This window comes from Candidatus Rhodobacter oscarellae (assembly GCF_001078595.1).
In the GTDB taxonomy this organism is placed as follows: Bacteria; Pseudomonadota; Alphaproteobacteria; order Rhodobacterales; family Rhodobacteraceae; genus Rhodobacter_B; species Rhodobacter_B oscarellae.
On record NZ_LFTY01000001.1, the window covers coordinates 793,303 to 903,830 of the forward strand.

The 110,528-nt window shown below is 64.8% G+C and carries 111 protein-coding genes, 2 tRNA genes and 2 pseudogenes (1 of these 115 running past the window's edge); 48 read left to right on the plus strand and 67 right to left on the minus strand.

The window, feature by feature from the left end:
* Positions 1-68: 68 nt before the first annotated feature.
* The 6 genes from AIOL_RS03795 to pyk form a co-directional block, all read right to left on the minus strand.
* Positions 69-143: transfer RNA gene (locus AIOL_RS03795), tRNA-Asp, on the minus strand.
* A gap of 3 nt (positions 144-146) precedes the next feature.
* A tRNA-Glu gene (locus AIOL_RS03800) sits at positions 147-222 on the minus strand.
* A 391-nt stretch (positions 223-613) separates the two neighbouring features.
* Positions 614-976, minus strand: coding sequence for a 50S ribosomal protein L20 (rplT, locus tag AIOL_RS03805; RefSeq protein ID WP_049641653.1), 363 nt, complete (start codon positions 974-976; stop codon positions 614-616).
* 14 nt (positions 977-990) lie between these two features.
* On the minus strand, positions 991-1,191 hold the full coding sequence (gene rpmI / locus AIOL_RS03810) for a 50S ribosomal protein L35 (protein ID WP_049641962.1): 201 nt from the start codon (positions 1,189-1,191) through the stop codon (positions 991-993).
* A gap of 642 nt (positions 1,192-1,833) precedes the next feature.
* A complete protein-coding gene (locus AIOL_RS24845) occupies positions 1,834-2,061 on the minus strand; it encodes a hypothetical protein (RefSeq protein ID WP_235438859.1) in 228 nt (75 codons plus the stop codon).
* Between the two features lie 4 nt (positions 2,062-2,065).
* Positions 2,066-3,511, minus strand: a complete 1,446-nt coding sequence (gene pyk, locus AIOL_RS03820) for a pyruvate kinase (protein WP_049641654.1) — start codon at positions 3,509-3,511, stop codon at positions 2,066-2,068.
* Positions 3,512-3,635: 124 nt separating this feature from the next.
* On the opposite strand from pyk, the gene AIOL_RS03825 reads away from it, so the two are divergent.
* Positions 3,636-4,397: an N-formylglutamate amidohydrolase gene (locus AIOL_RS03825; RefSeq protein ID WP_394298918.1), complete on the plus strand. Its 762-nt coding sequence runs from the start codon at positions 3,636-3,638 to the stop codon at positions 4,395-4,397.
* Positions 4,398-4,589: 192 nt separating this feature from the next.
* On the opposite strand, the gene AIOL_RS03830 is transcribed toward AIOL_RS03825, so the two are convergent.
* Genes AIOL_RS03830 through AIOL_RS03840 form a run of 3 tightly spaced genes read right to left on the minus strand, consistent with a single transcriptional unit; the run spans position 4,590 to position 6,926 of the window.
* On the minus strand, positions 4,590-5,738 hold the full coding sequence (locus AIOL_RS03830; RefSeq protein ID WP_049641655.1) for a CaiB/BaiF CoA transferase family protein: 1,149 nt from the start codon (positions 5,736-5,738) through the stop codon (positions 4,590-4,592).
* On the minus strand, positions 5,738-6,403 hold the full coding sequence (locus AIOL_RS03835; protein WP_049641656.1) for a DsbA family protein: 666 nt from the start codon (positions 6,401-6,403) through the stop codon (positions 5,738-5,740). Before AIOL_RS03835 ends, AIOL_RS03830 begins: the two co-directional genes overlap by 1 nt.
* Positions 6,404-6,413: 10 nt before the next feature.
* Positions 6,414-6,926: a DUF721 domain-containing protein gene (locus tag AIOL_RS03840; protein ID WP_049641657.1), complete on the minus strand. Its 513-nt coding sequence runs from the start codon at positions 6,924-6,926 to the stop codon at positions 6,414-6,416.
* 79 nt (positions 6,927-7,005) lie between these two features.
* On the opposite strand from AIOL_RS03840, the gene mutY reads away from it, so the two are divergent.
* The 6 genes from mutY (at position 7,006) to AIOL_RS03875 (ending at position 13,981) form a co-directional block, all read left to right on the plus strand.
* Positions 7,006-8,046: an A/G-specific adenine glycosylase gene (gene mutY / locus AIOL_RS03845; protein WP_049641658.1), complete on the plus strand. Its 1,041-nt coding sequence runs from the start codon at positions 7,006-7,008 to the stop codon at positions 8,044-8,046.
* A 184-nt stretch (positions 8,047-8,230) separates the two neighbouring features.
* A complete protein-coding gene (locus AIOL_RS03850) occupies positions 8,231-8,929 on the plus strand; it encodes an RraA family protein (protein WP_049641659.1) in 699 nt (232 codons plus the stop codon).
* Between the two features lie 117 nt (positions 8,930-9,046).
* Entirely contained in the window at positions 9,047-10,729 is a 1,683-nt protein-coding gene (locus AIOL_RS03855; RefSeq protein WP_049641660.1) for an acyl-CoA dehydrogenase family protein, read from the plus strand.
* Positions 10,730-10,895: 166 nt separating this feature from the next.
* Positions 10,896-11,927, plus strand: coding sequence for a YncE family protein (locus AIOL_RS03860; protein ID WP_049641661.1), 1,032 nt, complete (start codon positions 10,896-10,898; stop codon positions 11,925-11,927).
* Positions 11,928-11,960: 33 nt separating this feature from the next.
* Positions 11,961-12,919 (plus strand): IS630 family transposase gene (locus AIOL_RS24200; protein ID WP_152912289.1). Its coding sequence is split into 2 segments (ribosomal slippage): positions 11,961-12,302 and positions 12,305-12,919, totalling 957 coding nucleotides; the frame shifts between segments, so codons are not numbered across the junction.
* Positions 12,920-12,934: 15 nt separating this feature from the next.
* Positions 12,935-13,981 carry a YncE family protein gene (locus AIOL_RS03875; RefSeq protein WP_049641662.1) on the plus strand — a complete coding sequence of 349 codons (1,047 nt, stop codon included), beginning with the start codon at positions 12,935-12,937 and terminating at the stop codon, positions 13,979-13,981.
* Here AIOL_RS03875 and AIOL_RS03880 read toward each other — a convergent pair.
* The 3 genes from AIOL_RS03880 to AIOL_RS03890 form a co-directional block, all read right to left on the minus strand.
* Positions 13,965-14,711, minus strand: a complete 747-nt coding sequence (locus AIOL_RS03880; RefSeq protein WP_049641663.1) for a hypothetical protein — start codon at positions 14,709-14,711, stop codon at positions 13,965-13,967. The genes AIOL_RS03875 and AIOL_RS03880 overlap by 17 nt on opposite strands.
* 137 nt (positions 14,712-14,848) lie before the next feature.
* Entirely contained in the window at positions 14,849-15,469 is a 621-nt protein-coding gene (locus tag AIOL_RS03885; RefSeq protein WP_235438860.1) for an MlaC/ttg2D family ABC transporter substrate-binding protein, read from the minus strand.
* A complete protein-coding gene (locus AIOL_RS03890) occupies positions 15,450-16,214 on the minus strand; it encodes an MlaA family lipoprotein (RefSeq protein ID WP_049641665.1) in 765 nt (254 codons plus the stop codon). The genes AIOL_RS03885 and AIOL_RS03890 overlap by 20 nt, the downstream gene beginning before the upstream one ends.
* Before the next feature lie 155 nt (positions 16,215-16,369).
* Here AIOL_RS03890 and AIOL_RS03895 point away from each other — a divergent pair, with 155 nt between their 5' ends.
* From AIOL_RS03895 to AIOL_RS03920, 6 genes are all read left to right on the plus strand, one after another.
* Positions 16,370-18,106 carry a type I secretion system permease/ATPase gene (locus AIOL_RS03895; protein WP_049641666.1) on the plus strand — a complete coding sequence of 579 codons (1,737 nt, stop codon included), beginning with the start codon at positions 16,370-16,372 and terminating at the stop codon, positions 18,104-18,106.
* Complete coding sequence (locus tag AIOL_RS03900; protein ID WP_049641667.1) at positions 18,103-19,407, plus strand: HlyD family type I secretion periplasmic adaptor subunit; 1,305 nt, start codon at positions 18,103-18,105, stop codon at positions 19,405-19,407. Before AIOL_RS03895 ends, AIOL_RS03900 begins: the two co-directional genes overlap by 4 nt.
* A 331-nt stretch (positions 19,408-19,738) precedes the next feature.
* Positions 19,739-20,203, plus strand: coding sequence for a RidA family protein (locus AIOL_RS03905; protein ID WP_049641965.1), 465 nt, complete (start codon positions 19,739-19,741; stop codon positions 20,201-20,203).
* The gene (locus AIOL_RS03910; protein ID WP_049641668.1) at positions 20,200-20,958 is read left to right on the plus strand and encodes a glycerophosphodiester phosphodiesterase family protein; all 759 of its coding nucleotides are present in this window, start codon (positions 20,200-20,202) and stop codon (positions 20,956-20,958) included. Before AIOL_RS03905 ends, AIOL_RS03910 begins: the two co-directional genes overlap by 4 nt.
* Positions 20,959-21,011: 53 nt before the next feature.
* Positions 21,012-22,196, plus strand: coding sequence for a GNAT family N-acetyltransferase (locus tag AIOL_RS03915; protein WP_049641669.1), 1,185 nt, complete (start codon positions 21,012-21,014; stop codon positions 22,194-22,196).
* Positions 22,193-22,486, plus strand: a complete 294-nt coding sequence (locus tag AIOL_RS03920) for a 4a-hydroxytetrahydrobiopterin dehydratase (protein ID WP_049641670.1) — start codon at positions 22,193-22,195, stop codon at positions 22,484-22,486. Before AIOL_RS03915 ends, AIOL_RS03920 begins: the two co-directional genes overlap by 4 nt.
* A gap of 121 nt (positions 22,487-22,607) precedes the next feature.
* Here AIOL_RS03920 and AIOL_RS03925 read toward each other — a convergent pair whose 3' ends face one another.
* Together AIOL_RS03925 and AIOL_RS03930 are read right to left on the minus strand one after the other, a co-directional pair.
* Complete coding sequence (locus tag AIOL_RS03925; RefSeq protein WP_152912347.1) at positions 22,608-22,913, minus strand: hypothetical protein; 306 nt, start codon at positions 22,911-22,913, stop codon at positions 22,608-22,610.
* Between the two features lie 84 nt (positions 22,914-22,997).
* Positions 22,998-23,504, minus strand: coding sequence for a peroxiredoxin (locus AIOL_RS03930; RefSeq protein ID WP_235438861.1), 507 nt, complete (start codon positions 23,502-23,504; stop codon positions 22,998-23,000).
* A 60-nt stretch (positions 23,505-23,564) separates the two neighbouring features.
* On the opposite strand from AIOL_RS03930, the gene AIOL_RS03935 reads away from it, so the two are divergent.
* The 5 genes from AIOL_RS03935 to AIOL_RS24205 all read left to right on the plus strand — a co-directional run bounded on the left by AIOL_RS03935 (position 23,565) and on the right by AIOL_RS24205 (position 27,263).
* Positions 23,565-24,770 (plus strand): NAD(P)/FAD-dependent oxidoreductase, encoded by a 1,206-nt coding sequence (locus tag AIOL_RS03935; RefSeq protein WP_049641673.1) that lies wholly within the window; start codon positions 23,565-23,567, stop codon positions 24,768-24,770.
* Positions 24,767-25,318: a 16S rRNA (guanine(966)-N(2))-methyltransferase RsmD gene (rsmD, locus tag AIOL_RS03940; RefSeq protein WP_049641674.1), complete on the plus strand. Its 552-nt coding sequence runs from the start codon at positions 24,767-24,769 to the stop codon at positions 25,316-25,318. The genes AIOL_RS03935 and rsmD overlap by 4 nt, the downstream gene beginning before the upstream one ends.
* Positions 25,315-25,965: an HAD family hydrolase gene (locus tag AIOL_RS03945; RefSeq protein WP_049641675.1), complete on the plus strand. Its 651-nt coding sequence runs from the start codon at positions 25,315-25,317 to the stop codon at positions 25,963-25,965. Before rsmD ends, AIOL_RS03945 begins: the two co-directional genes overlap by 4 nt.
* 55 nt (positions 25,966-26,020) lie before the next feature.
* Positions 26,021-26,224 (plus strand): hypothetical protein, encoded by a 204-nt coding sequence (locus AIOL_RS03950; RefSeq protein ID WP_049641676.1) that lies wholly within the window; start codon positions 26,021-26,023, stop codon positions 26,222-26,224.
* A gap of 80 nt (positions 26,225-26,304) precedes the next feature.
* Positions 26,305-27,263, plus strand: a protein-coding gene (locus AIOL_RS24205; protein WP_152912289.1) for an IS630 family transposase whose coding sequence is annotated in 2 segments (ribosomal slippage) — positions 26,305-26,646 and positions 26,649-27,263 — 957 coding nt in all. Because the reading frame shifts where the segments join, the coding sequence is not laid out codon by codon here.
* Between the two features lie 409 nt (positions 27,264-27,672).
* On the opposite strand, the gene AIOL_RS03965 is transcribed toward AIOL_RS24205, so the two are convergent.
* The 3 genes from AIOL_RS03965 to AIOL_RS03975 form a co-directional block, all read right to left on the minus strand.
* Complete coding sequence (locus AIOL_RS03965; protein ID WP_049641677.1) at positions 27,673-28,200, minus strand: hypothetical protein; 528 nt, start codon at positions 28,198-28,200, stop codon at positions 27,673-27,675.
* 13 nt (positions 28,201-28,213) lie between these two features.
* On the minus strand, positions 28,214-28,768 hold the full coding sequence (locus AIOL_RS03970) for an ActR/PrrA/RegA family redox response regulator transcription factor (protein WP_049641678.1): 555 nt from the start codon (positions 28,766-28,768) through the stop codon (positions 28,214-28,216).
* 65 nt (positions 28,769-28,833) lie between these two features.
* On the minus strand, positions 28,834-29,454 hold the full coding sequence (locus AIOL_RS03975) for an SCO family protein (protein WP_049641679.1): 621 nt from the start codon (positions 29,452-29,454) through the stop codon (positions 28,834-28,836).
* A 96-nt stretch (positions 29,455-29,550) separates the two neighbouring features.
* Here AIOL_RS03975 and regB point away from each other — a divergent pair, with 96 nt between their 5' ends.
* The 4 genes from regB (at position 29,551) to AIOL_RS03995 (ending at position 34,345) form a co-directional block, all read left to right on the plus strand.
* Entirely contained in the window at positions 29,551-30,927 is a 1,377-nt protein-coding gene (regB, locus tag AIOL_RS03980; RefSeq protein ID WP_049641680.1) for a sensor histidine kinase RegB, read from the plus strand.
* 66 nt (positions 30,928-30,993) lie between these two features.
* Positions 30,994-32,577, plus strand: coding sequence for a PAS-domain containing protein (locus tag AIOL_RS03985; protein WP_049641681.1), 1,584 nt, complete (start codon positions 30,994-30,996; stop codon positions 32,575-32,577).
* 109 nt (positions 32,578-32,686) lie between these two features.
* Positions 32,687-33,871: a 23S rRNA (adenine(2503)-C(2))-methyltransferase RlmN gene (rlmN, locus tag AIOL_RS03990; RefSeq protein WP_049641682.1), complete on the plus strand. Its 1,185-nt coding sequence runs from the start codon at positions 32,687-32,689 to the stop codon at positions 33,869-33,871.
* A 3-nt stretch (positions 33,872-33,874) separates the two neighbouring features.
* Positions 33,875-34,345 carry a CAP domain-containing protein gene (locus AIOL_RS03995; RefSeq protein WP_049641683.1) on the plus strand — a complete coding sequence of 157 codons (471 nt, stop codon included), beginning with the start codon at positions 33,875-33,877 and terminating at the stop codon, positions 34,343-34,345.
* Positions 34,346-34,349: 4 nt separating this feature from the next.
* On the opposite strand, the gene AIOL_RS04000 is transcribed toward AIOL_RS03995, so the two are convergent.
* Entirely contained in the window at positions 34,350-35,159 is an 810-nt protein-coding gene (locus tag AIOL_RS04000) for an LOG family protein (protein WP_049641684.1), read from the minus strand.
* A 79-nt stretch (positions 35,160-35,238) separates the two neighbouring features.
* Between AIOL_RS04000 and AIOL_RS04005 the strand changes: the two genes are divergently transcribed.
* The 5 genes from AIOL_RS04005 (at position 35,239) to AIOL_RS04020 (ending at position 38,341) form a co-directional block, all read left to right on the plus strand.
* Complete coding sequence (locus AIOL_RS04005) at positions 35,239-36,156, plus strand: serine/threonine dehydratase (RefSeq protein ID WP_049641685.1); 918 nt, start codon at positions 35,239-35,241, stop codon at positions 36,154-36,156.
* A gap of 63 nt (positions 36,157-36,219) precedes the next feature.
* Positions 36,220-37,047 carry a 2,3,4,5-tetrahydropyridine-2,6-dicarboxylate N-succinyltransferase gene (dapD, locus tag AIOL_RS04010; RefSeq protein ID WP_049641686.1) on the plus strand — a complete coding sequence of 276 codons (828 nt, stop codon included), beginning with the start codon at positions 36,220-36,222 and terminating at the stop codon, positions 37,045-37,047.
* Between the two features lies 1 nt (position 37,048).
* Complete coding sequence (locus tag AIOL_RS24850) at positions 37,049-37,402, plus strand: hypothetical protein (protein WP_152912348.1); 354 nt, start codon at positions 37,049-37,051, stop codon at positions 37,400-37,402.
* Positions 37,399-37,710 carry a hypothetical protein gene (locus AIOL_RS04015; RefSeq protein ID WP_235438862.1) on the plus strand — a complete coding sequence of 104 codons (312 nt, stop codon included), beginning with the start codon at positions 37,399-37,401 and terminating at the stop codon, positions 37,708-37,710. The genes AIOL_RS24850 and AIOL_RS04015 overlap by 4 nt, the downstream gene beginning before the upstream one ends.
* On the plus strand, positions 37,703-38,341 hold the full coding sequence (locus AIOL_RS04020; protein WP_082152398.1) for an HAD hydrolase-like protein: 639 nt from the start codon (positions 37,703-37,705) through the stop codon (positions 38,339-38,341). The genes AIOL_RS04015 and AIOL_RS04020 overlap by 8 nt, the downstream gene beginning before the upstream one ends.
* Before the next feature lie 7 nt (positions 38,342-38,348).
* On the opposite strand, the gene AIOL_RS04025 is transcribed toward AIOL_RS04020, so the two are convergent.
* The gene (locus AIOL_RS04025; protein ID WP_049641688.1) at positions 38,349-39,407 is read right to left on the minus strand and encodes a Hint domain-containing protein; all 1,059 of its coding nucleotides are present in this window, start codon (positions 39,405-39,407) and stop codon (positions 38,349-38,351) included.
* Entirely contained in the window at positions 39,404-41,002 is a 1,599-nt protein-coding gene (locus AIOL_RS04030; RefSeq protein ID WP_049641689.1) for a Hint domain-containing protein, read from the minus strand. Before AIOL_RS04030 ends, AIOL_RS04025 begins: the two co-directional genes overlap by 4 nt.
* Before the next feature lie 305 nt (positions 41,003-41,307).
* On the opposite strand from AIOL_RS04030, the gene dapE reads away from it, so the two are divergent.
* From dapE to AIOL_RS04060, 6 genes and pseudogenes are all read left to right on the plus strand, one after another.
* Positions 41,308-42,456, plus strand: coding sequence for a succinyl-diaminopimelate desuccinylase (dapE, locus tag AIOL_RS04035; RefSeq protein ID WP_049641967.1), 1,149 nt, complete (start codon positions 41,308-41,310; stop codon positions 42,454-42,456).
* A 114-nt stretch (positions 42,457-42,570) separates the two neighbouring features.
* The gene (locus AIOL_RS04040; protein WP_049641690.1) at positions 42,571-43,185 is read left to right on the plus strand and encodes a TIGR04282 family arsenosugar biosynthesis glycosyltransferase; all 615 of its coding nucleotides are present in this window, start codon (positions 42,571-42,573) and stop codon (positions 43,183-43,185) included.
* Between the two features lie 85 nt (positions 43,186-43,270).
* Positions 43,271-45,525 (plus strand): annotated as a pseudogene (gene rnr, locus AIOL_RS04045) (ribonuclease R).
* A gap of 105 nt (positions 45,526-45,630) precedes the next feature.
* Positions 45,631-46,905 (plus strand): lytic murein transglycosylase, encoded by a 1,275-nt coding sequence (locus tag AIOL_RS04050; protein WP_049641691.1) that lies wholly within the window; start codon positions 45,631-45,633, stop codon positions 46,903-46,905.
* Positions 46,906-46,943: 38 nt separating this feature from the next.
* Positions 46,944-47,930 (plus strand): 4Fe-4S dicluster domain-containing protein, encoded by a 987-nt coding sequence (locus AIOL_RS04055; protein WP_049641692.1) that lies wholly within the window; start codon positions 46,944-46,946, stop codon positions 47,928-47,930.
* A 68-nt stretch (positions 47,931-47,998) separates the two neighbouring features.
* Complete coding sequence (locus tag AIOL_RS04060; protein ID WP_049641693.1) at positions 47,999-49,141, plus strand: endonuclease/exonuclease/phosphatase family protein; 1,143 nt, start codon at positions 47,999-48,001, stop codon at positions 49,139-49,141.
* A 95-nt stretch (positions 49,142-49,236) separates the two neighbouring features.
* Here AIOL_RS04060 and AIOL_RS04065 read toward each other — a convergent pair whose 3' ends face one another.
* From AIOL_RS04065 to rsfS, 11 genes are all read right to left on the minus strand, one after another.
* Positions 49,237-52,245, minus strand: a complete 3,009-nt coding sequence (locus AIOL_RS04065; RefSeq protein WP_082152399.1) for an error-prone DNA polymerase — start codon at positions 52,243-52,245, stop codon at positions 49,237-49,239.
* Between the two features lie 391 nt (positions 52,246-52,636).
* Positions 52,637-53,014 (minus strand): hypothetical protein, encoded by a 378-nt coding sequence (locus AIOL_RS04070; protein ID WP_049641694.1) that lies wholly within the window; start codon positions 53,012-53,014, stop codon positions 52,637-52,639.
* 284 nt (positions 53,015-53,298) lie between these two features.
* Positions 53,299-53,436 carry a hypothetical protein gene (locus AIOL_RS25385; protein WP_160314400.1) on the minus strand — a complete coding sequence of 46 codons (138 nt, stop codon included), beginning with the start codon at positions 53,434-53,436 and terminating at the stop codon, positions 53,299-53,301.
* A 20-nt stretch (positions 53,437-53,456) separates the two neighbouring features.
* A complete protein-coding gene (locus AIOL_RS04075) occupies positions 53,457-53,675 on the minus strand; it encodes a hypothetical protein (protein WP_049641695.1) in 219 nt (72 codons plus the stop codon).
* 137 nt (positions 53,676-53,812) lie between these two features.
* A complete protein-coding gene (locus AIOL_RS04080; protein ID WP_049641696.1) occupies positions 53,813-54,301 on the minus strand; it encodes an RNA pyrophosphohydrolase in 489 nt (162 codons plus the stop codon).
* Between the two features lie 10 nt (positions 54,302-54,311).
* A complete protein-coding gene (locus AIOL_RS04085) occupies positions 54,312-55,040 on the minus strand; it encodes a hypothetical protein (RefSeq protein ID WP_049641697.1) in 729 nt (242 codons plus the stop codon).
* Positions 55,041-55,051: 11 nt separating this feature from the next.
* Entirely contained in the window at positions 55,052-56,398 is a 1,347-nt protein-coding gene (locus AIOL_RS04090) for a S41 family peptidase (RefSeq protein WP_049641698.1), read from the minus strand.
* Positions 56,399-56,407: 9 nt separating this feature from the next.
* Positions 56,408-57,526, minus strand: coding sequence for a murein hydrolase activator EnvC family protein (locus AIOL_RS04095; RefSeq protein ID WP_049641699.1), 1,119 nt, complete (start codon positions 57,524-57,526; stop codon positions 56,408-56,410).
* Positions 57,523-59,094, minus strand: a complete 1,572-nt coding sequence (gpmI, locus tag AIOL_RS04100; protein ID WP_049641700.1) for a 2,3-bisphosphoglycerate-independent phosphoglycerate mutase — start codon at positions 59,092-59,094, stop codon at positions 57,523-57,525. The genes AIOL_RS04095 and gpmI overlap by 4 nt, the downstream gene beginning before the upstream one ends.
* 255 nt (positions 59,095-59,349) lie before the next feature.
* Positions 59,350-59,820: a 23S rRNA (pseudouridine(1915)-N(3))-methyltransferase RlmH gene (rlmH, locus tag AIOL_RS04105; protein ID WP_049641701.1), complete on the minus strand. Its 471-nt coding sequence runs from the start codon at positions 59,818-59,820 to the stop codon at positions 59,350-59,352.
* A 12-nt stretch (positions 59,821-59,832) separates the two neighbouring features.
* On the minus strand, positions 59,833-60,216 hold the full coding sequence (rsfS, locus tag AIOL_RS04110; RefSeq protein WP_394298919.1) for a ribosome silencing factor: 384 nt from the start codon (positions 60,214-60,216) through the stop codon (positions 59,833-59,835).
* Positions 60,217-60,442: 226 nt separating this feature from the next.
* On the opposite strand from rsfS, the gene AIOL_RS04115 reads away from it, so the two are divergent.
* Positions 60,443-61,285 carry a YihY/virulence factor BrkB family protein gene (locus AIOL_RS04115; RefSeq protein ID WP_082152400.1) on the plus strand — a complete coding sequence of 281 codons (843 nt, stop codon included), beginning with the start codon at positions 60,443-60,445 and terminating at the stop codon, positions 61,283-61,285.
* Here the strand turns inward: AIOL_RS04115 and AIOL_RS04120 are convergent.
* The 5 genes from AIOL_RS04120 to ruvC form a co-directional block, all read right to left on the minus strand.
* Positions 61,282-62,085 (minus strand): Hint domain-containing protein, encoded by an 804-nt coding sequence (locus AIOL_RS04120; protein ID WP_160314401.1) that lies wholly within the window; start codon positions 62,083-62,085, stop codon positions 61,282-61,284. The genes AIOL_RS04115 and AIOL_RS04120 overlap by 4 nt on opposite strands.
* A 141-nt stretch (positions 62,086-62,226) precedes the next feature.
* Positions 62,227-62,379, minus strand: a complete 153-nt coding sequence (locus AIOL_RS25390; RefSeq protein WP_160314402.1) for a hypothetical protein — start codon at positions 62,377-62,379, stop codon at positions 62,227-62,229.
* 209 nt (positions 62,380-62,588) lie between these two features.
* Entirely contained in the window at positions 62,589-63,614 is a 1,026-nt protein-coding gene (gene ruvB / locus AIOL_RS04130) for a Holliday junction branch migration DNA helicase RuvB (RefSeq protein ID WP_049641705.1), read from the minus strand.
* A 43-nt stretch (positions 63,615-63,657) separates the two neighbouring features.
* Positions 63,658-64,323 carry a Holliday junction branch migration protein RuvA gene (ruvA, locus tag AIOL_RS04135; RefSeq protein ID WP_049641706.1) on the minus strand — a complete coding sequence of 222 codons (666 nt, stop codon included), beginning with the start codon at positions 64,321-64,323 and terminating at the stop codon, positions 63,658-63,660.
* Positions 64,320-64,823: a crossover junction endodeoxyribonuclease RuvC gene (gene ruvC / locus AIOL_RS04140; RefSeq protein ID WP_200898724.1), complete on the minus strand. Its 504-nt coding sequence runs from the start codon at positions 64,821-64,823 to the stop codon at positions 64,320-64,322. Before ruvC ends, ruvA begins: the two co-directional genes overlap by 4 nt.
* Positions 64,824-65,140: 317 nt before the next feature.
* Between ruvC and AIOL_RS04145 the strand changes: the two genes are divergently transcribed.
* Entirely contained in the window at positions 65,141-65,347 is a 207-nt protein-coding gene (locus AIOL_RS04145) for a DUF1127 domain-containing protein (protein WP_049641708.1), read from the plus strand.
* Positions 65,348-65,514: 167 nt separating this feature from the next.
* Here AIOL_RS04145 and AIOL_RS04150 read toward each other — a convergent pair whose 3' ends face one another.
* The 10 genes from AIOL_RS04150 to AIOL_RS04195 form a co-directional block, all read right to left on the minus strand.
* Positions 65,515-66,840, minus strand: coding sequence for an aspartate aminotransferase family protein (locus AIOL_RS04150; RefSeq protein ID WP_049641709.1), 1,326 nt, complete (start codon positions 66,838-66,840; stop codon positions 65,515-65,517).
* The gene (locus AIOL_RS04155) at positions 66,837-67,586 is read right to left on the minus strand and encodes a BKACE family enzyme (RefSeq protein ID WP_049641710.1); all 750 of its coding nucleotides are present in this window, start codon (positions 67,584-67,586) and stop codon (positions 66,837-66,839) included. The genes AIOL_RS04150 and AIOL_RS04155 overlap by 4 nt, the downstream gene beginning before the upstream one ends.
* A 459-nt stretch (positions 67,587-68,045) precedes the next feature.
* Complete coding sequence (locus AIOL_RS04160; RefSeq protein WP_049641711.1) at positions 68,046-68,375, minus strand: hypothetical protein; 330 nt, start codon at positions 68,373-68,375, stop codon at positions 68,046-68,048.
* Positions 68,372-68,758 (minus strand): response regulator, encoded by a 387-nt coding sequence (locus tag AIOL_RS04165; protein ID WP_049641712.1) that lies wholly within the window; start codon positions 68,756-68,758, stop codon positions 68,372-68,374. Before AIOL_RS04165 ends, AIOL_RS04160 begins: the two co-directional genes overlap by 4 nt.
* A 29-nt stretch (positions 68,759-68,787) precedes the next feature.
* Positions 68,788-69,627 (minus strand): CheR family methyltransferase, encoded by an 840-nt coding sequence (locus AIOL_RS04170; protein ID WP_049641713.1) that lies wholly within the window; start codon positions 69,625-69,627, stop codon positions 68,788-68,790.
* Positions 69,628-69,646: 19 nt separating this feature from the next.
* The gene (locus tag AIOL_RS04175; protein WP_049641714.1) at positions 69,647-70,114 is read right to left on the minus strand and encodes a chemotaxis protein CheW; all 468 of its coding nucleotides are present in this window, start codon (positions 70,112-70,114) and stop codon (positions 69,647-69,649) included.
* Between the two features lie 2 nt (positions 70,115-70,116).
* A complete protein-coding gene (locus tag AIOL_RS04180; protein ID WP_049641715.1) occupies positions 70,117-72,228 on the minus strand; it encodes a chemotaxis protein CheA in 2,112 nt (703 codons plus the stop codon).
* A 2-nt stretch (positions 72,229-72,230) separates the two neighbouring features.
* Positions 72,231-72,611, minus strand: coding sequence for a response regulator (locus AIOL_RS04185; RefSeq protein ID WP_049641716.1), 381 nt, complete (start codon positions 72,609-72,611; stop codon positions 72,231-72,233).
* Positions 72,608-72,898, minus strand: a complete 291-nt coding sequence (locus tag AIOL_RS04190; RefSeq protein WP_160314403.1) for an STAS domain-containing protein — start codon at positions 72,896-72,898, stop codon at positions 72,608-72,610. The genes AIOL_RS04185 and AIOL_RS04190 overlap by 4 nt, the downstream gene beginning before the upstream one ends.
* Positions 72,899-72,990: 92 nt before the next feature.
* Positions 72,991-74,442: a globin-coupled sensor protein gene (locus tag AIOL_RS04195; protein ID WP_049641718.1), complete on the minus strand. Its 1,452-nt coding sequence runs from the start codon at positions 74,440-74,442 to the stop codon at positions 72,991-72,993.
* Positions 74,443-74,673: 231 nt separating this feature from the next.
* Between AIOL_RS04195 and AIOL_RS23905 the strand changes: the two genes are divergently transcribed.
* Both AIOL_RS23905 and AIOL_RS04205 read left to right on the plus strand, forming a co-directional pair.
* Complete coding sequence (locus AIOL_RS23905; protein ID WP_053101180.1) at positions 74,674-75,696, plus strand: CheB methylesterase domain-containing protein; 1,023 nt, start codon at positions 74,674-74,676, stop codon at positions 75,694-75,696.
* A complete protein-coding gene (locus tag AIOL_RS04205; protein ID WP_053101182.1) occupies positions 75,683-76,216 on the plus strand; it encodes a chemotaxis protein CheD in 534 nt (177 codons plus the stop codon). Before AIOL_RS23905 ends, AIOL_RS04205 begins: the two co-directional genes overlap by 14 nt.
* Here AIOL_RS04205 and menE read toward each other — a convergent pair.
* From menE to AIOL_RS04225, 4 genes are read right to left on the minus strand one after another with little or no spacing between them, the layout of a single operon-like run.
* The gene (gene menE / locus AIOL_RS04210) at positions 76,213-77,655 is read right to left on the minus strand and encodes an o-succinylbenzoate--CoA ligase (protein ID WP_049641719.1); all 1,443 of its coding nucleotides are present in this window, start codon (positions 77,653-77,655) and stop codon (positions 76,213-76,215) included. The two genes, AIOL_RS04205 and menE, sit on opposite strands and share 4 nt — an antisense overlap.
* Positions 77,645-78,892 carry an acyl-CoA dehydrogenase family protein gene (locus tag AIOL_RS04215; RefSeq protein ID WP_152912349.1) on the minus strand — a complete coding sequence of 416 codons (1,248 nt, stop codon included), beginning with the start codon at positions 78,890-78,892 and terminating at the stop codon, positions 77,645-77,647. Before AIOL_RS04215 ends, menE begins: the two co-directional genes overlap by 11 nt.
* Positions 78,889-79,668: an alpha/beta fold hydrolase gene (locus tag AIOL_RS04220; protein WP_049641721.1), complete on the minus strand. Its 780-nt coding sequence runs from the start codon at positions 79,666-79,668 to the stop codon at positions 78,889-78,891. Before AIOL_RS04220 ends, AIOL_RS04215 begins: the two co-directional genes overlap by 4 nt.
* Complete coding sequence (locus tag AIOL_RS04225; protein WP_049641722.1) at positions 79,665-80,699, minus strand: hypothetical protein; 1,035 nt, start codon at positions 80,697-80,699, stop codon at positions 79,665-79,667. Before AIOL_RS04225 ends, AIOL_RS04220 begins: the two co-directional genes overlap by 4 nt.
* A gap of 77 nt (positions 80,700-80,776) precedes the next feature.
* Between AIOL_RS04225 and AIOL_RS04230 the strand changes: the two genes are divergently transcribed.
* Positions 80,777-81,196, plus strand: coding sequence for a MarR family winged helix-turn-helix transcriptional regulator (locus AIOL_RS04230; RefSeq protein ID WP_049641723.1), 420 nt, complete (start codon positions 80,777-80,779; stop codon positions 81,194-81,196).
* Between the two features lie 69 nt (positions 81,197-81,265).
* A complete protein-coding gene (locus AIOL_RS04235; RefSeq protein ID WP_049641724.1) occupies positions 81,266-82,273 on the plus strand; it encodes a hypothetical protein in 1,008 nt (335 codons plus the stop codon).
* 76 nt (positions 82,274-82,349) lie between these two features.
* Here AIOL_RS04235 and AIOL_RS04240 read toward each other — a convergent pair whose 3' ends face one another.
* The 6 genes from AIOL_RS04240 to cdd form a co-directional block, all read right to left on the minus strand.
* On the minus strand, positions 82,350-83,534 hold the full coding sequence (locus tag AIOL_RS04240) for an SPOR domain-containing protein (RefSeq protein WP_049641725.1): 1,185 nt from the start codon (positions 83,532-83,534) through the stop codon (positions 82,350-82,352).
* Between the two features lie 149 nt (positions 83,535-83,683).
* A complete protein-coding gene (gene upp, locus AIOL_RS25670) occupies positions 83,684-84,316 on the minus strand; it encodes a uracil phosphoribosyltransferase (protein ID WP_049641726.1) in 633 nt (210 codons plus the stop codon).
* On the minus strand, positions 84,317-85,300 hold the full coding sequence (locus AIOL_RS25675) for an adenosine deaminase (protein ID WP_049641727.1): 984 nt from the start codon (positions 85,298-85,300) through the stop codon (positions 84,317-84,319). It lies immediately after the preceding gene.
* Positions 85,297-86,484, minus strand: a complete 1,188-nt coding sequence (locus AIOL_RS04255; RefSeq protein WP_049641728.1) for a phosphopentomutase — start codon at positions 86,482-86,484, stop codon at positions 85,297-85,299. The genes AIOL_RS25675 and AIOL_RS04255 overlap by 4 nt, the downstream gene beginning before the upstream one ends.
* Complete coding sequence (locus AIOL_RS04260) at positions 86,485-87,792, minus strand: thymidine phosphorylase (RefSeq protein WP_049641729.1); 1,308 nt, start codon at positions 87,790-87,792, stop codon at positions 86,485-86,487.
* Between the two features lie 3 nt (positions 87,793-87,795).
* Positions 87,796-88,182, minus strand: coding sequence for a cytidine deaminase (cdd, locus tag AIOL_RS04265; protein WP_049641730.1), 387 nt, complete (start codon positions 88,180-88,182; stop codon positions 87,796-87,798).
* Positions 88,183-88,427: 245 nt separating this feature from the next.
* Between cdd and AIOL_RS04270 the strand changes: the two genes are divergently transcribed.
* The 3 genes from AIOL_RS04270 to AIOL_RS04280 all read left to right on the plus strand — a co-directional run bounded on the left by AIOL_RS04270 (position 88,428) and on the right by AIOL_RS04280 (position 94,189).
* Positions 88,428-90,707, plus strand: coding sequence for an NADP-dependent malic enzyme (locus AIOL_RS04270; RefSeq protein WP_049641731.1), 2,280 nt, complete (start codon positions 88,428-88,430; stop codon positions 90,705-90,707).
* Positions 90,708-90,777: 70 nt separating this feature from the next.
* Positions 90,778-92,229, plus strand: a complete 1,452-nt coding sequence (locus AIOL_RS04275; protein ID WP_160314404.1) for a methyl-accepting chemotaxis protein — start codon at positions 90,778-90,780, stop codon at positions 92,227-92,229.
* Positions 92,230-92,302: 73 nt separating this feature from the next.
* On the plus strand, positions 92,303-94,189 hold the full coding sequence (locus AIOL_RS04280; RefSeq protein WP_049641733.1) for an AMP-binding protein: 1,887 nt from the start codon (positions 92,303-92,305) through the stop codon (positions 94,187-94,189).
* On the opposite strand, the gene idi is transcribed toward AIOL_RS04280, so the two are convergent.
* Positions 94,169-94,735 (minus strand): isopentenyl-diphosphate Delta-isomerase, encoded by a 567-nt coding sequence (idi, locus tag AIOL_RS04285; protein ID WP_082152402.1) that lies wholly within the window; start codon positions 94,733-94,735, stop codon positions 94,169-94,171. The genes AIOL_RS04280 and idi overlap by 21 nt on opposite strands.
* Before the next feature lie 108 nt (positions 94,736-94,843).
* Here idi and hemC point away from each other — a divergent pair, with 108 nt between their 5' ends.
* The gene (gene hemC / locus AIOL_RS04290) at positions 94,844-95,764 is read left to right on the plus strand and encodes a hydroxymethylbilane synthase (protein ID WP_049641973.1); all 921 of its coding nucleotides are present in this window, start codon (positions 94,844-94,846) and stop codon (positions 95,762-95,764) included.
* A gap of 4 nt (positions 95,765-95,768) precedes the next feature.
* Here hemC and AIOL_RS04295 read toward each other — a convergent pair whose 3' ends face one another.
* Complete coding sequence (locus AIOL_RS04295) at positions 95,769-96,536, minus strand: NAD kinase (RefSeq protein WP_049641734.1); 768 nt, start codon at positions 96,534-96,536, stop codon at positions 95,769-95,771.
* A gap of 144 nt (positions 96,537-96,680) precedes the next feature.
* Here AIOL_RS04295 and glyA point away from each other — a divergent pair, with 144 nt between their 5' ends.
* On the plus strand, positions 96,681-97,976 hold the full coding sequence (glyA, locus tag AIOL_RS04300) for a serine hydroxymethyltransferase (protein WP_049641735.1): 1,296 nt from the start codon (positions 96,681-96,683) through the stop codon (positions 97,974-97,976).
* Between the two features lie 294 nt (positions 97,977-98,270).
* A complete protein-coding gene (locus AIOL_RS04305; RefSeq protein WP_082152403.1) occupies positions 98,271-99,203 on the plus strand; it encodes a DUF817 domain-containing protein in 933 nt (310 codons plus the stop codon).
* Here the strand turns inward: AIOL_RS04305 and AIOL_RS04310 are convergent.
* Positions 99,148-99,516 (minus strand): hypothetical protein, encoded by a 369-nt coding sequence (locus tag AIOL_RS04310; protein WP_049641736.1) that lies wholly within the window; start codon positions 99,514-99,516, stop codon positions 99,148-99,150. The genes AIOL_RS04305 and AIOL_RS04310 overlap by 56 nt on opposite strands.
* Positions 99,517-99,601: 85 nt before the next feature.
* Between AIOL_RS04310 and AIOL_RS04315 the strand changes: the two genes are divergently transcribed.
* Together AIOL_RS04315 and AIOL_RS04320 are read left to right on the plus strand one after the other, a co-directional pair.
* Positions 99,602-100,360, plus strand: coding sequence for an alpha/beta fold hydrolase (locus AIOL_RS04315; RefSeq protein ID WP_049641737.1), 759 nt, complete (start codon positions 99,602-99,604; stop codon positions 100,358-100,360).
* 71 nt (positions 100,361-100,431) lie between these two features.
* Positions 100,432-101,004: a hypothetical protein gene (locus tag AIOL_RS04320; protein WP_049641738.1), complete on the plus strand. Its 573-nt coding sequence runs from the start codon at positions 100,432-100,434 to the stop codon at positions 101,002-101,004.
* A 941-nt stretch (positions 101,005-101,945) separates the two neighbouring features.
* Here AIOL_RS04320 and fcl read toward each other — a convergent pair.
* Positions 101,946-102,926 (minus strand): GDP-L-fucose synthase, encoded by a 981-nt coding sequence (gene fcl, locus AIOL_RS04325; protein ID WP_082152404.1) that lies wholly within the window; start codon positions 102,924-102,926, stop codon positions 101,946-101,948.
* 4 nt (positions 102,927-102,930) lie between these two features.
* Positions 102,931-104,052 (minus strand): GDP-mannose 4,6-dehydratase, encoded by a 1,122-nt coding sequence (gmd, locus tag AIOL_RS04330; protein ID WP_049641739.1) that lies wholly within the window; start codon positions 104,050-104,052, stop codon positions 102,931-102,933.
* A gap of 326 nt (positions 104,053-104,378) precedes the next feature.
* Here gmd and AIOL_RS04335 point away from each other — a divergent pair.
* Positions 104,379-104,573: pseudogene (locus AIOL_RS04335) on the plus strand (MBL fold metallo-hydrolase); the annotation flags it as partial.
* A 100-nt stretch (positions 104,574-104,673) separates the two neighbouring features.
* Here AIOL_RS04335 and AIOL_RS04340 read toward each other — a convergent pair.
* The 6 genes from AIOL_RS04340 to AIOL_RS26090 all read right to left on the minus strand — a co-directional run.
* On the minus strand, positions 104,674-105,930 hold the full coding sequence (locus AIOL_RS04340; protein WP_049641976.1) for an NAD(P)/FAD-dependent oxidoreductase: 1,257 nt from the start codon (positions 105,928-105,930) through the stop codon (positions 104,674-104,676).
* Positions 105,931-105,942: 12 nt separating this feature from the next.
* Positions 105,943-106,269 carry a c-type cytochrome gene (locus AIOL_RS04345; protein WP_049641741.1) on the minus strand — a complete coding sequence of 109 codons (327 nt, stop codon included), beginning with the start codon at positions 106,267-106,269 and terminating at the stop codon, positions 105,943-105,945.
* Positions 106,266-107,471, minus strand: a complete 1,206-nt coding sequence (locus AIOL_RS04350; protein WP_049641742.1) for a c-type cytochrome — start codon at positions 107,469-107,471, stop codon at positions 106,266-106,268. The genes AIOL_RS04345 and AIOL_RS04350 overlap by 4 nt, the downstream gene beginning before the upstream one ends.
* Positions 107,455-108,711 (minus strand): sulfite dehydrogenase, encoded by a 1,257-nt coding sequence (gene soxC / locus AIOL_RS04355; protein ID WP_049641743.1) that lies wholly within the window; start codon positions 108,709-108,711, stop codon positions 107,455-107,457. Before soxC ends, AIOL_RS04350 begins: the two co-directional genes overlap by 17 nt.
* Before the next feature lie 67 nt (positions 108,712-108,778).
* Complete coding sequence (soxB, locus tag AIOL_RS04360) at positions 108,779-110,476, minus strand: thiosulfohydrolase SoxB (protein WP_049641744.1); 1,698 nt, start codon at positions 110,474-110,476, stop codon at positions 108,779-108,781.
* 48 nt (positions 110,477-110,524) lie between these two features.
* On the minus strand, positions 110,525-110,528 hold the 3' portion of the coding sequence (locus AIOL_RS26090) for a hypothetical protein (protein WP_268760175.1). Its footprint extends 119 nt past the window's final position; 4 of the gene's 123 nt are visible here — the last part of the coding sequence; its start codon lies off the right edge, out of view — the gene reads right to left on this strand; it ends in the stop codon at positions 110,525-110,527.

The window sequence follows — 110,528 nt, forward strand, 5'->3', positions numbered from 1 at the left end:
TCATTCTTGTGACCTTGCAGGCCCGAGTTAGGCCAGCGCGGCCTGCGCCTTGGCGGACACAAAAAAAGTGGCGGTCGCGACGGGGATCGAACCCGCAGCCTTCGGATAGACAATCCGCTGCTCTCCCGTTGAGCTACGCGACCATATGGCAGGGCGTACGGGATTCGAACCCGTGACCTCCGCTGTGAAAGAGCGGCGTCCAAACCGCTAGACCGACACCCCTAACCATGTCGATATGTATGACCGAGCGGCCTCAAGATTTCAAATAAAAATAGATGTAAATCAATAGCTTACAAGGCACACCACATCTCACCCGTTCACGCGAATGGCTTCGCGTGGCGCACTGAATACGTCAGGGTCGTATGGGTATGGGTCGCGAGCGAGGAACGCGCCGCGGCGTGTTCCTCGGTGGGATCTTCAGGTTCGTCTGGGTCCATGCGGGTCTCCGTCTGGGCAAAAGAAAAGGGCGGCTCGGATGTCCGAACCGCCCCATGGGTGTTGTGGTGTGACGCTGCTCTTAGTGCGTTAAGCCAAGCGGCATCATCCATCCCCCATGCGGCGGACGGCGATCCCGTTCAAACTGTGCAAACATGTTCAGCATCAAAATTTCCGGTTAGGCCAGCGCAGCCTGCGCCTTGGCGACGATCGCGCCGAACGCCTCGGGCTCGTTCACGGCCAGGTCGGCGAGGACCTTGCGGTCCACCTCGACCCCGGCCAGGTTCAGCCCATTGATGAAGCGCGAATAGGTCAGCGCCTCGTCATGGCTGCGCACGGCGGCGTTGATGCGCTGGATCCAGAGCGCGCGGAAGTTCCGCTTGCGCGCCTTGCGGTCGCGGGTCGCGTATTGGTTCGCCTTGTCGACGGCCTGGGTCGCGGTCTTGAAGTTCCGCGAGCGCGCGCCGTAATAGCCCTTTGCGGCCTTTACGATCTTGCGGTGACGGGCGTGGGTGACGGTTCCACCTTTGGTACGGGGCATCTGTCAGTCCTTCCTTAGCGGTCGTACGGCATGAAGCCCTTGACGATCTTCTCGTCGGGGGCGCTCAGCGTGGTGGTGCCGCGGGCGTTGCGGATGAACTTGTTGGTGCGCTTGATCATGCCGTGGCGCTTGCCGGCCTGGGCCGACAGGACGCGGCCAGTCGCCGTCACCTTAAAGCGCTTCTTGGCGCTCGACTTGGTCTTCATCTTGGGCATTTCCATCTCCTTGGTCGGGTGGTTTACGCGCGACTCGGCATGCCACATGGGCCGGTCCCGCCACTTCGAGAGCGCGCGTATACGCCGCCCCGCCCTTGCTGGCAAGCCTGAATCTGCGCGCAGCCCTTGGCAAGACGGCCCATGACGCACTGCAATTCCCAACCGGCGCGGGGATCTTTGCGCTAGCAGCTATCATAGAAACCGGGTGCCGCTGTCGTGCCCCTGCATTGGCCGGTTGGTTTTTCGACCTGGAGCGGTCATTGGCGCGCCGCAATTTTCTTGCAAGAAAATTGCGAAACTCTTGCAAGAGTTTCTTCAGCGCGCCCCTAAATGATCGCTCTATCGCAAGCTCTTACCGACGCGCGGGGGCCACTTTCCTTGGAAGGAAAGTGCAAATCTCTTGCAAGAGATTTGGGAGGCCCGAAAGGACGCTCCAGGCCAAACCAACGACCGTGCGCGCTGTTAACCACGCCCCTTGCCTTACCATGTGCCATACGCAAGTCCGACGTTTTGCCGACGGGGCGCCGACACGCGCTTTTCTAGGAAAATAAGGCGTTAACCCGCGATTCGCAGGGCGCGAGGCCAAACGCTGCGCGCGCGCCGTTAACCCATTGGCAATGATCAGAGGCGCTCTCGGTGCCGCTAGCGCGTGAAATGCGCCACCACGCGGATGAAGGCCTCTGGGACGTCATTCAATGTGTAGCCGCCCGGCTTCTGGCTCAGGGCGATCAGGATCATGGAGCCACCGACCAGAATTGCGATGGCCGAGGCCCGCGGCGGGCGACGGTCCGCGAAGGCGCCCATCATCGACGGGATCGCGAAACCTGCAATAATTATTCCAAAGACTAGGAAAAGGTCGTGAGAAATCAATACGTCACTCCGGTTCAGCCCTATAAATCAAACGCTCATCACAGGGCGCTACCCGGACAATATTCGTAGTTCCGGGCTGATTAAAGGGCACACCGGCGGTGACGACAATTTGGTCGGCGGCTGTTGCGAAATCGTCGGCCAGGGCGGCGCGCACGGCGCGCACCACGGCCTCTTTGAAGCGGCCCACCTCCTCGGTGACGACGCAATGGGCGCCCCATGTCAGGCTGAGCCTTCTGGCGGTGTCGACCTCAGAGGTCAGGGCGATGATCGGCACCCGCGGCCGCGCGCGCGCGACCAGGTAAACCGTTGTTCCTGATTGGGAAAAACAGCCGATGGCGTTCACATCGGTGGTCTCGGCGATCTCGCGGGCGGCGGAGACAATAGCGTCGGCGATGCTGTTCTTCTCGGCCCCGCGGCTGGCCTCGATCACGTTGCGATAGGTGGGGTCGCTCTCCACTTCCAGGGCCACGTTGTTCATCGTGGTGACCGCCTCGACCGGGTAGTCGCCCGCCGCACTCTCCGCCGAGAGCATGACCGCGTCGGTGCCCTCATAGATCGCAGCCGCCACGTCCGAGACCTCTGCCCGCGTGGGCATCGGGCTTTCTATCATGCTTTCAAGCATTTGCGTGGCCACGATCACCGGTTTGGCGGCGGCGCGGCACTTGCGGATCATGCGCTTTTGCAGCGGCGGAACGGCATGCACCGGCAGCTCGACCCCAAGATCGCCGCGGGCAACCATGACGCCGTCGCAGCTCTCGAGGATCTTGTCAAAGACGTTCACGGCGGCGGGCTTTTCGACCTTCACCATGATCGCCGCGCGGCCCTTGACCAGGCCGCGGGCCTCTTCCACATCCGCCGGCCGCTGCACGAAGGACAGCGCCAGCCAATCGACGCCGGCCTCGAAGGCGACCTCTAGGTCCGCGCGGTCCTTCTTTGTAAGCGCCGCCAGCGGCAGCACCACATCTGGCACGTTCACGCCCTTGCGGTCCGAGATCTCGCCCCCTGCCACCACCGTGCAATTCGCGAAATCGGCGCCGCATTCCCCCACCTTCAGGCGGATCTTGCCGTCATTGACCAGCAGCGAGGCGCCGGGCTCCAGCGCGTCGAAGATCTCTTTATGCGGCAGGTAGGCGCGCTTTGCGTCGCCGGGCGTTTCATCCAGATCCAGGCGGAAGGCCTGCCCGTTCTCCAGCTCTTCCTTGCCGTTCTTGAAGGTGCCCAGGCGCAGCTTTGGCCCCTGCAGGTCCGCCAGGATCGCAATCGGGCGCCCGGTATCCTTCTCGATCTGCCGGATGATGGCATGGCGGGCGCGAAAGTCGTCGTGGCTGCCATGGCTCATGTTAAGCCGGAACACGTCGGCGCCGGCCTCGAACAGCGCGCGGATCATCTGGTAATCCGAGGATGCCGGACCCAAAGTGGCGACGATTTTCACATTGCGGCGGCGTCTCATGGTGGCGGTCGTCCCTGTCTGGCTGCGATTGTTTGCGCTAACGGCTATTTGTCGCCTCTATGACGGAAATCGCGGCGCCTTACAACTGGCAGAGCGCCGCATGTCCCGGTACTGATCCATCGCGATGAAGAGTATCACAGATATGACGACCGAGGCGTTCGAAGTCGAGGGCGCGGAGCGCAAAGGGCCGTGGCTGTTGACCTGCGACCACGCATCCAACGCAGTGCCTGGCTTCGTGTCGGGCGGGGATCTGGGCCTCGCAGCTGCGGATATGAACCGACACATCGCCTATGACGTCGGCGCAGCGGGTGTCACGCGCCACCTGGCGCGGCTTCTGGATGCCCCTTGCGTCTTGTCGCGCTTCTCCCGCCTGGTGATCGACCCCAACAGGGGCGAGGACGACCCGACGCTGATCATGCAGCTCTATGACGGGACCTTGATCCCCGGGAACCGCGTGCTGGAGGCGAAGGAGCGCGCGCGCCGACTGGACCGGCTCTACCGCCCCTACCATAGCGCCGTGGATCAGCTGCTGGCGGGGCGCGACGCCACATATGTGGCCATCCACAGCTTCACGCCGCAGCTCAACGGGCGCCCGCCGCGCCCCTGGCACGTCACGGTGCTTTCGACCCAGGACAAGCGTTTCTCGGACCCGCTGCTGGAGCGCTTGGGGGCGGAGCCAGACCTCTGCATCGCGGAAAACGAGCCCTATACCGGCGAGCTGCGCGGCGACGGCGTGGATCGCCATGCAGTGAAACAGGGGCGCCCCAACGCGCTGATCGAGATCCGCAACGACCTGATCGAGACGGCGTCGGATCAGCAGGCCTGGGCCGAGCGCCTGGCGCCGCTTTTGCGCGCGGCGCATGAGGATATGCGCTGCGACGTTTAGGCCCAAGCTGCGCCGGCCGATCTTAACCTGATCTCAACCCAAGTGCCCCGCATAATATGCGGGTGGTGGTCGGGGCCCTGCCCCGACACAGTTCCCCAACCACCACCCATTTATGGTGTTTCGATTCGGGTTTAGATTTCGCTAATTTCTAAGCAAATCCATCCAGGACCGAAAAATTGGGCCACGGCGCAGCTAGTCAGCCAGGCCGAACCCCTCGTCGCGGATCGCATCGCCATGCTCATCCAGGTTGGGCGAGGGCCGCCCCAAACGCGGCGACGCCTCGGAGAAATGGAAGGGCGGGCGCACGGAGGGCACCCCGTCCAGGTCCATGCGCGCCCCACGCGCCGAAAGCTGCGGGTCGGCAAAGACCTCTTCCAAGTCGTTGATCGGGCCCGCGGGCACGCCCTCGGCCTCGCAGGCCGCCAGCAGGTCCGCCTTTGCGAACCCCTTTGTGCGCTCGGTCAAGGCCGCGGTGAGCGCATCGCGATGTGCCACGCGATCCGCGTTTGTCAGGTAGGCCGGGTGCCTTGCCAATTCCGGCACGCCCAGCAGACCACAAAGCCGCTGGTACTGCGCGTCATTCCCCGTCGCGATGATAATCCACCCATCGGCGCAGTCGAACACCTGGTAGGGCGTTAGGTTGGGATGCGCGTTGCCCATCTTTTGCGGCGCGGCGCCCGTGGCCAGGTAGTTCATCGCCTGGTTCGCCGTGATCGCGGTCGCTGCGTCCAGGAGCGCCATGTCGATATGCTGGCCGCGCCCGGTGCGCGCCCGCTGCGCCAGCGCCGCCTGGATCGCGATCGTCGCATAGAGCCCGGTGAAGATGTCGGTGACCGCAACGCCCACCTTCTGCGGCTGGCCCTCGGGCTCGCCGGTGATCGACATCAGCCCCGACATGCCCTGGATGATGAAATCATAGCCCGCGCGATGCGCATAGGGCCCGGTCTGGCCGAACCCCGTGATCGAGCAGTAGACCAGGCCTGGGTTCAGCGCGATCAAGCTGTCATAGTCCAGCCCGTATTTGGCCAGCCCGCCGACCTTGAAGTTCTCGATCAGAACGTCCGCCTCGGCCACCAGGGCACGCACCTGACGCTGGCCCTCCGGGGTGCGGAAATCCACCGCGATGGAGCGTTTGCCCCGGTTGCAGCTGTGGAAATAGGCGGCGGTCTTCTCGCCGCCCCGTTCAATGAAGGGCGGTCCCCATTTGCGGGTGTCGTCGCCGGTCGGCGCCTCGACCTTGATCACATCGGCGCCAAGATCCGCCAGGGTTTGACCGGCCCAAGGGCCGGCCAGAATGCGCGCGAGTTCAACGACCTTCAGTCCCGCAAGCGGGGCGGTCATCAGCCGAGTTTCTCGTCCAGAAGCGCCGAGAATTCCTCGAAGCTTTTGTCCCCCGCGACCAAGTCGCCATTGATGAGGAAGCTTGGCGTGGAGCGGATGCTGTCACGCTCGGAATTCTCCTGGAACACGGCGACCATCGCGCGGGCCATGTCCTCGTTCTGCATGCAGGCGTCAAGCTCATCCGGAGTAAGACCCGCGGTCAGGCCGATCTTTTTAAGCTTGTCGACGATCACGGTCGGCGTGTCGCCGCGCGCCCAATCGCTTTGCTGCGCATAGATCATGTCGGCCAGCGCGAAATAGCGCTCGGGGCCACCGCAGCGCGCCACCATCGCGGCCCAAAGCCCGAAACGGTCAAAGTAGACCTCGCGATAGATGAAATGCACCTTGCCGGTGTCGATATAGGCCGCCTTGATGTCCTTAAAGGTGTTCTCGTGGAAGCTGCGGCAATGCGGGCAGGTGTAGCTGGCGTACTCGACCACGGTAACGGGCGCGTTTGGATCGCCCAGCGACATCTCGGCGACGATGGAGGTGTCGACCTCGCCCGCCTCCTGCGCGTTGGCAGCGCCCAGGCCAGGCAGGCTGGTGGTGCTGTTTGCGGGCCAGAAATAGGCCCCACCCGCGGCAATGGCGGCGGCACCTGCGACTAGGAAGTATCGGCGGTCCATGTATGAAACCTCAGCTTGATTTGGATCGGGAAAGAACGTTTGCGCCGAGGCGGGCAAGGGCCTCGCGCAGTTGGTCGTCTGCGACGGGCGCCGCGGTTTCGCGCGCGGCCTCCTGTTGCGCCTTGGAGGGCACGGGTTTTTGCGGCGCCTGCGCGGCGTGCTCGAAATCGGCCCGGCCCTCGGCAAAGCCCGTGGGCGCGGTCTGGGTGATGCGGATATGGCGGATCGCGGCATAGCCGTAGCAGGCATTCACCCGCTCCTTCAGCCGTTCCGTCTGCATCTGAAGCATCGGGGCCTGCGCGCCGGTGGTCAGCAGGGTCAACGTGGCGCCAAAGCCGCCCTTTGCGTAGCTGACATTGACCGGCCGGGCGATCGCGGCGACCTGCTCGCCCGCGATCTCCGCCCAATTGGTCAGCAGCTTGGACACGGCAAAGCCGCGGCTCTCGCTCGCCTTTCGGATGTCTCTTTGCACCAAGCCAATGGCGCGCTTAAAGCGCCCGGCTTGTAGGTTGCGATTGCTCACTGGCCAGTCCTTTACTAGGCGCTATTCTAGTGCCTGGCGCGCGCCGCGCCAGCACAAAGCCCGCGAAAGGGAATAAAGTTTGCGTGACGCCCTGAGTGACAGCCTCATCGACTGGTACGATGCCCATGCCCGCCAGATGCCCTGGCGCGTCCGCCCCGCGGACCGCGCGGCGGGCGTGCGCCCCGATCCCTACCACGTGTGGCTGTCCGAGGTCATGCTGCAACAAACCACCGTGGCCGCCGTGCGGGCCTATTTCCTGCGCTTTCTTGAACGCTGGCCGCGGGTAGAAGACCTGGCCGCCGCGGAGGATGGCGACGTTATGGGCGAGTGGGCGGGGCTGGGCTATTATGCCCGCGCGCGAAACCTGTTGAAATGCGCGCGCGCAGTGGTCGCCGAGCACGGCGGTCGCTTTCCGACCACCCGCGAGGCCCTGCTCGGCCTACCCGGCGTCGGGCCCTACACCGCCTCTGCGATCGCCGCGATAGCCTTTGACGAGCCCGCCACCGTGGTTGATGGCAATGTTGAGCGGGTCATGGCCCGGCTTCATGCCGTTGAGACCCCGCTTCCCACCGCGAAACCGGAACTCACAAAGCTTGCCGAGGATCTGACCCCCAACCACCGGCCCGGCGACTATGCCCAGGCCGTCATGGACCTTGGCGCCACGATCTGCACGCCCAAGCGACCGGCCTGCGGCATCTGCCCCTGGATGGAAGGTTGCACCGCACGGGCCCGCGGCATCCAAGCGGAGCTGCCGCGAAAGATCCCCAAACAGAAAAAGCCCACGCGCTTTGGTATCGCCTATTTGGCGCGCCGCGCGGATGGCGCCTGGCTGTTGGAGCGGCGCCCCGACCGCGGCCTGCTGGGCGGGATGCTGGGATGGCCCGGGGCCGAATGGGGCGCCGAGGCCGTCGAAGCGCCGCCCCTTGAGGCCGAATGGAACGACCCGGGCGCCGAGGTCCGGCATACTTTCACGCATTTCCATCTGCGGATGGCCCTACGCGTGGCGGAGGTCGGGCCGGACGCCCAGCCGCGCAGCGGCAGCTTTGTTGCCGCAAACGATTTCCGCCCCTCTGACCTTCCGACGGTGATGCGTAAGGCATATAATCTGGTCACAGGTTAATCTTTTTCTCGGCACGGTTCCCCACCACCACCCATCTATGATGGGGCGATTCGCCCTAAGATTTCCCGAATTTCCCCCGCGCCCCGCCACGCGCCACCTCCCCGCGTCCTTGGCCCGCATCCCAAGCCTCTCTGGACCCGGTCCGGGCTTTGGGACATCGTGCCCTGAAAACAGGGAGAGAGACATGATCGAAGAACCGCCCCTACTGACCATTAAGCGCCCCGCCCGGCGCCCCACTGACGCGCAGATCGCCGCCTTCCAAGGCGTGCCCACAGGTTTCGTCGTGGACGCGATGATGGGCGGCGGCACGATGGCGTCGACCATCCGCCCGCTGGGCGAGGGGCGCGACCTGAATTGCGTGGCGGCGGGCCCGGCCCTGACCGTCGAGACTGGCCCGGCGGACATCCTGGCGCTTCTGGCCGCGCTGGGGTCCATCCAGGACGGCGACGTGGTGGTCTCTAGCTTTGCCGCGCATCAGGGCTGCGCCGCCGCGGGCGACCGGGTCAGCGCAATGATGAAGAACTGCGGCGCGGCTGGGTTCGTCACCGACGGCCCTGCGCGCGATTACGCGGGCATCGTCGCGGTCGGTCTGCCGATCTGGTGCACCGGGCTGACGCCGAACACGCCCTTCGGCAAGGGCCCCGGCACGGTCGGCCTGCCGATCCAGAGCGGCGGGCTAGAGGTCGAGACCGGCGACATGATCGTGGCCGACATGGACGGCGTCGTGGTTGTCCCCTTCGAGCGGCTCGACGAGGTGCTCGCGCAGCTACAGAAAGTGCAAGACCTAGAAGCCGCGCTGCATGCGGATCTGCAAGAGGGCCTGAAGGTGCCGCCGGATATCGAGACGCTCTTGAAAAGCGACCAGGTGCGCTATGTCGACTAAGGCGGCGCGCGACGGGAAAGTCATTAACTGACTTTTTGGGGTGCGCTTTCGTATTATTGTTGCGCTGCGACTGCGAAAGGAATATGCCGCACCGAAGCATTTTGAAGGAGCGCACCCATGGCCCATGATGGACAGAACGCGATGACCGAAAGCCCCGTTCTCCCCGATCTTCTGGGGCTCACCGGTGCCGCCGTGGCGCCGGTTCGGGCGCTGCTGGCGACCGCGACGGACCGCGTGCGCGAGATGGTCACGGCCGAGGGGCGGGTCTCTGGCGCGCTCCTGGAGCAACACCAGACCGCCGCCCATGGCCTGGCCTGGCTGGCCACCTACGCCGAGAGCCTGACCCAGATGCAGGGCTGGGCCGAGCGGCTAGAGGCCGAGGGCAAGTTCGGCGAGATGGAGCAGCTGCTGCACCAGATCGCCTTTGGCGAGTATCTCTGGCAGATCTATGGCGGCCTCCCGATGAGCCAGACCGAGATCCTGCGCCCACAGGACATCGGCCTGACCCAGGACGACCAGCGCGCGATGATGGTGCCCGAGGTGATGCGCCTGACCCAGGAGGGCAACAGCCAGGCCGCGCGGATGCGGCTGGTGGCGCTGATGCAGGACAACGCGGGGCATGCCACCTTCGGCGGCACCGGCCTGGACGAAGAGCTGGAGATGATCCGCGACCAGTTCCGCCGCTACGCCGACGAGCAGGTCATCCCGCACGCCCATGAGTGGCACCTGAAGGACGAGCTGATCCCCATGGAGGTGATCGACGAGCTCGCCGAGTTGGGCGTCTTCGGCCTGACCATCCCCGAGGAGCATGGCGGGTTCGGCCTGTCCAAGGCCTCGATGGTGGTGGTTTCCGAAGAGCTTTCAAGAGGTTACATCGGCGTCGGCTCGCTGGGCACGCGGTCAGAGATCGCCGCCGAGCTGATCCTCTGCGGCGGGACGGAGGCGCAAAAGGAGAAGTGGTTGCCGGGGCTGGCGTCGGGCGAGATCCTGCCCACGGCGGTGTTCACCGAGCCCAACACGGGTTCTGACCTGGGCAGCCTGCGCACGAAGGCCGTGAAGGACGGCGACGACTGGGTCATCACCGGCAACAAGACCTGGATCACCCATGCCGCGCGCACCCATGTGATGACCGTGCTGGCGCGCAGCGTGCCAGACACCAACAATTACAAGGGCTTGTCGATGTTCCTGGCCGAGAAGACGCCCGGCACGGACGAGGCGCCTTTCGTGGACGAGGGCATCTCTGGCGGCGAGATCGAGGTGCTCGGCTACCGCGGTATGAAGGAGTACACGGTCAATTTCGATGGGTTCTCGGTGAAGGGTGAGAACCTGCTGGGTGGCGAAGAAGGTCAGGGATTCAAACAACTTATGCAGACTTTCGAGTCCGCGCGGATCCAAACCGCCGCCCGCGCCATCGGCGTGGCGCAGTCCGCGCTGGAGGCGGGGATGCAATACAGCCTAGACCGCAACCAGTTCGGCAAGGCCCTGATCAACTTCCCGCGCGTGGCGGGCAAGCTGGCGATGATGGCCACCGAGATCATGGTCACGCGGCAGTTAACCTATTATTCCGCAAGGCAAAAAGACGAGGGCAAGCGCTGCGATCTGGAGGCCGGGATGGCCAAGCTGCTGGGCGCGCGGGTGGCCTGGTCCGCCGCCGACAACGCGCTGCAGATCCATGGCGGCAACGGCTTCGCGCTGGAGTATCAGATCAGCCGGATCCTCTGCGACGCGCGCATTCTGAACATCTTTGAGGGCGCCGCAGAGATCCAAGCGCAGGTCATCGCCCGCCGCCTCTTGGGCTGAATCCAGCGGTCGGCAAAGCGTCGGCAAAGCGTCGGACATCTGTCGGGCAAGTGTATGGCTTTTGAATGATCCCAAGAGCTTAGGGAAATCGCCGTTGAGCGGCGGCTCAACTTGACCGCGAGGGCCGCCGCAGACATACTCGTCCCATTCATTTGGGTCGATTGATTTGAGCACCAACTACGAAGACCTCCCGGCGCAAGTCCGCGCCCAGCGCCGCCGCAAGGCGCGACTGCGCGCCGAGTGGGCGGCGGCGGAGGCCGAGAACCAGACCCTGATCCAAGAGGTCACCGGCGCGCCGGACACGCAGGCCATCGTGCGCATGACCCGCCGCCGGGGCCGGGCGGCGGAGACACGCGCCGGGTGGCTGTTCATCGGGCTGGTGATCACGATCCTTGCGGGGCTGATTTACTACCTCGGGCTGCCGTTTTTTCAAAACTATGTCGATGGTCGTGTGCTGACATTGCGCGAGACCCGCGCCGCCATTGCCAAGGTTGAGGAGGATCTTGATACGCGGTTGGAAACAGTTCGAGAAGATTTAGCCATCGCATTGACCGATGCCTTCGTACGGATCCCTGTGCCTACCGGCTCAGGCAGTGAGCACTACTATGCCCTAATGCCTCTGGACGGGGGCCGGGTGATGGTTGCAGGCAGTCACAACACGTTGCTGATCTACGATCCTGCACATCCAGAACCGATCCAGCGGATCGACGTCCCAACCGGCAATCGCTCTGACGAATACCGCGCCATTCTGCCCCTGGACGAGGGCCGAGTGATGATCGCAGGCGATGACAATGCACTGTTGATTTATGATCCCGCACAGGCAGAGCCGATGCAGCGGATCCCCTTGCCCGTAAGCTCGGGCTTTGGATACACCGCTCTGCTGCCCCTGGACGAGGACCGGGTAATGCTTGCAGGCTATCCAAGCACGCTCCTGATCTATGACCCGGCTCAGCCAGAACATATCCAGCAGATCCCCGTGCCCATTGGAATCGGTAAATTGCGGTTCAATGCACTGCTGCCCCTGGACAAAGGTCGAGTGATGGTAGCGGGCGATTGGAATATGCTGTTGATTTATGATCCCGCTAAGGCAGAGCCAATACAGCGGGTCCCCGCCCCAACCGGATCCATTTTTGAAGCTTACCGCGCCCTAAAGCGTTTCGACAAAAGTTTGAATCGGTTGGATTCCCACAGAGCTTGAACTGTGATTCACCTTGATAGGGAGGATCACATCATGCCAGCACCATTGTCGACAGAACTGCGCGACCGCTTTGCGCGTTTGATCAGGGAAGGACTGTCCGGGAGAGAAGCCTCACGCCGCCTTCAGGTTTCTGCCGCCACTGGCGCTCGATGGGCCGGTCGAATCCGGAGTACCGGGGCTGCCACTGTTGCACTGATGGGACGTCCTGCGGGATCGGGCAAGCTGGCCGACCATATAGAGTTCTTTAGGGAGTTGGTGACGCAGGACCCGGACATCACGTTATTCGAACTGCGTGATGCACTCGCTGATGCGGAAGGGGTTGCGGTCCATCATTCCGCCATTGCGGGGTTGCTCAAGCGCCTCGGCTTCACGCACAAAAAAAGTCGTTGGTGGCCTCCGAGCGCCGCCATGCCAAGGTAAGGCGACGGCGGGCTGATTGGTTTGCTCATCGCATTCCGGCCGTCGGGGCCTCACCGGATCGTGTTGTCTTCATTGACGAAACCGCCGTGAAGACGAACCTCACGCGGCTACGGGGCTGGGCGTCACGCGGCGAGCGCCTGACCATGGACGCGCCCTTCGGCAGTTGGGGGACGCAGACACTGATTGCCGGTCTGAGCTATGATGCGCTGATCGCACCCTGGGTCATCAAAGGCGCAATGGACGGTCCTGCTTTTGCCGCCTACATCCGCGAAGTGCTGGTGCCCGAAATCACACCCGGCACGGTGGTGATTCTCGACAACCTGGCCACGCATCGCAACAAGGAAGCAGCAGCCGCGCTAAAGGCGCATGGCTGCTGGTTTCTGTACCTGCCGCCACACTCCCCAGACCTCAACCCGATTGAACAAGCTTTCTCGAAGCTCAAGGCCCATCTCCGACGGATCGGAGCACGCTCGTTCACATCCGTCTTCAAAGCCATCGGTGAAATCTGTGACCTGTACGATCCGGAAGAATGCTCGAACTACTTCAAGGCCGCTGGATATGTCTCAAACTAATGTCGAAACGCTCTAATGCCCCTGGACAAGGGCCAGGTGATGATCGCAGGCAGCAACAATACGTTGCTAATCTATGATCCCGCAAAGCCAAAGTCGATCCAGCGGATCCCCGTTCCCACCGGCTCTGGCGATGAATGGTACTTTGACTTGCTGCCCCTAGATGGGGGCCGGGTTATGATCGCAGGTTCCGATAACACCGTGCTAATCTTTGACCCCGCCAAGGCAGAACCGATACAGCGGATCCCCGTCCCAACCAGCGATCGCGAAGGGCAGTACAATGCCCTTGCGCTTCTGGACGGGGGCCGAGTGATGGTGGCGGGCAGCGACAATAGATTGCTGGTGCCAACAAATGAGCTCGCGGATGAAGTGCGAAACTTGCATGTAAAAGAACCTTATGGCCCGTCGGAAGTGGGCGCCGACGGTGAAGCCCCCCCGATAATACGGCCAGAGCAACGCCTCATCGAATTCATCAATGGACTGCCGGATCATCTGAAACCGCTTGTTTCAGGCAGTCTTGATACATTGCAAACAGCGAATGGTGAACGCCGCGTAGCGCAGAAGCGACAACAAGCGAACCAGGCATTTCTGGACGATCTGCCGAAGTATTTTATGCAACAGCGGCGGCAAAGCTTTCTGGACTTCATGGCCGCCTGTCGCGGGGGAAATATCGCCCCAGCGCAAGATGGCAAGGGTGCAGATACTTTTGCCGAAGATATCGACAATGTCACACTGGCCTGCGTGCAGGGCTGGCGCGAGGGGCTGGAAGCCGACGAGGGCACTTGGTGGCATACCCTGGCCCAGCAGGTGCCGCCGGGCATCTTGCTGCTGTTCCTGCTGGCCACGCTGGGCGTTCTTTACCGCTATAACCTGCGGCTGGCGGGGTTCCATCACGGGCGCGCTGACGCGCTGGAGCTGTTGGCGCAGCGGGGCGCCTTCCATGCTGAGACGCTAGAGACCGTGGCCGCGGCGCTCTCGGCCGACCGGGTGGAGATGGGCCGCGCAGCGCGGGCGCCCGCCGATCAGGCCATCGACATGGCCCGCGCCATCATGGCTCGGAAATAAGCCAGCCCACCACCCTGTCGCGGTCAAAGATCACGTCGTCGATCATCACCCCCTGCGGGTCGCGGTTGGTTATGGAGATGCCGGCGATGTCCTCGGCACCATCGCTGCGGCGGAAGCCATAGCCCGCCAGCATCCACTCCAGCTCGACCTCCGCGGTGTCGATCAGGGTGCCGTCGCGGCGGTAGAACGCCACCTCGATCCAGCCCTTCGGCGCGGGCGTCTTGGGCTCGGGCTCGGCGGTGACGCGAAAGCCCAGCGCCGATTGGTCCCGGTCGAAGAGGATCGACACGGCGCCCTCGCCGCCGCCGTTGCGCTTGGGAAAGCCGGGCGGGGCGATGCCCATGAGCTGGTTCGACATGAAGAAGATGAACTCGACCGCGAGGTTCTGGCCGGGCGCGCCGGGTTCTAGGGTAAGGGGCGACTGCGGCGCCAAGAGCAGCGCGTCAAAGCCGGCCTCCTGGGCGACCAGCTGGCCGCGGAAGCGCTCGGCGATGCGGGCCCCTTCGAACACCTGCGTGCCCTCGAGCGCGCGCCCGGGGGAGGCGCGTTTTGGGTAGTTCTCAAAGTCGATTAGGGCGCCCAGCTCTTGCTCCAGAGTCTCGTAGGGGACTTGCTGGATCGCCTGGGGCCATGCGGCGGTCGCGCAAACGATCAGGGCCGCCGTGAGACCCGAAAGAAAACTGGGCCGTGCCATGGGGCGATTGAGGCCCACGCGGCCCTTGCGTGTCAAGTGCGCGGTCTATGCGGGCGCCAAAGCATGTGCATTCTTCCCGCGCGCGGTGCCACGGATGCCGATCTGCGCCGCGGGTATTGGCGCGCTTGGGAAGAATTCAATTTGGGAACGGCCCGCGGCGCGGCGTGGCGCGGTCAGCTGAGGCCCTTCAACGCGGCGGTCAGTTTCTTGAGGTTCCTGCCCTGCCTTTCGTGCAGCGCGCGGACCTCGATGGCCTCGGTTTTCACCAGGCTAATGCCCTCGATCAGCATATCAATGAACAGCGGCTTGCCGCTGCGCTCGGAGACGCGGTAGGTCACCTCGAACGGCGCCGAGCCGGCCAGGCGGGTCACGGTTTTGACCTGAAAGTAGGACTTCCACGGCCCCGCCGATTGCACCTCGATTCGCCCCCCCACGAATTCGCGGAAGCGCGTGCCGTATTTGCGCGCCATGTAGCCCTGGAACGCCCTGGTGAAGTCGCGCATCTCGGCGCGGCTGGCGCTACGGGCCGGCGGGCCCAGCACGAGCTGCGCAATCAGCGCCACATCGGCGTATTTGGCGAACAGGTCCTTCTCGAAGGCCGCGATCATGCGGCTCTGCGACATGCCCGAATTGATGATGCGATTGAAATCCGCCACCAGCTTGTCGATCAGCCCCTCGGCCTCGCGCGTGCTGAGGGCGCGCGCGGAGCCCGGCAGCAAAGCCGCACCCGCCGCCAAGGCGGCCCCGCCCATCAGGACGGCGCGGCGCGTTGGATCAGTTCGCGAAGGGGTCAAATCCAAAGGGGTCGGCATATGGGTCATCTTCTGCGCTCGTCGTGTCAGTTGAGGGGCTTGGGCCGCCCAGGGTGAATCGTCTATTGTCCAAATATAGTAGACGCGCCTGCGCATAGCTATCCGCGCTGTCATAAAGCACCGAATCCACCAGGTCGCGAAACTCGTACCGTGTCCCGATGCCAGACAGGCCGCGCGCCGCGGGCACCATGATGCTTTCGGGCGCCTGCACCACGTAACTCAATGGATTCGTGAAGAGATCCACCACCGTGCCCGCCGTGTCGCGCGTCGTGGAGGGGCCCAGGAAGGGCAGCTCGATATAGGCGCCCTCGCGCGCGCCCCACCTATGCAAAGTTTCGCCGAAATCCGCGCGCCGCTCGGGGATCCCCATCTCTGAGGCGACATCCAGCAACCCGCCGATCCCGAAGGTGGAATTCACCAAGAAGCGCAAGAAGTTGCTGCCCGCGTCATGCACGTTGCCCTGCAACACATCATTCACGAAATACCCAGGCGTCGCCAGGTTCCCGGCGAAGTTCCCCACCCCGTTGCGCACCGGCTTGGGCACCGTCGTGCCGTAACCCGTCGCGGCCGGGCGCAAGAGCCTGCTGTCCACCCTCTTGTTGAAGTCGTGCACGCGCCGGTTCTGCGCCTCATAGGGGTCGTTGATCCCCTCGGCCACCGGAGCGGCACAGCCCGCCAGCACGACAAGCGCCAGCGACAGCGCGACAGAAACAATAGTGCGGATCATGGCCTCGGCAGTTCTGACTTCAATACCAACACAGTTCTTGACTCACTTAAGGGCTGACGAAGCATTTTGCAGGTAATAACAGTTTAACTGGGATATGTTGTGACCTAATGGTGACAATGCGCGAATAGGAGGAGTCTAGCATCAACGCCCCGGCTTTGAAACCATCGGATCTGGAGGCCGGCCTGCAAGAGCTGCGCGCGGCACGCGCCACCAATCGGGGGCTGTTCTGGGCCGTGGGCATCTTCAGCTTCTTTGTGAACCTGCTGATGCTGACCGGCCCCCTGTTCATGCTGCAGGTCTACGACCGCGTGCTGGGCAGCCGCTCTGAGGAAACGCTGCTGGCGCTCTTCATCCTGATGGGCTTCCTGTTCGGCATGATGGGCCTGCTGGACTTCGTCCGCGGGCGCGTCCTGGCGCGGATTGGCGCGAATTTCCAGGCCGCGTTGGACCGGCGGGTCTTCGCCGCCGTCATTAAGAAGGCCAGCGTCGCGCATGGCGACCAGGGGGCCTCTAGCGCGCTGCGCGACTTGGAAGCGGTTCAGCGCTATTACGCATCACCGGTCTTTGGCGCCTTCTTCGACGTGCCCTGGACCTTCGTTTTCCTGTTCGGGATCTACATCTTCCACCCCTGGCTTGGCTACCTGGCCATCGGAGGCGGCGGGCTGTTGATCCTGGTGACCCTCCTCAACCAGCTGACCACGCGCGGCCCCGTGCTTGCGGCGAACCGCGCCGTGGCCCAGGCAGAGCAATTCTCGGATCAGATCCGGACCGAGGCCGAGATGGTGCGCAGCCTTGGCATGCAGAACGCCGCCTTCACGCGCTGGAACGGCGCGCGCGGCAAGGCGCTGGAGGACGGGCTATCCTCGAGCGACCGCACCGGCGGCTTCACCACGCTGAGCAAGACCTTCCGGCTGTTTCTGCAATCCGCCATGCTGGGCCTGGGCGCCTATCTGGTGCTGAACGAGGGGCTGACCCCCGGCGCGATGATCGCCGCCTCGATCCTGATGGGGCGCGCCCTGGCGCCGGTGGACATGGCCATCGGGCAGTGGCCCTCGGTGCAGCGCGCCTGGAAGGGGCTGGAGAACCTCGCCGAGCTGCTGGCGACCGTGCCCGTGGACCAGCAGCGCATAGAGCTGCCCGTGCCCCGGGCGCGCCTGGTGGTGCAGCAGCTGACCGTCGTGCCCCCGGGCGAGCAGGTCGCCAGCCTGCGCATGGTCAGCTTCGAGGTGAACCCCGGCGAGGCCCTGGGCGTGATCGGGCCCAGCGGGTCCGGCAAGACCACCCTGGCGCGCGCCCTGATCGGCGTTTGGCGCCCCGCCGGCGGCAAGGTCCGCCTGGATGGCGCTACCCTCGACCAATACGACCCCGACGTCCTGGGCGCGCATATCGGCTTCCTGCCGCAGCGCGTGCAGCTCTTTGACGGCACCATCGCGGACAACATCGCCCGGCTCTCAACCCAGCCCGACGCCGGCAAGGTCATCGAGGCCGCCAAGAAGGCCGCCGCGCATGACCTGATCCTGAAGCTGCCCGAGGGGTACGACACCCGCGTGACCTCCGGCGGCGGGCGCCTATCGGGCGGGCAGATCCAGCGCATCGGCCTGGCCCGCGCCATGTATGGCGACCCCGTTATGCTGGTCCTGGACGAGCCGAACTCGAACCTCGACAACGAGGGCAGCCAGGCGCTGAACACCGCGATCCGGCAGATGAAGGCCGATGGCAAATCCGTGCTGATAATGGCGCACCGCCCGGCGGCGATTGAGGAATGCGAGAAGCTCTTGGTGCTGGACATGGGCGCGCGCCGCGCCTTCGGGCCGCGCGACGAGGTGCTCAAAGAGGTGCTGTCCAACTACCAAGACGTGCAAAAGAAAGTCGGTCCGGGCGGGGTATCATGAGCGAGCAGAAACGGTTCACCGCGCGCGGCTACATGATCCTGGGCATTCTGGGCCTGCTGGTGCTGGTGGGCGGCTTTGGCGGCTGGGCCGTGCTGGCCAATATCTCCGGCGCGATCGTCGCCTCGGGCCAGGTCGAGGTCGACCAGAACCGCCAGGTCGTGCAGCACCCGGACGGCGGCGTGGTGGCCGAGATCCTGGTGGACGAGGGCGACCTTGTCGCAGAGGGCGAGGTTCTGCTGCGGCTTGACGCGGTCGCGCTGCGCTCGGACCTGGCCATCGTCGAGAGCCAGCTGTTTGAGTTCATGGCGCGCCGCGCCCGGCTTGAGGCCGAGCGGGATGGCCAAACCGGGATCGCCTTTGACGCCGAGCTCGTCAAGGAGGCCTCGACCCGCCCGCAATTGCAGGACCTGATCGACGGCCAGCAGCGGCTGTTTGGGGCGCGCAACGCCTCGCTGGCCAACGAGGCGGAGCAGCTGCGCAAGCGCCGCAGCCAGATCCTGACCCAGGTGACCGGGATTGACGCGCAGAAAGCCTCGCTGGAGACGCAAATCGGTCTGATCCGGCAGGAACTGGCCGACCAGCAATCCCTGCTGGATCGCGGCCTGGCCCAGGCCGCGCGCGTCCTGGCCCTGCAACGCGAAGAGGCCAGCCTGGACGGGCGGCGCGGCGAATTGATCGCCGCCGGGGCGCAGGCCGAGGAGCGGGTGACCGAGATCGACATCAGCATCCTCACCCTGCAGACCGAGCGGCGCGAGCAGGCCATCACCCGGCTGCGCGACCTGCAGGTGCGCGAGCTGGAACTGGCCGAGCAGCGCAACGCCCTGCGCACCCGTCTCAACCGGCTGGAGATCACCGCCCCGGTCTCGGGCATCGTCTATTCAAAGCAGGTCTTTACGCCGCGCTCGGTCATCCGCCCCGCCGAGCCGGTGCTGTTTCTGATCCCGCAGGACCGCCCCCTGGTGGTCGCCGCGCGGGTCGAGCCGATCCATGTGGACCAGTTCTTTGTCAGCCAGGAGGTCGTGGTGAAATTCTCGGCCTTTGATGCGCGCACCACGCCTGAGCTGTTCGGGGACGTGGTGCAGATCTCGGCGGACGCCTTCGTGGATGAGCGCACCCAGGCCACGTATTACCGCGCCGAGATAAGGCTGTCGGAGGAAGAGCTGGCCAAGCTGCCAGAGGGGCTTGTGATGATCCCCGGCATGCCGGTGGAGGCGTTTATCCGCACCGATGATCGCTCGCCGCTGACCTATCTGGTGAAGCCGCTGACGGATTACTTTGCCAAGGCGTTCCGCGAGAGCTAACGGCGCGCGCATCCTGCCCGTGACGCGGGCGATCACATCGCCGGGGGTGCGCAAGATTGCCGCGGGCGGCCCAATTTCATGCGGCACTTAACGATTTGTTCAGTGATTCGGCCTGACCATGAAATTGGGTGGGAGCCGCGGCGCGTGCCGTTCCGGCACCCACCCGTTTTTAGGTTGCGTCGCAATTCCTAAGATTTCCCCAAGAAAAAACCACCGCGTCAATTCGCCCAGCAAGAGCCCGTCACAGAAACCACGCCCAAGGCGTTTTGCGCGCTTTCGCAGCAACCCTATTCGCGCTAGCGTCCCGCCGAAATCAAATATGGAGACCCCCATGTCCGGAACCTTCGAGACCCGCCTTGCTGAGCTCGGCGTCACCCTGCCCGACGCCCCGGTGCCCGCCGCCAATTACGTGCCCGCCGTGCGCGTGGGCAACACGCTCTATATCTCGGGCCAGATCAGCCAGAACGACGCCGGTCTGATCACCGGCAAGGTCGGCGCGGACCTTACCGTCGAGGAGGGCGCCGCCGCCGCCCGCACCTGCGCGATCAGCCTGCTGGCGCAGGTCAAGGCCGCGCTGGACGGTGACCTGGACCGCCTGGTGCGCGCGGTCAAACTGACCGGTTTCGTGAACTCCACGCCCGACTTCGCCGATCAGCCCAAGGTGATCAACGGCTGCAGCGACTTCCTGGTCGAGGCGCTGGGGGATGCCGGGCGGCACGCCCGCTCCGCGGTCTCGGCTGGTGCGCTGCCGCTGAACGTGGCGGTCGAGATCGAAGGGATCTTTGAGGTCAAATGACAGGGCTGCCAGAGGCGTTTCTAAACGCGCCTATCGCGCACCGGGGCTATCACAGCCCCGGTCGGCCCGAGAATTCCCGCGCCGCGTTCGAAGCGGCCATCGCCGCCGGTTACGGCATTGAACTGGACTTGCAGCTTTCGGCGGATGGCCAGGCGATGGTTTTCCACGACTACCTGTTGGACCGGCTCACCGGTGCGACGGGCCCGGTCGTGGAGAACAGCGCCGCCGCTCTTGGCGCGATCCAATTGACCGGCGGCGACGAAGGCATTCCTACGCTGACGGAGGTGCTCGATCTCGTGGCCGGGCGCGCGCCGCTCTTGATCGAGCTGAAGGACCAGGACGGCGCGTTGGGCCCCGATATCGGTGCGTTGGAACGCGCGACCGCAAGGGCGCTTTCCGACTACCAGGGCCCGGTGGCGTTGATGTCGTTCAATCCGCATGCGGTGGCACAGCTGGCCGAGCTTTGTCCCGACATCCCGCGCGGTCTGGTCACCGATCCCTTCCTGGCCGAAGACTGGGACGGCGTGCCGGATACGCGCCGCTCGGAGTTGCGCGACATCCCCGACTATCTTCGCGTCGGCGCCTGTTTCATCTCGCATAACGTCACCGATCTGGGCGCCCCAGCCGTCGCCGCGCGAAAAGCCGCCGGCGCCATGGTGCTCTGCTGGACGGTGCGGTCGCCCGAAATTGAGGCGCGCGCCCGAAAGATCGCCGATAACGTCACCTTCGAGGGATACGCCGCCGTGTTGCCTTGACGCCGGGCGCCCAGGTGCCAGATTAGGGGGTATCCCCGAGGATAAACTGCCCGATGCGCGAAACCCGGATCGAGATCAACGTCGCCACGTCGCTTGCCGAGATCTCGGCAGAGGACTGGGACGCCTGCGCCTGCCCGGAGGCCACCGACGGTGGCCGCCCCCTTGATCCCTTCACCACGCACCGCTTCCTGCACGCGCTGGAGGCCTCCGGCAGCGTCGGCCCCGGCAGCGGCTGGGCCCCGCGCCACCTGACGGCGGTGATGGACGGGCAGGTGATCGCCGCCGCGCCGCTCTACGCCAAGGGGCACAGCCAGGGCGAGTTCATCTTTGACCACTCCTGGGCGCATGCCTATGAGCGCGCCGGCGGGCAGTATTACCCCAAGCTACAGCTCGCCGTGCCCTTCACCCCGGCCACGGGGCGCCGCCTGCTGGTACGGCCCGGGCTAGAGGAGATGGGGCAATCCGCGCTGGTACAAGGCGCGGTGCAGCTGGCCGCCGAGAACGAGCTCGCCACGGCGCATATCACCTTCTGCACCGAAGAGGAGGCCCGCGCCGGCGCCGCGATGGGGCTCTTGCACCGCGTCAGCGACCAGTTCCACTGGCTCAACGACGGCTACGCGGATTTCGACGCCTTCCTGGCCGCGCTCAGCTCGCGCAAGCGCAAGAACATCCGCAAGGAGCGCGCCCAGGCGAACGCCTTTGGCGGGCGGATCGTCGAGCTGACCGGCGACGAGATCGAGCCCGCGCACTGGAACGCCTTCTGGCATTTCTACCAGGACACAGGCGCGCGCAAATGGGGCACGCCCTACCTGACGCGGCGGTTCTTCGACATCGCCCAGGAGGTGCTGCGCGAAGACATCCTGCTGGTGCTGGCCGAGCGCGACGGGCAATTTATCGCCGGCGCGCTGAACTTCATCGGGCGCGAGACGCTTTACGGGCGCTACTGGGGCTGCGTGGAGGACCACGCCTGCCTGCATTTCGAACTGTGCTATTATCGCGCCATCGACTACGCGATCCGGCATGGCATGGCGCGGGTCGAGGCCGGCGCGCAGGGCCAGCACAAGCTGGCGCGGGGCTATTTGCCCACGCAATGCCACTCGCTGCACTGGATCGGCGACCCGGGCTTTCGCAACGCGGTCGAGCAGTACCTGCAGGCCGAGCGCGCCGCGGTGGACGAAGAGATCGAAGTGATGACCAGCTATGGCCCGTTCAAGCGCACGGGAACGGAGGACAGATGACCGAGAAACTGCAGGATCGCGACGCGCAGCTGACGCCGCTCTTTGAGGCCGGCTGGCAGATGGTCGAGGGGCGCGACGCCATCCAGAAGAGCTATCAGTTCAAGAACTTCGTCGAGGCATTCGGGTTCATGACCCGCGCCGCGCTCTGGGCGGAGAAATGGAACCACCATCCGGAGTGGTTCAACGTCTACCGCTCTGTGGACGTGACGCTGAGCACCCATGACGCGGATGGGCTGACGGAGCTGGACGTGAAGCTGGCCAAGAAGATGGACACCCTGGCCGGCTCTTAAAGATTGCTGGGGCCAATTGACGGAAAACAATCGGCCCGCCGCATTGGAATTTAAGAAAATCTTGGTGATTCGTCCCGGATCATGGATCCGGGTGGGAGCCGCGGCTCTCCGTTCAAACGGCTTATCTAGGGGTCGGCATCCGCTCGCCGGAAAACGTACCCGAGGCGAACACGCCGAACTTGACCTTGCCGGCCATTGCGTCGCCGTCGCGCGTGCCCTTGAACTTCAAGGTCATCGGCATCGGTTTCTCGATCTTGGTGGACCAGCTCAGCGCGTCGCCGTCGGACACCAAGTCGGTCATCGGCCCGCTGCCGTTCTTGCCGCTCATCTCGCCGGTCTGGGCTGCGAGGTCCATGGCGAGCGTCGCCCTGATCTCGCCCATCGGGGCCTGAATGGTGATCGACCAGTTTTCCATCGCGCGCCTCATGTCTGCATCCGCCGGGGTGTCGTGAGGTGCCGCATCTTGGGGGGCAAGCGGTGCCGTTACGGCACCGCCCCCGTTTACCTGCCGTCAGATCGCCGCCAGCATCGTCTCGCCCGCCGAGATCTCGCACTCGCCCGGCGCATCGCCCACGTTCAGCACCTTCACCACGCCGTCCTCGGCATAGAGCGCGTAGCGCTTGGAGCGGTCGATGAAGCCCACAGGCTCCGCCGACCAGTTCATGCCGATTGCCTTGGTGAACTCGGAGGCCGGGTCGCCCAGCAGGGTCAGCGCCTCGGCGCCCATGCTCTCGGACCAGGCCTGCATCACGAAGGGGTCGTTCACCGACACGCAGATGATCTCGTCCACGCCCTTGGCGTCGAATGCGCCCTTGTTGCGCAGGAAGCTTGGCACATGCGCGGTGGTGCAGGTCCCGGTGAAGGCCCCCGGCAGCCCAAAGATCACCACCTTGCGGCCCGCGGTCAGCGCGCCCATCTCTACGGCCTCAGGACCCTCGGCGCCCACGCGGCGCAGGGTTGCGTTCGGAAGTTTGTCGCCCACAGCAATCATCGTGTCGGTCCCTCTCATCAATTGCATCTCGCTTGGGCAAAGTTATAGGTGGAACCGACAGGAACGACCAGGGCGGGAGTGCCATTCATGAGCGATATAGTGGTGATCGGCGCGGGCCAGGCGGGCAGCTCGCTGGTGGTCAAGCTGCGCAACCTTGGGCACGAGGGAAAGATCACGCTGATCGGCGAGGAGGCCGCGCCGCCCTATCAGCGCCCGCCCCTGTCCAAGAAATACCTGCTGGGGCAGATGGAGCTGGAGCGCATGTATCTGCGGCCCGAGGCCTTCTATGCCGAGCATGACATCGCGCTTTTGACCGACCAAACCGCGCTGTCGATTGACCGCGCGGCCAAGCACGTCGAGACCGACAAGGGCCGCCTTGCCTATGACCAGCTCGCCCTGACCACCGGGTCAATACCACGGGCCCTGCCCGCCGCGATTGGCGGGGATCTGGGCGGCGTCTTCACCGTGCGCACCCTGGCCGATGTGGACGCCATGGCGCCGAATTTTCGCCCGGGCGCGCGGGTGCTCATCGTCGGCGGCGGCTATATCGGCCTGGAGGCCGCGGCCGTCGCGGCGCTTTCGGGCATGCAGGTCACCCTGATCGAGATGGCCGAGCGCATACTGCAGCGCGTCGCCGCGCCCGAGACCTCGGACTACTTCCGCGCGCTGCACCGCGCGCATGGCGTCGACATCCGCGAGGGGATCGGCCTGGAGCGCCTCCAAGGCGACGGCGCCGTAAACGGCGCGATCCTATCGGACGGCTCCACGCTGCCGGTCGACGCGGTCATTGTGGGGATCGGCATCACCCCCGCCACGGGTTTGGCCCAGACCGCGGGGCTGGACCTTGAGAACGGCATCAAGACCGACGCCCGGGGCCGCACCAGCGACCCCGCCATCTGGGCCGCCGGGGACTGCGCCTCCTTCCCGCACCAGGGCGAGCGCATCCGCCTGGAGAGCGTCGGCAACGCCATCGACCAGGCCGAGCTGGTGGCCGAGAACATGCTGGGCGCGGGCAAGGACTACGCCGCCAAGCCCTGGTTCTGGTCCGAGCAATACGACACCAAGCTGCAGATCGCCGGGCTCAACACCGGCTATGACCGCATCGTCACCCGCGGCGACGGCGCGGAGGTCTCGTTCTGGTACTACCGCGGCGAGACGCTCTTGGCCGTGGACGCGATGAACGACGCGCGCGCCTATATGATCGGCAAGCGGCTGATCGAGGCGGGCAAGTCGCCGGACCCGGCGCTGATCGCCGACGCGGGTGCGGATCTCAAACCGCTCCTAAGGGCGTGAGGATCATCGCGGGCCAGCATCGCGGGCTGCGCCTGGCCTCGGTCGGCAAGGGCGACGCGGGCGCGCATCTGCGCCCCACCAGCGACCGGGTACGCGAGGCGCTCTTCAACGTGCTGGCCAACCGGGTCGATCTCGACGGCGCGCGGGTGCTGGACCTCTTCGCGGGCACCGGCGCTTTGGGGTTCGAGGCGCTGTCGCGCGGCGCGTCCCATGTGACCTTCGTCGATGACGGCTCTGCCGCGCGGGCCCTGCTGCGCGAGAACACCGCCCTGACAAAGTCCGGCGGCGCGGTGAAGGTCTATCGCCGCGATGCCACCAGGCTGGGGGACTGCCAATCCGCGCCGTTTGATCTGGTCTTCCTGGACCCGCCCTACGGCAAGGGGCTGGGCGAGCGCGCCCTGCAGGCCGCGCAGGATGGCGGCTGGCTGGCGCCGCGCGCGCTGGTGGTCTGGGAGGAAAGCGCCGAGATGCCGCCGCCCGAGGGCTTCGCCCCGCAAGACGCCCGGCGCTACGGCGACACCCATATCACGATCCTGGAGGCCCCATGACCCCACCCAAGCTGGTGATCTTTGACTGCGACGGCGTTCTGGTGGACAGCGAGCCCGTCACCAACCGGCTCTTGCGCGACGACCTGGCCGGGCGCGGCCTAGACCTGCCCTACGCGCAGATCATGTCGCTGTTTGTGGGCGGGACGATGAAGAACGTGGGCGTTCGGGCGCGCGAGATGGGCGCGGATATCCCCGAAGACTGGGTCGATGGGTTCTATACGAAGATGTACGCGCGGCTGGCCGAGGGCACGCCCCTGATCGCGGGCGTCGAGGGCGTGCTGGACCGGCTGGACGCCGCCGGCGTGCCCTATGCGGTGGGCTTCAATGGCTCGATGCAGAAGATGGGCATCACATTGGGCCAGCACGCCTCCGTGATGGCGCGCCTGGAGGGCAAGCTCTACTCGGCGCATGTGATCGGCGTGGCCAAGCCCGAGCCCGACATGTACCTGCTGGCGGCGCGGGACGCCGGCGTCGCGCCCGCCGATTGCGTTGTGGTCGATGACAGCCCCTCGGGCTGCCGCGCCGCGGCGCGGGCCGGGATGCGCTGCCTGGGCTTCGCCGAACATGATGACGGCGCACGGCTTGTCACTGAGGGCGCCGAGCCGGTGCATTTCATGGCCGAAGTCGCAGAGATCCTGGGCCTGTAGCCAGGGTTCTGCGCCCGTAATTCAAAGTTAACCGAAAAGCCGCTATAATGCTGGCATGTTCGCCGCGCTTACCAGTCTTTGGGCCGCTCCGCCGACCTACAAGGTCGCGGATCACACGCAGTACGAGCCGCCAAAACCGCCGCGCTCGCCCGTGCTGATGGGCGACATTATCAATTCATGGGGCGGCGAGCCGGTGCTCTTGCAGCAGTGGCGCGCCGACGCGCAGGACGCGCGCGAGGAGTTTGGGCCGCGCGACTAAAGCGTTTCGACAAAAGTTTGAATCGGTTGGATTCCCACAGAGCTTGAACTGTGATTCACCTTGATAGGGAGGATCACATCATGCCAGCACCATTGTCGACAGAACTGCGCGACCGCTTTGCGCGTTTGATCAGGGAAGGACTGTCCGGGAGAGAAGCCTCACGCCGCCTTCAGGTTTCTGCCGCCACTGGCGCTCGATGGGCCGGTCGAATCCGGAGTACCGGGGCTGCCACTGTTGCACTGATGGGACGTCCTGCGGGATCGGGCAAGCTGGCCGACCATATAGAGTTCTTTAGGGAGTTGGTGACGCAGGACCCGGACATCACGTTATTCGAACTGCGTGATGCACTCGCTGATGCGGAAGGGGTTGCGGTCCATCATTCCGCCATTGCGGGGTTGCTCAAGCGCCTCGGCTTCACGCACAAAAAAAGTCGTTGGTGGCCTCCGAGCGCCGCCATGCCAAGGTAAGGCGACGGCGGGCTGATTGGTTTGCTCATCGCATTCCGGCCGTCGGGGCCTCACCGGATCGTGTTGTCTTCATTGACGAAACCGCCGTGAAGACGAACCTCACGCGGCTACGGGGCTGGGCGTCACGCGGCGAGCGCCTGACCATGGACGCGCCCTTCGGCAGTTGGGGGACGCAGACACTGATTGCCGGTCTGAGCTATGATGCGCTGATCGCACCCTGGGTCATCAAAGGCGCAATGGACGGTCCTGCTTTTGCCGCCTACATCCGCGAAGTGCTGGTGCCCGAAATCACACCCGGCACGGTGGTGATTCTCGACAACCTGGCCACGCATCGCAACAAGGAAGCAGCAGCCGCGCTAAAGGCGCATGGCTGCTGGTTTCTGTACCTGCCGCCACACTCCCCAGACCTCAACCCGATTGAACAAGCTTTCTCGAAGCTCAAGGCCCATCTCCGACGGATCGGAGCACGCTCGTTCACATCCGTCTTCAAAGCCATCGGTGAAATCTGTGACCTGTACGATCCGGAAGAATGCTCGAACTACTTCAAGGCCGCTGGATATGTCTCAAACTAATGTCGAAACGCTCTAGTGTGCCTGGGACGCTCTGATCCGACCGCATCATAAAGAATGGCGAGGCTTATTGCGGAGCCTATTTTGGGCCTGGAGCGGCCCTTAGGGCTGAATTGAAACGCCCTTACAACGCCTGCCGACACCAGACGCATCAGAACCCAAGCCCCGCCACCGCCCGAGCTTGCCTCGGGCAGCGGCCGACCTCCCCCAGGAGGCCGCTTTTGCAACCCCGTATCAAGTTGATCCGTTTGGGTTTCTAGAGATGTCGCGGTCACTTATCCTGTTGCGCAAGCGACCTCCAGGTCGGCCGCTGCCCATGTCGCGCGATACTCAATGTTGCTCGGTAGGGTGTGTGTTTACACGCACCATCGCCGCAAACATCAAAGTCCGCGCAGGCCATCAAGAGCGCCCCCTACCGAAAGAAGCAACTCACCCCCGCCCAGAGCAGTGACACCTGACCGGCCGATCCCTCATTCTCGATCAGCCCAAAGACGCCAGCGCTGTCGAACTCGAATCCCAGCGAGGTGCCTTTAACAGAGAGACCGCGCCCTTCGATGCTGGCGCGGGATTGGCCGACCGAGAGACCGCCGCTGACCGCGACGCTTTTGTCGGTGACCAGCCAGCCCTCGAAGTCGCCATTTTGAAACAAGAGGGTCAGCCCGCCCGGCCATTCCGCGAATTGCACCGGCCCGGCGCCGCATTCCAGGTTCTGGAACTGCCGGGACGGTGGCCCGGACAAGAGCTTTGTCACCGCCAGAACGGTGCTCTCTTGGGTGCGGCCAAAGTCCACGCGCAAACCGCTTTTCGGCAGGAGCAGCCCCGTCGCGGTGGCCTGGAACGCAGGTGCGGCGGGGGCGCGGCTTGGCGCCTCGACCGCGCCGCCGCATGCTGAAAGAGCGCAGGCCGCCAAGCCGAAGGCGAGAATGAGGCGCCGCCTCATCGCCCCGCCCGCTCTAGCGGGGGCTGCGCTTGGCCAGGATCCTCTGCAAGGTCCGGCGGTGCATGTTCAGCCGCCGCGCGGTCTCGGAGACGTTGCGGTCGCACAGCTCGTAGACCCGCTGGATATGCTCCCAGCGCACGCGGTCCGCGGACATCGGGTTCTCTGGCGGGGGCGGTAGCTGATCGCCCTTGGCCAGAAGCGCCTGGGTGATGTCATTGGCGTCAGCGGGCTTCGAGAGGTAATCCGTGGCGCCGATCTTGACCGCCGCCACCGCGGTGGCAATCGCACCATAGCCCGTCAGCACGACCACGCGGGAATCCGGGCGCTTCTCGCGCAGGACCTCGACGACGTCGAGCCCGTTGCCGTCCTCTAGCCGAAGGTCAACAACCGCGTAGGCCGGCGGCCGCGCCGTCGCAATCGCGCGCCCCGCCGCAACCGAGCCCGCCATCTCCACATCAAAACCACGCTTCTCCATGGCCCGCGCCAGACGGCGCAAAAATGGCTCGTCGTCGTCCACAAGCATCAGGGACTTGTCTGGCCCCAATTCGTCGAAACCCGGCTCGGCCATGGCAACTATCCCCGCTCACATACGTTTGGGCGAGATTAGTTCGCGCGATGTGCCGGGTCAAACAGCTAAGTGTTCTCGATGAAGCACGCGGTGCGCTGCGCCATCGCCTCGGAGCTGTCGGCGCGCTTGAAAAACTCCACAAAACCAACCTCTGGCAGCATCAGGTAGGTCTGGGTGGAATGGTCGACCAGGTAGAACTCGTTCTCGGCGTCCTGTTTCCTAAAATAGGTCTTATAGGCTTTCGAGGCGGCTTTTACCTGCTCCAGGGAGCCGGTCAGCCCGATCATGTCCTCGTGCATATAGCGCGCGTAGTCGTCCACCACCTCGGGCGTGTCGCGCTCTGGGTCGATGGAGATGAACACCGCCTGCGCGTCATGCCCCTGCGCGGTCAGCAGGTCTATGGCCTCGGCGTTGCGCGCGGCGTCCAGCGGGCACACATCGGGGCAGAACGTGTAGCCGAAATAGACCAGCGTGGGCTTGGTCAGCACGTCGCGATCGGTCACCGTCTCGCCCGCGCCGTTCACCAGCGTGAACGGCCCCCCGATGGTCGCCGCACCGCCCGCAATCGACGACGCGCGGCACTGCGCATACCGCGCATCCGCCGAGCGGAACATCGGCGCCACGAACGTCACCGCCAAGACCGCGGCCACCGCAGCACCGGCTAGAACGGCCAACTGTCTCTGCATCAGGAAACTCCCCCGTGTTTCGCTCATTGATCTAGAGGGGCATCCCGCCCTACAAGGTCCCATGTTGCCGCAGACCGATCACAAACGAGCGAGCGAATGCCCGACCCGAGCCTCCTAGCAGAGGAGACCCGCAGCAACTGGGTCCGGCTGCGCACCCTGGTCGTTCTGCGCTGGATCGCCATCGCCGGGCAGATCATCGCCATCACCGTCGCCCAGCGCGCCTTTGACATCGACGTCGACCTTGGGCTTTGCTACCTGGCCATCGGCACCTCGGTCATCGCCAACCTAATACCAATCTTTGTCTACCCTGAGAACAAACGTCTTTCCGAATGGGAAGCGCTTGCCTTCCTGTTCTTTGACATCGCGCAGCTGGCCTTCCTGCTGTTTCTGACCGGCGGGCTGCACAACCCCTTCGCGCTGTTGATTCTGGCGCCGGTCACGATCTCGGCCACCGCGCTGCAGCTGCGCTCGATCCTGCTGCTTGGCGGGTTCGCCGTCCTGCTGATCACGCTCTTGATGTTCTTCCACGTGCCCTTGCAAACCATGGACGGGCGCATTCTGCAGCTGCCGCCGATCTTCGTGCTTGGGCATTGGTCCGCGATCTGCATCGGCATCGTGTTCGAGGCCGTCTATGCCCGCCGCGTCACCTCAGAGATCCACACGATGAGCCAGGCGCTTTTGGCCACGCAGATGGCGCTGGCGCGGGAGCAGAAGCTGACCGATCTGGGCGGCGTGGTCGCCGCCGCCGCGCATGAGCTGGGCACGCCCCTGGCGACCATCAAGCTGGTCAGCGCCGAGCTTATGGAAGAACTCGGCGACGCGCCGGAGCTTCACGAGGATGCGGTGCTGATCCGCGATCAGGCGGACCGGTGCCGCGATATCCTGCGCTCGATGGGGCGGGCGGGCAAGGACGACCTGCATCTGCGCCACGCCCCCCTGGGCACGGTGATCCGCGAGGCCGCCGAGCCGCATTTCGACCGCGGCAAAGAGGTCAACATCTCGCTGGAACCCGCCGAGAACACCGACGCCGCGCAGCCCGCCATCGCCCGCCGGCCCGAGATTATCCACGGGCTGCGCAACCTTGTGCAGAACGCCGTCGACTTTGCGCATGAGACCGTCTGGATCGACGCGATCTGGACCGACACCCGGATCGAAGTGCGGATCATCGACGACGGGTCGGGCTTTCCGCCGCACCTGCTAGGGCGCATCGGCGATCCCTTTGTGCGCCGCCGGCGCAGCGCCGACGAGCGCGCCAAGCGGCCCGAATACGAGGGCATGGGGCTGGGGCTATTCATCGCCAAGACCCTGCTTGAGCGCTCCGGTGCCGAGATCAATTTCGCCAATGGCACGGACAACACGCGCCTGCAGAAAACCGGCGCGATTGTAGAGGTCGTCTGGCCGCGCGCGGAGATCGAGATGGAGCCCGGAACCAAGAGCAGCGGCCTCGGTCAGAACATTCCCATCGAAGTTTAACCGCACTCTTAACCCAGCATTAACCCTGCGGCTCATAGGTTTGGCCCCGAAAACAAGGCGGTGCCAATGTGGTTTGAACTGCAGTCCTTCCAGAATACAGCCGTGCTGCTCGCGCTTGCGTTGGCGGTGGCTTGGGCTGCGCTGGCGCTGCACGCGCGCCTGACCAGCCGCGCTGGAAAGGCCTCTGCTCAGGTGACGCCAAATGAGGTCGCCTTTCTGTTTGACGGCGCCGAGCTGGTCGATTGCACCCCGGCGGCAAGGCGCCTGATCGACATCACGGACGGCGCCGATTCGGATCTGGTGAAACTGGCGCGGTTCTTGGCGCCGCGATTTCCGAACCTATTGGACCGTATCGCATGCCCCGGGGCCGAAGGGCCCGAAGCGCTGACCTCAACGGATGGCATGTCGCGCTTGCAGATAAAATGCGCGGCTGGGCGGCTGCACCTCACGCTTGCGGACGCCACCGACAGCGTGAGGTTCTACACGCCCGACCGGCACAGCGTCGCGGCTCTGTTCGAAGAGCTAAAGATGCATCGCGCCATGGCGAACAACCTGACCTTCCCGCTTTGGCGGCAGACGCCCGACGGGCAGATCACCTGGACCAACGAAGAATACCGCCGCCTGTCAGCATTGCTTGGCGCGGCGGACGCGCCGGGCATGCCGCCGACCCAGCTATTCTCTGATCCGCCGCAAACCAATGGCGACGCCCGGCAGGTGCAGCGCGTGAAACTGGCCCTACCGCACGAGGCGGAACCAAGGTGGTTCGAGTACCAGGTGAACTGGGTGGCCGATGATATCCTGGTCGCCGCGGTCCCCATGGACCGGGTCGTGCGTGCCGAACACAGCCTGCATGGCTTCGTGCAAACGCTGACCCAGACGTTCGCGCATCTGAATGTTGGGCTTGCCATCTTCAACCGGTCGCGCGAGCTGGTCATCTTCAATCCCGCCCTGAATGAGCTTATGGATCTGTCACCGGAATTCCTGGTGGCGCGCCCCACGCTTACGCAGGTCTTTGATCGTCTGCGTGAGACCCGCATGGTGCCGGAACAGAAGGATTACCGCTCGTGGCGCGACACGCTGTCGGAGCTAGAGGCCGCAGCCGCCGACAACCACTACACCGACACCTGGAGCCTGATCGACGGTCGCACCCTGCGTGTGACCGGGCGCCCGCATCCCGAGGGCGCGGTTGCCTTCCTGTTCCAAGATATCAGCGGCGAGATCGCCCTAGAGCGGGACTTCCGCACCGAGCTTTTGATGCAATCGGCCGTCATTGATGGCGTGGACGAGGCCATCGCAGTTTTTGACACCGCCGGAGTGCTGGCGCTCTCGAATGCCGCCTATGATCATCTGTGGTTTGAACCGGATCCATCCTCGCCCGGGCTGAACATCGTGGACGCCACGCGGCACTGGCAGGCGAAGTGTTTGCCGACGCCCGTGTGGGGCGACGCGCGGGACTTTGCCGCAGCGATTTCGGATCGGGCGAATTGGTCCGCCGATATCCGGTTGCAGGACGGACGGATGCTTGCCTGCCGCTTCGATGCGCTGCCTGGAGGGCACACGCTGGTCGGCTTCCGCCCGAAATCGGACGCAAAGGACAACAAAGCCATGCGGCGCAAAGAGCCCGCGATCACCGGGCGCATGTCCGCCTAGGGGGGACCCTCCGCGGACACATGTCGCAAGCGGACGCCGATCGCACTGTTCCTTTTGCACGCAACTTGCTCTATACGACGCGCCTCAACCTCTTTCGGAGACGTGCCTCATGCAGCCCGCGGCCCCTATCACCCAGGATCTGGTCACGATTCCGCGCAAGCTACCGCAGTCGGAGCGGCAGAACCTTGTCGGACTGACACGCGATGGGCTGCGCGCCGCCTTGATTGAGGCCGGCACGCCAGAGAAGCAGGCCAAGATGCGCGTCGGCCAGATCTGGCAATGGATCTATCAAAAGGGCGTCCGCGATTTTGAGTCGATGACCAACCTCGCCAAGGACTATCGCGCGCTGCTTGCAGAGCGCTTCGAGATCGCCGTGCCCGAGGTTGTGCAGCGGCAGGTCTCGGCGGATGGCACGCGCAAGTACCTGGTGCGCATCGCCGGCGGGCACGAGGTCGAGACGGTCTACATCCCCGAGACGGATCGCGGCACGCTGTGCATCTCTAGCCAGGTCGGCTGCACGCTGACCTGCTCGTTCTGCCACACCGGCACACAGAAGCTGGTGCGCAACCTCACCCCCGGCGAGATCATCGGCCAGGTGATGCTGGCGCGTGACGACCTTGGCGAGTGGCCCGAGCCGGGCCGCAACCCCAAGAACGAGCAGCGGCTCTTGTCGAATATCGTGCTGATGGGCATGGGCGAGCCGCTTTACAACTTCGACGGCGTGCGCGACGCGATGCAGATCGCCATGGACGGCGAGGGCATCAGCCTCAGCCGCCGCCGGATCACGCTTTCGACCTCCGGGGTGGTGCCCGAGATCGCCCGCACCGCCGAGGAGATCGGCTGCTTGCTGGCCGTCAGCTTCCACGCCACGACCGACGAGGTCCGCGACAAGCTGGTGCCGATCAACAAGCGCTGGAACATCACCGAGTTGCTGGACGCGCTGCGCGCCTATCCCAAGCTGTCGAACTCCGAGAGGATCACGTTTGAATATGTCATGCTCAAGGACGTCAATGACAGCGACGCGGACGCGCGCCGATTGGTCAAGCTGATCCGGGGCATCCCGGCCAAGATCAATCTGATCCCGTTCAACGAGTGGCCCGGCGCGCCCTACGAGCGCAGCGACTGGGAGCGGATCGAGGCCTTCGCCGACATCGTCTATAAGGCCGGTTACGCCAGCCCCGTGCGCACCCCGCGCGGCGAGGACATCATGGCCGCCTGCGGGCAGCTCAAATCGGCGACCGAGCGCGGTCGCAGATCGCGGGCCCAGATCGCCTCGGAACTCGGCGGCGGCTAGGCCATGATGTGGCGGATATGCCTGGCGGCGCTGGTGAGCGCGATGCTAAGCGCCGCGCCGTCGATGGCCTGCACGATCCCGCCGGGCGCTAAGGCGAAGACCCAAAGCGTGCTGGCGGATGTCAACGCGCTGCGCCGCAAGGCCGGGCTGCGTCGCCTGCAAGAGTCCCCCCAGCTAGAGGCGGCGGCGCGGATCCAGGCCTGCCACATGTCGACCCAGGGCCGGCTGACCCATGATGGCCCCGGCGGGCAAGACATTGGCCAGCGCATCCTGTCCACCGGATACCAGTGGCGCGCGGCCGCCGAGAACATCGCGGACGGATACCCGTTCGCGGATGGGGTGGTTGCGGCTTGGGCGCGCTCCCCGAGCCACCGCAAGAACATGATGCACCGGGACATGCGGCACGCCGGCGTGGCCCTAGCCTACCGCGGAGCAAAGCCATATTGGGTGCTTGTGGTCGCGGCGAAAAGGTAGGGCCTTAGGCCCAACCATCAATCGCGGCCAGGGCGTCCTCCGCGGTCTCCACGAATTTGAACAGCTTGAGGTCGTCCTCAGAGATCGTGCCCGCATCCGCCAGCACCTCCCAATTGATGATCGAGCGCCAGAACGCCTCGCCAAAGAGCAGGAACGGGATCGGCTTCATCCGCCCGGTCTGGATCAAGGTCAGCGCCTCGAAGAGCTCGTCCAGCGTGCCGAACCCGCCAGGGAAGGTCGCGACAGCACGGGCGCGCATCAGGAAGTGCATCTTGCGGACCGCGAAGTAGTGGAAGTTAAAGCACAGCTCGGGCGTGACATACGCGTTCGGCGCCTGCTCGTGCGGCAGCACTATGTTGAGCCCGATGGAATGCCCGCCGGCCTCGATGGCGCCGCGATTGCCCGCCTCCATCACGCCGGGGCCGCCACCGGTGACGACCACATCCTCGGTGCCGCCAGAGGCCATGGAGCGTTCGGTCACGATGCGGGCGAACTTGCGCGCCTCCTCGTAGTACTTGCTTAAACCCGCCAGCGTCTCGGTCCGTGCGGTATCCTTCTTTGCGGCCTCGGGGATGCGCGCGCCGCCGAACATGACGATGGTGGATTTGATCCCGGCCTCGGACAGCGCCATCTCGGGCTTGAGAAGCTCCAGCTGCAAACGCATCGGGCGCAGCTCGTCCCGGCACAGGAACTCGTCATCCGCGAAGGCCAGCCGATAGGCGGGCGCCCGGGTCTGCGGCGTGTCCGGCGTGGTCTGGCAGGTCTCGATATCCGTGCGGGCGTCCGGGAAGGGGGCGCGGCGTTCGTCTTTCATAAACTCAGCTCCGATCTTGCGCGTGTGGTCCAGCGATATAGGGTCGCCCGGAACTTTGCCAGCCACGAGAGGACGGTTGATGAACTGGAAAACCGAGATCGAGGCCGCGGCGGGCCGCATCGCCGGGCACGCGGTCCAGACCCCGGTGATGCAGATCGACGGCTTCGGCCTGGGGCACCCCATCGAAGCGAAGCTGGAACAGCTCCAGCACACGGGTAGCTTTAAGGTGCGCGGGGCGTTCAACACCATGCTGTCCGGCCCCGCGCCGGATGGCGGCTACGTGGCGGCCTCGGGCGGCAACCACGGCGCGGCGGTGGGCTTTGCGGCGGCAGCACTCGGGCGGCGCGCGAAGATCTTTGTGCCAGAGCTGGCGGGCGCGGCCAAGATCGCCCTGGTCGAGCGCACGGGCGCCGACCTGTCGGTGGTGCCGGGCACCTATGCCGAGGCGCTGGCCGCCGCCCAGGCCCATGAGGCCGAGACCGGCGCGCAGCAGATCCACGCCTATGACGCGCCCGCCACCGTCGCGGGCCAGGGCACGCTGATGCGCGAATGGGAGGCGCAGGGCTTGCAGGCCGATACTGTGCTGATCGCCGTGGGCGGCGGCGGGTTGATCGCAGGCGCGCTGGCCTGGCTGCAGGGCGCCCGCAAGGTGGTCGCGGTCGAGCCCGCGCGCGCCCCGACGCTGCACAGCGCCCTCGCCGCGGGCGCCCCGGTGGATGTCGAGGTGGGCGGCGTTGCCGTCAACGCCCTGGGGGCCAAGCGGATCGGCCAGCTTTGCTTTGACCTCGCCGAGCAGCATCTGGGCGCCTGCGTCACGGTCCCGGATGACGCCATCATCGCCGCCCGCGCCGCGCTCTGGCAAGAGCGCCGCCTGCTGGTGGAGCCCGCCGGCGCCGCCGCGCTGGCCGCGCTGATGTCGGGCGCCTATCAGCCGCAGCCCGGCGAGCGGGTCGCGGTGCTGGTGTGCGGCGCCAACCCCGATCCCGATCCGCTCTAGTTGCCCATGCCACGCCCCGCCGCTATAGGAGCGCAACGCCAGATTTCATAAGGACCGCCGCCCATGTCTAACGCCCAGCTAGAGACCGCCATCGAAGCCGCCTGGGAGGCGCGCGACGCGATTACCCCCGCCACCACGGGCGAGACCCGCGAGGCCATTGAGGACACGCTGAACGCGCTGGACGGCGGCACGCTGCGGGTGGCCGAGAAGCAGGATGACGGCTCCTGGCATGTGAACCAATGGGCCAAGAAGGCGGTGCTGCTAGGCTTCCGCCTCAAGGACATGGAACTGCAGGGCGGCTCGGCCCAGGGCGGGTCCTGGTGGGACAAGGTCGACAGCAAGTGGAAGGACTGGGGCGAGAACCAGTGGTCCGCGGCGGGCTTTCGCGCGGTGCCCAACTGCGTGGTGCGCAAGTCGGCCTTCATCGCGCCCGGCGTGGTGCTGATGCCCTCTTTCGTGAACCTGGGCGCCTATGTGGACAGCGGCACCATGGTGGACACCTGGGCCACGGTCGGCAGCTGCGCGCAGATCGGCAAGAACGTGCATCTCTCGGGCGGCGTAGGCATCGGCGGCGTGCTGGAGCCCATGCAGGCGGGCCCCACGATCATCGAGGACAACTGCTTTATCGGCGCGCGCTCGGAGGTGGTCGAGGGCTGCATCGTGCGCGAGGGCTCGGTCCTGGGCATGGGCGTTTTCATCGGCCAGTCCACCAAGATCGTTGACCGCGACACCGGAGAGGTGATGTATGGCGAGGTGCCGCCCTATTCGGTGGTCGTCGCGGGCTCGATGCCGTCCAAGAACGGCGTGAACCTGTATTGCGCGGTGATTGTGAAGCGGGTTGACGAGCAAACCAGATCCAAGACAGGGATCAATGAACTATTAAGGGATTGATATGAGATATTTGGCGCTTTTGGCCGTTCTGGCCGCCACACCGCTTTCTGCGCAGAACTTTGACGGCATCTACCGACCGGCTGGCCCGGCGGGCGAGGGCTGGAACTGCCAGGTTGTGGGGGCCGACGGCGGCGCCATTGCGATCCGCGGGGAACTCTTTCAGGCGGTCGGCTCGACCTGCCGTCTGACCAACCCGATCCAGATCCGCCGGATGGAGGGCATGCTGTTTAACGGTGCATGCGAGTCCGAGGGAACGCAAGAGAACCACAGGTTCTTTCTAATGCTCACCCCAGACGGTGTGGTCGCCTTGCGTGGCGACGGCGCGGTGATCAACCTTGCGCGCTGCCCTTCGTGAGCAAGCAGAAGGTCTTCACGCTGCTGGTCGAGGTCGGCCGCAAGGACGGCGACGGGCTGCCCGATCACGCCACGGGCGCGGCGCTTATGGTCTATGCCAGCGGCGTGGACGAGCCCGAGGCGGTGCGCGAGACGGTGGCGATCCTCAAACAGGCCGAAATGGCGCCGCTGGATGTTTCCGGATACGGCACGCTGGACGAGCGCCTGGCCGAGGGGCACGACATCCCCGACGAGGAGCGCGCCTTGATGGACCGGGCCCTGACCGAGAACGCCGTTATCGTCGCGCAGGTCACGCCCTTCTATGAGTAAAGCAGTCTTTCTCGACCTCGACGGCACATTGATCGATCCGAAATCGGGCATCACGAGCTCGATCCAGCACGCCTTGACCGCGATTGGCATCGACCCACCGCATGCGGACGCGCTGGAATGGTGCATTGGGCCGCCGCTGCTCGACAGCCTGGCGAAGCTCGGCGCGCCGGATCCAGATCTGGCCTTGCAGCACTACCGAGAGGTCTATGAGGCCGGGCGGATAACCGACGCGCGCGTCTACCCGCGCATTCCAGATACGCTCAAAGCGCTCGACGCTGCCGGACATCGCCTGTTCCTGGCCACCGCCAAGCCGCATGTCTTCGCGCGCATGATCACGGCGCATTTTGGGCTGGATCTGCACCTAGAGGCGCAATACGGCCCCGAAACCGACGGCGCAAGGAACGACAAGGGCGATCTGTTGCGGCACGCGCTGTCCCAGCGCGGCATAGCGCCCGAAAACGCGGTGATGGTGGGGGATCGCGGCAGCGATCTGACCGCTGCGCGCGCGGCGGGCATGCCGTTTGTCGGTGTCACATGGGGCTTTGCCCAGCCGGGCGAGATGGACGGCGCAGACGCGCTCGCCCACCATGCTGAAGATATCCCGCGCGCCGTCGAGGCCTTGGGAGGTTAGGCCCAGGTCAGTCGAACAGGGCCGAGACCAGCACAATTGCCTCATAGCCCTTTAGTTGCGGCCCAACGGTGCTTTGATGCCGAGGTAGGTCGCATCTTGGGATCGCGGCCAGGGGCGAGGTGGCCAACCGGGCGGGCTGATCCACAAGGTCGCCCACAAACAGGCTTTCGCCCCACATGCCACCGATGGAGAGGCAGACATGAGCCTCCAGAAGCACCTGATAATACCGTATCGTCGCGGCCCGAGGCGGCGACGCATTGCCAGAGCCGCGCGCCAGATACCCGGCGGAAACAAGCACCGCGTCGGAGCCAAACAGATACTCGGCATCGGCGCCCTCGACCAGAACCTGGTGGTTCGGCGAAATGGTCAGATCCCTGATCAGCCCATGGAAGGGCGCGGTGAGCGTCAGCGGGGCGCAGCTGCCGACCGCGGGCACCTCGTAGCTGATCACTTGCAGAACGGGCTGCTGGCCGTGCTCTGAAGTTTGAACCTGGTCGCCCGGCTCAAGCGTCTCGATGGCGCGCGGGCCGTATTGCGTGTCAACCAATGTGCCGCGGGCGAACCCGCCGCTGATGCCAACGGCGGCCATATCGTCTGACACCGCAAGCCCCTGCACCGTGTCGCCCACCCCGCACTCCCGCGGGGACGCGATCAGACGGGCCAGGTCCCGTTCCGCCCAGGGCAGTGGGTTGCGGAACACCTTTTGCACGGTCTCGTTCGTGGACAGGTTCTCGAGCGTCAGAATGCCAAGCCGCTCGGGCGCATGCCAAGACAAGGTCACGCGCAGGGTCGCGCCGTGGTCCGGCTGCGGAAGTTGGGCGCAAAGCTCGGTGAGCGCAATGCCCTGCCCGTGATGCACCATCAGGCTTCCGTCGCGGTGCAGGTGCATGGCAAACCGAAACGGCCAGTCCTGCTGGCCCGCCATGTCGACCAATGGTTGCGCGGCCTTTTGGCTGGCGAATTCCGCCTCGATCACAAGCGAGCCAACCGGCAGAAGCGCGTCGGCTTCGACCGCAATGAACGGACGCAGACAGCGCCTGTTGTCAGAGACACCCCGCCAGGTCATGCAGCAAGAGCCTCCCGATCGGCCCGGCGCGTCTCGGGCGGGCGCATTCCGCCAGCGAACAGCACCTTTGCCTCGTATTCCTTTAGCGTGCGCCGCGCCGCGGGACCGTATCCCGCCCCGGTTTTGGGGTCGAGTGCTGGGAACAGCTCGGCGATTTCCGCCTGCAGGTCCGCTTCGAAGCTGCCGGTGGTCTGCGGCCCCGGCAGAAAGCTCTCGCTTGGCAGGCCCTCAGAGAAGACGACCTGGTGCTCATCGAACAGCAGGTGGACGTAATGCACTTGGCCGCCAAACTGTCGGGTCACCGTGCGCCCGTTCACCAGATGCTTGGCCGCGACCAGCACCTCGCCATCGCCAAACATCAGCTCGGATAGGGGATCCCGGATGAGGATGCGATGCTGCGGCGAAACCAGCAAGGTGCGATGCAGGCCGAACGTGTGGGCGGCAATCCGGATCGGCGCGTGGTCGTACTGCGCGTAGTCGTTCCTGCCGCCGACCCACCGCAGAACTTGCGGCCCATTGTCCTGCGTCATCACCAGGTCGCCCGCTTGCAGCGCTTCAACCGGCCGCTCGCCCTCGGGCGTCAGGATCATCGTGCCGGCCACAAAGCACGGGATCGTGCTGACCGTCACAAAGGCCGTGTCGGTGTTGGTGCCGTCCGTCACCGTGTAGGTGAAGGGCGCGATTTCCTGCTGTGCATCCGCCAACACCGTGAACGTGCCGTCGCTGTTCAAAGTGATCGACTGCCCGTTGGGCAACACAACCGTTTGGTTCGCGACCACCGCGACCCCATTGATATGCGTGATGGTCAGCGTCGCCCCTGTAGAGGAGACATCGTTGCCAAGCACGTCCAGGGTCTTGCTTGTGCCCGCATCCAGCCGAATGTCATCGTCATTCGCGATCAGCACCGTTTGCAGGCTATCCCCCGCGATCAGCAGGTTCGAGTCGTAGTTGTTGTCGCCGACATCCGCGATTCCAATGCGGATCGAGTTCACCACGCCCGGAATAACCGTCATCGTCAGGGTCAGCGTGACAGTGAAGCCGTCCATCTCGGTCTGAAACGCGTCGCCCGTGTTGTCATTATAGAGATTGATATTGTCGACCTGGTTCACGTTCCCGACCGAGGTCGAGCCGTCCCCCACAGACAGGTCCGCCGGGCTACCGTTCACCCAAACGCCCACCGCGTCGTTGTAGATCGTGTTCGAGAACTCCGGGTACTCTTCAGAGGCAAAGACGAACTGCATGGTCAGCGTGTCGCCGGTCGGGATAAAGTCGATATCCAGCCAGGCCGCATCATAGGTGTTGGTCCCGGCAAGCGCGTTGAACTGTGCGTTGTTGTTTGGACCGCTTGAGCCGCTGGTGAAGTTGCCCACGTCATTTGGGTCAATCCCGTCTGTGTCAAACCCCCGCGCCTGCCCCGTCGAGAGGATCACGCCGGTGTCAGAGGGCGTCACGCCCGGTGCCTGGCTGTCACCTTGGGTGTAGATCCCCGAGGCGCGATTGTCCCCCGTATAGCTTGCGCCGACAACTGTGACGCCATTACCAAAGATCTCCTGGGCCATTGCGGTCGCGCTAGCCCCGGTGTTTAGTTGGACCATAACTCGGCCTCCTACCTCATACTGAGGTCAGCGCCGTCGGCCCATGCGTCTGAAAACTGCCCACCCGATCTCAGGTCAGCTATTTCTTTGCCTGTGCCAGCCGTCTCTGCGGCTTTGACCCTGCCCCTAACATTTTGTTAATCTTTTTAGGGCAGCAGCACCGAGCTTGTGGATAAATCGTGAGCCTCCACGGAAATGGCAAAAAATTGTTTCGATTTCGCCACATATGGATTGCACCAAGATCCATATTTGGGGTCTATTCTCGCCACATACACCATAACTAGCGAATGCGAATCGAGCACCCCATGAACAATACCGCCGATCCGGTGAAACTCGCCTCTAAATTGATTCGCTGCCCGTCCGTTACCCCAGAAGAGGGCGGCGCGCTGGTGCTCTTGCAAGAGCAGCTTGAAGCCGCCGGATTTGAATGCACGCGCGTCGATCGCGGCGGGGTTGCCAATCTCTACGCCCGATGGGGCGCGCGCGGCCACAAGCGCAGCTTTGGCTTCAACGGCCACACGGACGTGGTGCCCCCCGGGGACGCCGCAGAATGGACCCATGATCCGTTTTGCGGAGACGTTATCGACGGTATCCTCTGGGGGCGCGGCGCGACGGATATGAAGACAGGCGTGGCGGCCTTTGTGGCCGCGGCGATTGATCTGGTGTCCGAGACGCCTCCGGATGGCGCGGTAATCCTGGCGATCACCGGCGACGAAGAGGGCGACGCCGTGGACGGCACCACCGCGTTGCTCGACTGGATGGCGCGCCAGGGCGAGGCGATGTCCGTCTGCCTGGTGGGCGAGCCGACCTGCCCCAATGAGATGGGCGAGATGATGAAGATCGGGCGCCGCGGCTCGATGACGGCATTCTTCACCGCGACCGGGGTGCAGGGGCACTCGGCCTATCCGCATCGCGCCAAGAACCCAGTGCCCGCCCTGGCGCAGCTCGTGGACCGGTTGGCGCGGCACAGGCTGGACCAAGGGACCGAGCATTTCGACCCATCGACGCTGGCGGTCACCACATTCGACACCGGCAACCCGGCAAACAACGTGATCCCCGCCTCCTGCAGGGCCACAGTCAATATCCGGTTCAACGACACGCATTCCTCGACCAGCCTAATCGAGTGGTTGCGCAGCGAAGCCGCGTCCGTCGCGCAAGAGAGCGGTATTGATATCTCCATGGCGACGAAGGTCTCGGGCGAAAGCTTCGTGACACCGCCCGGCGGGTTCTCAGATCTGGTGGCGGCGGCGGTGCAGCGCGAGACCAACCGCGTGCCGGAGCTGTCCACCTCCGGCGGAACATCTGATGCGCGCTTCATCAAGGACCACTGCCCGGTGGTGGAGTTCGGGCTGGTCGGCAAGACAATGCACCAGGTGGACGAGCGCGTGGAAGTGGCGCAGATCCATCAGCTAAAGGCGATCTATCGGCGCATTCTGGAAGACTACTTTGCGTAAGCTCTGTCGGCGTCTCCCAGCGTGCGCGGGCGCACCCACCCAGGCGCGAGCCTATCGCGATTCGGTGAACAGATCGCTAATTCCCCCGCGCCTGGGCAGCGCCTGCCGCACCCGATGAGGCCCACCCTCATCGTCATGCTCAAAGAGCCGCGCGCGGGCCGCGTCAAATCGCGGCTGGGGCGCGAGATCGGCATGACAGAGGCCGCCTGGTGGATGCGCCACCAGACCAAGCGCCTCCTGCGCCAGCTGGACGACCCGCGCTGGCGGCTGGTCCTGTCGGTGGCGCCGGACACGGCGGTCGCCAGCCGCGCCTGGCCCGCGCATCTGCGGCGGGTGCCGCAGGGGCGCGGCGACCTTGGCACCAGGATGGCGCGGGCGTTGAGCGCCATGCCGCCGGGGCCGGTGGTTCTGATCGGCGGCGACATCCCCGCGGTCACGCCGGCCCATATCGCCCGCGCCCTCCGCCGGCTCGGCGCGTGCGACGCGGTCTTTGGCCCCGCCGAGGATGGCGGGTTCTGGCTGGTGGGCTTGCGCGGCCCGCGCGTACCGTCCGGGTTCTTTCAAGGCGTGCGCTGGTCGACCGAGCACGCATTGGTGGACGCGCTCGCGACGTTGCCCGGGCGCCGCGTTGGCTTGGCCGATACGCTTCGGGATGTGGATCGTGCGGCTGATCTTGGCGCGCGGCCCGGCGCCGGAAAAATTAGCGAACCGTTCACCGAATCGCGGTAGGCTGGCGCCGGGAGGGTGCCTAAGGCACGCACGCCACATAGCGCTTTCCACATGACGCCCCCAACGCGCCATGCTACGCGGGGCCATGGCCAAACTCCCCAGCAAATCCGACATCCTCGCCTGGATCACCGAGAACCCGACCCAAACCGCCAAGCGGGACATCGCCAAGGCGTTTGGGATCAAGGGCGCCGACCGGATCGACCTCAAACGCATGCTAAAGAGCTAGAGGCCGAGGGCCATCTGGAGAAGCGCCGCAAGACCTATCGGGACCCGGACAAGCTGCCGCCGGTCTCTGTGCTGACGATCTCGGCACCCGACAGCAACGGAGATCTCTTCGCCCGCCCGATGGAATGGCGCGGCGACGCCGCCGAGCCGCGCGTGCTGGTTCTGCCGCGCAGCAGCGACCCCGCATTGGGGGCGGGCGACCGCGTGTTGGCGCGCCTGACGGAAGTCGACGGCGAGGACCACGCCTACGAGGCCCGCCTGATCCGCCGCATAGGCACGAACCCGCGGCGCATCCTGGGCGTCTACCGGGCGGGCTCAGAGGGCGGCCGCCTGGTGCCCATCGACAAGGGCAGCGACCGCGAGTGGCGCATTGCCAGCGCCGACGCGCGCGGCGCCAAGGATGGCGAGCTGATCGAGGCCGAGCAGAGTGGCCCAAAGGGCCGCCTTGGCCTGCCAAGCGCCCGCGTGATTAATCGGCTGGGCGATCCGACGGCGCCCAAGGCGGTTTCGCTGATTGCGATCCACCAGCACGGCATCCCCGACCACTTCCCCGACGAGGCCATGGTGGCGGCCGACGCGGCCCAGCCCCTGGCCCTTGGCCCGCGCGAGGACCTGCGCGACATGCCGCTGGTCACGATTGACCCCTCTGACGCGCGCGACCATGACGACGCCTGTTTCGCACGCGCGGATGACGACCCGGCCAATCCGGGCGGGCACGTGCTGTGGGTCGCCATCGCTGATGTCGCGGCTTACGTCACGCCGGGCTCCGCGCTGGATCGCGAGGCGCGCAACCGGGGCAACTCCACCTACTTTCCGGACCGGGTTGTGCCGATGCTGCCGGATCGGCTGTCCGGCGATCTATGCTCGTTGCATGAGGGGGTCGAGCGGCCCTGCCTGGCCGTCGAGATGGTTCTGAACGCCCAGGGCGACAAGCTGCGGCACCGCTTCACGCGGGCCATGATGCGCTCTGCCGCGTCCCTGAACTACACCGAGGTGCAGGCCGCGCAGGACGGCGCGCCGAACGCGCAATGCGCGCCCTTGATGGACCAGGTCATCGCGCCGCTCTATGCCGCCTATGCCGCGCTGAAACGCGCCCGCGCGGCGCGCCAGCCGTTGGAGCTGGACCTGCCAGAGCGCCAGATCATCCTCACCGACCAGGGCGAGGTCGCCTCGGTCGCGTTCAAGGACCGGCTGGACGCGCATCGGCTGATCGAGGAGTTCATGGTGCTGGCGAATGTCGCCGCCGCCGAGGAACTGATCGCACGCCGCCAGCCGCTCTTGTTCCGCGTGCATGAGGAGCCGGCTCCAGAGCGGCTTGAGGCCTTGCGCGAGGTGGCGCAGGCCAGCGGGCTGACCCTTGGCAAGGGTCAGGTGCTCAAGACGCAGCACCTCAACAAGCTGCTGAGCCAGGCCGCCGAGACAGAGCAGGCCGAGCTGATCAACCTCTCAACGCTGCGGTCGATGCAACAGGCATATTATTACCCCGAGAATTTCGGACATTTCGGGCTGGCCCTGCGGTCTTACGCGCATTTCACCTCGCCGATCCGCCGCTACGCGGACCTGCTGGTGCATCGCGCGCTGATCACGGCGCATGGCTGGGGCGCGGATGGGCTGACGCCCGGGGACGCGGAGGGTTTGGAAAAGACCGCCAAGCATATCTCGGACACCGAGCGCCGCTCGATGACCGCCGAGCGCGACACGACCGACCGGTACTTGGCCGCGTATCTCGCAGAGCGCGTGGGCAGCGAGTTCACCGGGCGGATCACCGGGATCCAGCGCTTTGGGGCCTTCGTCGCACTGGATGGCAGCGGCGCGGACGGGCTGGTGCCGATCCGCTCGGTTGGGCGGGAATACTTCCGGCACGACGCGGGGTCGCAGACCTTGATGGGCTCTGACACGGGCCTGACGCTTGGCGTGGGCATGGTGGTCACGGTGCGCCTTGCCGAGGCCGACCCGCTGACCGGGGGGCTCATGCTGGAGCTATTGGAAGTCGAGGGGCATTCCCTGCCGCGCGGGCCCAAGCCCAGCGGGCGCGGCGGCGCGCGGCGCAAGCCCACCAAGTCCAAGCGCCGCTCGGACAAGGCCAAGCGCAAGGTCACGCGCAGCAGGCGCTAGCCGCGTCGCTTGGTCTGGGCGAAGCTCTGCCGCCGGGCCCAGCGCCCCTTCCCGACCCAAGATGCAGCCCCTATGGTGGCAACCAAGATAGCAGGCACGAGGCTCATGCGGCTCACCACGATCACATTGCTTTGGGTCATCAGCGCCTCGACCGCCGCCGCGCAATCCTTGGCCGTCGAGCGTTCGCTGCTGCCCGAGGCGCGACCGGGCGCCCTGCCGGAGAGCACCGTGAACGTCGAACCCGCCTCTGCCAGCCTGCCCTCCTTTGCCGATTGGGTCATCGGGTTCCGCAAGCGTGCCTTGGCGCAGGGCATCCGCGGGGAGGTGTTCGACCGGGCCTTCTCGGGGGTGCGGTTCAACGCCGACATCATCGCGCGGGACCGCAACCAGTCGGAGTTCACCAAGCAGATCTGGGAATACCTGGAAACCGCGGTGTCTCCGGCCCGGGTCAAGAACGGCCGCGCGGCGCTGAACCGCCAAGCAAGCGTGCTGGCCAAGATCGAGGCGCGCTACGGCGTGGACAAGGAGATCGTGACCGCGATCTGGGGGCTCGAGAGCGCCTATGGCACCTTTCGCGGCAACATCTCGGCCATCGAGGCGCTGGCAACCTTGGCCTTCGACACACGCCGCTCGGGCTTCTTCGAGAAACAGCTGGTGTCGGCGCTACGCATCCTTCAGGCCGGGGACGTCTCGCCCGGGCGCATGACCGGCAGCTGGGCGGGTGCGATGGGGCACACGCAATTCATGCCGGCATCCTACCTTGCCCATGCGCAGGATTTCGACCGGAACGGTCGACGCGACATCTGGGGCGACGACCCCGCGGACGCGCTGGCCTCGGCGGCGGCCTATCTGGCGGCAAACGGCTGGACCAAAGGCCAGCCCTGGGGGATGGAGGTCACCCTGCCGAAGGATTTCGATTACGCGATGTCCACCGAGCGGGTGAAGCAGCCGACGCAGTACTGGCTAAGCCGCGGCGTCCAGAGCACCAACGGCCTGCGGATCCCCCGCTTTGCGCGGACGTCAATCCTGTTGCCCGCGGGGCACCGCGGCCCGGCCTTCCTCATATTTCCGAACTTTCAGGTGCTGGAGACCTACAACACCGCCGACGCCTATGTGATCGGCGTGGGTCAGCTCGCCGATGAGATCGGCGGCGGCGCGGCGATCAAGGCCGGCTGGCCGCGCGATGAACGCGCGCTGTCCTTTACCGAGAAGCAAGAGATGCAGCGCCTGCTGGTGGCGCGCGGCTTTGACCCGCAGGGGGTGGACGGCATCATCGGGCCGCGCACCATCGCTGCGGTGCAGGAGTTTCAGAAGAGCATCGGCTGGGTGCCGGACGGATATGTTTCGGCGCGCGTCCTGCAGCGGCTGCGCCGGAACTAGGGCTTTGGGGCCACGGCGCAGCGCGTTAGGCTGCGCCCATGTCGAAGCCGAATCCATATCGCCCCTTCACGCCAGATCCCGACCAGATGACGCATTGGCCGGGCGTATCCGGGAACGCGATCAACGGGCTGGGCGAGGCCGAACCAAGGCAGGCCAGCATGGTCTATTGGGCCCCGAACCCGGACGACATCCCGCATGGCGGCCTACAGCGATGGTTTTACGGCGTGGACCACGGCTCGGACGGGTTTGCCAAGGCGCGGGTGCGGCGCCACGAGATCTTTGACCGCCCCTTGCCGCCGCTGGCCCCTCAACCCGTCACGCGAACGCCACAGGCCTGGACCGATGCGCTTTCATGCTTCGTGGACCAAGGGTTCTGCGAGAAGGTGGGTGTGGCCGCGATGCAGCCTGAATGGGTCTTTGAGGGTCATGAGATCGCCCAGTCGCGCGTGATTATTGCTGGGGTGCAGCATGACTATTCCGAGATCGCGCGGGCTCCGGACGCGGTGGCCGGAGTGGAGGTGATGCGGCAGTATAACCGCGCCGCCGATGTCGCCAAAAAGATTGCGAGCTGGCTGCGAGAACAGGGCTGGGATGCCGAGCCGGTGACCGGCCCGATGACGGGCGCCCTGGCGATGATCCCGCCCGCTCTGGCCAGCGGGTTTGGCGAGCTGGGCAAACACGGCTCGATCATCGACCGAGAGATGGGGGCGTCCTTCCGTTTGTCTGCGGTGCTAACGGACGCGCCCTTCGCGCCCACGCCGCGGGATGTGTTCGGTGCGGATGAGTTCTGTCAGAGCTGCCGGATCTGCGAGGACGCCTGCCCGCCAGAGGCGCTCTCGCCGATCAAACAGACGGTCCGCGGGGTGGATAAGTGGTATGTGGATTTTGACCGCTGCCTGCCGTTCTTCAACCAAACCGCGGGCTGCGCGATCTGCATCGCGGTGTGCCCATGGTCGCGCCCCGGCGTGGGGCCGAACCTGGCGGCAAAGCTGGCGCGGCGAGCCGAGCGGCAGAGCAACCCGTAGCAGGAATGAGTTCTTTTCGCGCAACCGCTGTGTTACACTGGGGCATTCAATTTCAGTGGAGTATTTTTATGCGCATTGCAGCCTACAACGTGGAAAATCTGTTCGACCGCGCCGCAGTCTTTAACGATGACAGCGGCAAGCACAAAGCAGTGCTCGAGGAGTTCTCGGAACTCAACGAGCTCTTTGAGAAGCCCGTCTATTCTGCCGCCGACAAGGCGCGCATGATCACGTTGATAACCAGCCTGGGAATGCTGAACCGCGACCAAGGCACTAAGAAAAGCTTCACTCAGATCCGCAAAATTCGCGGCAAGCTGATCAACCGCCCCAGGGACCGCTCGAAGCCACGCACTATCGCGGCGGATGGGCGCAACGACTGGGTCGGCTGGTGCGAGCTGGAGACCGCGGCGGTGAACGAGACGGCGACCACGCTGACTGCAAGGGTGATCGCTGAGACCAATGCCGACATCCTGGCGGTGATCGAGGCCGAGAGCCGCCCGGTGCTGCTGGACTTCCAAAAGATGATGAAGCGCGAGCTAGGCCTGGCCAAGGTCTACCGGCATGTGATGGTCATTGACGGCAACGACCAGCGCGGCATCGATGTCGGGCTTGGGACGGGCTCGGATTATCCCATCCAAGAGATTCGCAGCCACGTGGACGACCTCGACCACCGCGGGGTGTTTCTGTTCAGCCGGGACTGCCCGGAATATGTGGTGAGCACGCCGTCGGGCGCGCGGATCCTGGTGATGCCCAACCATTTCAAGTCGAAGTTCGGCGACCAGGCAACGAGCGATGCGCGGCGCTTGACTCAAGCCGAGGGGGTGCGGGACATCGTGAACGCGCGGATTGCGGAGGGCTGGGAGCATATCGTGGTGCTGGGCGACCTCAACGACACGCCAGACAGCGCGCCCCTAGCGCCGCTCCTGGGGGGGACCCCGCTAAGGGACGTCTCAGAGCATTCCGCCTTCACGGATTTCGAGTTCAACGCAACCCGCGGCGGGCGTGGCATCGGCACCTATAAGACGGGCAGCGACAGCAACAAGATCGACTACATCTTGCTGTCCCCATCGCTGTTTGGCCTGGTCACCAATGCGGGACTGTTTCGCAAGGGCGCACATACTGGCTCTGACCGCTGGGAGACTTATCCTGAGCTTACGAGCAAAGAGCATCAGGCCTCTGATCATCATATGATCTTTGCGGATATAAACCTCTAGGGCGCGGCTGGGCGCCAACCGCCCGCAGTCGCGCCGGAGGCGCGCAAGGGCTCATAATGCGTGAGCGCAGCGAACTCCTTTGGATCAAGGCTCGTCTAGAAATGCCGCGCGTTGCGGGGATGGCGGCGGCTTGGTTGCGCTTTGATGAGCCCCGTGCGCAGCGCGCGTTCCGGGTTTTGGGGCGCATCCGGCGCGGGCGTGATGTCCTTCGCCGACGAGAAGCCCGGCGTCAGCCGCGCGCGCAGCAAAGCCAGCGGGTGCGCGCGCAGGGTCAGCCGCATCGAGACATAATCCTCCACCACCTCCTCGCCCTCCGACATCTTGGGCAGCAGCACCGCGGGCTCCACGATCCCCTCCCCGTCCAGGTCACCCTTGAACAAGGGCAGCTCCTCGCCGGGCACCAGCGCCTTGGCCGCCCAGAGCGCCTCCCGCCGTGCCAACCCAAGCGCCGCAAAGGCATCCGCCTCGGCCAGGATTCGCAGGAGCTTGGGCGAGGTCCCCGCCCGGCGCCACACGTCCTCGACCGTTTGATAGCCATTGCCGCGCGCCGCGGTCAGCCAGTCCGCCTCTTCCTCGCCCATCGCGCGGATCTGCCGGAAGCCCAGGCGCAGCGCCAGCCCGCCCTCGCCATCGGGCTCCATCACGTTGTCCCAGAAGCTGGCGTTCACGCAGACGGGCAGCACCTTGACGCCGTGCGCGCGCGCGTCCCGCACGATCTGCGCGGGCGCATAGAACCCCATGGGCTGCGCGTTCAAGAGCGCGCAGGCGAAGATCCCCGGGTGGTGGTGCTTCAGCCAGCTCGAGGCGTAGACCAGCAAGGCAAAGCTCGCCGCGTGGCTCTCGGGGAAGCCGTAACTGCCGAACCCCTCGATCTGGGAAAAGCAGCGGGCGGCGAAGTCAGAATCATAGCCGTTCTGCGCCATGCCCTTCATGAAGCGGTCGCGGAAATCGCTCACGTTCCCATGCTTCTTAAACGTCGCCAAGGACCGCCGCAGCCGGTCCGCCTCGTCCGGGGAGAACCCCGCGCCCACGATGGCGATCTGCATCGCCTGCTCTTGGAACAGCGGCACGCCCAGGGTCTTGCCCAGCACCGCGCCCAGCGCGTCGGACGGGAAGGACACCTCCTCCTCGCCGTTCCGGCGCCGGATATAGGGATGCACCATGTCGCCCTGGATCGGCCCGGGGCGGATGATCGCCACCTCGATCACCAGGTCGTAGAAGCAGCGCGGGCGCATCCGCGGCAGGAAGTTCATCTGCGCCCGGCTCTCCACCTGGAACACGCCCAGGCTGTCGGCGCGGCAGAGCATGTCATAGACCGCCGGGTCCTCCGGCGGCAGGCTCGCCAGCGTGTAATCCACCCCGTGGTGCTGCCCGATCAAGGCGAAGGCCTTGCGGATGCAGGTCAGCATGCCCAGGCTGAGGACGTCCACCTTCAGGATCCCCAGGCTGTCGATGTCATCCTTGTCCCATGGGATGACCGTGCGGTCCTCCATGCTGGCGTTCTCGACGGGGCAGAGCTCGTCCAGCCGCCCCTCGGTCATGATGAACCCGCCCACATGCTGGCTGAGGTGCCGGGGGAAGCCGATGATCTCGTAGATCAGCGCCATGGTCTGGGCCAGGCGCCGATCCGTCGGATCGAGGCCGATCTCCTTCATCCGGTGCGCCTCCAGCCCCTTGGCCGAGAAGAACCCCCAGAGCTGGCTGCTGAGCGCCGATATGGTGTCATCGGTCAGCCCCATGGCGCGGCCCACCTCGCGGATCGCCCGCTTGCCGCGGTAATGCACCACCGTGGCGCAGAGCCCCGCGCGGTGCCGACCGTAGCGCTCATAGATGTGCTGGATCACCTCCTCGCGCCGCTCATGCTCGAAATCCACGTCGATATCGGGGGGCTCGTTGCGCGCCTCGGAGACGAAGCGCTCGAAGACCATCGTGCCGATCTCGGGGCTCACCGAGGTCACGCCCAGGCAGTAGCAGACCACCGAGTTCGCCGCCGAGCCGCGCCCCTGGCAGAGGATGTCACGCTCGCGGGCGAAGGCCACCACGTCGCGCACCGTCAGAAAGTAGGGCTCGTAGTCGAGCTTGGCGATGAGGGCCAGCTCATGTTCGAGCATCTTCTTGACCTTCTCCGGCGCGCCATTCGGGTAGCGCCAGCGCAGCCCCTCATAGGAGAGCCGCCGCAGCCGCTCTGACGGGCTCTCGCCATCGGCGATCTCGCTGGGGTACTCGTAGCGCAGGCTGCCCAGGTTGAACTGGCATCTCTGCGCGATCTCTGCGGCGCGGTCCACGGCCCCCTCATGGCCTCGGAAAAGGCGGCGCATCTCGGGTTCAGACCGCAGGCGCTGCTCGGCATTCGCCTGGGCCGCGCGGCCCAGCTGGTCGACGCGGCAGCCCTGCCGGATCGCGGTCAGCACATCCGTCAAGCGGCGGCGCTTGGCGACATGCATCACCGGGCTGGCGCTGGCGACGGTGGGGACCTTGAGGCCCTGGGCGAGGGCCGCCTGGGCGTCGAACCGCGCCCCGTCCTGGCCGTCATATTGCGGGCTCATGAGCAGCGCCACTGCCCCAGGGAAGCGCCGCGTCAACCGCCCCGCCTGTTGAGCCCACTCGTGCGCGGCGGGCTGAGACGTGGCCTCTTGTTGCAACGGGTGGAGCAAAACCTCCTGCTCGGCGCCCCACCGCAACAGATCGCTGACCGTGAGCGTGCAGGCCCCCTTCTCGGCCCGCAGCTTACCATGGCTGAGCAGGCGACAGAGGTTCGCCCAGCCCTGGCGGTTCTTTGGGAGCAACGTGGCCGTGACGCCTTCGGCGGTCACGATCCTGGCCGCCGGGACCAGCCGCGGCACATGCTCCACCGGGGCGGAGGGCGGGCGCTCGATGTGCTCGGGCCGGGGCGGGCCAAAGCTCTCCTCGCGCCAGACCCGCGCCTGCCGGGCGATCTCTCGCATCTGGGTATGGGCGCGCACGATCCCGGCCACCGAGTTCTCGTCGGCGATCGCGATCGCCCCCAGCCCCATCTCCGCGGCCAGCGCCATGTACTCCTCGGCGTGGCTGCCGCCGGTGAGGAAGGTGAAGTTGGAGGTTATGTTCAGCTCTGCGAAACCCATCGCCGCGCAGTATATTCACGTTTTGTTCTCGTGTGGAGTCATCTCTGCCGCGGCGCGTGCTGCCCTGTCGCGCAGCCCGTATTTATGGCCAAGAAGAAGCAGGGGCGTTCACTAAAACTTAAGCTAAAAGCTCTGTAATGGCTGCGCGGTACAGGCTGCCGAGCCGATGACCGCGCCGAGGAGAAGCCCTGCCGCCCCGCTGGGAGCCATGACGGTAGCGAAGGCCGGTCGGCGGGGTGGACCATATTGCGTCGCGCGGAGATCCTGGACGTAGATTGTCGCGAGCCGGCCTGGCGCTCTGCGCATTCGGGCCTTGGTCCGTCCACTGGACGGACCATCGCTAAAGCGAACCGGTCCTCATTCTTCTTGGCTAAAAATACGGGATACCAACCTACCCGCCCGCGCCGGCCTCACATTTTTCCCGCGGCCGCAGCAGCACGCGGAGACGGTCACGGCCTACCTCGCGCCGGACCTCCACGCACGCGGTCGCGTCGATCTGCCCGATCCTGCTGCCCTTCGATGTGCTGGCCTGGTGGCGCTGGCCATCCCCCAGCTCAATCATATAGAGGAAATGGGCGCGCCCCTCCAACTGCGCCGCCATCGACGAGACGACCCGCGCAACTTCGAACCGCTCATGTACATGTGGACGGGGTGCGAACATCAGAATGGGCGCCGCTAGCAACACACAGCTCGCGACGACGAGCACCGATGGCAGCAGCCAGCCCTCAAGCCAGAGCCAATAAAACCTTTGCCAAAAACTCACTTTCATGTGCCAAACATAAGAACGCAAACTTCGCGCGACAATTCGCCCAACGGGGCCGAGCCCGCAGGGCGAGGCCCCCCGGCGACGCGCGCGCAAGCCGAAGGCGCAGCAAGGCGCGGCGCAAAACCTCGTCAATTCGGCGTTGGAGATGCCCTTGGAAGCCCGCGATCACCTGCACGTAGAACTACACTTGAATGGGACGATACCCGGGACCAGCCCGTCCACCGGACGGCCCATCGCCAAGGCGAACCGGTCCTCATTCTTCTTGGCCATAAATACGGGATACCAACCTACCCGCCCGCGCCGGCCTCACAAATTCGCCGCGGCCGCAGCAGCACGCGGAGCCGGTCGCCGTCCACCTCGCGCCGGACTTCCACGCAGGCGGTCGCGTCGATCTGCCCGATCATCGCACCCTCAGAGCTGCTCATCTGGAACAACTGGCCATCCTTCAGCTCAAGGACATAAGGAACCGCGCCCCGTCCTCAGATTGAGCCGCCATCGAAGAGACCACGCGCGCAAGCTCGAAGCGCTCATGCGCATGCGGCCGCGGCGCGATGAGAACAAAGAGCGCCCCAAACAAGGCGCATCCCACGACCAGCAGCACTGCAGGGCGCAGCCAGCCAAGCTGCCACAGCCAATACACTCTCTGCCAGAAGCTCAACTTCATCCGAGCAACCTAGGCCCGCCGACGCGCGCAAACAACCGCAACGCCCGGGGCCGAGCCCGCAGGGCGAGGCCCCCCGGCGACGCGCGCGCAAGCCGAAGGCGTAGCAAGGCGCGGCGCAAAACCTCCCCGCTTAGACGCTACAGATGCTCCCGGAAGCCCGCGATCACCTGCGCGTAGACCTCACGCTTGAACGGCACGATCCCCGGGACCAGCGCGTCGACCGCGGACCAGCGCCACTCGGTGAACTCGGGCTCCTCGGTGAAGATGTTGATGTCGCTGTCGGCCCCCAGGAACCGCATCAGGAACCACTTCTGCTCTTGCCCGCGCCACTTGCCCTTCCAGAGCTTGCCCAGAAGGTCCGGCGGCAGGTCATAGCGGATCCAGTCGGCGCCCTCGGCCAGGATCTCTACGAGCTCCGGGCGCACGCCGGTCTCCTCCTCCAGCTCGCGCAGGGCGGCGGCGCGCGGCTCCTCGCCCTTGTCGATCCCGCCCTGCGGCATCTGCCAGGCCTCGGTTCCTGCCGGGCGGTCGGCGCGCTGCGCCGTGAACACGCGCCCGTCGGCGTTCAGCAGCATCACGCCCACATTCGGGCGGTAGGGAAGCCGGGCGATCTCTTCGGGCGTCATCTTGGGGTCCTCACTCTGACAGAAGCAGCGCCGCGAGCGTCCGCGCCCGGTCCGGCTCCGTCGACCAAATCCGTGCGGTCTCATAGGCCAGGGCGGCGCGCTTGGCCATAGGATCATCCGCGGCGCCCACGGCGACGGCGTCAAACAGCGGGTGGTCGATCCGCGCTGCGTCCCAGTCGTAGAGCACCAGCTTGCCCGAGGCGGCGACGCCCGCGGATTGCGGCGTCAGCGCGCCGTGCACCAGGCCCAGCGGCTGGTCGGGGATCGGCTCCCATGCCATGCGGCAGGCCCGCGCCACGTCGCGCGGCATCGCCGAGAGGTCGATGTCTCCGCCGCCGCCGCGTGTCATCACCGCCCTTGCGGCCGCAAAGCCCGGGCGTTGCGGCAGCCCGGCGCCCAGGTCATGCATTCGGCGCAGCGCGGCGCGCAGCCCAGAGAGCCTATGCGGGTGCAGCGGTCGGCTGCTAAGGTAGGGCTCCGCCGTCCAGCCCTGCCAGGACCGCGCGCGCTCCACGGTGGGCGCGGGCACCAGCAGGATAAGGCCCGCGCGGGCCACCGGGGCGTGTAGCAGGTCCAGCCAGGCCAGCGCCGCCTCGCTGCGCCGCGTCTTGCGGAAGACGTATCCGCGGTTTCTCCCGGTGCCGCGCAGAACGGCGCCAGGGTCGCTCTTGGAGAGGGGCTCGAAGCCGCTCCCTGGCGGCAGGCCCCAGGCCTCTGGGTCCGGGGCCCCCGCCGCCACAGGCCGCGGCGCTACTGCGCGGGCACCAGGGCCGACAGGCCGCGCAGGATGTCGATGGCATAGGCCAGCTGATAGTCATCCTCGCGCAGCTTCGCGGCCTCTTCGACGCGGGTGCGGTCCTCTTCGATTTGGCGCTGCTCGTCCTCGGTCAGGCTGTCATTGTTCAGCGAGTTGCGCAGGTCGGCCTCGGAACGGCGCGGGCGATCAGCGCCCTCCTCTTCGGCGGCGGCGGCCTCTGCCTCGAGATCGCGCGGCGGCTGCTCGACGAAGATGTCCGGCGCCACGCCCAGCGCCTGGATCGAGCGCCCCGACGGGGTGTAGTAGCGCGAGGTCGTCAGGCGCATCGCGCCGTCGCCGCGCAGCGGCATCACCGTCTGCACCGAGCCCTTGCCGAATGACTTGGTGCCCACGATGATCGCGCGGCGGTGGTCCTGCAGCGCGCCGGCGACAATCTCGGAGGCCGAGGCCGAGCCGCCATTGATCAGCACCACCAGAGGCTTGCCCTGGGTCAGGTCCCCATCGGTGGCGTTATAGCGCTCGCCGTCCTGCGGGTCGCGCCCACGGGTCGACACGATCTCTCCGGCGTCCAGGAACGCGTCCGAGACCTTGATCGCCTGGGTCAGCAGACCGCCGGGGTTGTTGCGCAGGTCCAGCACAAAGCCGTTCACCTGGTCCATGCCGCCCAGCTCCTCGACCGTCTCGGCCAGGCCCTCGGCCAGGTTGGGATAGGTCTGGTCGTTGAAGGTCGAGACGCGCATCACCACGGTGTCGCCCTCGGCGCGGGTGCGCACGGCGGTCAGCTTGATGGTGTCGCGGATGATCGAGACGTCAAACGGCTCGTCGGCGCCCTCGCGCACGACGGTGATGATGATCTCGGAGCCCACGGGCCCGCGCATCATCTCGACCGCCTGGTCCAGGTTCAGGCCCAGCACACTCTCGCCGTCCACATGGGTGATGAAGTCGCCCGCCTCGATCCCGGCGGCGTCGGCGGGGGTGTCGTCGATCGGAGAGACGACTTTGACAAAGCCCTCCTCCTGCGTGACCTCGATCCCCAGCCCGCCGAACTCGCCGCGCGTCTGCACGCGCATGTCGTTGGCGTCCTTGGGCGACAGGTACGAGGAATGCGGGTCCAGCGAGGTCAGCATGCCGTTGATCGCGGCCTCGATCAGGTCGGCCTCGTCGACGTCTTCCACATATTGCGCCCGGATGCGCTCGAAGATGTCGCCGAACAGGTCCAGCTGCTCATAGACGTTCGACTGCCGCGCGCTTTCCTGCGCCAGCAGGGGCCCGGCGATCTGGGTCGTGGCCACGGCCCCCGCCAGGGTGCCTGCCACCGCCGCCATCACAAAATTTCTCATCGCATCCTCTTATCCATCAAAGGCGAACCAAATGCCGGGGTCCACCGGCTCTTCGCCTTGGCGTAACTCTATATAGAGCGTTTCTGACTTCGCACCGCCACCTCCATTGGCGGCCTGGGTCAAAAAAAGCTCCGCACCCGGTACATTTCCGCCCATTAGGCCGACGGGGCTGCCCGCGGGAAGCACGTCGCCCGTGTCACCATAGACCTCCTCTAGGCCCGCTAGAACCAAAAGATAGCCATCTCCGGGCTCTAGCACCATCACATTTCCGTAGTCTAAAAGCGGCCCGCGGTAACGAATGGTTGCGGACCAGGGCGTGGTGACCAGGGCGCGCGGCTCTGTGGCGACGATCAGCCCGGGCCGCTCGATGCCGGCCGCGTCCGCCTCGCCGGCCCGGCGCAGCACCGTTCCCGCGACCGGCAGCGGCAGCGCGCCGCGCGCCTCGCCGATATGCAATGGCGCCTCGGCGCCTGCGATTCGCATCTCGGCAATCCCGGCGGCGAAGCCGCGCAGGGTGTCCACCGAGTTCACCAGGTTTGACAGCGCCTGCGGGTCCTCCAGATGGCGCGTCGGCAGATCGACGCGGTTCGACATCGCCTGGCTCAGCGTCACGCGCGCCTGCTGAGCGCCCGCAAGCCCGTCCTGCAGCGTCTGGGCGGCGCTTTGCTGCAGGGCGCGCATCAGCGCCAGCTCCTCCAGCTCGGCGCGCAGCGTGGCGACCTCGGCCTGCAGGGCGGGGGTCACATCGCTGACGATCATGCCGGACCTGGCGGTGCCAAGCGGCCCGCTGGGATGCAGTAGCAAGAGCGGCCCCGGCGAGGTCTCGATGGAGGCAAGAACGCCCAGAAGCTGCGCCAGCCTCTCTCTTTCGGCCTCGAATTTGCGCCGCAGGGCGGTCTCACGGATCGCCGCGCGGCGCAGCCCCTCGCGCAGCGCCACCAGCCCGTGCTCATAGGCCTTCACCGTCTTGGTCAGCGCCTGCACGCGGTCGGTTGCGCGGTCGGCCAGCAGCAGGGCGTTCTGCGCGGCCTCTAACTGCCCGGCCGCGCGCTTGGCAATGAAATCCGGCGCCTCCTGCGCAAGCGCCGGGGCGGCAAGTAGCCAGGTTATGGCCAGCGCCCGGATCATGCGATCAGCGAGATCCCGGTCATCTCGGGTGGCTGCTCTAGCCCCATCAGCTGCAGAAGGGTCGGGGCCAGATCGGCCAGGCGCCCATCCCGTAGGGCGGGACTTGTCCCGCCTTCCCCAGCGCTGCCCTGTAGGGCGGGACTTGTCCCGCCTTCCCCCGTGCCCCCGATCAAAATCACCGGCACCAGGTTTGTCGTATGCGCGGTGTGCGGCCCGCCGGTCTCGGGGTCGACCATGACCTCGCAATTGCCGTGATCCGCGGTGACCAGCATCGCGCCGCCGACCTCTTCCAGGGCCTCCAGCGCCTTGCCCAGCCCCTCGTCGACGGCCTCGCAGGCCTTGATCGCGGCGCCCAGATCGCCGGTGTGCCCGACCATGTCGGGGTTGGCGAAGTTCACCACGATCAGGTCGTAGCGCGCCCGGATCGCCTCGGCCAGCTTGTCGCCGACCTCGCCTGCGCTCATCTCGGGCTGCAAATCATAGGTGGCCACCTTGGGCGAGGGCGCCATGTGCCGGTCCTCGCCGGGCATGGGAGGCTCCACCCCGCCGTTGAGAAAGAAGGTCACATGCGGGTACTTCTCGGTCTCGGCCAGCCGGAACTGGCGCAGCCCCTGCTTAGAGACCCATTCGCCCAGCGTGTTGGAGATCTCCTGCTTGGGATAGGCGGTGATCATGTAGGTGTTGTGGCGGTCCGAGTAGTTGACCATGCCGAGAGCGCCCGCCAGGGCGGGTCGAGGCCCTGTCTCAAAGCCGTCAAACTCTGGATCCGCGATGGCGGCCAGGATTTGCCGCGCCCGGTCAGAGCGGAAGTTGATGAAGAACACGCCGTCGCCGTCCTTGATCCCGTCAAAGCCTGGCAGCACGGTGGGGGTCACGAACTCGTCCGTTTCGCCGCGGGCTTTGGCGGCGTCCAGCGTCGCTTCCCAGCTCTCTGCGGCCTCGCCTTCGGCCCTTACCATGGCGCGATAGGCCTTCTCCACCCGCTCCCAGCGGTTATCGCGGTCCATCGCGAAATACCGGCCGGATACAGACGCAATTCCGACGTTGAAGCGGCGTGCTTTTTCAGCAAAATCAGAGAGATACCCGCGCGCCGAGACCGGCGCCACATCGCGCCCATCGGTGATCACATGCGCCACCGTTTGAACGCCCTGATCCGTCAGCGATTTCAGAGCCGCGACCATGTGATCGGAGTGGCTATGCACCCCGCCATCCGAGACCAGGCCCATCACATGGGCCGTGCCCCCTGCCGCTTTCACGGTGGCGGCGAATTCGGCTATGGCCTTGTTTTCAAAGAAGGAGCCGTCCTCAATCGCCAAATCAATCTGGCCCAGGTCCATCGCCACCACGCGCCCCGCGCCGATATTGGTGTGCCCGACCTCGGAGTTGCCCATCTGACCAGACGGTAGCCCCGCCGCCGGGCCATGGGTTGCGATCAAGGCGCTGGGGCAAGTCTCTGATATGCGGTCGAAATTTGGTGTCACGGCCAAGGCCGGCGCGTTCGCCGAGACCTCCTCGCGGTGCCCCCAGCCATCGAGAATGCAAAGGACTACAGGTTTGGTGTCGGTCATGCTCGCGCCCCTTTTTTTCTTTCCCTTGGTCATATCCTAGGTTGTTGCGGCGCGGAACCGCGAAATTGCCGGGGTTAATGAGACCTTATCCAGGCGCGCGGGCTTAGGCGCAGAAGCGGCGCCGAATCGGTGGTTAAGCCCAATAATCATGGGGAAATCCGGTGTCGGACTTTTGTCGGCAAAACGTCGGACTTCTGTCGGGCAGGATGTCGGATTTTGCCATGGTTAATAGGGCGCGCGGTCGGTGCGCGCGGCCTATTCCCGATGATACGGCGTGCCCGCCAGGATCTGCGTGGCGCGGTAGATCTGCTCGGCCAGCATTACCCGCGCCAGCATATGCGGCCAGACCATATGCCCCAGGCTCAGCACCAGATCGGCGCGGGCGCGCAGGGATGGGTCCAGCCCGTCGGCGCCGCCGATGAGGATCGCGGCGTCTTGCGCGCCGCCGTCCCTCCAATCCGCCAATCGAGCCGCAAAATCCGGGCTTTTGAGAAGCTTGCCGCGCTCGTCGAGCGCGATGACCCGGGCGCCGGCGGGCAAGGCGCGCGCGAGCAGAGCGGCTTCGCCGGACTTGCCGCCGCCCTTCTTATCCTCGACCTCTGCGAAAGATACGGGCCCCAGCCCCATGCCACGCCCGGCGCGTTCTGCCCGCGCCGCGTAGTCGTCAATCAAATCTCTTTCGGGACCGGCGCGCAGCCGGCCCACAGCACACACAGTCAGGCGCATAGCGTCAGCCGGTCAGGCTTTGGCCGCCACGGCCTCGGACGGGCTCATCCACATCTTCTCGAGCTGGTAGAACTCGCGCACCTCGGGCCGGAAGACATGGACGATCACATCGCCCGCGTCGATCAGCACCCAGTCGCCGGCGGCCTTGCCTTCGACTTTGGCGCGCACGCCCAGCTCTTGCTTGAGCTTGTCGGTCAGCTTCTCTGCCATCGACGCGACCTGCCGCGACGAGCGCCCAGAGGCGATCACCATGAAGTCCGCGATCTCTGACTTACCAGCCAGGTTGATCGAGACCACGTCTTCGGCCTTGTCGTCTTCGAGAGAAGTCAGGATGTGGGCCAGCGCATCGCGGCTGGAGCCCTCTTTGGGATGCAGTGCAATCTTCGCATCCGTCACGGCCGCACCTTGGGCCGTTTCAGCACTATGAGACAGGACAGGGTCCTCCTAGGTTGCGCGCCGCAAACGCCCCGGCGCAAGGCATGGGTGTAATGTAGGGTGGAAAGTATGAAAGCTCAATGACGGCGGCTCAACACGGCGCGATTGTGGTCGGCAGGCCACTGTTATCCACAGGTAGACCGGAATTAGAGTTGAAACCGCCCCCCCGCGTGCCAAGCTAAGGGCCATGGCCTCGCAAGACCTTTTATCGCCTCGCATATACTGGGACGTGTTCCGGCGCCTGAGCGCCAGGAACCTCGATCTTGTCGCCGCCGGGGTGGCCTTTTACGCCATGCTTGCGGTCTTCCCCGCCATCGCAGCGGTGGTCGCGCTTTGGGGCTTCGTGTCCGATCCGGCGCTGGTCGGCGGGCAGATCGAGGCGCTGCGCCCCTTCATGCCAGAGGAGGCCTTTACGCTGGTGCAGGGCCAGGCGCTGCTGTTCATCGACGCCGGAGCCACAACGCTGGGCTGGGCGACGGTGATCTCATTGGCCACGGCCCTATGGGCGACCCGGGCGGGCGTGGGCGCGCTGGTGCGCGGGCTGAACGTGATCCATGGCGCCCGCCCAAGGCCGGGCTTTTGGCACTCCTTGGCCGCCATCGCGCTGACGCTGGGCTTGATCGCCTTCACCTTGACCGCCCTGGTGGCGCTGATCGGGGTGCCCTTGGTGCTGGCGCTCTTGCCGCTGGGACCGGCCACGGCGGCGGCCCTGGTGGTGTCGCGCTGGGCGCTGCTTGTCGCGGTCGGGCTGGGCGGGCTGTGGTTGGTCTACCGCTTTGGGCCGAACCACCGCGCCGCGCGGCCCCGGTGGGTCAGCCCGGGCGCGGCGGTGGCGCTGGCGCTGTGGGCCGCGGCGGGCTGGGGCTTTACCACCTACATCGCGAATTTCGGCAGCTACAACCAGATCTACGGCTCCATCGGGGCCGTGGTCGTCCTGCTGATGTGGTTTTTCATCTCGGCCTATGCGGTGCTGCTGGGCGCTGCCCTGAACGCCGAGATCGGCCGCCGCGGCGGTGGCGGTGGCGGTTAAGCCGCCACCAGGTTCTCGTATTCCTCGACCGTGACGCGCGGCGCAACCATGCGGCCGAAATCGGCGGGCACGGACACATGCGGGAAGAAGGACATAAACTGCTGCAGGCTTTCACCGCCCAATTGGCGGGTCAGCTCGGGACCGGGGTGGAAGCTTTCGATCTCGAGGCCGTTGGCGCGCAGGATGTGATGCTCGCGGAAGGCCAGGTGGTATACACTGACCGGCGAGACCGGGGCCACGCGGATCACCGAATAGCCGTCCTCGAACGCCGTCACCGGGGCCAGCGCGGCCTCGTCATTCACGATCTGGCGGTACTTGTCCGAGCGGTGCAGCAGGCGCGCATGCGGCGCCAGCATCAGGTCCGGCATGGGGCGCGCGGGGCCAAAGCTGTCCACCGGCACGCGGAAGAGCCGCGCGGGCATATGCGCAAGCGGCATCTGCGGGGCCAGGGTGGTCGTGCCGACCCATACCAGCGGCTGAAAGCCCGCGTCGCGGGTCTCGATCTTCACGCCGGGCACCAGGTCCTCGACCGCGATGGGGCCCTCCTCGGTGGCCATGATGGTGCCGCGGGCCAGGGCCGCGAAGGCGGATTCGAACACGGGATGGGAGGGTGCGCGCTGGATCACCTCGGACAGGTCGCCATTCGGCTGCAGCACCAGCGCCTCATAGCGGCGCATCGGCGCCGGGGCCGCAGCGCCGGCCTGCGCGGGCCCGCCGCGGCGCACCGTCCATTGCCCGGTCTGCGCCTGCGGCGCGGTTCGGGCGACTGCTGTTCCACCCGGACGCTGGGCATAGGTCATGTGATCCATCCTCTTGTTGGGTCACATCTGCAACGGCCCCCGTCGATAGAGCAGACATGGTGTATCGTCTTGTTTTGTCGCGGCGCCCCGCAACGTGGCAGCGAGACTTTCGGCACCCCAGGGCCGACCTTTCTTAGCCCGCTAGGCGCGGGCACTTTGATGAGCGCTGGCCTGCGCGGCCTTGCGCTTGGCGATGAACGCCTCGCGCCGCGCGCCGCGCGCCCAGGGCAGCTCGACCTTGGCGGTTGCGGCCTCTTTCTTCATCGCACTCATCCAACGGAACTCTTTCTGCATACTCAGGTTCTCCTGGCGCCAGCAGCGCCCCAACTGCTCGGGACTGTCCTGGCGGCTTTGGTTGTTTAGGTCTTCTGATCAGGGGAAATGTGCCGCCGCTTTGGGGCGAGACCATGGCAGGACTGGCACCATTTGCGGATGCGGCGCGGCGAAATTCGGCGAAATCTCGGCGGGGCGGTCGGGCCTATCCGCCCAACCGCGCGCGCGCCTCACTCAAAGAGGTCGTCCTGGCCCGGCGGCTGCGGCGGGGCGAGCCCAAGGTGCGCCCAGGCTTTCTGCCCCAGCATGCGCCCGCGCGGGGTGCGCTGGATCAGGCCCTGCTGCAGGAGGTAGGGCTCGATGACCTCCTCTAGCCCGTCGCGGCTCTCGCTGAGCGCCGCGCTCATGGTCTCGATCCCCACCGGGCCGCCGGCGTAGTTCTCGGCGATCATCTGCAGGTACCGCCGGTCCGCGCCGTCCAGCCCCAGGGCGTCCACGCCCAGCCTTGTCAGCGCGCTGTCGGCCAGCGCCTGGGTCAGCCGCCCGTCGCCCTCGACCAGCGCGAAATCCACAACCCGCCGCAGGAGCCGACCGGCGATGCGCGGCGTGCCGCGCGCGCGCCTGGCGATCTCGCGGATGCCGCCCTGCTCGGCGGGCACGCCCAGAAGCCGCGCGCCGCGCTCGACGACCTGGTGCAGCTCGTCCACGGAGTAGAACTGCAGCCGCACGGGGATGCCGAAGCGGTCGCGCAGCGGCGTGGTCAGCAGGCCCAGCCGCGTGGTGGCGCCTACGAGCGTGAAGGGCTGCAGCTCGATGCGCACGGTGCGGGCGGCGGGGCCCTCGCCGATCACCAGGTCGAGCTCGAAATCCTCCATCGCGGGATAGAGCACCTCCTCGACGACCGGGTTCAGCCGGTGGATCTCGTCGATGAACAGCACGTCGCGCGCCTCAAGGTTGGTGAGAATCGCGGCCAGGTCGCCGGCCTTGGCCAGCACCGGGCCCGAGGTCATGCGGAAGTTCACGCCCAGCTCGCGGGCGATGATCTGGCTGAGCGTCGTCTTGCCCAGCCCCGGGGGGCCGTGGAACAGCGCGTGGTCCATGGCCTCGCCGCGGCGCCGGGCGCTCTCGATGAAGACGGCGAGATTGGCGCGGGCCTCGGCCTGGCCGATGAAGCCCTCCAGCAGCTTCGGCCGCAGCGCGCGGTCCAGGTCCTCAGGGCGCCGATCGCCGCGCAGGGTGGGGTCGGGCTCCGTCATCAAACGGCTCCTTGCGGCCTTGGGCGGATGCTAGGGCCCCGCATCACTTCGGCGCCAGCAGCTTGAGCGCCGCCCGGATCATCCCGGCAGTGTCGGCTTCCGACTGCGCTGCCTCAGCGACCGCCTGCGCGGCCTCAGACGGCCCGTAGCCGAGGTTCGACAGGGCCGACAGAGCCTCCGCTTGCGATTGAGCGCCGCCGACGCTGGGGCTGGATGCCGCCGGTTGTGGCGCCGGGTGGGCTGAGGGTGCCGCGTCCACAAGGTCGGGCCCGGCGCCTCCGCCGGACAGGTCGCCCATCGCCATCACCGTATGCGCCTTGTCCTTCAACTCGTTGACCACGCGCTGCGCGATCTTGGGGCCCACACCGGGCGCGGCCTTGATCGCGGCCCAATCGCCGATGGTAAGCGCGCGGCTGACGCCCTCCGGCCCCAAAGTGCCCAGGATCGCCATCGAGGCCTTCGCCCCGATCCCCTGCACACTCATCAGCAGGCGGTGCCATTCCTTCTCCTGCAGGGACAGGAACCCAAAGAGCTGCAGCAGATCCTCGCGCACCAGCAGGTCGGTATAGAGGGCCACCGCCTCTCCGGCGCCGGGCAGCGCCGCCAGCGTGCGCTCGGAGACCGAAACGACATAGCCCACGCCGCCCACGTCGATCAGCACATGGTCCGGCCCGCGATAGTCCAGGCGCCCGGCGATGCGCCCGATCATCCGGCCTTCCGCAGCGCGGCCTCCAGCTTGCCAGAGGCGCGGGCGTGATGCGCGTGGCACAAGGCGATGGCCAGCGCGTCCGCGGCATCCGGCCCGGCGATCTGCACCCCCGGCAGCTGCAGCCGCACCATGTGGTCGATCTGCCGCTTGTCGGCGTGACCGACGCCGACCACGGTCTTCTTCACCGTGTTGGGGGCGTATTCGCCGACGCTCAGCCCGGCCCGCGCCGGCACCAGCATCGCGATCCCGCGCGCCTGGCCCAGTTTCAGCGTGCCGGCGCCGTCCTTGTTCACGAAGGTCTGCTCGACCGCCGCGGTGTCCGGCACCAGGCGCGCAACCACCGCCGAGAGCTGCTCGAATATCGACAGAAGCCGCGCGGCCAGGTCCTGGCCCTCCGAGCGGCACAGCCCGTTTTCGACATGGGTGAGTCGCGACCCCGCCACGTCCACCACGCCCCAGCCGAGGGTTCTCAGCCCAGGATCGATGCCAATGACCCGCATAATTCCGCCCTGCTCGTTATCATTGTTTCAGCGCATAGCACGAAACGCGAACATCCGCCAAGTCCAACGGTTAACCACCTTGCAGTTGGACGCGGCGGATTGCGGCCAAAAACGGCCCCGAATGTCGAGAAAGCGACCGAAAGAGAGTCGCATTTGAGCCTTTGTTTACTGGGCTTTCAGCTCTGTTACTGTCATGCGCAATCTGCATATGTGGTATGCAGTTTTTCCTTCTAGTGCCGGGAATATAGGCGCTCTACATGCGAATTACGACGCAGGAACGCGCCGGCCTACCAACCTCCTAGATAAGGACAATCGCTATGGCACTTTTTGATACCTCGCGCCCCGTGGTTGCCAACACTGGCATCGGCGCAGCCTTCGCAAACATCTTCTCGGGCCTCATGGCTGCTGTGGCGTCATGGAATGACGCCCGCGTGACCCGCAACACGCTGTCGCAGCTGTCGGACCGCCAGCTGGATGACCTCGGCCTGAGCCGTGGCAACATCGACGAGCTGTTCCGCGGCTAAACATAGCCGACGCACCACAGACCGGGCCGCGCGGGGTGATCCCAGCGCGGCCTTTTTTGTGTCGTCCAACCGGTCCAGGGGGGCGCCGATTTCTTGGCAAGAAATCGGAACGGAAGCTGTGACAGCTTCCGGATCCGCATGGCGCACCGCCGCGCCCCAAACACGCCTTAACCCGCCGTTGCCCGGGTGATCGCGACCGAGAGCTTGTCAATGAGCTCGCCGATCTGCGCGTCCGAGATGATGAAGGGCGGCGCGATCAGGACGTGATCGCCCAGCCGCCCGTCCCGCGTGCCCTGCATCGGGTAACAGATCAGACCGGCCTCAAAAGCCGCCTGTTTGATCCGGGGCGCGACGCGCTTTTCGGGGGCGAAGGGACGCTTGGCCTCCCGTTCCTCGACGATCTCCAGCCCTTGAAACAGCCCGCGCCCGCGAATGTCGCCCACATGCGGGTGCTGCCCAAAGCGTTCCTTGAGCGCTGCCGCCAGACGTTCCCCCTGCCCCGCGGCCCGACCCACCAGGCCTTGCCCCGTCAGCTTGCCCAGCACCGCGCGCGCAGCCGCCGCGGCCACCGGGTGCCCCAGATAGGTATGCCCGTGCTGGAAGAACCCGCTGCCATCTTCGATGGCCACATAGATCCGCGCCGAGCACAGCATCGCCCCGATCGGCTGGTACCCCGCCCCCAAGCCCTTGGCGATGCACAGGATATCCGGCTCGATCCCATCCGCCTCGCAGGCAAAGAGATGCCCCGTGCGCCCCATGCCGCACATCACCTCGTCCAGGATCAAAAGCACGCCGTAGCGGTCGCAGATCCCGCGGATGCGCTGATAGTACCCCGCCACGGCCGGCACGGCCCCCATCGTGGCCCCCACCACGGGCTCGGCCATAAAGGCCATCACCGTTTCGGGCCCCAGCCGCAGAATCTCGTCCTCCAGCTCCTGGGCGGCCCGCAGCCCATAGGCCTCGGCGGTCTCGCCCGCATCGCGCAGAATGTATTCGTAACAAGGGCTTATGTGACTCACCCCGATCAGAAGCGGGTCGAACTGCGCGCGACGCCATTCGTTCCCGCCTGCGGCCAGAGCACCCAGCGTGTTGCCGTGGTAGCTCTGCTTGCGAGCGATCAGATGGCGGCGCTCGGGCTGGCCGTTCTCTACGTGGAACTGGCGCGCCAGCTTGATCGCGGCCTCGGTCGCCTCGGAGCCGCCGGAGACCAGGTAAACCCGGTCCAGGTCGCCCGGCGCGTGCTGGATCAGCAGATCGGCGAGCGCCTCGGCGGGCTCGGAGGTGAAGAACCCCGTATGGGCGAAGGCCAACTCTTGCGTTTGTTTCTGCACCGCCGCGATCACATCCGGGTCGCCATGCCCCAGGCAGGACACCGCCGCGCCGCCGGACCCGTCGAGATACGCCTTGCCGGTCTCGTCATAGAGATAGCAGCCCTCGCCGCGCACCGCTCGAGGCGGCAGGGCGCGGGTGTGGCGGGGAAAGATATGGCTCATATCGCGGACCCAATCGCGTTGCGCAGCGCGGTGATCGAAGCAGCCATGTCCGGCCAGGGCGCGCCGTCTGGTTGCAAAAAGGAGTTCTCGAACCCGACGCGGACATCCCCGCCCAGCCGCGCCGCTTTCGTCAAGCAGGCATGCTCTTGCGGGCCGAAGGCGCAGAGCATCCAGCGGCCCACGGGGGGCAGCGCGGCCAAGAGCGGCTCGAGGTCGTCAGGGTTGGAATTCATGTCGGCGGTGTAGCGTCCCAGCACGAGGATGACGCTTTCGGCCCCGCCCAGGACGCCCTCGCGCTGCCACTCGGCCAGCAGCGCCGCATCGCCCGCGTCGAAGATTATGTGCTGCAGCTCAACGCCCTGGTCGGCGACGAATCGGTACATGCGCCGGGCGATATCGCGATCCCGCGCGGCCTCGCGCAGCGCGAGGGTGCACCAGGCGGGGCGGAGCTGCGACAGGGTCGCCAGCTGCGCCTCAACCCCAAACACGCCCCCGGATTCCGTGGTCACCTGCACTCTTAGGTCAGGCGCGGCGGAGCCAAGCTCCGCGATCGCCTCTCGGTAGAGGCCCGGGTCGATAGAATGGCTGCCATCCGCGTTGCGCACATGCAGGTGGAACGCCTGCGCGCCCGCCGCTTGGCAGGCGATGGCCGTCTCGACCGTCTCTGCGATGGTCAACGGGATGCCGGGGTGGTCGGCCTTGGTGCGGCGCGCGCCGGTCGGCGCGACCATAATCAGGGGGCTCATGCGCGCATCCTTTCGCCTTTGGGGTCATAGAGCGGACCGATGCTGACCCCTGCATCGTGCATCTTGCGCGCGAAGTCGACCTTCACGCGCTGCCCTTGGGTTAACCCCTGGGCATAGGCCAGGGCAACCGGGGCGTTCAAGCGCAAGCCATAGTGCGGGTGGTTTCGCGGAGGCCATAGTGCAGGTGGTTGTGGAGGCCGACGATTTCCCCGTTCACATGGAAGGGCCCGTGCCGGTGCCAAGTTAAAGCTCGCGTACCTTGGTCGTTTTTCCAAGCATGAAGGTCCCGGCGGGAGTGAAGCTCTGGCCCGTTCAGCAGCGTCTTGACCTCCGCGGCCTCCAGCGCGGGGCCACGATGCGGGCGCTCACCAACATCGGCGCGTAATAGTCCGAAGCCTCGGGCAAGAGCCCAAGGGCGAAGCCTTCGGTAAGCAGGCCCGGGGGGCGCCGTGCCGCTCTCTAGCCTTGAGGCGGCGTGTAGACCTGCCTCACGCTCTCTAAATATACGCCGGCAATCAGATCCTCGGAATTCAGCTTTGTCTCAGCCAATTGCTGATGCGACAGGTTTCGCACCACCACTTCGAAGCAATCAAGCTTTTGGCGTAGGAGGTCCACGTTCTGGAGCAATGCCACCGAGGGACGGGTTGCTTCCTTTGACAGGATCCAATCCCCGACGGCTTCATCAATATCCGACGCCAGACGCGTAAGCTCCCGCAGTTCATCCGCGGTGCTGCCCAATACGTCACTTATACCAACCTCGGTCGGGCCATCTTGCGCCGCATCGCTCATAGAGGACCAACCACGCGTTCGATGCACCCCTTTAGTTGCTCTGCCGAGAAGGGCTTTTTGATGTAGTTGTTCATGCCCAGTTGGTTCCCCTTTTCAATCACCGCCGGATCTGCCGTGCCGGTGATCAAAATGAAGCCAATACGTTGGGTCGCCCCATATTGCCGCAATCCTGCCAAGAGCTGCAGCCCGTCCGCCCCCGGCATATTGTAGTCAGATATCACCAGGTGCACCGGCTTTGCCGCAAGCTTTTTGAAGGCAGATTCGCCATCCGTACTGTATTCGATATTCTTGATGCCGATTTCCTCGAGGCCCTGAATGATCAGACCCCGGCTCACAGACATGTCGTCCACGACCATTACGTTCAGTTTCTCACGCAAACTCATTTCCAGCCCTTTCCGGTTACTCTTTGGCCCTAAACGCGCCGATACTTTGTTATCCCCGAATGGACGAGGCCTACGGATTCCGGGGTTCCAACTCGTTCTGAATGACCAATTATTAGGAACCCGTCCTTTGAGAGAATCTCTGAAAACCTTCCCCAAAGTTTGCTCTGTGTCTGTGCGTCAAAGTAGATGACCACATTGCGGCAAAAGATAACGTCGATTGGGCCCTTGACCGGCCAGGGGCGCAACAGGTTGACCTCATCGAAGCTTATGAGCTTTTTGAGCTCGTCTTTGGCCTGTAATGCTCTTGGACGGTCGGGCACAGCCACGAAATACCGGTCGCGCAACCGCTTCTCCATCTGCTTGTCATCAAGCCCCTGGTAGACGCCGGCCCGCCCTGTTTTGATCACGTTCGGATCAATGTCGGTGGCAATTATTTTGATGTCATGGCGTCCTGCATCCGGCATGCATTCCAGCAATTGGATCGCGATGCTGTAAGGCTCTTCGCCCGTCGAGCATCCGGCTGACCAAATCCGCACCTGCCCGCCGGAGCGCGCTCTGCTCATCAGGGGTGGGAGGATCTCGGTTTTTAGCGCCTCAAAGTGATGATTCTCGCGAAAGAACCGCGTCACATTGGTGGTCAACAATGACGTGATATTGCGCAATTCCTCGCCACCGCTGGAGGATTTGAGATACTGGCAATACTCTGGAAAGCCGCCGATCTTTAGCTCCCGCAATCGGCGCGAAAGCCGCGAGACCAATAGGTTGCGCTTGTTATCCGACAAGACAATCCCGCTTTCGCTATAAACGATCGCTGCGAGTTGCTTGAAAGATGTGTCATCAATTCCGGATGCGCGGGCATTTAAAGACATTTGACTTCCCTTAACCGGTTCAAGCCGCTGATTTCACTGTCGAAGGCAGAACGCGTGAAAGGTTCATTTTCCGGATCATGCGGCCATCCGCGATAAGTACGCCGGAGATGTAGGCACGCACGACTTCGTCAACGATTTCAGGGATAGGCTGCATGTCGGCGTCATCAACGGTCAATATGTCAGACACAACGTCAGCCAAGAGGCCAACGGTCTGCTCTCCCACGACCGCGATAATGATCACATGGCGCGGGCCCGGTTCCGTTTCGCCAAGGCCCAATCGTTCAGATAGATCAACGACCGGCACCACCGAGCCACGCAGGTTTATCACACCTTTCACATAAGGTTGCGCATGCGGCAGGATCGTCGTTTCCGTCCAACCGCGTATCTCGCGCACGGATTTTAGATCAAAACAAAAATCCTGCTCTGACACCTTAAACGCGACAACTTCGTGGTCGTGTTTCTTTTCACTGACTGTAGCTTCTTGCATGATTAACCCGCCATGTGGATTGGAAAGTCACCGGGGCTCGCGCTGCCGGAATCTTTGATGATGTTGTCAGGGTCGATAATCAAAGCGATGCGACCGTCCCCGAGTATCGTCGCCGCCGCGACGCCGCTGATTTGTTGATAGTTCGTCTCCAGGCTCTTGATCACAACCTGTCGTTGATCCTGTATCTCGTCGGCGATAAGCGCATATCGCTGATTATTGTCGGATTCCACCAAGAGCAGGACGTGGTCTTCTGGCGATTCCGGCGTGTGCCTAAAACCGAAGAATGAGCCAAGATCGATTATCGGGACGAAGGAATTGCGGTTATGCAAAATGCGCCCACTGGACCCGATCGTGTGGATATCCTCAGGATTTGGCTGAAGCGTCTCTTGAATGGTCGAGATCGGAACAACCATCGTTTGGTCCGCCACTTTGATCACCATTCCTTCCAGCACCGCTAGGGTCAGGGGGAGAGAGATCGAAAAGATCGTTCCTTCGCCAGGCTTGGACTGAATAGATACGCGACCGCCCAGCCCCTGGATCTCACTGCGGGCGACATCAAGACCGACGCCTCTGCCGGAGAGTTCAGAGACTTCCGCTTTGGACGAAAAGCCTGGTAAGAACAGAAGGTTGTCAATCTCTGTGGGGGCTAAGTCAGCGCTTTCAGATACCAACCCTTTGTCGATCGCGATTTGCCGCACCCTGTCACGATTAATGCCACCGCCATCGTCCGAGATGTCTATCATCACGCGGCCGGAACGATGTGCGGCTTCTAGTGTCACGGTGCCTTGCCCGTCTTTTCCGTTGGCCTCTCGCTCGTCTGGTTTCTCCAGGCCATGGTCGATCGCATTTCGGATCATATGCGTGAGCGGATCCACGAGCCGTTCGATGACGGTCTTGTCGACCTCTGTATATTCCCCTTTGGTCACGAACTTAACGCGCTTGCCGGTTGCAGATGCGGCCTCGCGCACGATGCGGGACATGCGCTGGAACATTGGCTTGACCGGCTGCGCTCGGATCGCCATTACGCCTTCTTGGATTTCGCTCGCAAGTTGTTTGAGGTTGTCCAAGCCGACCGAGACATCGCTTTCGGAAGGCGGGTCAAATTCCGCAATGGACTGGGAGAGCATCGCCTCTTTGATAACCAGCTCGCCAACCAGGTTGATCAGTTTGTCGACTTTTTCGAGGTCCACTCGAATCGTACCGGCGGGCTTACGCTGTTCCGATTTCTCTGCGCTGGGCGCTTTCTTGGGTTCTTTCTTTGGTTCGGCAGGCGGTGCGGCAGGGGCCTTTGTCTCTTCCTGAGCCTCGGCAGCCGGTGTCACGTCTGAGAGCGACGGTAGACCGAGAGTCGGTAACTCTTCTGGAACGGATGTCTCTTCGTCGCCTACGCGGCGAACCTCTAGTTGGCACGTGTCCTCGACAAAATCAAAAGTCTCGCGCACGTCACTTTCTGATGCATCCGTGTCCAGGGTGAGCTTCCAGCGTATCGCGCAAACCGAGCTTACCAATTCAGACAGATGTGGGACCGCCTCAAGATCAGCCTCCACCTCAAGCTTGCCAAGGCGTTCTAGGGCTTGAAACAGCAGAACCGGCTCGTTGGCGGAAGTGAACAATTCTGGATCCGCGGAAAACTCTATCTCAAACCCGCTGCTTTCAGCGACGGGCGCAATGTCCATATCAAGCTGAAGCGTTACGGGTTCGAAGTCGGGCATCTCGACTTCCTTAGAGGTGTCTTCACCAATCGTTTCATTCAGGCTTTCGCGCAGCGCCTCTGTGCCCTCAACCTCGCCCTCGCCATTGCGCGCGGCAGCCACGAGGTCGGAAAGGTGATCGCCGCACTTTCGAAACAGTTCCAGGAGTTCATCATTCGCTTTGACAGATCCCGAACGCACCTTGTCCAAAGCGGTCTCAAAATGGTGCGCGAATGCGACAAGGTCATTTAGCCCGAACGCGCCGGCGCCGCCCTTAATCGAATGCACCGCCCGAAAGATCGCATGCATGGTTTCGCTGTCTTCGAGGTCCTGAGCCATGCGGTCAAAGCCATCATGCATCGCTTCAAGAAGTTCTTCACACTCCTCAAAGAAGGACTCGCGAAAGTCGTCTTGCTTGGACATGCTTATGCTCCCCCATCAATGGCGGCGACCCGTCGGATGGCCCAAACCAATTTCTCTTCGTCAAACGGCTTCACGATCCATCCCGTGGCACCGGAGGCCCGCGCGCGCGCCTTCATTTCTGGGGCGCTTTCGGTGGTGAGAACCAAGATCGGCACGACACGTTCCGTCTGCCGCTGCCGCGCGGCCTCTAAGAACCCGAACCCGTCCATGCGCGGCATATTGATATCGGTGATAATGACGTCGGGATTGAACGCGGCCATCTTATCAAGGCCATCCAGCCCGTCCTCGGCGAGCTCGACCGTGTATCCCGCGGATCCGAGCGCCGCGCCCAGCAGGTTTCGCATCGTGCGAGAATCGTCAATCGCAAGAACCTTCAAACTCATTGTGGTGCCTCCATGGTTTCGGCGGCACCCAAATCTGGCCCCGCTATCCCCAGAAGGCGGCTGCATTCAATCATGCCTGAGCTTGGATTTTCGACCGAGAATGCGACCTCTTCGCTTCGCCACTGGCGACAGGCTGCCACGAGCACCTGCGCTGCCAGCGCGCCGCAATGAGAAACCTCACTTGCGTCCAGCGTGATCGCCTTGTTCCTGTTTTCATTCAGCATTTCCGCCAAATTATGGGCAGCCGCACTGTCGAGACGCGATGCGAGTTTAAAAGTATCACTCATCCCCATTGTCCTTTTGTGGTTCCGGCCGAAGCCATGTGGAATTCATAGCGATGCGCAGTTCTGCTTCTGGCCGACGGCGCAAAATGGGCCTTCTATTCATTCAGTTGGAATCTGGCCACCAAGCCGGACATGTTGTCCGCTTCATTGGACAGGGACGCACCGGCCGCTGACGTTTCTTCAACCATTGCCGCGTTCTGTTGTGTCATCTGGTCCAGGTATTCGATTGCAGAGTTGATCTCGCCAATGCTGGTCGCCTGGGCCTCCGCCGCGGCTGCCATCCCGTTCACTTGACCGCTGACCTCACCAAAGGCTTCGATCGTCCGGGTCAAAACCTCTGAAGTATTCTCGACCAGATTGACGCCTGCCCCAACATGTTCCGAGCTAGAACTGATGAGCGATTTGATGGATTTGGCGGCCTCTGCGGAACGCTGCGCAAGTGTCCGGACTTCTGATGCGACAACCGCAAATCCTTTGCCCGCTTCGCCTGCCCGCGCGGCCTCTACACCGGCGTTCAGGGCGAGCAGATTGGTTTGGAACGCGATCTCATCAATCACCGAGATGATCTGGCTCATTTCTCTTGAGCTGTTCTCGATCTGCGCCATCGCGGATTGCGTTTCCTTGACAACTTCTCCGCCGGCCTGCGCGTCCTTCAAGGCGGCCCCGACAGTTGCATCGGTCTTGCGCGCCGTTTCGGCCGTATCTTTGACCTTTTCGTTCAAGGAATTGATCGACGCCGTCGTTTCCTCGACACTTGCTGCTTGCTGTTCGGTGCGCCGCGCTAGGTCGTCTGAGGCCTGGGCAATCTCGTTTGACCCGGCGCGAATACTATCTGCGGAGGTGCGGGTTTCACTGATGATCTCTCTCAAATTCGAGACCGCGAGATTCATAGCTGAGGCAAGGCGTTCCTTGCCGGCAAAATCCTCGGCATTGACCTGAATATCTAGGTCTCCATCGGCCAATTTCTCAAGCGCGATGGCAAGCTGGTCCAGCGAAAAATCAAGGCTCTCTTGTCGGGCAAGCCATCTTTCTTCGAGATCTTCAAAGTAAACCGAGACCGAAAGCTCGATGTCCAAAAGCGCGGCTTTCACAACCGCCACAACCTTTTCGACCGTCTCTGCGCTAGAGGCACCACCGCGCAGGAAGGAAACCCCCGATCCCTGCGAGCGCACAATGGTCTTGACCACCTCTTCAATGACCAGTGCGTAGGCGCCCATGTACCATTTCGGCTTTAGCCCGATGCGCGCATGCGTCAGGCCAACGGTGCGCACTTTTTGGTGGTAGCTATCGTCAAATTGAGCGTCCAGAATGCTCTGCCAATGGGTCATTTGCAGATCTTTGGCTTGATCCATATGCGCGTCATCTTTGAAGAAGTCGCGCAGCTCTGGGTTCTGACGAACCGCCTGATAGAAGCGATCAAGGGCCGTTTCTAGAGACGCTTCCACCACGGGTTTCACATCGCGCAGCACCCCGCGGGCCTTCGCATCGAACGACATAAACGCCAGCCGATCCTCAAGGCTCTCCAGTTCAAGTTTACGGGCTTCCATTGTAGCTCCTAGTCTGATTTGGCTGCTCCCGGCTGACCGTGGAAGAGACCACGCCAGGTCGTTGGTTGGGCCCTGAGCTAAAAGGTAATCTGAAATTTTGCGTTAATGGCCGATCCGGGTTTCCATCAAAATTTTCAGATCAAAACCCCCGCGTTTTCCGCCTGTTAAGGAGTCGTCTGATAGGCAGCGTGAAACGGCTCTGCCATTGAACCAACTCTTCGAGACGCCAACTTGAAACATGACGCCGACACCAACCTTGCGGTCCTGATGATTGACACGCAGATCAAACGGTCTGGGCGCATGATGGCGTCAATCGCGAACTACAACGCATTGAAATTTCTGGGCTGCGCGAAATCCTTCGCCCAGGCCGAGAGAATTACGCGGATTGAACGCCCGGACCTGGTTGTGGTGGACGCGGCGCAATGCGCAGGCCCAGAGTTCGCGGCCTTTTCAGAAAACATGCATCGGATGCAAGCGCGCCTGCTGGTTCTGACCGACGGAAAGAACAAGCCATCGAGCCTTGCCAGATCCGCGACAATTGTGGCGCGTGACAGGCTAGATGCAAGCGGCGGCATCGGGGCCTACCTGGTCAAGAATTTTACATCTCAGCATCCCAGAGCGCGCCGCCCTGACGCCGACCCTACGCGGCAAAATCACCCGCTGCGGATCGTGGTGATCGGCGCGTCTACCGGCGGGGTGGAGGCGTTGCTTGAGGTGCTTTCCGCCTACCCCCAAGACTGCCCGCCGACCTTGATTGTTCAGCATATTGGCGGCGAATTTCTTGATGGGCTTGCAATGCGGCTGGATCGGAATTGCCGGGCGCGGGTCCAGCCCGCAGTTCATTCCGCCAGAGTTGAACCCGGGCTAGTGCTAATGGCGCCCGGCAACCAAGCGCATCTGACCTTGGCGCCAGACGCACGGCGCTGCCGGTTGGTCAAGCACGGCCTGATCTCTGGCCATCGGCCATCGGTGGACGCGCTGTTCCATTCCGCGGCCGAGGCGCATGGGCGCAACACCATTGGGGTTTTGTTAACGGGAATGGGGCGTGATGGCGCCAATGGGCTGCATGCCATAAGGCGCGCCGGAGGTTGGACAATCGCACAAGATCAGGCGTCCTCTACAGTGTTCGGAATGCCGCGAGCCGCGCATGAAATTGGCGCGGTTGAAGAGATGCTCCCCCTCGACGAAATCGGCCCTGCAATCCTACGCGCAGCGGCTCTAAAGCCTAAGGAGCCGGTAGATGTCGCAACCTGAGAACATCATCCACATCATTCAGGGCCAGTTTCACGTCTCGAACCGTCCCGGTGACGTCCTGGCCACGGTGCTCGGGTCCTGCGTCGCGGCCTGCCTTTATGACCCAGAAAACAAAGTCGGGGGGATGAACCATTTCCTGCTGCCTGGAAGCGACCCCAACGCCGGCAGCAACGTGAAATACGGGGCGCATTCCATGGAGATGCTGATCAATACGCTGATCCGAAAGGGCGCCATGCGCAACCGGATCGAGGCGCAGCTATTCGGCGGCGGCAATGTTGTGAAAGGCATCAGCCGCATTGGCGAAAGCAACGCAAGTTTTGCCCGAAAGTTTGTCATGGATGAGGGGCTGAAGCTTACAAAGACCGACCTTGGCGGCAAGACGGGCCGCCGTGTGCGGTTCAACTGCACCACAGGATTCGCGAAGGTCCAGGTCTTCAATGTCGTCGAAGAACAGCCGCAACGCCCGACCAGGCCAGCAGCCCGGCCGACGAAGCCTGTTGGTGAGGTGGAACTCTTTTAGCCCTGCACCGACGCCGAGCAGGTCTTTTGTGCAAGGGCACGGACCTGATCGGTCACCACCTTGCCCATCGCATTTCGCGGCAGGGCATCAACGAAGACGACGTCCTTGGGGTGCTTGTAGCGAGCGAGGCCCTGCCGCAGCGCGGTCATCAAAGCTTCTCGATCTGCGGTGCCAACGACGACCGCAACCGGAACCTCGCCCCATCTTTCATCGGCGCGCCCGACCACAGCGACCTCTGCCACGCCGGGTACACGCCTTAGGACACGCTCGATCTCGGCGGGATAGATGTTCTCGCCGCCGGAGATGATGACATGCTTGATCCGGTCCGCGAACCAATAGATCCCATCTGCGTCGCGCATTGCGACATCGCCGGTCTTGAACCAACCGTCCGAGATCGCGGCTGCGGTCAGTTCCGGCGAACGCCAATACTCGCGCAGGATGTTTGGGCCCTTGACCCAGATCTCGCCCGGCACGCCATCCGGAACGTCCTGGTCGTCGGCGACAAGCCGCACCGAGCACCCTTTGGCCGGGCGACCAATCGCGCCCACAGTGTCCATCGCGTCATCCACGGTTTGGGCGATCGCGAACGGGCAGGTCTCGGTCGCGCCGTAGACCTGCATCACGGGCACGCCGCGGGCGTGAACGGCCTCGATCAGCTCGACCGGTACGTCGGTGGAACCGATGGACAGCGACCGCAACCCGGCCAGGTCCGCCGCCCGCCATTCGGGCGTCTCCAGCACGGCCTGCAACACAGTGGGCACCGTAATCGCATGGGTGACCTCGGCCAGGGCCGCCGCCATCTGCGCGGGCTCGAAGCGCTGGTGCAGGACCACCTCGGCGCCCACCGAGAAGGCCGGCGTTGGCAGGATGTTCAGCCCGCCCACATGAAAGAGCGGCAGCACGTTCAACACGCGGCTTTCCGCAGTCAAACCGTGCGCGGCCACTGACATCGCCGCGTTCGCGGCCACTGCCACCTGGGTCAGGACGACGCCCTTTGGCTTGCCCGTGGAACCGGAGGTGTAGACCAGCAAAAGCGGGTCCTCCTCGCGCCCTTGCGGGCACGCCTCGGCAGCCCCCTGGAGCGTGCCAACCAGATGCGCGCCAAAGCGCGCGGCCTTGGCGGCGAAATGCGCATCATGGATCACCAAACGCGGTTCGGCATCCGCCACAATCGCGTCGATCTCGGCATCTGAAAGCCGCCAGTTCAAAGGCAGCAGCATTGCGCCCATGCGCGCGCAGGCAAACAGCAGCACGAAGACTTCGGGGTGGTTCAGACCGTACCACGCCACGCGGTCACCGCGCTGCACGCCATGCGCGGCCAACTGCTCGGCGCGCGTGGCCACCTGCGTGGCCAGATCCTGGTAGCTCAGCGTTTCGCCTTCGAAGCTCAGCGCGGGTGCCGCGGGCCGCGCTGCGGCCAGCCACCCGTCAAGCATCATCGCTCTCGCCCTGCTCGTAAAGCGCGCCCTTGCCGAGATAATCCAGGCAGAGCTCTGCCGTCCATGGCAGCATCAGCGAGCCGCAGCGACTGTCGCGGTAGAGCCGCTCCAAGGGCAGCGAGCGCAGCATCGCCTGCCCGCCGCAGGTCCGGATCGCCAGCTGCGCCAGCTCGTTTGCGTTCTCCATCACCGTGTGCTGCGCCGCCCAGGCGCGCATCAGGCTGTCCTTGGACGGGTCGGGCCGCGCCTCGGAGATCGCCTGGAACCACAGCGCCTTGGTCTGCTCAAGCATCAGCCGCATCTGCGCCACCGCGAGCTGCTTTGTGGGGTACATGCGGCGCTTGACCGGGGGCATGCCCGGCACCTCGCCGCGCAGATAGGCCACGGTGAAGTCGTAGCAAGCCTGCGCGATGCCCATATAGGACGGCGTCAGCGTCATGAACATATGCGGCCAGCGGCGCGCCGCGTCCGGGTAGACCCCGTGCGGCATAAGCTGCGCCTCGTCGGGCACGAAGACGTCCTCGAAGATCAGCGTGCGGCTGACCGTGCCGCGCATGCCCAGCGGGTCCCAATCGCCCACCACCTTCACGCCATCCGCATCCGCGGGCACGGCGATATACATGGTGTTGCGGCGGGAATGCGCGTCGTCGGGGTGCTGCAGCGCCGTGCAGAGCGCGCCGTAGTAATTCGCGTGGCCCGACAGCGACGCAAAGATCTTTTTGCCGTTGATGCGCCAGCCGCCCTCGACCTTCAAAGCGGTGGTCCCGAAGGCCTTGAACCCCGCCGCCGCGGCGCCGCCCTCGGAGAAGGGCTGCGCATAGATCGCGCCCTCGTCATGAATGCGGCGGTAGTGCAGCCGGCGACGCGTATGCAGCTCGTCGCGGACCGTGTCCGAGAGCCCAAGCTGATCCAACAGCCCGCCCGTCCAAAGGCAGCTAGAGACATGCATATTGAAGGTCAGAGCCGTGGCCCCGCAGAACCGCCCGATCTCGGCGGCGGTGAGCATGTAGGTCTTGAGATCCGCGCCCAAGCCGCCCTCGTCCTCGGGGATGCAGATCCCCAGAAGGCCAGAATCGGCCAGGTCCTGGTAGTTCTCTGTTGGGAATGTGGCCTCGCGGTCATAGCCCGCCGCCCGAGGCGCGAATTTCAACGCGGCCAGTTCCCGCGCCTGGCGCCCCAAGGCCGCCTGCTTATCGGTCAGCCCCCAAGCGGTTGGGTCAAAGATCGGCTCTATCATTGCGCGGTCAGAAACCGGCGCAGAATCGCGTTCGTCTCGCATGGGAACTCCTGGTTGATCATGTGGCCCGCGCCGTCGATCAGGTGGTATTCGGCGTCGGGCAGCTTGGCCGCCATCTTCTGCATCGTGCGGGCGGGGGCGTTTTGGTCATGCGACCCGGCGATCAGGCAACAGGGCGCGGCAACCCGCCCCAGGTCGTCGCGACGGTTGAAGGTCACAAGGCAGTCAAGGATCGCGCGCCAGGTCGCCTCGGGCACAGCGGACATGATCCCAGCGATCTCATCGCCGACGCCCCCTGGCGCGTTCGGCCCGACCAGATGCGGCGCGGCCTGCGCGGCCATCTCGGCCATCGAGAGCCCTGCCTCCAACGGCGCCAAACGCGCCTTTAGGAACGCGTCCTTAAAGCTGTCATCCCGCCCGCCAAAGGCCGGGGTCGTGCCGATAAGGCTTAGGCTTGCGACCTGTTCGGGGCGCCGCAGCGCGTGCTCCAAGGCGAGCATGCCACCGATGGATTGCCCCACCAGATGCGCGCGCGCGTGGCCAAGCTCTGCGATAAAAGCGCCGAGCCGGTCCGACAAGCCACCAAAGCTCCAGGGCAGATCCTCCGGGGTGCTGGTGCCGTATCCCGGCATATTCCAGGAGATCACGCGCCAATCTTCGCCGCCCAGCGCGTCCATCTGCGCGCGAAAGCTCTCCACCCCGCCGCCGATCCCATGCAGGCAAACGACAGGCGCGCCAGAGCCGACGGCCTCGTATTCCACCCCCGCCGCGATCATACCAATGCCCCGCCCTTGACCACCAGCTCGCCATCCAAGGCGATGTCGCAGCCCATCATCGGCAGGTCGAAATGACCACGCGTGAAGCGCCCGGCGAACTCGTTCGCGCCGGTGGAGTAGAGGAAGTTCCCCGCCACCGCGCGCAGCTCGGTACAGTTTGTGTCGCGCTTGTCATACATGGTCAGCGCCTCGTAACGCGCCGCCGGGTTGAAGCCCCAGCCGACATGGCTGGTCGCATAGGCCGCCGGTTCGCCGAACCCGGCCAGGTAGTCGCGCATCAGCCGCGCGTCCACGCCCGCGCCCTCGACCGCCGTGACATAATCCTCTTGCAGGACAAGCCCCACATCGCCCTCGAAATAGCGCTTGAAGGTCAGGTTCATGTCGCCCGCTTGGTATTGCAGGCGCCCGTTCACGCTGCCCCCCTTGGGGAAGCTGACGATAATGCCGCCGGGCCAATGCGCCAAAGTGCCGGGGCGGTCCGTCCAGCCCCTGACGCCGACGGTGGCGGCGCCTTCCATTGCGACGCTCAGGTCTGTACCCGCCTCAGAGCGCACCGTCATGGTCTTTGCCGCGCGGCAGCGGCCAACGGCCTCCTTGGCGGCGTCCTTCAAGGCGGGGTCGGGGATCAGCCGCGCCAGGGCCTCGGGGTGCTCGTTCGAGATGTTCTGGATCCGCGCGCCGCCCTTCAGGATCGCAGGCGTTTGGGTGGCGTGCATCAGCCCTTCGAGCGTCAGGTCGATCACCACATCCGCCTCGGACAGCGCACGCACCGCAGCCTCTTGGCCGTCCAGGGCCTGGCTGGCGCCGGAAGAGCGCACAATCGGCCCGGCAGGATGCGGTGGGGTCGGGACGGTGATCTTGTAGAAGGGCAGTTTGAGCTGGCCCAAGGCCAGCTCGGCCAGGTGGATATTCAAAGGGCGCGACTGGCTCTCTGCCAGGATCACGATGGTCTCGTTGCGCCGCATTTTGCACAGCGAGAAGACCTGCGCGAAGGCGTCGATCCACTCTGATTCTATTCGGTCCACCAGCATATTGGGCCTCCCTCGTCGTCGATATTACATGATAAATCATATAATGCAATTTCATTCAAACCGGCTATGCTGCCGGCATGACGCGTTTCACCGATGACTATCTTCTTTTTCTGCTGGCGCAGGCAAGCGCGCGGGCAAGTGCCGCGTTCCACGCGCATCTGGCCGAGCGCAGCGTCAAGGTTGCCACATGGCGCATCCTGGCCACGCTCTATCCGGACGCGCCCGCCACCATTGGCGAGCTTGCGGCGTCGTGCATGACCAAGCAGCCCACCATGACACGGCAGGTCGACCGCCTGGAACGGGCGGGGCTTGTGGAACGGCGGGCAAGCGCGGGCGACAGGCGGCGTGTGCTGGTCTCGCTGTCCGCAAGCGGGCGCGCGTTGGCCGATGCGCTGACCCAGCTGGCCCGCGCCCATGAGGCCAAAGTCCTGGCCGCTTACACCGGCAAGCAGCAAGAAGAGCTTAAAGCCCTTCTGGCGGCCCTGCCCCCGGATTGAGTTGGCAGGCGGTACGGATTCGGGTAGAGTCGCACAAAATATAGCGGCAAGAGCAGCCCTAGAACCCAGATGACGGCATTGAACCAGTATGAACGGCTTGAATGCCCCGGCGTGTGGCGCGCCGACGCAGAGGATCAGCGTCGCGACGTCTACGTCTCGCTGGGGGATGCCACGCTGGTGATCTATGACGGCGCCGAGCGCGCGCTGGCGCATTGGTCCCTGGCGGCGCTCAGCTGCCGCAACCCTGGCAAGACCCCCGCGCTCTATGCGCCAGGGGAAGACGCACGCGAAGAGCTTGAACTCGACAGCGCTGAGATGATCGACGCGATCGAGCGGGTTCGGAGCGCCATTGAAAAGCGCCGCCCGCGCCATGGAAGGTTGCGGCTCTTGCTTGCTGGGGCGGCGCTTTCCGCCTTGGCGGTGTTCGGCCTCTATTGGGTGCCGCCCGCCCTGATCGACCATGCCGCAACCGTCGTACCGCCGGCCAAGCGCGCCGACATCGGGGACCGCTTATTGGCGCATATCCAGCGCCTTGCCGGGCGCCCCTGCACCACCCCCAGCGGCACCGCCGCCCTAGAGCGGCTGAACCTCCGGCTGCGCGATGCCGAGCGGGGCGATATCGTGGTTCTGTCCAGTGGCTCTTTGATCTCTGGCCATCTGCCCGGCGGCACCATCTTGCTTAGCCGCACCCTGGTGGAAGACTACGACACGCCTGATGTTGTTTCGGGCTTTGTGATCGCAGAATCGCTGCGCCTGGCGCAAAGCGACCCGATCAAGGACCTGCTGGATGAAACCGGCGCGATGACCGCGGCGCGGCTTTTGACAACCGGCGATGTCCCAGAGCCCATCCTGGCCGGCTACGCCGAGACGCTGATGACCCAACACGCCGCAGCGCCCGACGACCAGGCGCTGTTGGCGGCCTTCCGCCGCGCGCGCGTTGCCACGTCGCCCTACGCCTATGCGCGCGACATGTCCGGGGAAACCACGCTTGCCTTGATCGAGGCCGATCCGGGCAGCTCGGTGCCCGTGTTGCCGGACGGCGCATGGGTCAGCCTGCAAGGGATCTGCGGCGAGTAACCCGCTGGCACCGCAACAGTCGAAGGACCCGCCGCAATTGGATGCGGTCGGGCCCAACGCTGCTCGTCAGGTCTTGCTATTTGCGTGTTTTGGCGCTTGGGAACCCGGCGCCGCGGGCCTGGCTAAGCGCCGCCTGCAATTGCCCAGCGCTGCCGAACGGCCCCGCCATGACAACGCGATACGTTTTACCACTTCTCTTGTAGCTCCCCAGCCGCACCGGGAGCCCGAGGCCCTGCAGGCGTCGAATGCTGGCATCGACCTTGGACTGCGTCGTGAACGCGCCGACCTGCACAAAGCGGTGCCCGCTGGGCGGCGTTGCCACCGTGGCGATGGGCGAATTCTTGGTCGAGACGGTCACCCCGGCCCCCGCATCGGTCTCCTCGCTGGAGGCCGGCCAGCCATGGATCGCCACATAGCGCTTCTGCTGCGTCACATCCACGAAGGGAAAGCGCAGCTCTGGGAATTGCCCCGTCACATCGCGGCCCGTGTTCTGATCCACAAGGCGGCGCGGCGTGCCCGCGGTCCAGATGAGCCGCATCTGGATAAAGCCCTCGCGGGTTTGCTTGCCGCGATGCGGGTTAAAGCGCCCGTCAGTGAAGGCCGCCTTGAAGCCGGGGGGCGGCTTGATCTCGGGCGCAGCGGGCACGCGGATCACACCGGCCGGTGCCGCGACGCCTCCTGCAGATGCGGTCGCGTAGGAATTCGGGTGGGCGGATTGCGGGCCGCAGCGCACCGCACGGCTGCTGGACATGTATTGCTGGCTAAGCGCCGAGGCGCCGGGGCAAGCGGTGCCAACGTTTGCTGTTGGCACGCGCACCGGGGCGGATGGCATCGGGCGCGGCTTGGCGGTGACCACCTGCGTCGGCATGGGCTTGGCGATTCGCACCGGCGCGGGTTTGGGCGCCGCGACCACGCGCCTTGGTGCGGGCGCGGTGGTGCGCGCTGGCGCGGGCTTTGCGGTCACAACCGGGGCCGCGCGCCGAGGTTCCGGCGCGGGCGCGGCGGGCGTCTCTGCGACCACCACGGGCGCGGGCTCTGGCTTTGGTTTCGGCGCCCTGGCGAATGTCGGATTAGCGTTGCAGATCACCTTGCGCTGGCGGTTCACCCGCGGCACCCAGGTCACCGCGCCGTCGAAACCGGCTCGCACATAGACGCAGCCGCGGCTATCGACATATTGCTTGCCCGTATAGCTGGAAGGCGGGAATTCCGCGGGCTCATCGGCGTTGCGCAAACTCTGCGCTTGGGCGGCGCCCGTCGTCATTCCCAGAATCAATGCGGTCCGCATAATAAATCGCAGCATACTGTGTCCCCACACAAGATATAGTGGGGACGATGCCGCAATATGCGCCACGGGTAAAGGGCGCAGGCGCCCTTTTCCACAAGATTTAGCGGTTTGGGCCTTCGGAAGCCCTATTTGGTGCCAAACATCCGGTCCCCGGCGTCGCCCAGGCCCGGCACGATATAGCCCTTCTCATTGAGGTGGCTGTCGAGCGCGGCGGTCACAATCGGCACATCGGGATGCGCCTCCTTCATCCGCGCGACGCCCTCTGGGGCCGCCAGCAGACATAGGAACCGGATATCCGTCGCCCCGGCCTGTTTCAGTAGGTCAATCGCGGCCGCAGAGGAGTTCCCGGTCGCCAGCATTGGATCCACGGCAATCACCAGCCGCTCTTCCAACTTCACCGGGACCTTAAAGTAGTACTGCACCGGCTGCAGAGTCTCCTCGTCCCGGTAGAGCCCCACGAAGCCAACCCGGGCCGAGGGGATCAGCTCTAGCACCCCATCAAGCAGCCCATTTCCCGCCCGCAATATCGACACCAGCGCCAGCTTGCGCCCGTCCAATGTCGGCGCCTCCATCTCTTGCAGGGGCGTCTCGATGGTCTTGGTGGTCAAGGGCAACTCGCGCGTGATCTCGAAGGCCAGCAGTTGGCTGATCTCGCGCAGAAGCTGGCGGAACACCGCGGTCGGCGTCTCTTTCTGCCGCATCAGCGTCAGCTTGTGTTGCACCAGGGGGTGGGTAACGACGGTAAGATGGTCTTGCATTCAGGTCTCCAAGCGCTTTGCGACGCGCGCGCGGGTGTCTTCATCGCAGAAGGCGGCGCCCAGCGCCACCTGGTTCATCGCGCGGAATTGATCCGCGTCCCAGCCGAAGGTTTCGGCCAACATCTCGTATTCGCGCCGCATGGTGGTGCGAAAAAAGGGCGGGTCGTCGGTGGAGACGGTGACCTTCACGCCGCGCGCCCGCAGGCGCTCGATGGGGTGCGCCTCCCATGACGGGAAGACGCCCAGGAAGACGTTAGAGCCCGGGCAGACCTCAAGCACGACCTCATCCTCGGCCAGCCGGTCGACCAAGGCGTCGTCATAGATGGCCTCGACGCCGTGGCCCAGGCGCTCCGGTCGCAGGTGGTCCAGAGCATCGCGCACCGAAGCCGCGCCGCCCCATTCGCCGGCATGGGCGGTCAGCCGCAGCCCGGCCTCGCGCGCCATATCGAACGCATAGGAGAAGTCGCGCGGATGGTGGACCTTCTCGTCGCCCGCGATGCCAAAACCGGTGATGAAATCCCCCGCCGCCTCCTGGGCCAGCGCGGCGGTTTGCCTGGACATCTCGATGCCTTCATGGCGCACGGCGGTGACCACGCCGCGCAGGGTGATCCCGTGCTTGGCCTCGGCCTGGGCCGCGGCCTCTTGGATCGCCGCGATATGCTCGCCCCAGGCCGCGGGGTCATAGCCGCCGCAGAAATTGGCCGAGATGAACGTCTCGGTGTAGACGACCCCGTTGGCGGCGCTTTCCTCGAGCACCGCCAGCGCCAGCCGGTGGAAGTCCTCGGGGCCTTGCAGCACGGTGGTCGCCGCCTCGTAGACCTGCAGGAAGTGCCAGAAGTCCCGGTAGGCATAGCCGCCCTGCGCGTCGAAGATCCCCGACAGGTCCATTTTCTTTTCATGCGCCAGCTGCCGGGTGAAGTCCGGCGGCATGGCGCCCTCAAGATGCAGGTGCAGTTCCACCTTTGGTAGGTCGGCGACACTCATAAAAACGATCTCCCTGGTCCCTGGGCTGGCACCCTTAGATGATCCGCGACACTGGTGGCAACATCGGCAAAGGCCACATGCGCAATCTCGCCCGCGCCCGCCCCGTGGACCAGCACGGGCACGCGCTCGCGCGTGTGGTCAGTGCCGTGCCAGGTCGGGTCGTTGCCATGGTCCGCGGTGAAGACGGCCAAGTCGCCCGGACGCAGCGCCGCGAGGAACCGGGGCAGCGCGGCGTCGAACCACTCCAGATGCCGGGCATAGCCCGACACATCGCGGCGGTGGCCATAGAGGCTGTCGAACTCCACGAAGTTGGCAAAGGTCAACGATCCATCCACAGCCTGCGCCGCGGCACCACAAAGATGTTCGAATAAGATATGATCGGGTCCTTTTTGGACCGTATCGATCCCCTGCATCGAGAAAATATCCCCAACCTTACCCACAGCATGGACCTTGCGCCCGGCGCCCTGCACCCAATCGCACAGCGTGGGGCTGGGCGGCGCGATGGCAAAGTCTTTGCGGTTGGCCGTGCGGGTAAACCCGCCCTCGGCGGTGCCGATGAAGGGCCGCGCGATCACCCGACCCACCTTCATCGCGTGCAGCATCGGCGCCAGCCGGGCGCAGAGATCTAACAGCCGCTCGAGGCCAAAGGCCTGCTCATGCGCGGCAATCTGGAACACGCTGTCGGCGGAGGTGTAGCAGATGGGCCAGCCGGTCTCGACATGCTGCGCACCCAGCCGCGCGATGATCTCGGTGCCGCTGGCTTGGCAATTGCCCAGGATGCCCTCGGTCTCGGCAATGCGCGTAACCTCGGAGACGACCGCGTCAGGAAACGAGGGTTCACCGGGGAAATAGCACCAATCCCAGGGCACGGGGACGCCCGCCAGCTCCCAATGGCCGGACGGTGTATCCTTGCCGCGCGAGATCTCTGTGGCCGCGCCCCAAGAGCCAGGAATCGGCCCCGCCGGGGCCGCCCCGCCATTGGCCAAGGCAATCGCATGCCGCAGGCCCAGAGCATCCATGTTCGGCGTGTGCAGCGGGCCGCTGCGCCCCTGCTCGGCACGCCCCGCGGCACATTCCTCGATGATATGGCCCAGGGTGTTCGCGCCCGCGTCACCGAAATCCGCGGCATCCGGCGCCCCGCCGCAGCCCACAGAATCCAGCACTATTAGGAATGCCCGTGGCATCTAGCCCACCCGCAGCTTGATCAGTTCCGGCGCGATGACCGGCGCGTCGGAGATTGTGAACGCGCCGGAAAGCTCCTCCGCCAGCGCCTCGGTCGCGACCAAGTCCGAGCCATGCACCAAGGCCAGCGGGTCGCCGGCCTCCACCGGCTCGCCGATGCGCGCGACCCCCGAAAGGCCAACGGACGGGTCGATGCGATCCCCCGCGCGTTGCCTGCCGCCGCCGAGGCGCAGCACCGCCCGGCCCAAACTCTGGCCGTTCATGGCCGAAACGACCCCCGCCCGGGGGGCTACGACCTCACGCACCACGGGCGCTGCGGGCAGCCTATCGCGCCAGTGCTCTACGAAATCCCTCGGCCCGCCCATCGCCGCGACCATGCGCCCGAACCGCTCTGCCGCGGCGCCGGACCGGATCGCTTCGAACAACTGCGCCGCGCCTTCGGCTGGATCCGTGACCATGCCCGCGGAGCACATCAGCTCGCCCCCCAAGGCGAGAACCAGGCGCGTGATCAGAGAGTCCTCGTTTGGCAGGGTGAGGGCTTCCAGCACGTCCATGATCTCCAGCGCGTTGCCGAGCGACGCGGCGGCGGGCTGGTTCATATCCGTGATCAGCGCAGAGCACGGCCCCGCGGCGCCATTCGCCGTGTCCACCAGGGCGCGCGCCAGGGCCTCGGCCTCCTCCACAGAGGCCATGAACGCCCCCGAGCCGACCTTGACGTCCAAGACCAGCGGCCCGACGCCCCCCGCGAGTTTCTTGGACAGGATCGAGGCGGTGATAAGGTCGATCGACTGCACCGTGCCGGTCACGTCGCGGATCGCATAGAGCCGCCGGTCCGCGGGCGCGATGTCTTTGCTGGCGGACACCACGGCGCACCCCACCTCGGCAACCAGCGCCTGAAATCGCCCCGTATCCACCTCGGTCGTAAGGCCCGGTATCGCCTCGAGCTTGTCCAGGGTGCCGCCGGTATGCCCCAGCCCACGGCCAGACAGCATGGGCACATATGCCCCCACCGCCGCCAAAGCCGGCCCTAGAACCAAGGAGATCGGGTCGCCAACGCCCCCCGTTGAGTGCTTGTCCACGACCGGGCCCGGCAGGTCCCATGTCAGCACCGCGCCGCTATCGCGCATGGCAAGGGTCAGCGCCACGCGCAGCTCCTCCGGCAACGGCGCGCGGCAGATCCCCATGGCGAACGCCCCGGCCTGCGCGTCGTCGACAACGCCGCTGACCAGGCCGCGCGCCATCCAGGTGATCTCTGCCTTTGAGGGCGCTCGACCCGCCCGTAACCCATCCAGAATACTACGCGCGTCCAAGGACTACTCCATCTGCGAGGCGTCAAACGCGCCGGGCAACAGATCCGCCACCCGCATCTGCGCCTCCATGCCGCTGGTCGTGGCCATGGTGACCACCACGTCCGGCTTGGCAAACTCCGCGATTTTCTGGCGGCAACCGCCGCAGGGGGTGACCGGCACCGGCGCGTCCGCGATCACCGCGATCTCGGCGATCTCGGTGTCGCCGCCCGCGATCATGGCCGCGATGGCCCCCGCCTCGGCGCAGGTGCCCTCTGGGTAGGCGGCGTTCTCGACATTGCAGCCCAGATACACCGCGCCAGACGGCGTGCGCAGCGCCGCACCGACCTTGAACTTCGAATACGGTGCATAAGCGTTTTCACGGATTTCGGCGGCTTGCTCTACCAGCGACATTGCATACTCCGTTGGCGTGTAGGTGGCAGAGTGCGGCGGCGGGCCAGCCGATGCAAGCGCATTGGCAGGGTTTGCGTGGGGCTATGCGGCACCGTTAACCCTAATTCGCTTGCGCCAAAGCCATACCCGCGCCTAACCTACACCGCAAGGATGCGACATGGTGGCACCAAGTTGAGGTTGGTAGTTTAATATTAAACTATCTTTGGTTACCCCTGACGCCGACAGAGACACAAAGGGGCTTTGACGTGACCGAGAACCGCCAGGACAGCTTTCGGCAACAGGCACTGACCTACCATGAAGAGCCCAGGCCCGGGAAACTCGAGATACGCCCGACAAAGCCCATGGCGAACGGGCGCGACCTGTCCCTGGCCTATTCGCCGGGCGTGGCCGAGGCTTGCCTAGAGATCAAGGCCGACCCCGCCAACGCCAGCCGCTACACCGCCCGGGCAAACCTGGTGGCCGTTGTGTCCAACGGCTCCGCCGTGCTGGGGCTGGGCGATATCGGCGTCGCGGCGTCCAAGCCGGTGATGGAGGGCAAGGCGGTGCTCTTCAAGAAATTCGCGGGCATCGACTGCTTTGATATCGAGCTGAACGAGTCGGATCCCGAGAAGCTTGCCGACATCGTCTGCGCGCTCGAGCCGACCTTTGGCGCGATCAATCTCGAGGACATTAAGGCGCCCGATTGCTTCATCGTCGAGAAGCTCTGCCGAGAGCGCATGAACATCCCCGTCTTCCATGACGACCAGCACGGCACGGCCATCGTTGTGGGCGCGGCGGCGACGAACGCGCTGAGAGTGGCCGACAAGGACTGGGCCGACATCAAGGTCGTCTCTACCGGCGGCGGCGCGGCGGGAATCGCCTGCCTGAACATGCTGCTCAAGCTCGGGGTGCGGCGCGAGAACGTGTACCTCGTGGACCTGCACGGGCTGGTGCATGAGGGCCGCGAGCAGGACATGACCCCGCAGAAGGCCGAGTACGCCCAAAAGGGCGGTGCGCGGCCGCTTGCCGAGGTCATCGAGGGCGCGGATCTGTTCCTGGGCCTTTCAGGCCCCAAGGTGCTGACGCCTGAGATGGTGAAATCCATGGCACCCAAGCCGATCATCTTCGCCCTGGCGAACCCCGAGCCCGAGATCATGCCCGACCTCGCCCGCGACGCGGTGGAGGACGCGATCATCGCCACCGGGCGCTCGGATTTCCCCAACCAGGTCAACAACGTGCTGTGTTTTCCCTTCATCTTCCGCGGCGCCTTGGACGTTGGGGCGAGGGAGATAAACGACCAGATGAAGCTGGCCTGCATCGACGCCATCGCCGAACTCGCCCGCGCGTCGACCAGCGCCGAGGCCGCCGCCGCCTATCGTGGCGAGCGCATGACCTTCGGGCCGGATTACCTGATCCCCAAGGCCTTCGACCCGCGCCTCACCGGGGTCATCGCCACCGCAGTCGCCAAGGCGGCTATGGAAAGCGGCGTGGCCACGCGCGAGATCGTCGATTTCGGCGCCTACCGCAAAAAGCTGGACGGCTCGGTCTTCCGGTCTGCCCTGATCATGCGGCCCGTCTTTGACGCGGCGGCCACGGCTGAACGCAAGATCGTCTTTACCGAGGGCGAGGACGAACGCGTGCTGCGCGCCGCAAATGCGATGATCGAAGAGACCACCGATAAGCCGATCCTGATCGGTCGCCCCGCGGTGGTCGAGCAGCGCCTGGAGCGCGCCGGCCTGCCGATCCGCCCGGGGCGCGACTTTGAGCTGGTGAACCCCGAGCGCGACACCCGCTATCACCACTACTGGACCACCTATCACCGCATCATGCAGCGCAAGGGCGTCACGCCCGATCTGGCGCGGGCGATCCTGCGCACCAACACGACCGCCATCGGCGCGGTCATGGTGCATCGCGGCGACGCCGACAGCATGATCTGCGGCACGTTTGGCCAGTTCCTTTGGCACCTGAACTACATCCAGCAAGTGCTGGGCAATGCCGAGCTGCACCCTGTGGGCGCGCTTAGCCTGATGATCATGGGCGACGGGCCTTTGTTTATCGCAGACACCCAGGTGCATCCCGAACCCACGCCCGCACAGATCGCTGAAACGGTGATCGCCTGCGCCCGCCATATCCGGCGCTTTGGGGTGGAACCCAAGATCGCCATGTGCTCGCATTCGCAATTCGGGAACCTCGATTGCGGCACCGGCGAGCGGATGCGCGGCGCGCTAGAGATCCTGGACGCCGAGAAGCGCGACTTTGCCTATGAGGGCGAGATGCATGCGGATTCCGCGCTGGACGAGGAGCTGCGGGACAGGATTTTCCCCAACGCGCGCTTCCGCGGGCCCGCGAACTGCCTGGTCTTTGCCAATACCGATGCGACCTCTGGCGTGCGCAACATCCTCAAGATGAAAGCCGGCGGTCTAGAGGTCGGGCCGATCCTGATGGGCATGGGCAACCGCGCCCATATCGCGACGCCGTCCATCACCGCGCGGGGCCTTTTAAATATGTCTGCAATCGCGGGCACACCGGTGGCACATTACGGCTGAACACGCGTCTGATCTTAAACTGATTTTTACTCTCCCTGGCGATAACACGTCCGCCACGGAGATGGATGAGATGGAACCAGTCCAAGTTACGCCGCAAAACGACACCCATGCGCAGTGGGAGGCCGACGCGCGGGCGGCTTCCATGGCGGCTCCAAAGGTCAATCTAACGCCGGTCATTCGCCAGGCCTCCAAGCTGGGATACGAAGTCGTTGATGTCTCGGGTTTTTTGGACGCGCTCAGCCACAAGTCACAAGCGCAGCTTTCTGCCGTTGAACTGGCCAAGGCGTCGGCGGATCGCGTAACGGCGGCCAGCGCCTCGGTCGGCGATCTGGCGCAGCAGGTGGCCGAGGCCAGCAGCAGCGCGCTTGGAGTAGCGCAGACCTCCGCCACCGCGATGCGCGAATCGTCAAGCCGCTCCGCCCAGGTCGCGCAGTGGGTCGGCACCGCCGCCGACCAGATCGAGGCCGCGGTTGGCGCGCTCTCAGAGATCGAGAAAAACAATGATATGGTGCGCGGGATCGCCACTCAGATCAGCTTTTTGTCGATCAACGCCCGGATCGAGGCCACCCGCGCCGGGGAAGAGGGTCGACAATTTCGCGTAATCGCCGATGCGGTGAACGAGCTTTCCGCCCGCACCAATGAGGTGGCAAACGAGGTCCGTCAGAACATTTCATCCTTGTCGGACGCGATCTCGCAACTCGCGGAAGAATCCCAGACCGTGCGCGGCGACGCCGAGCAGGTGATCAAAGACAACGACCAAACGGACGCCGCGCTGGGCGAGATCGCCGCGCAGATCAACCAAGTCAATGACCAGGCCAGCCTGATCCAGCAAGAGACGGGCAACACAAATGACGCGCTGGCGGAATTCTCGCCTGCCTTTCGCGAGCTTGGCGAAAGCATCCAGGACACCGCTGGCCAGACCGAGGGCGTCACAAAGCGCGGTCACGCCCTGATCGACCTCACCGAGGGCATCGTGCAGGAATGCGTCTCGCTTGGCGGCGAGACCGCGGACAGCGCCTATATCGAGCGGGTGCAAGCGGACGCGGCCCGCCTGTCGGCGGCGCTGCAGCACGCCGTGGATAGCGGGCGCATCACCCAGGCACAGCTCTTCTCGCGCGACTACCGTCCCATCCAGGGCACCAACCCCGAGCAGTTCATGACCCCGTTCACCGAGCTTACGGACGAGCTGTTCACGCCGATCCAGGAAGAGGCGCTGACGCAGTCCGACGCGGTGGTGTTCTGCGCCGCGGTGAATGTCGACGGCCACCTGCCCACGCATAACAAGAAGTTCGCCAAGCCACAGGGCTCTGACCCGGACTGGAACGCCGGCAACTGCCGCAATCGTCGCATGTTCAACGACCGGGTGGGCCTGAAGGCCGGGCAAAGCACCAAGCCCTTCCTGTTGCAGGTCTATCGCCGCGACATGGGCGGCGGGGTGTTCAAGCTGATGAAGGACGTCTCGGCGCCGATCACCGTGAACGGCAAGCACTGGGGCGGCTTGCGATTGGCCTATTCCGCCTGACGGCCCGCCGCGGCCCCTTGCTCCGCCCCGGCACCGCCGCTAACACCGGCTATACGGTATGGGAGGTTAGGTCATGGGTTACAAAGAGGTTTATGCCGCGTGGCAGGATGATCCAGAGGGCTGGTGGATGGACCAGGCCGCCGCCATCGACTGGACCGCGCCGCCAAGCCAGGCCCTCTTTGACCGCGGCAACCACATGTATGAATGGTTCGCCGACGGGCTGACCAACACCTGCTGGAACGCGGTCGACCGACATGTGCCAACGCGCGGCGACCAGGCCGCGATCATCTATGACAGCCCGGTCACCGACACCAAGCGCAGGATCACCTATGCGGAGCTGCGCGATCAGGTGGCCTCGGTCGCGGGCGCCCTGAAAGCGCGCGGCATCACCAAGGGCGACCGGGTGATCGTCTACATGCCCATGGTGCCCGAGGCGATCATCGCCATGCTCGCCGTCACCCGCATCGGCGCGATCCACTCGGTCGTCTTCGGCGGCTTCGCCTCAAGCGAGCTGGCCGTGCGGATCGACGACGCGCAGCCCAAGGCGATCCTGTCGGCCTCCTGCGGGATCGAGCCGGGGCGCATCGTGCCTTACAAGCCCCTGCTGGATGGCGCCATCGAGATGGCCGAGCACAAGCCCGACTTCACCATGATCTTGCAGCGCGAGCAGGAGCCCTGCGAACTGGGCCCCCGCGATTTCGACTGGCACGCCGCGCAAGAGGGCGTGGAACCTGCCGACTGCGTGCCCGTGGAGGGCAACCACCCGGCCTATATCCTTTATACCTCCGGCACCACCGGCCAGCCCAAGGGCGTGGTGCGCCCCACCTCGGGGCATCTCGTGGCGCTGAACTGGACCATGAAGAACTTCTTTAACGTCGATCCCGGCGATGTGTTCTGGGCGGCCTCCGATGTGGGCTGGGTCGTGGGGCACAGCTATATCTGCTACGCGCCGCTGATCCACGGCAACACCACGATTGTCTTCGAGGGCAAGCCCGTGGGCACGCCCGACGCGGGCACCTTCTGGCGGGTCATCTCCGAGCATAAGGCGAAGGTGCTGTTCACCGCCCCCACGGCCTTTCGCGCGATCAAGCGGGTCGACCCCAAGGGCGCGTTTCACGCCAAATACGACCTGTCGCATTTCGAGGCGCTGTTTCTGGCGGGCGAGCGCGCGGACCCCGACACGATCGAATGGGCGCAGGACCTGCTGCAGGTGCCGGTGATCGACCATTGGTGGCAGACCGAGATCGGCTATCCCGCGGTCGGCAATCCGATGGGCACAGAGCTGCTGCCGATCAAGGTTGGCTCGCCCTCGGTGCCGCTGCCGGGTTTCGACATCAAGGTGCTGGATGAAGACGGCAAAGAGCTGCCTCGGGGCGAGCTGGGCGCGCTGGTCACGCCGCTGCCCCTGCCCCCCGGCACGCTGCCCAATCTTTGGAACGCCGAGGCGCGGTTCAAGAAGAGCTATCTGGAGAAGTTCCCCGGCTATTACGAGACCGGCGACGCGGGCTATGTGGACGAGGACGGCTATGTTTGGATCATGGCCCGCACCGATGACGTGATCAACGTGGCCGGGCACCGGCTGTCGACCGGCGGCATGGAGGAGGTCCTGGCCGCCCACCCCGATGTGGCCGAATGCGCGGTGATCGGCGTGACCGACGCACTTAAAGGCCAGCTGCCTATGGGGTTTGTGTGCCTGACATCCGGCGTGAATCGCCCGCATGAGGAAATCACGAAGGAATGCGTGGCCCTGGTGCGTGAAAAGATCGGCCCCGTCGCCGCGTTCAAGCTATGTGCCGTGGTGGATCGCCTGCCCAAGACGCGCTCGGGCAAGATCCTGCGCGCCACAATGGTGAAGATCGCCGACGGGGCAGAGTTCAAGATGCCCGCCACGATTGATGACCCGGTCATTCTCGATGAGATACGAGAGGCGCTGCTTGGGCTAGGCTACCCCACGGCCTAACGTGGCTCCGAAGATCTGGGACGCGTGCTGCGCCATGTAGATCTTGAACCAGGGCGTGAATGTCTCTGCGCGGGCGCCGATCTGCGCGTGGATCTCATCCAGGGTCATCCAGCTTGTGTCCATGACCTCACTCGGGTTGGCGCGCATGGGATGCGCGCGGTCCATCTCGGCCACGAAGATGTCCACCAGCTCGTGCTCGACCATGCCCCCGCCGACATCGGCGCGGTACTCCAGCTGGTCGCGATGCTCCAGCGTCAGCCCGCGAAGCCCAAGCTCTTCGTCCAATCGCCGGGTGGCGCAGGTCACCGCGTCCTCTTGCCAATGCGGGTGCGTGCAGCAGGTGTTCGCCCACAGCCCGGGCGTGTGGTACTTGCCCAGCGCGCGCCGTTGCAGCAGCAGGTGGTCGCCGGACATCACAAAGACCGAGACCGCCTTGTGGCGCAGCCCGCGGTGATGCACCGCCAGCTTCTCGACCGGCGCCAGAGCGCCGTCCACCCAAGCCGGGATCATGGCGTTCAAAGAAGCATCTGTGTCTGCGTGCGTCATGGCGGCTACATGCGATATCGCGCGGCGATGCGCCAGCCCCTTGCGGACCGCTTGCGCTTTGCCCGCCTGGCACGGCATACGGGCGAGAACGGTAAGGAAAGTGGCGCGATGGCAGATTGGTTTGAGCAGAACGCGGTGCTGCGCATTGGGACCCGGGGGTCCCCCCTGGCGCTGGCGCAGGCGCATGAGGTGCGCGACCGGCTGATGGCGGCGCATGATCTGCCGGCCGAGCGTTTCGCTGTGACCGTGCTCAAGACCACCGGCGACGCGGTGCAGGACCGTCCGCTGTCCGAGATTGGCGGCAAGGGGCTTTTTACCAAAGAGCTGGACCTGGCCTTGGAGGCCGGTGAGATCGATATCGCGGTGCATTCCATGAAGGACGTGCCGACCGTGCTGGTCGAGGGCATGGCGATCACCGCTGTCTTGCCGCGCGAGGATGTGCGCGACGTGCTGGTCTCGGATCACGCGGCCTCTATCGAGGCCCTGCCCCAGGGCGCGGTTTTCGGCACGTCCAGCCTGCGCCGGCGCGCGCAGCTTTTGCACCGCCGCCCCGACCTGCAAATGGTCGAGTTCCGCGGCAATGTGCAGACCAGGCTAAAAAAGCTTGCCGATGGGGTGGCCGTGGCCACGATCCTGGCGCGTGCGGGTCTGAACCGTTTGGGGCAGACCGAGCTTGGCCAGACCATTCCCGAGACGACGCTCTTGCCCGCGGTGGCACAGGGCGCGGTGGGCATTCAACAGCGCCACGACGATGCGCTGGCCGAGGCCCTGGCGCCAATCCACGACGCCCCCACTGCCACGCGCATCACCACGGAACGCGCCTTTCTGCGCGCCCTTGATGGCAGCTGCCGGACGCCGATTGCGGCCCTGGCCACGCTTGCAGACGGCGAGATCGCGTTTAGGGGAGAGGTGCTGCGGCCCGATGGGTCGCAGGTGCTTTGCGCCGCGCGATCTGGCACCGACGCCGCCGCCATGGGTACGGACGCCGCGCAGGAGCTTCTGGCCGGCGGCGCGGGCGGATTTTACTAGCGCCTTAAGTGAATTGCTCGCGGATCAGCCGCTCTTCCAGCCCGTGGCCGGGGTCGAACAAAAGCCGATGCACGACAGAGGGCTCAGAGCGGATCTCGACCGAGGCGACATTGTCGACCTGCCGCGAATCCGCGTCGGCATTCACCGGCCGCTTGGCGGGGTTCACCACGTCCAGCCGCACAACGGCGGATTTCGGCAGCACCGCGCCGCGCCAGCGCCGCGGCCGGAAAGCCGCCACCGCCGTCAAAGCCAACGCGTCTGCGCCGATGGGCAGGATCGGGCCGTGGGCCGAGTAGTTATAGGCCGTCGAGCCTGCGGGCGTGCTGACCAGCGCCCCGTCACAGACCAGCTCGTCCAAACGCACGCGCCCATCGACCGAGATCTGCAGCTTGGCCGCCTGCGGCCCGGCGCGCAGCATGGAAACCTCGTTGATCGCCAACGCCGTGTGAACCTGGCCATCCACGGTCACCGCCTGCATCGCCAGCGGGTTGATCGCTGTTTCTTCCGCATCGGCAAGCCGCTCTAGCAGCCCCTCCGCGCGGTAGTCGTTCATCAAGAAGCCGACGGTGCCGCGGTTCATCCCATAAACTGGCGCGCTCAGGTGCATCGTTGCGTGCAGGGTGGTCAGCATAAAGCCGTCGCCGCCGAGGGCCACGATCACCTCGGCCTCCTCCAAAGGCACAGACCCATAGGCCGTGACCAGCTCGGCCATGGCGTCCTGGGCGATCTTGGTCTCGCTCGCGGCGAATGCGATGCGGTGGCGCGTGGTCATCTTGCTTCCTCTCGCGGGCATCAATGACCACTGGCGCGAAAAACGCAAGCGTCGCTCCTGTGTCGCTTTGCGCCGCAGCAAAGGCTTTTGCGAAGCCGTTCGATGCGCTATGGACCCGCCAGCCTTAGGAATGGAGCCCAACCGATGAACGCCCCGCAGCGCGACAACGATTTCTTCACTCAGCCCCTGGCCGACCGCGACCCCGAGATCTCTGGCGCGATCGGCGACGAGTTGGGCCGTCAGCGCGACGAGATCGAGCTGATCGCGTCCGAGAATATCGTCAGCCGCGCCGTGCTAGAGGCGCAAGGCTCTGTTATGACGAACAAATATGCCGAAGGCTATCCCGGGCGGCGGTACTATGGCGGCTGCCAGTTCGTCGACGTGGCCGAGAACCTGGCCATCGAGCGCGCCTGCAAGCTGTTTGATTGCGACTTCGCCAACGTGCAGCCCAACTCGGGCAGCCAGGCCAACCAGGGCGTGTTCCAGGCGCTGATGAAGCCCGGCGACACCATCCTGGGCATGAGCCTGGACGCGGGCGGGCACCTGACCCACGGCGCCAAGCCCAACCAGTCGGGCAAGTGGTTCAACGCGGTGCAGTACGGCGTGCGCCAGCAGGACCTGAGGCTGGACTACGACCAGGTGGCCGAGCTTGCCGCCGAGCACAAACCGCAGACCATTATCGCGGGCGGCTCTGCCATCCCGCGCCAGATCGATTTTGCCAAGATGCGCGAGATCGCCGACAGCGTCGGCGCCTACCTGCATGTGGACATGGCCCACTTCGCCGGGCTGGTGGCGGCGGGCGAGCACCCCTCGCCCTTCCCGCATGCGCATGTGGCCACCACCACCACGCACAAGACCCTGCGCGGCCCGCGCGGCGGCATGATCCTGACCAACGACGAAGCCATTGCAAAGAAAGTGAATTCCGCGATCTTCCCCGGCATCCAGGGCGGCCCGCTGATGCATGTGATCGCGGGCAAGGCCGTGGCCTTTGGCGAGGCGTTGCAGCCCGGCTTCAAGGACTACATGAAGGCCGTGGTGGCCAACGCCCAGGCGCTGGCGGATCAGCTGATGAAGGGCGGGCTGGACATCGTGACCGGCGGCACCGACACCCATGTGCTGCTGGTGGACCTGCGCCCCAAGGGCGTGAAGGGCAACATCACCGAGAAGGCCCTGGGCCGCGCGCATATCACCACCAATAAGAACGGCATCCCCTTCGACACCGAGAAGCCGATGATCACCAGCGGCATCCGCCTGGGCTCGCCAGCGGGCACCACGCGCGGCTTCGGCGAGGCAGAGTTCCGCCAGATCGCGGACTGGATCGTGGAGGTCGTGGACGGGCTGGCCACCAATGGCGACGACGGCAACGGCGCGGTCGAGGCCAAGGTCAAGGCCGAGGTGCAGGCGATGTGCAATCGCTTCCCGATCTACCCCGACGCATAGCGCCGAATCCTGCCGGATTAACGAAGTCTTACCGCCGCGGGCAGCTCTTGCCCGCGAATCGGGTGTGAACGCCTTTATTTGCTGGAAAATCCGGTGTCGGACTTTTGTCGGCAAAACGTCGGACTTCCGTCGGGCACGGGGCCTGAAAACACCGTCGTTAACAGGCCGCGCGGTGGTCATAGGCTTGGGGGCGGCGGGACAGGTGCCGCCACAAAGCGTGCGCATCGGCATGCCAGCACCGACCAGAGAAGCTTCTGTGGACAACGCCAGGTTGGTTTGGTCTATGTGGCTGGAATGACGCTCGAAGCCGACCATATCCCGGCGCCCCGCACGCCGGGGCGCTCCACCCGCGAAATCGAGAAAGCGGTCGGCGTTTGGACACGCAGCCACATGCCCGGCTGGCTGTCGGAATTCGTGGTCTTCGTGCTCAAGCTCGGCTGGGCGAGCCTCTTTGGCGGGCTGATGCTGATCGGGCTGGTCGTGACCAAGATCTTCTGGACCGAGGCCACGCCAATCCCACGTTACGACGCGATGCTGATCTACGCGGTCGCGGTGCAGGCGCTCTTTCTCTACTTTCGGCTGGAGACCTGGGACGAGGCGCGGGTGATCGTGCTTTTTCACCTGAGCGGCACGGTGATGGAGATCTTTAAGGTCTATGTGGGCTCTTGGAGCTACCCCGATCCCGGCGTGATCCGCCTCTATGACGTGCCGCTGTTCACCGGGTTCATGTATGCCGCGGTGGGGTCCTTCATGGCGCGGGCGATCCGGCTCTTTGACATGCGGTTTGAGCCCTACCCGCCATTCTGGGTCACGCTGCTTCTGGCCACCGCGATCTATGTGAACTTCTTCTCGCACCATTTCCTGGCGGATATCCGCATCGTGCTGTTTGCGGCCACGTTTCTGGTCTTTGGGCGCACCTGGGTCAAATTCCACATCGGCGATAACGACTATTGGATGCCAATGGTGCTTGCGGGCGGGCTCATCAGCGTTTTGCTCTGGATCGCAGAGAATATCGGCACCAGCACAGAGACCTGGCTCTACAGGGGCCAGAACGCCTTTGACATGGTGTCGCTTGCCAAGATGGGGTCATGGTACTTGCTGATCTACGTGAGCTTTGCGACGGTAACCTTGGTGTTCCGACAGGCGCTGATCCCGCGCCGGGATGCGAGAGCTACCCGACCGCCCAGAGCACGGCCAAAAGAAGCCCTACAACCAGCAGCAGATTGAAGGCGTTCACCGCCGCAAATTGCAGCCAGTAGTCCTTGATCCAGGCGTTTGGGTCCACCGATTTCAGGTAGCGCTCGCAGCGCTTATAGCTGTGTTTCAGCGCCTCAGGGTCCGCCTGCATCATGAGCTTGGGATGTGCCATGAGGCGCTCTGCCTCGACAAGCCGCTGGGCCTCTTGCCGCACCCATTTCGGCATGGACCTGCGCGCGCGTTTCAGCTTGGCCTCTAGGCCGCGCCCGCCAATGCCCAAGCGCGACTCCATAAGGTCCGCGATACGGCTGGCCTGATCCGCCACTGTCAGCCCTGTGTTCATGGTGCTGAGCCTCCCCAAGACGCCGCATCATAGCGCGCAGGGTTCGCCCTGGCGAGTCCCGGCGCGCTTGCCTATAGCTGGATGCATGTTGAACACGATCCTGCACGGCGCCCCGACCGAGCGCGCCCCCCTACTGATCGCACATGGGCTGTTTGGGTCCGCGCGCAACTGGGGCGTCATCGCCAAGCGGCTGTCTGATGAGCGCCTGGTGATCGCGGTGGACATGCGCAACCATGGGGCCAGCCCCTGGTCGGATGATCACAGCTATGCCGCCATGGCGCAGGACCTGGCCGCGGTCATCGCCGCCCATGGCGGGGTGGCTGACGTGCTGGGGCATTCGATGGGCGGCAAGGCCGCGATGCAGCTTGCGCTGACCCAGCCCGGGCTGGTGCGCCGCCTGGTGGTGGGCGACATCGCGCCGGTGGCCTACCCGCACAGCCAATCGCACCTGATCGCGGCCATGCAAGGCGTCGACCTATCCGTGGTAGAGCGCCGTTCCGACGCGGACGCGCAACTGCAAAGCACGATCCCCGACCCGACCACGCGCGCCTTCGTGCTGCAGTCGCTCGACGTGAAACTGCGGCGCTGGACCCTGAATCTAGAGGTCCTGGACGCTCAGATGAGCAGCGCCACAGGCTGGCCGGGCACCGCGGGCGTCGCCGAGCTTGCGACGCTTTTCCTCGCCGGCGCCGAAAGCGACTACATCACGCCCGAGGGGCGCGGCCTTGCGAAAACACTGTTCCCAAACGCCCGTTTTGCCAAAATTCCGGGCGCGGGGCACTGGCTGCATGCCGAGAAACCCCGCGAGTTTGAAGCCACAGTGCGGATTTTCCTGAACACATAAGGCGATAGGGGGGCTTGCCCCGCAATTCCCGGCTGTGCTTAGCTTAACGGCGAGCTTCTGGGGAGGAGCAGATGTTGCGTAAAATCGCGGGTCTGGCCATTGCTGCATCAGCCTGGGGGCTGACCGCCGAGGCGCAGGACAACGTGTTCTGGCGCAGCGTGGGGAATTGGGAGATCTCGATAGACCCAGGGCTGTCCAATGGCTGCTACGCGGTGTCCAGCTGGTCCAGCGGGACGGTTCTGCGGATTGGGCTGAACCCGGCGGAGGATAGTTTTTACTTCCTGATCGGCAATGAGGACTGGGCCTCGCTAGAGGACGATCGCGAGTACGAGATCAAAATTCGCTTTGGACCACAGCCCGCATGGAACATCTCTGCCCGCGGCCTGCGATTGGGTGACGCGCCTGGGGGCGACGTCTACCTGCACGCCAAGAGCGAGAATTTCGACTTCGTGGAGGAGTTCATGCGCGAGGCGCGGATGACCATGTTCTATCGCCAAAGCGCGGTCGAGACATTCGTGCTGAAAGGGTCATCCAGGGCGTTTCAGGAAGTTCGCAAATGCCAGAGGGCCGTGGCGGAGAATGGGTTGCCGGGGGACGATGATCTGGCGTCGCGGGACCGGGTGGTGGATCCGTTTGCGGAGTAAGGCGTTCTGGCTTTGGCTTGCGGCATCACGTTGATGGCAAACGCCTGCGACATCAGTGGGTTCTGCCGCAAAACATGATCCTGGTATTCTGGCGGTCCGCTTGAACGTCGCGTTTGGGCCACAATATCTGCGGACAAGCACAACATCTTGTTGATCGCCGCGGGGGACGCGTGTATCCGTGGCCGCACAGGTGCTAAAAGACGCGGTAGCATTCCAAGACAGCGGGGCTCGACCAGAGATGGACGAGCCCCGTTTTCGTAGCTGCAAGCGATTGAGCTGAAATCCAGAATCAGAAAAGGCGCCAGGTGCTCAGACGCGGTCCGTGCATTCCCTGACGCCTTCCTGAAATCGGCTCCCCTTGCGGTTCGCCTCATCCATGAAGCCTTGACCCTCTGGGCCCTGGCCGCCGTGCCGGTCACCCCACACAGCCCGCTTGAGACCTTCACCGACCTTTCCCGCCAGCTTCGAAGAAGCCTTTGTTCCCAGCCGCCTATCCCTTCTTCCGATACTTCCCGGTTCGTTGCCTCCCCGTTCCGCTCCGGCGTCCAGGCCGCCTCTTGCGTCCCGCTCCGGTCTTGCGACCCTCGCGTTGATTTGAAGGTTACATCCGCGGGGGCTCCGGTCCAGAAAAAGTTCTAGAATGCCTTAAATTTCTTGGGGATAAGATGTTGAAATCATTTGTGAATAACCGGTGGATAAGTCGATTTTCTTAAGCGTTTCTACCAAGGTGCAGGTGCAGCAAATTTAACCGGCTTGTGGTGCAGATTTTACCAAAAATTCACGAAGCACCGCACCCCCAAGAGGCGAATCGGTGATCCCCTGCCATTGCATGGGGCTCGGCTGTGGTTTGAGGCCGCTACGGTTTCCAGAGTGTGTGGCAGGCCAACGGACCTCCCCCCCAAGGCTGAGCGCCTGCGGCGCCCAGGATCGTCGTCACGGCATCATTTGGTTCGCAGCGCGTCTTGGTGATCCAGGAACCATTGATATGTCTCTTGGATGCCCTGCTTGAGCCCAATGGTTGCGGTCCATCCCATTTCTTTCAGCCGAGAGACGTCCATCAGCTTGCGCATTGTCCCATCGGGCTTGCTGGGATCGGTCAGTATGTCACCCGTGAAGCCGGTGATCTCGGCCACCAACTGCGCGAGCTCCAGGATCGAGACATCCGTGCCCGAGCCGACATTGATATGGCTCAGCATCGGTTCGGTGTTGGCGTCATAGATATCGCGGCCCAGTTTGAGCACGTGAAGCGACGCGGCGGCCATGTCATCCACATGAAGGAATTCGCGACGCGGCGTGCCCGTGCCCCAAATTGTGACTGCGTCCAGGCTTTGCTCGGCTGCCTCATGGAACCGCCGGATCAGCGCGGGCAGCACATGGCTGTTCTCTGGGTGGAAATTGTCACCCGGCCCATAGAGGTTCGTGGGCATCACCGAGCGGTAATCGGTACCATACTGCCGGTTGTAGCTTTCACACAGCTTGATGCCCGCGATCTTGGCGATGGCGTAGGGTTCGTTTGTGGACTCGAGCGTGCCGGTCAAGAGCGCGGCCTCATGCATGGGTTGCGAGACCGCGCGCGGGTAGATGCAGGACGAACCAAGCTGCAACAATTGCCGGACCCCGGCCTCGAAGGCCTGGTGTATCACGTTGCACTCGATCATCAGGTTTTCATAGATGAACTGCGCCGGATAGGTGTCGTTGGCGTGGATGCCACCAACCTTGGCCGCCGCAAGGATCACCTGGTCGGGGCGTTCGGCCTGCATAAAATCACGCACCGCGGCCTGGTCTGTCAGATCCAGCTCTGACGAGGTCCGCGTGAGTATCTGCAGCGCCGCGCCGTCCGCTTTGCTGTCCTCTAGCCGCCGCAGGATCGCACCGCCGACCATGCCGCGGTGGCCCGCCACATAAACCTTCACATCAGCCACTGGGCTAGCCCTCCATGCTCATCGGCAGGTCTAGCCCGTGCTTCTTCAGAAGCCCGTGCCGTTTGGCGGTCTTGAGATCTTCCGCGACCATCTCGGCACACATCTCTTGCACGGTGATCTCGGGCACCCAGCCAAGCTTTTGCTTGGCCTTGCTGGGGTCGCCCAGAAGCGTCTCCACTTCCGCTGGACGGAAATAGCGCGGATCGATGCGCAGGATAACATCGCCCACCGACAGCGCGGGCGCATCGTCCCCAGAGATACTGGCCACGGTGGCGATCTCACCGACCCCTTCGCCAGAGAACTCCAACTCTACGCCAAGCTCGCGGGCCGACCAGATGATGAACTCTCGAACCGAGTATTGCAGCCCGGTGGCGATGACATAATCCTCGGCCGTGTCCTGCTGCAGCATCATCCACTGCATGCGCACGTAATCCTTGGCGTGGCCCCAGTCGCGCAGCGCGTCGATGTTACCCATGTAGAGGCACTGCTCCAGCCCCTGAGCGATGTTCGCCAGCCCGCGGGTGATCTTGCGCGTCACGAAGGTCTCGCCGCGGCGCGGGCTTTCGTGGTTAAACAGGATCCCGTTGCAGGCATACATGCCATAGGCCTCGCGGTAGTTCACCGCGATCCAATAGGCGTACATCTTGGCCACCGCGTAGGGCGAGCGCGGGTGGAAGGGCGTGGTCTCGGTCTGCGGGATCTCCTGCACCAGGCCATAAAGCTCTGACGTTGACGCCTGGTAGAAGCGCGTCTTGCTCTCCAGCCCCAGGAACCGTATCGCCTCGAGCAGGCGCAGCGTACCGATCGCGTCCACATCCGCGGTATATTCCGGCGCCTCAAAGCTGACCGCCACATGGGACTGCGCGCCGAGGTTATAGACCTCGTCGGGCTGTACCTCTTGTAGGATGCGCGTCAGGTTGGACGTGTCAGAGAGATCGCCGTAATGCAGCTGGAAGCGGGCGTTCTCGACATGCGGGTCCTGGTAGATGTGGTCCACCCGGTCGGTATTGAACAGCGAGGCGCGGCGTTTGATGCCATGCACCTCATAGCCCTTCTCCAGCAATAGCTCTGCCAGATAGGACCCATCTTGCCCGGTCACACCAGTTATCAATGCACACTTAGCCAAAGTTGAGCTCCGTCGTTAGTTTGCTTGCACCGCCCCGGCTGTTCCGGAGGCTGAATACCCCATTTCACGCCACTTTACCGATCTCGTTACGCAGTACATAGGATTTCCCCTCTGCAACTGCTGGCGGGACATATCCGATGGGTTAGAGCGGGCGAACTGTATCGAACCAGTCGATTACCCAGTGCTCTGAAAAGTGGCAAGCACAACAATCCTCCGAATCGCAATCCGAAGGACAGCGTTGAGCCGACCCGCGCCTTCATTCACATTCGCAAAACAGAATGCATGAGGGGAACCATGTTGGTGAAGCGCATTTGCCCCAGGGCGGCATGGGGCAGGTCCGGCGCTATACCCGTGACCACCTCATCTATCTGCGCGGGCAGATCCGAGCCCATCTGGACGATGGCGGCACTTTGGAAGACGCCTTTTATGTCGACCAGTCGCCGTATTCGCATCTCGATACATTCAATGAGCTTGCGACGCGGAATGCAGGATATGTCTATACCGAGAAGGAGTTTGAATAGGGCCGCTCGGACGCACGCAACCTCTTGATCGCACGGGTGCCAAAAGAAAAGCCCCGGTCCGAACGGCCGGGGCTTTTTTGTTTACGCTGTGATCCGTTGTTTAGCCGAACATGTCCGCGGTGATGCCCGCGTACCAGCCCTCGGATTCTTCGTAGGTGGCCTTGCGAAGCGCCGCATCTTCGCCGGTCTGGCTGACGAAGCCGTCGATCTTGGCGATCTTCTCCTCGGTGGCCTCGTAGGTGGCCCCGACCTTGACGCCGTCATTGGTGTCGATCAGCGACCAGCAGGTGTTCGAGAACCTGGCAGGGAAGACCGTCGACCCGGTCAGCGCGCCGCGAACAGCATTGGCGCAGACCTTGGCCTGAGAGTTGGCCGAGAAGCCCGATTTCGGCATGTCGCCCTGGCTTGACGCGTCGCCCAGCACATAGACATCCGGGTCGGCCTTGGTGGACATATCCGCGGCGTTCACCGGCGCCCAGTTGCCATCGGTCACGCCCGCGATCTCGGCGATCCGGCCCGCCTTCATCGCCGGGATGACGTTGCACACGTCCGCCTGCACAACCTCGCCGTCGATATCGACGGTCATCGCGCCCGGGTCGACCGAGACGTTCTCGCCACCGAAATCCGGGCCCAGGCGTTCAATCATCCCGCCATAATGCTTCTCCCAGCCTTCCTCGAAGAGACCCTGCTTGGAAAACTTCGGCTTTGGGTCCGCAATGATGATCTTGGCTGTCGGGTTGTTGGCCTTCAGCTGATGCGCCACCATCGAGATCCGCTCGTAGGGTCCAGGGGGGCAGCGATAGGGGTTGGGCGGTGCCACCATCACATAGGTGCCGCCCTCGGGCATCGCCATGATCTGCGCCTTCAGAAGCTCGGTCTGCGAGCCCGCCTTGTACGCGTGCGGCATGGCGTTCTGCGCGCTCAGGTCCCAGCCGGGCACCGAGCCGTCGACAAAATCGATGCCGGGCGACAGGATCAGCTTGTCATAGGGCATCGAGCCGCCACCGGCGAGCGAGACAGTCTTGCCCGCGCGGTCCACGTCAACCGCCCAGTCATGCACCACGTTCACGCCGCTCGCGGCGAGCCCGCCATAGCTGTGGCCGATATCGTCGATCTCTTTGAACCCGCCCAGGTAGAGGTTCGAGAAAAAGCAGGTGTAATAGGTCCGCGTCGGCTCGATCAATGTGACGTCAACCGCGCCATCGCTGTCCTTTGCAATATAGCGCGCGGCGGTGGCCCCGCCCGCGCCGCCGCCCACAACCACCACGCGCGGCCTGCCGTGCCCGGCCGCATTCACCATCGGCGCGGCCAGCGTCGCCGCCGTCGCGCCCAAAAACATACGTCTATCCAGTTTCATCATAGGTCCTCCCTAATTTCCCTCGGTTCCGAGGGTCTCAAAATATGCGGACAGGGCCGCAATTTCGTCATCGCCCAGGCGCCCGGCGATCATCTGCATCGTCGGGTTCTTCAGGGTCTTTGCGCGGTAATCATGCATCACGTATCGGAACGTCTCTTGGTCCCAGCCGGTGATCGCGGGGATCCCGTCCCCGCCGCCATCTGGCTTGTGACAGCCGGTGCATTCACCGGCGAGGTATGTGCCGTATTCCACGTCGCCTTCGATCTGGAAGAGCACCTCCGGCGGGTCCTCAGCCCATGCCGGCGCGGCCAAGAGCCCGGCGATCAGCGCGGCCCTCATTGCGACACCGAATTGAGGTAGGCGATGATCGCCTTCAGGTCCTCATCCTCTTTGATGCCACGAAAGCTCATCTTGGTTCCCTTCAGATAGCCCTTGGGATTGGCGAGGAAGCTCGCCAGAGTTTCTGCGTCCCAGGTGACGCCGCTCTCAGACATGGCCGGTGAGTATTTGAACCCGTCGACGCCCCCAGCCCTGCGGCCCAGGATGCCGTTCAGATGCGGGCCCGAGCGGTTCTTGGCCCCGTCTCCGACCTGGTGGCAGGCCTTGCATTTCTTGAACACCGTCTCTCCGGTCGCAATCAGCGCCGCATCCCCGGCGGCCTGCTCGGCCCCTTGCGGGTCCTCCTCGGCAGGTGCGGCCATAGACGCATGCATCTCACCCCGCATCGCCGGGTGCATGTGCTCGTCCAGGGGCGTCACGTTCACCATCGAGGCGCGGCGGGTGATTTCGACGCTGTCCTTGCAGTTCTCCATGCAGGGCTCAGCGCGCCAGGCGGCGTATTCCAGCCCTGGCCGGTCATCGATGACGAAGCCGTCGGTGTTGTGCATCTGCACAGCGGTGAAGTTCTCATGGCTGAGGATGAACGCCTCGTCCTCAACGATGTCGTTGGAATAAAGGATATAGGCGACGATGGCATAAGTCTCGTCCGCGGTCAGCGTCTGCGCCTCGCCAAACGGCATCGAGCGGTTCACATAGTCCCAAACGGTCGAGAGATAGGGCCAGTAGGAGCCCACCGTCTTCACCGGGTCCTCATCCGCCAAGGTGTCGAACCCGCCCGCCAGCACCGGCCAGTTGTCCACGCCCTCGGCGAAGTCGCCATGGCAAGAGGCGCATTTATCCGCAAAGACCTCCTCGCCCGTCAGCACGTCGCCGGAGCCCTCGGGCAGGCCGCGCCCGTCGGGCAGCACGTCCACATCCCAGGCGGCGAGCTCTTCGGGATGCGCGGCGCGACCCAGGCCGAGCGGTCCTGTGGCGGCGGGCGCAGGCGCGGTCAAAGAGGTCACCATGGTTGCGGCGTTGGCCTCGACCTCGGCCATCTGCGCGGACAGCGCCTCGACCCGCGCCTCTGAGGCCATCGCGGCCCGCAGGGCCGCCGCTGCCTCTTGCGCCTTGTAGCTGCGGGTCGACAGCCCATAGGCCACGCCCAGCACAATGCCCGTCACGCCGAGCGCGGGCAGGAAGATGCTAAGAGGTTTCGACATTCTCGGCGATCCCTTGTTCGTTCACGGCCCAGGTCTGGATGCAATTGTTGTGGTAGACGGCGTTCTCGCCACGCATCTCGCGCAGCTGCGCCTTGGTCGGCTGCACGTATCCGGTCTCGTCCATGGCGCGCGATTGCAGCAGCATCGGCTGCCCGTCCCAGATGGTGTCCAGATAGAACCGGGTCAGCGCTTTGCTGTCGCCCTGCTTGCCCAGACGCGCGGTCTCCCACGTCATGCCGCCATCCTTAGAGACGTCCACCCGCGTGATCTGGCCGTGCCCCGACCAGGCAAGGCCAGAGATCACCAAGGGACCCGGCCCGTGCTCTATCGGCATCTGGGGGGAAGGCGAGGTCACAACCGACTTGGCGTCCATCACCCAGGTCCATTTCCGCGCTGTGCCGTCCTCGTAGACATCGGTGTATTTGCTGGTCTCTTCGCGGCTCTCTACCGCGCGGTCCACGACCTCGATCCGGCGCAGCCATTTGACCCACATGTTGCCCTCCCAACCGGGCACGACGAGGCGCACCGGATAGCCATGCTCCATCCGCAAGGCCTCGCCATTGGCCTTGAAGGCCACCAGGCAGTCATCCAGCGCCTTTGCCATTGGGATCGAGCGCCCATTCGAGGACGCGTCCGCCCCCTCGACATAGACCCAGAGGTCGTCATCCATCTGCGCGCCCGCCTCGGCCAGCAGGCTGCGCAGCGGGATCCCGGTGTACTCCATGTTGTGGATCATGCCGTGGGTGAACTGCGCGCCGTTGAGCTGCGCCCCGGCCCATTCCATGCCGGTATTGGCGGCGCATTCGCAGAAATAGACGTGGTTTTCGCGGGGGAAGCGCTCCAGGTCGGCATATGTGAACACCAAAGGCCGGTCCACCAACCCATTGATCATCAGGCGGTAGTCGGGCTTTGATAGCTCTATTGCGCCGGAATGATGCCGCTCAAACGCGCAGCCCTGCGGGGTGATCGTGCCGTCCAGGGCGTGGATCGGCGTGAAGTTGATCGAGCTGATCGGTGACGCGGTCAGCCATTCCACATTGCGGCGGCGCACATCCGCTTCAAACCGGATCGGCAGGCCATAGGGCGTCTCGTCGACGCCCGCGCCGGTGTAGCTGGCCCAGTCCTGCACATCGGTGATGAGCGGATCCGGCTCGTTGGCGGCAGCGGACGCACCGGTCGCGAGGCCTGCGGTGGCAACGGCGCTGCTCTTGAGAAACCCGCGGCGGGTTGTGTTGCTCATGTCGCTCTCCTGTCGCGCGCCGGAAACTTCAAAAGTTTCCGGGACGAATTCTTTTTAAGAATTCGGTTCACGTGATCACCTTAACGCTGTTGTTGGGGGCCGCCGTGATGGTGCCCTGCTTTTTGATGTGGCTCTCGACCACATCCCAGATCGGCGGCCCTTTGGTGCCCTCGTTCACGCTGGCCCAGCCCGCGACCACGTAGCTTTTGGCCGGGTCGATCCGCTCGCCGGTGCCCAGCAGGGTCATGTCGGAGATGCGCGCGCCTTGCGGTTTGGTCACATCAATCGCGTAGCCAAGACCGCCGGTGCGCACCATGTCGCCGCCCTGCTGGAAGAACGGGTCCGGGTTAAAGATGTTGTCGGCCACGTCCTCGAGCACCAGATGCAGGAACGCGCCGGTGAATTCGGTGCGATAGGCCGCGGGATAGGTCATGGAGGTCACGTTCCAGATGTCCTCGCGGGTGATCTCTTGGCCCGGCAGCATAGAGGGGCCCCAGCGCACGCCAGGCGACAGCGCGATCTCAGCATCGCGCTCCGACAGGAGCGCATCGCAGATCAGGTCATCCCAGGTGCCGTTGAAGTTGCCGCGCCGATAGAGCGTGGCGTCGGTGCGGCCGATGACCTCGCGCAGCGCCGCCTCATGAGGATCGCGCTCATCGGCGATGAGCGCCGCCACCTCTGCGTCAGGGGCGATCACGTCCGAGAATACAGGGATCAGCTTGGTACGGTAGCCCATCATCCCCCCGTCGCGGATGTCCAGGTCGCAGCGGGTCACGAACTTGCCGTTCGACCCGCTGGGCAGGATCACCGTCCCCGCCACCAAAACCGGCTCTGGCAAGGCGTCATGGGTGTGGCCCGACAGGATCACGTCGATGCCGGGCACCACCGCGGCCATCTTCTTGTCGACGTCAAAGCCGTTATGGCTGAGCAGCACCACGCAGTCCGCCCCCGCGTCGCGCAGCTCTTCAACCATCTGCGCCAGGTGGTCCTGACGCAGCCCGAAGGAGTATTCCGGGAACATCCATCTGGGGTTCGCGATGGGCATATATGGGAAGGCCTGGCCGATCACCGCAATCTTGGCGCCGCCGCGCTCGAAGAACGTGTAGGGCGGGAACATCTCCGCCGCCTGCTCGTCCCATTCCTTGTCGAATATGTTCTGCCCCAACACAGGGAAACCGAGGCTCTCCACAATCTCGTGCACCCGGTCAGAGCCCAGCGTGAACTCCCAATGCAGGGTCATTGCATCCGGCTTCAACGCGTTCATCACATTGACCATGTCCTGGCCCTGGCTGTGGTAGCAGGTGTAGCTGCCATGCCAGGTGTCGCCGCCATCCAGCAGGATCGCGTCGGGCCGGTCGGCGCGGATGGCGTTGATCACGGTGGCCACCCGGTCCAGCCCGCCGACACGGCCATAGCCCTGCGCCAACGCCGCGAAGTCGCCCGAGGACAGGGCATAGTGCGAGGGCGAGCCATCATTGATCCCATAGAACCGCCGGAAATCCGCGCCGGTCAGATGTGGCACCGCGCCTTTGTTGCCGCCAACGCCCAGATTCACCGAGGGTTCGCGGAAATAGATCGGCTTCATCTGCGCGTGGATGTCGGTGACATGGATCAGCGAGACATTCCCGAACGTATCGAACTGCAAAAGCTCGTCCTGCGTCAGCTTTTGCTGCGCCGCCAGCCGCGCCCAATTGCCAAATCCCGAACCGCCATAGGCCGCTGCGGCGGCCATTCCCACTTGCAGGAAATCACGGCGAGAGATCATAGGATCCAACCCTTGCTACAACGCGCTATTATATGCGCATTTATGAATTCAT

Excerpts from the sequence above, each read along its gene's own strand:
- AIOL_RS04080 (WP_049641696.1), bottom strand. The coding sequence starts at position 54,301 with ATGACGCCCGAAGAGATCGCCCGGCTTCCCTACCGCCCGAATGTGGGC.
- AIOL_RS04115 (WP_082152400.1), top strand. The coding sequence starts at position 60,443 with ATGGCCTCGCAAGACCTTTTATCGCCTCGCATATACTGGGACGTGTTC.
- AIOL_RS03985 (WP_049641681.1), top strand. The coding sequence starts at position 30,994 with ATGTGGTTTGAACTGCAGTCCTTCCAGAATACAGCCGTGCTGCTCGCG.
- AIOL_RS03890 (WP_049641665.1), bottom strand. The coding sequence starts at position 16,214 with ATGATCCGCACTATTGTTTCTGTCGCGCTGTCGCTGGCGCTTGTCGTG.
- AIOL_RS04275 (WP_160314404.1), top strand. The coding sequence starts at position 90,778 with ATGGAACCAGTCCAAGTTACGCCGCAAAACGACACCCATGCGCAGTGG.
- AIOL_RS03915 (WP_049641669.1), top strand. The coding sequence starts at position 21,012 with ATGCGCGAAACCCGGATCGAGATCAACGTCGCCACGTCGCTTGCCGAG.
- AIOL_RS25675 (WP_049641727.1), bottom strand. The coding sequence starts at position 85,300 with ATGAGTGTCGCCGACCTACCAAAGGTGGAACTGCACCTGCATCTTGAG.
- AIOL_RS04090 (WP_049641698.1), bottom strand. The coding sequence starts at position 56,398 with ATGAGAAATTTTGTGATGGCGGCGGTGGCAGGCACCCTGGCGGGGGCC.
- AIOL_RS04215 (WP_152912349.1), bottom strand. The coding sequence starts at position 78,892 with ATGATAGAGCCGATCTTTGACCCAACCGCTTGGGGGCTGACCGATAAG.
- AIOL_RS04345 (WP_049641741.1), bottom strand. The coding sequence starts at position 106,269 with ATGAGGGCCGCGCTGATCGCCGGGCTCTTGGCCGCGCCGGCATGGGCT.
- AIOL_RS25390 (WP_160314402.1), bottom strand. The coding sequence starts at position 62,379 with ATGCAGAAAGAGTTCCGTTGGATGAGTGCGATGAAGAAAGAGGCCGCA.
- AIOL_RS04255 (WP_049641728.1), bottom strand. The coding sequence starts at position 86,484 with ATGCCACGGGCATTCCTAATAGTGCTGGATTCTGTGGGCTGCGGCGGG.
- idi (WP_082152402.1), bottom strand. The coding sequence starts at position 94,735 with ATGACGCACGCAGACACAGATGCTTCTTTGAACGCCATGATCCCGGCT.
- AIOL_RS03965 (WP_049641677.1), bottom strand. The coding sequence starts at position 28,200 with ATGAGGCGGCGCCTCATTCTCGCCTTCGGCTTGGCGGCCTGCGCTCTT.
- AIOL_RS04025 (WP_049641688.1), bottom strand. The coding sequence starts at position 39,407 with ATGACCTGGCGGGGTGTCTCTGACAACAGGCGCTGTCTGCGTCCGTTC.
- AIOL_RS03975 (WP_049641679.1), bottom strand. The coding sequence starts at position 29,454 with ATGCAGAGACAGTTGGCCGTTCTAGCCGGTGCTGCGGTGGCCGCGGTC.
- gpmI (WP_049641700.1), bottom strand. The coding sequence starts at position 59,094 with ATGACCGACACCAAACCTGTAGTCCTTTGCATTCTCGATGGCTGGGGG.
- soxC (WP_049641743.1), bottom strand. The coding sequence starts at position 108,711 with ATGAGCAACACAACCCGCCGCGGGTTTCTCAAGAGCAGCGCCGTTGCC.
- AIOL_RS04065 (WP_082152399.1), bottom strand. The coding sequence starts at position 52,245 with ATGGGTTTCGCAGAGCTGAACATAACCTCCAACTTCACCTTCCTCACC.
- dapE (WP_049641967.1), top strand. The coding sequence starts at position 41,308 with ATGAACAATACCGCCGATCCGGTGAAACTCGCCTCTAAATTGATTCGC.
- AIOL_RS04305 (WP_082152403.1), top strand. The coding sequence starts at position 98,271 with ATGACGCTCGAAGCCGACCATATCCCGGCGCCCCGCACGCCGGGGCGC.
- AIOL_RS04145 (WP_049641708.1), top strand. The coding sequence starts at position 65,141 with ATGGCACTTTTTGATACCTCGCGCCCCGTGGTTGCCAACACTGGCATC.
- AIOL_RS03950 (WP_049641676.1), top strand. The coding sequence starts at position 26,021 with ATGTTCGCCGCGCTTACCAGTCTTTGGGCCGCTCCGCCGACCTACAAG.
- AIOL_RS04315 (WP_049641737.1), top strand. The coding sequence starts at position 99,602 with ATGTTGAACACGATCCTGCACGGCGCCCCGACCGAGCGCGCCCCCCTA.
- AIOL_RS04320 (WP_049641738.1), top strand. The coding sequence starts at position 100,432 with ATGTTGCGTAAAATCGCGGGTCTGGCCATTGCTGCATCAGCCTGGGGG.
- AIOL_RS04040 (WP_049641690.1), top strand. The coding sequence starts at position 42,571 with ATGAGGCCCACCCTCATCGTCATGCTCAAAGAGCCGCGCGCGGGCCGC.
- rpmI (WP_049641962.1), bottom strand. The coding sequence starts at position 1,191 with ATGCCCAAGATGAAGACCAAGTCGAGCGCCAAGAAGCGCTTTAAGGTG.
- AIOL_RS04185 (WP_049641716.1), bottom strand. The coding sequence starts at position 72,611 with ATGAGTTTGAAGGTTCTTGCGATTGACGATTCTCGCACGATGCGAAAC.
- AIOL_RS04170 (WP_049641713.1), bottom strand. The coding sequence starts at position 69,627 with ATGTCTTTAAATGCCCGCGCATCCGGAATTGATGACACATCTTTCAAG.
- ruvC (WP_200898724.1), bottom strand. The coding sequence starts at position 64,823 with ATGCGGGTCATTGGCATCGATCCTGGGCTGAGAACCCTCGGCTGGGGC.
- AIOL_RS03905 (WP_049641965.1), top strand. The coding sequence starts at position 19,739 with ATGTCCGGAACCTTCGAGACCCGCCTTGCTGAGCTCGGCGTCACCCTG.
- glyA (WP_049641735.1), top strand. The coding sequence starts at position 96,681 with ATGAACGCCCCGCAGCGCGACAACGATTTCTTCACTCAGCCCCTGGCC.
- AIOL_RS03850 (WP_049641659.1), top strand. The coding sequence starts at position 8,231 with ATGATCGAAGAACCGCCCCTACTGACCATTAAGCGCCCCGCCCGGCGC.
- AIOL_RS04095 (WP_049641699.1), bottom strand. The coding sequence starts at position 57,526 with ATGATCCGGGCGCTGGCCATAACCTGGCTACTTGCCGCCCCGGCGCTT.
- AIOL_RS03935 (WP_049641673.1), top strand. The coding sequence starts at position 23,565 with ATGAGCGATATAGTGGTGATCGGCGCGGGCCAGGCGGGCAGCTCGCTG.
- AIOL_RS03920 (WP_049641670.1), top strand. The coding sequence starts at position 22,193 with ATGACCGAGAAACTGCAGGATCGCGACGCGCAGCTGACGCCGCTCTTT.
- AIOL_RS04220 (WP_049641721.1), bottom strand. The coding sequence starts at position 79,668 with ATGATCGCGGCGGGGGTGGAATACGAGGCCGTCGGCTCTGGCGCGCCT.
- pyk (WP_049641654.1), bottom strand. The coding sequence starts at position 3,511 with ATGAGACGCCGCCGCAATGTGAAAATCGTCGCCACTTTGGGTCCGGCA.
- AIOL_RS03970 (WP_049641678.1), bottom strand. The coding sequence starts at position 28,768 with ATGGCCGAGCCGGGTTTCGACGAATTGGGGCCAGACAAGTCCCTGATG.
- AIOL_RS04070 (WP_049641694.1), bottom strand. The coding sequence starts at position 53,014 with ATGAAAGTGAGTTTTTGGCAAAGGTTTTATTGGCTCTGGCTTGAGGGC.
- AIOL_RS04230 (WP_049641723.1), top strand. The coding sequence starts at position 80,777 with ATGACGCGTTTCACCGATGACTATCTTCTTTTTCTGCTGGCGCAGGCA.
- soxB (WP_049641744.1), bottom strand. The coding sequence starts at position 110,476 with ATGATCTCTCGCCGTGATTTCCTGCAAGTGGGAATGGCCGCCGCAGCG.
- cdd (WP_049641730.1), bottom strand. The coding sequence starts at position 88,182 with ATGTCGCTGGTAGAGCAAGCCGCCGAAATCCGTGAAAACGCTTATGCA.
- ruvB (WP_049641705.1), bottom strand. The coding sequence starts at position 63,614 with ATGACGGAGCCCGACCCCACCCTGCGCGGCGATCGGCGCCCTGAGGAC.
- AIOL_RS03825 (WP_394298918.1), top strand. The coding sequence starts at position 3,636 with ATGAAGAGTATCACAGATATGACGACCGAGGCGTTCGAAGTCGAGGGC.
- AIOL_RS04075 (WP_049641695.1), bottom strand. The coding sequence starts at position 53,675 with ATGAAGTTGAGCTTCTGGCAGAGAGTGTATTGGCTGTGGCAGCTTGGC.
- AIOL_RS04120 (WP_160314401.1), bottom strand. The coding sequence starts at position 62,085 with ATGACCTATGCCCAGCGTCCGGGTGGAACAGCAGTCGCCCGAACCGCG.
- AIOL_RS04175 (WP_049641714.1), bottom strand. The coding sequence starts at position 70,114 with ATGCAAGAAGCTACAGTCAGTGAAAAGAAACACGACCACGAAGTTGTC.
- rplT (WP_049641653.1), bottom strand. The coding sequence starts at position 976 with ATGCCCCGTACCAAAGGTGGAACCGTCACCCACGCCCGTCACCGCAAG.
- AIOL_RS04165 (WP_049641712.1), bottom strand. The coding sequence starts at position 68,758 with ATGAGTTTGCGTGAGAAACTGAACGTAATGGTCGTGGACGACATGTCT.
- AIOL_RS04000 (WP_049641684.1), bottom strand. The coding sequence starts at position 35,159 with ATGAAAGACGAACGCCGCGCCCCCTTCCCGGACGCCCGCACGGATATC.
- AIOL_RS04310 (WP_049641736.1), bottom strand. The coding sequence starts at position 99,516 with ATGAACACAGGGCTGACAGTGGCGGATCAGGCCAGCCGTATCGCGGAC.
- AIOL_RS03900 (WP_049641667.1), top strand. The coding sequence starts at position 18,103 with ATGAGCGAGCAGAAACGGTTCACCGCGCGCGGCTACATGATCCTGGGC.
- AIOL_RS03875 (WP_049641662.1), top strand. The coding sequence starts at position 12,935 with ATGCCCCTGGACAAGGGCCAGGTGATGATCGCAGGCAGCAACAATACG.
- hemC (WP_049641973.1), top strand. The coding sequence starts at position 94,844 with ATGGCAGATTGGTTTGAGCAGAACGCGGTGCTGCGCATTGGGACCCGG.
- AIOL_RS03925 (WP_152912347.1), bottom strand. The coding sequence starts at position 22,913 with ATGAGGCGCGCGATGGAAAACTGGTCGATCACCATTCAGGCCCCGATG.
- ruvA (WP_049641706.1), bottom strand. The coding sequence starts at position 64,323 with ATGATCGGGCGCATCGCCGGGCGCCTGGACTATCGCGGGCCGGACCAT.
- AIOL_RS04340 (WP_049641976.1), bottom strand. The coding sequence starts at position 105,930 with ATGAAACTGGATAGACGTATGTTTTTGGGCGCGACGGCGGCGACGCTG.
- AIOL_RS03910 (WP_049641668.1), top strand. The coding sequence starts at position 20,200 with ATGACAGGGCTGCCAGAGGCGTTTCTAAACGCGCCTATCGCGCACCGG.
- menE (WP_049641719.1), bottom strand. The coding sequence starts at position 77,655 with ATGATGCTTGACGGGTGGCTGGCCGCAGCGCGGCCCGCGGCACCCGCG.
- AIOL_RS04055 (WP_049641692.1), top strand. The coding sequence starts at position 46,944 with ATGTCGAAGCCGAATCCATATCGCCCCTTCACGCCAGATCCCGACCAG.
- AIOL_RS24850 (WP_152912348.1), top strand. The coding sequence starts at position 37,049 with ATGAGATATTTGGCGCTTTTGGCCGTTCTGGCCGCCACACCGCTTTCT.
- AIOL_RS04005 (WP_049641685.1), top strand. The coding sequence starts at position 35,239 with ATGAACTGGAAAACCGAGATCGAGGCCGCGGCGGGCCGCATCGCCGGG.
- AIOL_RS04190 (WP_160314403.1), bottom strand. The coding sequence starts at position 72,898 with ATGAGTGATACTTTTAAACTCGCATCGCGTCTCGACAGTGCGGCTGCC.
- AIOL_RS25385 (WP_160314400.1), bottom strand. The coding sequence starts at position 53,436 with ATGAGCAGCTCTGAGGGTGCGATGATCGGGCAGATCGACGCGACCGCC.
- AIOL_RS03835 (WP_049641656.1), bottom strand. The coding sequence starts at position 6,403 with ATGGACCGCCGATACTTCCTAGTCGCAGGTGCCGCCGCCATTGCCGCG.
- AIOL_RS04150 (WP_049641709.1), bottom strand. The coding sequence starts at position 66,840 with ATGAGCCATATCTTTCCCCGCCACACCCGCGCCCTGCCGCCTCGAGCG.
- AIOL_RS04020 (WP_082152398.1), top strand. The coding sequence starts at position 37,703 with ATGAGTAAAGCAGTCTTTCTCGACCTCGACGGCACATTGATCGATCCG.
- upp (WP_049641726.1), bottom strand. The coding sequence starts at position 84,316 with ATGCAAGACCATCTTACCGTCGTTACCCACCCCCTGGTGCAACACAAG.
- AIOL_RS04225 (WP_049641722.1), bottom strand. The coding sequence starts at position 80,699 with ATGCTGGTGGACCGAATAGAATCAGAGTGGATCGACGCCTTCGCGCAG.
- AIOL_RS04240 (WP_049641725.1), bottom strand. The coding sequence starts at position 83,534 with ATGACGACGGGCGCCGCCCAAGCGCAGAGTTTGCGCAACGCCGATGAG.
- dapD (WP_049641686.1), top strand. The coding sequence starts at position 36,220 with ATGTCTAACGCCCAGCTAGAGACCGCCATCGAAGCCGCCTGGGAGGCG.
- AIOL_RS03830 (WP_049641655.1), bottom strand. The coding sequence starts at position 5,738 with ATGACCGCCCCGCTTGCGGGACTGAAGGTCGTTGAACTCGCGCGCATT.
- AIOL_RS04060 (WP_049641693.1), top strand. The coding sequence starts at position 47,999 with ATGCGCATTGCAGCCTACAACGTGGAAAATCTGTTCGACCGCGCCGCA.
- AIOL_RS04180 (WP_049641715.1), bottom strand. The coding sequence starts at position 72,228 with ATGTCCAAGCAAGACGACTTTCGCGAGTCCTTCTTTGAGGAGTGTGAA.
- regB (WP_049641680.1), top strand. The coding sequence starts at position 29,551 with ATGCCCGACCCGAGCCTCCTAGCAGAGGAGACCCGCAGCAACTGGGTC.
- AIOL_RS03945 (WP_049641675.1), top strand. The coding sequence starts at position 25,315 with ATGACCCCACCCAAGCTGGTGATCTTTGACTGCGACGGCGTTCTGGTG.
- AIOL_RS04295 (WP_049641734.1), bottom strand. The coding sequence starts at position 96,536 with ATGACCACGCGCCACCGCATCGCATTCGCCGCGAGCGAGACCAAGATC.
- AIOL_RS04160 (WP_049641711.1), bottom strand. The coding sequence starts at position 68,375 with ATGAGCGATGCGGCGCAAGATGGCCCGACCGAGGTTGGTATAAGTGAC.
- rlmH (WP_049641701.1), bottom strand. The coding sequence starts at position 59,820 with ATGCGCCTGACTGTGTGTGCTGTGGGCCGGCTGCGCGCCGGTCCCGAA.
- rlmN (WP_049641682.1), top strand. The coding sequence starts at position 32,687 with ATGCAGCCCGCGGCCCCTATCACCCAGGATCTGGTCACGATTCCGCGC.
- AIOL_RS03995 (WP_049641683.1), top strand. The coding sequence starts at position 33,875 with ATGATGTGGCGGATATGCCTGGCGGCGCTGGTGAGCGCGATGCTAAGC.
- AIOL_RS04050 (WP_049641691.1), top strand. The coding sequence starts at position 45,631 with ATGCGGCTCACCACGATCACATTGCTTTGGGTCATCAGCGCCTCGACC.
- AIOL_RS04030 (WP_049641689.1), bottom strand. The coding sequence starts at position 41,002 with ATGGTCCAACTAAACACCGGGGCTAGCGCGACCGCAATGGCCCAGGAG.
- AIOL_RS04235 (WP_049641724.1), top strand. The coding sequence starts at position 81,266 with ATGACGGCATTGAACCAGTATGAACGGCTTGAATGCCCCGGCGTGTGG.
- AIOL_RS04155 (WP_049641710.1), bottom strand. The coding sequence starts at position 67,586 with ATGAGCCCCCTGATTATGGTCGCGCCGACCGGCGCGCGCCGCACCAAG.
- AIOL_RS04280 (WP_049641733.1), top strand. The coding sequence starts at position 92,303 with ATGGGTTACAAAGAGGTTTATGCCGCGTGGCAGGATGATCCAGAGGGC.
- AIOL_RS04350 (WP_049641742.1), bottom strand. The coding sequence starts at position 107,471 with ATGTCGAAACCTCTTAGCATCTTCCTGCCCGCGCTCGGCGTGACGGGC.
- AIOL_RS03855 (WP_049641660.1), top strand. The coding sequence starts at position 9,047 with ATGGCCCATGATGGACAGAACGCGATGACCGAAAGCCCCGTTCTCCCC.
- AIOL_RS03930 (WP_235438861.1), bottom strand. The coding sequence starts at position 23,504 with ATGCAATTGATGAGAGGGACCGACACGATGATTGCTGTGGGCGACAAA.
- AIOL_RS04205 (WP_053101182.1), top strand. The coding sequence starts at position 75,683 with ATGTCGCAACCTGAGAACATCATCCACATCATTCAGGGCCAGTTTCAC.
- AIOL_RS04195 (WP_049641718.1), bottom strand. The coding sequence starts at position 74,442 with ATGGAAGCCCGTAAACTTGAACTGGAGAGCCTTGAGGATCGGCTGGCG.